Consider the following 115343-nt stretch of genomic DNA (forward strand, 5'->3'; position numbering starts at 1 on the left):
GGCCCTGGCTGATAACGCGCCGGATCTTCGCCGCCTTCGCCGCAGTTGCTCATCGCGCCGAGGCGGTTCATCGCAACGGCAATCGCTTCATGGGCTTCCGGACTCAGCGAGCCCAGCGACATCGCGCCGGAAACGAAACGGCGGACGATCGCTTCGACGCTTTCGACCTCATCAATCGGTACCGGCCGCGCCGGCGCGAATTCAAACAGGCCGCGCAGCGTGCAAAGGTGGGCCGCCTGTTGATTGATCAATGCGGCATATTCCCGATATTTGGCCGGATCGTTGTTCTGAACCGCCTGGCGGAAGGTCGACAGACTACCCGGCGTCCACAGGTGCTGCTCGCCGTCCTGCCGGTAACGGTATTGTCCGCCGGACGGCAGCAATGCCGACTCCCGGCGGATTTCGGCCAGGCGTTTTTTGATTTCCTGTTCGATAGCCGGCAGGTCGATGCCGCCGATCCGGCTGGCGGTTCCCGGAAAGTAGCGGTCGATGACGCTGCGGTCCAGGCCGACCGCCTCGAACAGTTGGCCGGAGCGGTAACTGCGCAGCGTCGAAATACCCATTTTCGACATCACTTTCAGCAATCCTTTGTCGACGGCATTGATGTAATTGCCGGCGGCGGTCACTGCGTCGGCCGGCACTTCACCGCGCCGGACAAGGTCGCCGACGCTTTCCAGCGCCAGATAAGGATTGATTGCGGTGGCGCCGTAGCCGAGCAGCAGGGCAAAATGCATGATTTCACGAATTTCTCCGGATTCGACGATCAGCCCGGCGTCACAGCGAATGCCGGTTTGGACCAGTGCCCGGTTGACGGCGGCGACCGCCAGCAGCGACGGAATCGGAGCCATCTCGCTGGAAAGCTCGCGGTCGCTGAGAATCAGGATGCGTTTGCCGTTTTTTACCATGGAGATGGCGGCATTGCACAGTTCGTCGAGCGCTTCCGCCAGCGAGTTGGCAAAACCGAGCGGCAGCGTGCCGGACTGAAAGCCGGACTGATGCACCTGGCGCAGCCGGTTGAGTTCGTCGTTGGTCAGCACCGGCCTCGGCAGTTTGATCAATCGGGCGTGTTCCGGTGTTTCGATCATGATGTTGCCCTGGTTGCCGATATAAGTGGTCAGGCTCATGACCAGCTCTTCGCGAATCGGGTCGATCGGCGGATTGGTCACCTGGGCGAACAACTGTTTGAAGTAGTTGAACAGCAGTTGCGGCCGTTCCGACAGGACCGCCAGCGCCGCGTCGTTGCCCATCGAACCGATCGGTTCGCGGCCGTTGGCCGCCATCGGTTTCAGGATCAGTTCGAGATCTTCCCGGCTGTAACCGAACAATTTCTGGCGTTCCAGCAGGTCGGCTTTCGGTTCCGACGGCGTCAAAGTCGAGAACAGCCCGTGCACCGAAATGCGGTTCTCCTCCACCCAGCGGCGGTAGGGACGGCGCCGGGCGACCAGGTTTTTGATTTCGGCATCTCGGATCAGCCGGTGATTTTCCAGATCGCAATAGATGATTTCACCGGGTTTCAGCCGGCCTTTGGCGACCACCCGGGCGGCCGGGAGATCCAGCACGCCGGTTTCCGAGGCGAGGACGAACAGGTTGTCGGCGGTCAGGGTGTAACGGGCCGGACGCAAGCCGTTGCGGTCGAGGATGGCGCCGGCATTGACGCCGTCGGAGAACGCGACGGCGGCCGGACCGTCCCATGGTTCCATCAGGGCGGAATGGTATTCGAAGAAGCTGCGGACGTCACGGCCCATATGGTATTTCTTGCCCCAGGCCTGCGGAATCAGCATCAGCATCGTATGGCAGAGGCTGCGGCCGGAGGCGAGCAGCAGCTCGAACATGTTGTCCAGACTGGCGGAGTCACTCTGGCCGGGAGTGATCAGCGGCAGCAGATCGGCGATGTCGTCGCCGAGCAGATTGCTCTGCAGGTAAGGTTCCCGGGCGGCCAGTTGATTGAGATTGCCGCGCAGCGTGTTGATTTCGCCGTTATGGGCCAGGTAACGGAACGGATGCGCCAGGTTCCAGGTCGGAAAAGTATTGGTGCTGTAACGCTGGTGCACCAGCGCCAGCGGCGATTGAAACAGCTCATCGGCCAGATCGGTATAGAAATGCTCCAATTGGGTGGCCAGCAGCAGGCCTTTGTAGACGATGCTCCGGCTCGAACAACTGCAGATGTAATTGCCGGGCAGTTGTTTTTCGATCAGCCGTCGGATGACGAACAGCTTGCGTTCGAAGACGTCCTGATCCTCGAACGTCTCTCCGCCGATGAACAATTGCCGGATTTCCGGACAGGTTTGCCGGGCGCTCCGGCCGATTGCCGACTTGTCCACCGGTACGGTTCGCCAGCCGATGACCCGGCCGCCTTTGCCGGCGACGATCGCTTCGATTTCCGCCTGGCCGACGCCGCCGAAGATCATCGCCACGCCGTATTGGCCGCGCGGCGGGAGCTGCGGAATTTCGCGGCGGAAAAATTGATCCGGCAGCGCCAGCAGCAATCCGGCGCCGTCACCGGTTTCCGGGTCGCAGCCGGCCGCCCCCCGGTGCATCAGGTTCTTGAGCACCGTCAAGCCGTGGAGGACGATTTGATGGCTGGGAATATTGTTCAGATCGGCTACCAGGCCGACGCCACAGGCATCATGTTCGTTTTCCGAATGATACAATCCGTAGGTCTGGACCGGGTAGCCGCCTTGCTGTCGAACCGCATTATTTTCCATAGATATCAGCTCCTGAATTGGGTTGTTTCCACATTTTTGTAATAATGTAGCAAAAATCATGCCAACTGGTATGCTGGTGGGAAATGGCGGCAAACGGCTGATTTGTTTTACAAAAACGTAAAAGACGGTTGCCTGGTTTTTACAAAAATGTCGAACCGGAACGGCGGCTTTTGCCATTTTGCCGTTCAAAAAATGGGGAAAAAAGTTGGCATGCCGTCTGCTATATTCTCTGTCAACAATATCATTTCACAGATGCCCAAGCAAAAAGCAAGGAGTGAAAAATGAGCATGACCGATCGAAATGTTGCCGTCAACACCATTGCCGCCCTCGATCCGATGCCGGCGCGGGAAGTCGCCGCACCGGTGACGCTCGATTATTATGGCGAGGATGTCTTCAACACCGCGGCGATCAACAAGTACCTGCCGCGCCATGCCGCCGAAAAGCTGCTGGATACGATCAACAACAACGCCTCGCTCGATCCGGCGATCGCTGCCGATGTCGCCCACGGCATGAAAGAGTGGGCATTGAGTCGCGGCGCGACGCATTATACCCACTGGTTTCTGCCGCTGACCGGTTCCACGGCCGAAAAGCATGATGCTTTTCTGGAACCGGACGGCGACAAAGCGATTATGAGTTTTTCCGGTAAAAATCTGATTGTCGGAGAACCGGACGCCTCCAGTTTCCCGTCCGGCGGTTTGCGCTGTACCTTTGAAGCGCGCGGTTATACCGCCTGGGATCCGACCAGTCCGGCTTTCATCAAGCGTCATGCCAATGGCGCGACATTGTGCATCCCGACCGCGTTCTGTTCTTATACCGGCGAGGCGTTGGATAAGAAGACGCCGCTGCTGCGCTCGATGCAGGCGCTCTCCGTCGCAACAAAGCGGCTGATGAAATGTTTCAAGCAGTCGGAGGCCAATGTCAAAATCACGCTGGGACCGGAACAGGAATATTTCCTGATCGACAAAAATTTCTATTTGCGCCGCCCCGATCTGGTACAGTGCGGCCGGACGCTTTTCGGCGCGCCGCCGCCGAAGCATCAGCAGTTGGAAGATCATTATTTCGGTTCGATCAAACGGCGGATTCTCAATTTCATGTCCGAAGTGGAAGTGGAGCTCTGGAAATTGGGGATTCCGGCCAAGACCCGCCACAACGAAGTGGCGCCGGCCCAGTTTGAATTGGCGCCGATGTTTGAAGACGTCAATCTGGCTGTCGACCATAATATGCTGGTGATGGAAGTTCTGCGCCAGGTGGCGGACCGGCACGGGTTGGTCTGCCTGCTGCATGAAAAACCGTTCGCCGGCATCAACGGCTCCGGCAAGCACAACAACTGGTCGCTCTCTTACGGCAGGATCAATCTGCTCAATCCGGGCAGCGATCCGCATCAGAACGCCATCTTCCTGACGGTGCTCTGCGGCATCATCAAAGCGGTTGACGAACACAGCGATCTGTTGCGTGCCGCGGTGACCGGCGCCGGCAACGACCATCGGCTCGGCGCCAACGAAGCGCCGCCGGCGATTATCTCGATGTACCTGGGCGACCAGCTCAACGACGTCATCGAACAGTTGGAAAAAGGTGCGGCGACTTCCTGCCGGCATCCGTCGGCGATGCGGATCGGCGTCGACACTCTGCCGTCGCTGCCGCGCGATGCGACCGACCGCAACCGGACCAGCCCGTTCGCCTTTACCGGCAATAAGTTCGAATTCCGGGCGCCGGGGTCCAGTCAGTGTTGCGCCGGCGCGATGATGACGTTGAACACCATCGTCGCCGATGCGTTCGATGCGCTGGCCGAGCAGTTGGAAAAGCTGCCGGCGGAGAATTTCAACGTCGAACTGCAGAAGGTGCTCAGCCGGGTCATTCGGGAACACAAGCGGATTATTTTCAACGGCGACAATTACACCGCCGAATGGCGCGAAGAAGCCGCCCGCCGCGGGTTGCCGAATGCGCCGGACACGATGGCGGCGTTGAAGGCTTTGACCGATGAAAAGAACATGGCGATGTTCAACCAATACGGCGTGTTCACCCGGAAGGAATTGGAATCGCGTTATGAAGTGTTTCTGGAGGAATATCACCGCCGGATTCGGATCGAAGGGGAAATTGCTCTGGAAATTGCCCGCAGCATGATCATGCCGGCGGCGGTCGGCGATCTGGAAAAGAATATGAAGACCTTCCAGGCGGCATCGGCGGCCGGTATCCCATTCGGAACGGCGGCGTTGAAGAGCAACATCGAGGCGCTGGGGCGCGGTGTCGACGAATTGAGCGAACAGTGCGAGGCGCTGGCGACGGCGCTGAAAGGGTGCCATGAAGAGATTTTGGCGGCGATGAGTAATTTGCGCCAGACGGTCGACGCTCTGGAAAAAGTGGTCGCCGACGAGGTGTGGCCGCTGCCGAAATATCGTGAAATGCTGTTCGTCTATTGACGGAAGAAATGTGATATGTCCGATTGTATCAAACATGAATGTGCGGTGACGCTGCTCCGGCTTCGCAAGAAGCCGGAGTACTACCAGGCCAAATATGGAACCCGTTTTTACGGATTTCAAAAATTGACGCTGCTCTTGGAGAAGCAGCATAACCGCGGCCAGGATGGCGCCGGCATCGCCGCGATCAAATTGAACCCGCAACCGGGTTGCCCGGCCTTCGTGGTGGAAAAGTCGGCGTCCGGCGCGCCGCTGGCCGATCTGCTGGAACGGATGGGAAAGTCGATCGCCGCCGTGACGGAACCGGACCGTTCGCCGTTGGCCGGCGAGCTGCTGCTCGGTCATTTGCGATACGGCACTTTCGGCCGGCAGGGGGTCGGCGCCTGCCATCCGTTCGTCCGGGAAAATGCCTGCCTGGAGCGTACTTTGCTGTTGGCGGGCAATTTCAACCTGACCGATACGGCGGAAATTTTCGAACAATTGCTGATCACCGGTCATCATCCGGCCAGCCGGCAGGACGGCGCACTGATTCTCGGTTTGATCGGACACTATCTGGAACAGGCGTTGACGAACCGGCATGACTGCGATCTGGGCGGCGTGCTGCAACGGGCGGCCGGCAGTTTCGACGGCGCCTTTACGCTATGCGGCATGCTGGCGGACGGCAAGGCGTTCGCGTTGCGCGATGCGGCCGGGATTCGTCCCGGCTTTTATTATGTTGACGACGAAGTGGTGGTGGTGGCCTCCGAGCGGCCGGCGATCCAGACCGCGTTCGACCTGCCGCCGGAACAGGTCAAACCGCTGCCGCCGGGAGACGCGCTGCTGATTGATCCGCGCGGCGAAGTGAGTTTGCGGCGCTGTCTGCCGGCCAGGCCGTTGCGGCAATGCGTTTTCGAACGGATTTACTTTTCGCGCGGCAATGACGCGGATATTTACCGGGAGCGCAAGGCCCTGGGGCGGGCGTTGCTGCCGCAGATTCTGGCGGAAACCGGCGGCGATCTGGAGCACACTTTTTTCTCCTACATTCCGAATACCGCCCAGATCAGTTTTCTCGGCTTGCTGGAATCGTTGCTGAAACTGCCGGGACATCCGGAGATCCGGTTCGGCCAAATTGCCGTCAAGGACGCCAAATTCCGGACCTTCATCACCAATGCGGCGGCCAGGAAGGATTTTTTCAAACACATTTACGATGTCACCTACGGCCAGATTGCCGCCGGAGTCGACACGCTGGTGGTGCTTGATGATTCGATCGTCCGCGGCAATACGATGCGCAATGCGATTCTGCCGATGCTGGACCGGCTCAAACCGCGGAAAATCGTCGTCGTCTCGGCGGCGCCGCCGATCGCCTATCCGGATTGCTATGGAATCGATATGGCCAGCTTGAAGGAACTGGTGGCTTTTGAAGCGTTGATTGCGCTGCTGGAGCAAGCGCGGAAACAGGACCTGCTGGAGGAGTGCTACCGGCAGGCTTTGGGGGTATTGAACGGCGGGGAGACATTGAAGAATTGGCTGACGCCATTGTATGAGCAGTTCAGTTTCGAAACATTGTCGCAGGCGATCGGCGACCGGTTGCGGCCGGCCGGCTTACGGGCGCAGTTGAGCGTCATTTTCCAGCGGGTGGAGGCGTTGAAAGTCTGTTGCCCGGAATATAGCGGCGATTGGTATTTCACCGGCGACTATCCGACGCCCGGCGGCTACCGGGTGGTCAACCGGGCATTGGTGAATTATATGGAAAAGATTGACGGACGGGCTTACTGAGCAAGCAGAAACGAGGTAAAAATGTTGTGCAGTCATCTGGAACGGCGTGAACGCCGTGCATTTCTGGCTCTGGCCGGCGGCGAAATTTTTCGCGGCTGGAGTTTCGGCGCCCCGGTCGACCGGGTCGGAGAACTGGTGTTCAATACCGGCATGTCCGGCTATCAGGAGATCGTTTCCGATCCTTCCTACGCCGGACAGTTCGTCACGCTGACGGCACCGGAGATCGGCAATTACGGCTGCAATGCCGCGGATATGGAGTCGCGCAGTTTATTTCTCAACGGGTTGGTCGTCCATGAACTGAATGAACCGTCCAACTATCGTTCGGAGATTTCCCTGGCCGGGCTGCTGCGGAATTACGGAGTGCCGGCCATCGCCGGCGTGGATACCCGGCGTTTGACGCTGCTGCTCCGCTCCCGCGGCACCCAGAAAGCGTTTCTGCATGTTTCCGGAGCCGCGGTCTCCGAGCCGGAGGCCGTCGAGCACGCCCGCGCCTGGTGCGGACTCGACCGGCAGGATTATGCGGCGCGGGTGTCGACCGAAGCGCCGTATGACTGGAACCATACCGGGAAATACCGGGTCATTGTTCTGGATTATGGAATCAAGCACAACATTTTACGCCAGTTGGCCGCCCATGATATGCAGATTACGGTAATGCCGGCTGCCACCGGTGCCCGCGAAATCCTCAAGGCCCGTCCGGACGGCGTTTTCCTTTCCAACGGTCCGGCCGACCCGTCTGCCGTCAAGTACGCGATTCAGGCGGCGCGGGAATTGATCGGCAAGGTGCCTTTGATGGGGATTTGCCTGGGACATCAACTGCTGGGTCTGGCGTTGGGGGCCGCCTGCGGCCGGCTGAAATTCGGCCACCACGGCTGTAACCATCCGGTGAAGAATTTGACGACCGGCGCGGTAGAGATCACTTCGCAGAATCACAATTTCGCCCTGCAGCGCGAATCGCTGCCGGGATGTGTGGAATTGACCCATTTGAATTTGAACGACAATACTGTCGAAGGGTTGCGTCACCGGACCGAGCCGGTGTTCAGTGTACAATACCATCCGGAAGCGGCGCCGGGGCCGCACGATTCGGGGTATTTGTTTCGACAGTTTCAGCAATTGATGGAGCAGTGAAAATTATGACAAAACATATTTTCGTCACCGGCGGGGTGGTTTCCAGTCTGGGCAAGGGCATTACCGCCGCCAGCCTGGCTTTTCTGTTGAAACAGCGCGGTTACCGGGTGGCCATGCAGAAACTTGATCCGTATTTGAACGTCGATCCGGGCACGATGAGTCCGTATCAGCACGGTGAGGTATTCGTCACCGACGACGGGGCGGAAACCGATCTGGACTTGGGGCATTATGAACGTTTCGCCGAGATCGATTGTTCGAGGGCGAGCAATTACACTTCCGGCCGGATTTACGGCAGCGTCATCGCCCGGGAACGTTCCGGCGGCTATCTGGGCGCCACGGTCCAGGTGATTCCGCATGTGACCAACGAAATCAAAGCGGCGATGCGGTCGCTGCACGCGCCGGATATCGATGTGGCGATCACCGAAATCGGCGGCACTGCCGGCGATATCGAGTCGTTGCCGTTTCTGGAGGCGGCCCGGCAGTTCATCTTTGAAGCCGGCCGCGGCAATGCGATTTTCATCCATCTGACGCTGGTGCCTTATATTCGGGCGGCCAAGGAGTTGAAGACCAAGCCGTCGCAGCATTCGGTGGCGACGCTGCGCAGCATCGGCATTGCGCCGGATGTGCTGGTCTGCCGGACCGAAGTGCCGTTGGAACCGGATCATTTTGAAAAGTTGGCGATGTTCTGCAATGTTTCCGCCGATCTGGTTATCGAGGAATTGGATGTCAGGCACTCCATCTATGAGGTGCCGCCGGAGTTGGCCGGACAGCAACTGGATGTCAAAGTGCTTGAGTTGCTGCGTTTGCCGGCCGGCAAGCTGGACCTGACTCGATACAACGATTGGCTGAATAAAGTTTTGCACCGCCGCCGGCATTGCACGATAGCCGTGGTCGGCAAATACATCAGACACCAGGATGCTTATAAAAGCGTTTACGAGGCGCTGGACCACGGCGGCATCGCCCATGATGCGGAGGTGGAGTTCCGCCGGATTGAAGCGGAGGAGCTGGAACGGGGCAACCCGGCGGAGTTGCTGGGGGAGTGCGACGGTATTCTGGTTCCCGGCGGCTTCGGCGACCGCGGCGTGCCGGGCAAAATCGTCGCGGTGGAATATGCCAGAACCCACGACATCCCGTTTCTGGGAATCTGTCTGGGCATGCAGTGCGCAGTCATCGAATTCGCCCGGCATGTGGCCGGCCTGAGCGGCGCGAACAGTACCGAATTCGACCCGTCCACGCCATATCCGGTCATCGAACTGCTCGATGAACAGCGCCAGGTGACCGCCAAAGGCGGCACCATGCGGCTGGGACAATTTCCCTGCCAGTTGAAAAATGGCAGCCGGAGTGCCGGTTTGTATCGGGCGGAAGCCGTCGGAGAACGGCATCGGCATCGTTATGAATTCAACCCGGCCTACCGGGCCGAACTGGAAAATGCCGGACTGGCGGTCGCCGGAACTTCGCCGGATGACAAACTGGTCGAGATCGTCGAATTGCCCGCGTTGCGTTACTTCATCGGCTGCCAGTTTCATCCGGAATTCAAATCGCGGCCGCGTCAGGCGCATCCGCTGTTCGCCGGATTGATCGCTGCGGCAATGCAATATCAGGAGGAGAAGGAAACATGCCGAAACGGACGGATTTGAGGAAAATTATGCTGATCGGCTCCGGGCCGATCGTCATCGGGCAGGGCTGCGAGTTCGATTATTCGGGCGTACAGGCCTGCAAAGTATTGAAAAAGGAGGGCTTCGAAGTCATTCTGGTCAACAGCAATCCGGCGACGATCATGACCGATCCGGAATTTGCCGACCGTACCTACATCGAACCGCTGAACTGCGATATCCTGCATGAGATCATCCGGCGGGAACGACCGGACGCGCTGTTGCCGACGCTGGGCGGCCAGACGGCGTTGAACCTGGCGATGGAATTGCACGATCGCGGCATTTTGAAGCGGTATCAGATCGAATTGATCGGCGCTGATGCCGAGGCGATCAAACGGGCGGAAGACCGCCAGTTGTTCAAGCAGACGATGCAGGGCATCGGCCTGGAACTGCCGCGTTCCGGCGCCGCGCATTCGCTGCAGGAAGCGCTGGCGATTGCCGAAACGATCGGCAGTTGGCCGCTGATCATCCGGCCAGGCTTTACGCTTGGCGGCACCGGCGGCGGCATCGCCCTCTGCCGAGACGAGTTCATCGAAATTGTCAACCGCGGTCTGGCGGCCAGTTTGAACACCGAAGTGTTGATCGAAGAATCGCTGCTCGGCTGGAAGGAATTCGAGCTGGAAGTGATGTGCGACCGCCGCGGCAATGCGGTGATCGTCTGCTCGATCGAAAACCTTGATCCGATGGGCGTTCATACCGGCGACTCGATTACGGTGGCGCCGATTCAAACCCTGACCGATGTCGAATACCAGTTGATGCGGGATCGCAGCTTGCAGGTGATGAAGGCGATCGGCATCGCCACCGGCGGTTCGAATGTCCAATGGGCGGTCAATCCGGTCGATGGCCGTCAGATCATCATCGAGATGAATCCGCGGGTGTCGCGTTCTTCGGCGCTGGCCAGCAAAGCGACCGGTTTTCCGATCGCGAAAATTGCCGCACTGCTGGCGGTCGGATATTCGCTGGATGAATTGCTGAACGATATTACCGGGGAAACTCCCTGTTGTTTCGAACCGGCTCTGGACTACATCGTCACCAAAATTCCCCGCTTTACTTTCGAGAAGTTTCCGAAAGCTGACAATACGCTGGGGACGCAGATGAAATCGGTCGGCGAAGCGATGGCGATCGGCCGTTCGTTCAAGCAGTCGTTTCAGAAGGCGCTGCGTTCGCTGGAAACCGGCCGGGCCGGCTTCGGCGCCGACGGCAAGGACCGGGTTCACGAGCAGTTGGACGATGAAAGTTTGGCGGCGGCGTTGCGCAAACCGCATGCCGAGCGGATTTTTGCCGTGCATGCCGCCTTGAAACGGCAATGGTCGATCGAGGCGATTTTCGAGTTGACCCGGATCGACCGTTATTTCCTGCGGCATCTGGCCGAGCTGGTGGAGCTGGAAAACGAACTTGGTTCGGTCGGTTCACTGGCCCGTTTGCAGCAGGATGTGGCGCTGTTCCGGCAGGCCAAGCAGTTCGGTTATTCCGACCGGCAGTTGGCCTGGCTGCTGCATTCCGACGAAGTGGCGGTCCGGGCGGCGCGCAAAGCATTGAAGCTGGAACCGACCTATTCGCTGGTCGACACTTGCGCCGGAGAGTTCGAAGCGCAGACCACTTATTACTACTCCACTTACGGAGAATATTCCGAGCCGGTGAAGCCGCGCGGCAGCCGCAAATCAATCATGATTCTCGGCGGCGGTCCGAACCGGATCGGGCAGGGCATCGAATTTGACTATTGTTGCGTACATGCCGCCTTCGCACTGCGGGAAGCGGGGTGCGAAAGCATCATGGTCAACAGCAATCCGGAGACGGTGTCGACCGACTACGATACCAGCGATAAGCTTTACTTCGAACCGTTGACGTTGGAAGACGTCATGCAGGTATATGAACGGGAACAGTGCGATGGCGTCATCGTCCAGTTCGGCGGCCAGACGCCGTTGAATCTGGCCCAGCAGTTGAAAGCCGCCGGCGCCAACGTCATCGGCACCAGTCCGGACGATATCGACGCGGCCGAAGACCGGGATTTCTTTCAACAATTGGTGACCCGGCTGGGAATCCGGCAACCGGAACACGGCATCGCCGAGAGCGTCGACGAGGCGATCGCCATCGCCGGCCAAATCGGTTATCCGGTGCTGGTGCGTCCTTCCTTCGTGCTGGGCGGGCGCGGCATGGTCATCGTTTACCGTGAAAAATATCTGCGAAAATTTGTCGAAGAGGCAACCATGGTATCGCCGGGGAAACCGATTTTGATCGACCGGTTTCTGGAGGACGCCACCGAACTCGATGTCGATTGCATTTCCGACGGCAAAACGACGGTCATCGGCGCGATTATGGAACATGTGGAACCGGCCGGCATCCATTCCGGCGATTCGGCCAGCGTCATTCCGCCGATGACATTGTCGCAGCCGGTGCTGGACAAAATTCACCGCTATGCCTACGATCTGGCCCGGGAACTGCGGGTCTGCGGCTTGATGAACATCCAGTTTGCCGTCAAAAGCGACGAAATCTACATCATTGAGGTCAATCCGCGCGCTTCCCGTACGGTACCGTTCGTCAGCAAAGCGGTCGGGGTGCCGCTGGCCCGTCTGGCGACGCGCTGCATGATCGGCGAAAGCCTGGAATCGCTCGGTCTGATCAAAGAAGTCCAAATTCCTTATACGGTAGTCAAAGAGGCGGTATTTCCGTTCGTCAAGTTCCCGGGCGTGGATATCGTCCTGAGTCCGGAGATGAAGTCGACCGGGGAAGTGATGGGCATCGACCAGGATCGCGGCCTGGCGTATCTGAAGTCACAGCTGGCGGCGGGAAATGCGCTGCCGACCAGCGGCAGCATCTTCATCTCCCTGCGTGACGAAGATAAAGCGCCGGCGGTGGAACTGGTGCGGGAGCTGACCCGGCTCGGCTTCAAAATCTATGCGACGCGCGGTACTTCGACGATGCTCTACGACGCCGGAATTCCGGCCCGGGCCGTTTTCCGGATTTCCCGTGGCCGGCCCAACCTGCTGGATCTGGTCGAGGCCGGTAAAATTCAGTGGATCATCACCTCGGCGGAAAGCGGCGCCGAAGCGATGGTCGATGAAATCCAGATGCGTTCCCAGGCGGTGATCCACGGCATTCCGATTACGACGACGCTGGCCGGCATGGCTGCGGCGGTGGAAGGCATCCGCGATCAACTCGATTTCGGCCGGCTCGAAGTCTGCAGCTTGCAGGAATACCACCGGCACGTCGAGCATGGAGCCCTGTCTTGAACGGTCATTGCCGTTCGGCGGCGGTCCGGGAGCGGGCCCGGTAACTTTTGATCCGTTCCGCCGCGTTGGCGGCCAGGTTGCGGTAAAAGAAATAAAGATCGTTCATATGATAAATGCCGTGGCCCATGATTCTGGCGTCGTATTGGTCCGGTTCGGCCAATTCGACGAGCAGGACGCCGCGTTCGGGATCGACGGCGGCACCGCAGAATTCCGGCACGACGGCGGTCACCTTGTTATGACCGTCGAAGAATACCGCGCCCAGGTTTTCTTCGGCGGCTGCCGGAGTGCCGTCCGTCCGCCAGTTGAGCGGGTTGATGCAGACGGCTGCCGGTTTTTCGAATGGCGACGGCGCGGCGTCGGGTGCGACGGTGTTGTAGGAAACAATCACGCCGGTGTCCGTCGCCGCCGCTGCCGCCGTCAAATGCGGAAATGCTTTCAACTCTTCCGGGGTGATTGCCACGCCGATCAGGTAGGCGGCAATCAACTTGTCCTGCAACTCCGGCCGTTGAAATTCCCGCTCCATCAGCATCAGGAGATCCATGGCCCCCTGGCTGTGCCCCAATAAAATGAAGGGACGGCCTTCATTGTAATGAGCCAGGTAGTACAGAAACGCCTGGCGGACATCTTCGGCGCCGACCGCCATGGCGCAGTAATCCGGTTTTTCCAGTTGCAGCGCTTCCATCGCCCGGTAAAATTCCAGTTGGCGGCAGTATGGGGCGTAAACATTGCCCAGCCCGGCGAAGATCCCGGTTTGCTGATCGGTGATGTCTCCGGTCTTCCGGCGTAATTTTTTGTCGTCGAAATGCATCAGTGGCTGCTCCCGATCGGCGACGACGGTCGGATAGACATAGAAAATATCGACCGGCAGCAGCTCCTGGTCCGGCTCCGGAAGCCGGACCCAGTTGGCAGGATCGCTGTAATCGACTGCCGCAATTTCACCGGTTGCTGCCGCCCGTGCCGGCGGAAGGGCCAACTCGCCGGAAAATGAGACGGTGAAGAATAATAGAACGACAAAATAACGGAACAATTTCATAATACTTCCTTTCCGGCAGTTCAACGACTCCGACTCCACCCGAATGAACAACTTTGCGGATAATTTAGCACCGGATCGGCGGATTGAAAACGGCAACCTGGAATCGGCGGCAAAAGATTTTACAATTGTATATGAAAAAGCGACAATCGTACCTTTTTTTTCGAAGGAAAACGCCTACATTGAAAATTGGAAAAAGTGACCGGGAGCCTGGGTGAAAAATAAGTTGTAAATTTCGGAGACAAAGTAATGAAAAAAATACTGTGGTCCGGAGTGACCCTGCTGGTATCTGCCGGAATGGCCGTCGCATCGCTGGCCGCGAATGAGGCGGATGGCCGTTTTGCCGAAACTGTTTTGTCCGACTGGGAAAATGACCGGTTGTCGATTGCCGGCGAGTGGTCGGTGACGCTGCCGGACGATCCGGTCCTTTATCCGGTGCAATTGCCCGGCAGTCTGGATGAGGCTGGAGTCGGTACGCCGCTGGAAAAACCGGAACGCGGCGCACTGTCGCGCTATGTCCGTTATATCGGGCCGGCCGTTTACCGGCGCGAAATCAATATTCCGGAGAACCTGGCCGGCCGTGAACTGGAATTGTTTCTGGAGCGGGTATTGTGGCAGTCGCAGGTGAAGATCGACGGCCGGCTGCTGCCGGAGCCCCGGCAGTCGCTGGCGACGCCGCACATTCACCGATTGGGCAAACTTGCCGCCGGCCGACATACCCTGGAATTGATCATCGACAATTCGATGATCTACCGGCTCGGCAATCATGCCCATGCCTATGGCGAATCGATGCAGACGATCTGGAACGGCGCGGTCGGCACGCTGGAAATCCGTCCGGCCGATCCGATTGCGGAGCTGCGCATCGATGCCGCGTTTCCGGCTGAGGCGCTGGATATCCGGTTTCGAGGGCCGGCCGGCCGCTATCTGGTGCAATTGACGCCGCGCAATTTTGCCGGCGAGGCGTATCAGGCGATTCTGGCTTCGGTAGCGGCCGAAGATGGCCGGCAATTGCTTCATTTGCCGTTTCCGGATACCAAACCGCAGGCGTGGTCGGAATTTGCGCCGTGTTTGTATGACTTGACCGCCGTCCGACTCGACCGGGACGGCGCTCCGGCGGTGATCGCCGAGGAGGTGGGGTTCCGGACCGTGCGGCGGGAAGGAAATCGCTTGTTTCTCAACGACCGGCCGCTGTTTTTGCGCGGCAATCTGGACAATTGCCATTTCCCGCTGACCGGCTACCCGGCGATGGACAAGGCGTCCTGGCTGCGGCTGATGCGGATTTCCAGGGAAAATGGTATCAACAACATTCGTTTTCATTCCTGGTGTCCGCCCCGGGCGGCGTTTGAAGCGGCCGATGAAGTTGGCGTTTACCTCGAACCGGAAGTGAATTTGTGGATCGACGGCTGGATGGGTGATGAGAATGGCCGGCCGTTGACCGGAATCGGCCGGGAAGACCGGGATTTGAATCGTTTTATCCGGCAGGAGCTGCACGATATCATCGCCGTTTACGGCAATTTGCCGTCGCTGACGATGCTGGAATTCGGCAACGAGCTCGGTAGCGCCGATTTCGATGTGCTGGGGCAATGGCTGAATGAAATCAAACAGCAGGACCGCCGCCGGCTTTATTCCGCTTCGACGGCCAGGAGCATCAGCGGCGCCGACGATTATCTGGTGACGCATGACTATCCCGGCGTCGGCGGCACCCGGGGGCGGATGTCGGCCGGGACTGCCTGGAACTATGAGGATATCTACGGGCGCACCCAGCTGCCGACGATCGCCCATGAAATCGGTCAGTGGCCGGTCTACCCGGATTACCGGGAGATCGATCTTTATACCGGAGTATTGCATTCGACGGCGCTGGAGACCAGCCGCCGCCAGGCGGAGGAGGCCGGTGTGTTGCGCTTCAATCGTGAATATGCCTTTGCTTCCGGCATGCAGAGCAAGATGATGTATAAAGATGAAATCGAAGCTTTCCTGCGCACTCCGTCCTGCGCCGGGCTTCAGTTGCTGGGAATGCAGGATTATTCCGGGCAGGGAGAGGCTTTGATCGGCTGGCTGGACAGTTTTTACCGGAACAAAGGGGTTTTGCCGCCGGAGGAAGTGCGGTCGTTTTTGGCGCCGACTGCCGTTTATGCCGAATTTGCCAAATATGTCTGGACGGCGACGGAAACCCCGGAAATCGGCTTGGTGATCCATCATTACGGCGAAAACGATCTGCGGGATGGCCGTATCGCCGTGACGCTGCGTAGTGCTGATGGCAGCACAGTCCGGGAAGAGCTGATGACGATTGGCGGCATTCCGGTCGGCACGGTGAAAAAAGCCGGCGCCGTTCGTCTGCCGTTGAACGACCTGACGAGCGGCCGTTATGAGTTGACTGCAGAGGTGCTGGATGGAGAGCGGCCGGTCAGCGGGCCGAACTGCTGGCCGCTGTGGGTGTTGCCGCAAGAAATCACCGTCGCCTGTCCGGCCAATGTGGTTTTCACCGATAAGAGTGAAGAAGCATTGCGGGCGTTGGCTTCCGGACAAAATGTCGTACTCGACGCCCACGCTTTGGGCGTGCGTCCGGATTACCTGCCGGCGGACTGGGGATCGGTTTACTGGTCGACCAGTTGGTTTTCGGGACAGGCGCGCCGTACGCTGGGCTTGTGGCTGGAAGAGGACAGTCCGGTGTTCATGCATTTTGGCGCTCAGGGCTTCGGCGACTGGATCTGGTTCCGGCTGGCAGAAAACGGCCGGGCCTTCAAGTTGACCGGTTTGCCGGCGGATTATTGTCCGATTGCCATGCCGGTGCCGGATTTTCATTTCAATCAACTGCTTGGCACCATTTTCGCCGTCAAAGTCGGCGAGGGTAAATTGTTGGTCAGCGGCTACGATTTGAGCCGGGAATGGCCGGAAACCCGGCAGTTGAAAGCGAATCTGCTCGCCTGGGCCGGCGCGTCCGGATTTGAACCGGCGGCGGAAGTCTCCGCCGACTGGGTGCGGCAGTTGTTCCGGACGTTGGACACGGCAGCTTTGCCGCGGCCGGAGGAGTTCCGCCAGGCGGCCGTCTATTTGGAGCCGGCCGCCCGGTTGACTGAAATGGGGCGCGATGTGAATTGGGAGGCGAAATTTGACCGGGCCGATTTGGCCGACGATTGCAGTTACGAAGTGAGGAATGTTTCTTTGTGGGCCGACAGCGACGGACAATACTGGGTATTGCAGCCGAATAGTCTGATCACCCTGAAATTCCCGTCCGGCGAAACCGGCCGGCTGCTGGTGCGTTTTCGCGATCCGAACCGCAACAACCGCAGCGGCGAGGGCGTGTTCGAAGGCCGGCCGTTCTCCGTGCCGGTTCATCAGGACAATCCGGCCGGCGTCTATTGGCTGGAATTGCGTGTCGACCGGGAGGACTCGCTGGATGGAGAACTGAATTTCCAGGTGACGCCGCAGAGTGGGCCGAATTTGATGATCGACCGTTTCATCTATCTGCCGAACCGGTAGAACGTCGGCCGTCGGCCGTTTTCAGAGAAACAGCGGCAGCCGGCCGGGACCGTGGCGGTCGAGCCGGCCGCTGGACAACAGTCGGTCGAGCTGGCGCAGCAAGGCCGGTTGGCCGGCCGGGAAACGGCCTTCCAGCGGAACCGGGTTGGAGCTGTGGTTGGCGCGGAAGACCGTTTGATGGAGTTCCAGCCGGGAGACCAGCGTCTGCAGTTCCTCGATGACCTGGTATTCGCTCAGCGCCTGGAAGCGGTCGAACGGTGTCTGGTCCGGCAATTCGACGAAACGCAGCGCCGACAACAGACGGGGCTGCATTCGGTTCAGGATCGCGGCGGTCCGGATGGCATGGCCGGCGGAATATTCCGTCCCGCCCAGTCCCAGCAGAATCATCACCGAACAGCGCAGCCCGGATTGCTGGGCCTGGCGGACCGCTTGCACCATGCCCTCCGCCGATTCCGTTTTACCGACCCGGTCCAGCAGCTGCTGGTCGCCGCTTTCCAGGCCGATATAGAGCGTATGGAGTTTCGATTGCCGCAGTTGCCGCAGTTCCGCCTCGGAATATTTGAGAATGGAACTGGCGTTGGCATAGATGCCGACGCGGGCCAGTTGCGGAAAGAGTTCGTTCAAATTTTGCAGATAACGCTGCAAACGTTCGAACGGCAGGAACATCACGTCGCCGTCCGCCAGAAAAATCCGGCGGGCAGCCGGATAGCGCCGGGCGCCGGAGACGAACTCCTGCCATACTTCTTCCGGCGGGCGCGGCGCGTAACGCACCGTTTTGTACATGCCGCAGAAACGGCAGCAATTGTGCGGACAGCCGTAAGCCACTTGAAAAATCAAACTGTCCGCTTCCGCCGGCGGCCGGAACAACGGTTCACGGTAATGAATCATCGTTCAATTCCAGCCGAACATCCAGACATTCAAATATCGATTGCAAAGCACCCAGATCAGCAATGCCAGCAGCAGCACGCCCAGACAGCCGATGCCGGAACGGGCCCGCTGGGGCTCTCCGGCCGGCCAGCGGGTGCCGCAGTGGTTGCAGACCATTTCGATGTCGCTGCCGCCGAGCAACCCCAGCAGCAGGCCCCACCAGCCGAACAATAACCAGCCCAGGCAGCCGCAGCCGGGACTGTATTCCCTTCGAACCGCTGAAATTTGGGTCGAGCCGCAATTCGGACAGCGAACCGGCGGGGCGGACGGTTCCGGTTCGGTCATGGTACCGCAGTTTGGACAGTAATGCTGTCCGGCTTCCAGTTGGCTGCCGCAGTGATCGCATTGTTTCATAAAAACATCTCCATTTGGTTTTAACATATCACCGCCGGAAGCGACTGCAAGTTTCCGAAGGAAAAAAATGAGCTTGCTCATTTGCATTCCGCCCCGGCGCGATACATCTTATGACAAGATTTTTTGATTTGAAATGATCAATTCAGCAGTGAGGAGACCCATGAATATTGTCATCATCGGCGGCGGCTGTGCCGGCTTTGAAGCGGCGCTGGCCGCACGGCGGCAGAATCCGGATTGTGCCATTCAATTGTTCAGCGAAGAGAGTGTCCGGCCTTATCGCCGGCCGGCCCTGCCGCGTTTGCTGACCGAAACCGTCCCGGATTTGCAGTTTTATCTGAAGGATGAAGCATTTTTTGCCGAACAGAAAATCGAATTGGTCCTGAATCGAAAAGCGGTGGAAATTGATCGCGACGCCCATCTGGTGCGATTCGCCGACGGGTCCAGCGCCGATTATGATAAATTGTTGCTGGCGACCGGCTCCAATCCGTTTCGACCGCCGGTTGAAGGCAGCAGCCTCGAAGGCGTGCTTTGTTGCCGCTCTTTGATCGATGTGAAACGGATTGCGGCGGCGATTGAAGGCGGCGCGAAGCGCATCGTCGTCATCGGCGGCGGCTTGCTGGGATTGGAATTGACCGACAATCTATTGAAGGCCGGGATGACGGTAACGGTGGCCGAAGGCTGTCCGACCATTCTGCCCAAGCAACTGGACAGTGAAGGCGCCGCACTGCTGGCGCAGTCGATCGCGGCGCAACCGGGGCTGTCGGCTCATTACGGCGCCTGTGTGCAGGCGCTGCTCGGCAAAGAACGGGTGACGGAAGTGGCGTTGGCGGATGGCGCGGTGGTGCCGGCCGATCTGGTCATTTTGTCGGTCGGCGTCCGTTCCAATGCCGCGCTGGCGGAGCGCGCCGGATTGCCGGTCGAGCGCGGGCTGGTCGTCGATGAGCATTTGCAGAGTGCCGATCCGGATATTTACGGCGCCGGCGACTGTGCATCGGTTGCCGGATTCTGTCCGGGGTTATGGCCGGTGGCGCGGGATCAGGGACGGGCGGCAGGCATCAATATGGCCGGCGGCGCCGCCGCGTTTCAACCCGGCAATTATCCGGCCCGGCTGGTGGCGTTCGGCACCAAGCTGTTCAGTATCGGTGACAACGGCGCCGGGACCACCGGGGCCATCCAGGTGGCCGATCGGATCTATCGCCGGTTGAGTTTCGATGCGCAGGAACGGCTGTGCGGCGTTATCCTGATCGGCGAAATCGGCGATGCTGCCAGATTGCAGCAGGCGTTGGAGCAAAAAATGACCCGGACGGAGTTGCAAAATAATAATTTGCTGATATAATGGATGAGGTAGAGCAGTAATTGCAGTTTTAATTTCGAAAACAATCTGGAGGAAGCATCATGTCGACAATCAGCACCATCCATGCCCGGGAAATTCTCGATTCGCGGGGCAATCCGACCGTCGAAGTCGAAGTGGTTCTGGAAAGCGGCGCCGTCGGCTCGGCGGCGGTGCCGTCCGGCGCCTCGACCGGCAGCAACGAAGCGCTGGAATTGCGGGACGGCGACAAACAGCGTTATGGCGGCAAGGGCGTATTGAATGCTGTCAAAAACGTCAATGAAATTATCCAGCCGGAATTGGAAGGCATGGATGCGCTGGACCAGCTCGGCATCGATCAGACGATGATCGAACTGGACGGTACTGCGACCAAGAGCAAACTCGGAGCCAACGCCATTCTCGGGGTTTCGCTGGCGACGGCCCACGCGGCGGCCAATTATTTGAACCTGCCGCTGTTCCGCTATCTCGGCGGAGTCAACGGCAAAGTTTTGCCGGTGCCGATGATGAATATCATCAACGGCGGATCGCATTCGGATGCGCCGATCGCTTTTCAGGAATTCATGATCCGGCCGGTGGGTGCCGAGTCATTCAGCTCCGGGCTGCGCATCGGCGCGGAAGTGTTCCATGCGCTGAAAAGTATTTTGAAGGAAAAACGCCTGAGTACTGCCGTCGGCGATGAAGGCGGTTTTGCCCCGAATTTCAGCGGCGGCACCGAGGAAGCGCTCGGTTGCATCCTGAAGGCGGTTGAGTTGGCCGGTTATGCGCCGGGAACGGATGTGAAAATTGCGCTCGATTGCGCCGCTTCGGAATTTTTTGCCAACAACATTTATGATTATACGAAATTCGAAGGGGCTTCCGGCGCCAGACGGGATGCCGCCGGGCAGGTGGATTATCTCGAAAAATTGATCGATTCCTATCCGATCGATTCCATCGAGGATGGCATGGCGGAGAACGATTGGGAAGGCTGGCAGCATCTGACCGAACGGCTCGGCGGCCGCTGTCAGTTGGTCGGCGATGACCTCTTTGTCACCAATGTCAACTATTTGGCCAAGGGAATCGCCATTGGCGCCGCCAATTCCATTTTGATCAAAGTCAATCAGATCGGTACTTTGACCGAGACGCTGGATGCTATCGAGATGGCGCACCGGGCCGGTTATACGGCGATCATCAGCCATCGTTCCGGCGAGACGGAGGACACTTCCATCGCCGACATCGCGGTGGCGACCAATGCCGGCCAGATCAAGACCGGCTCGCTGTCGCGGACCGACCGGATCTGCAAATACAATCAACTGCTGCGGATTGAAGAGATGCTTGGCGCGATGGCGCGCTACGGCTGCTAATCGCGAAGGCAGTGGTTCTCAAACCTGGTCCCGGACGGAATGAAATCCGGCCGGGACCAGGTTTACCGGCCTTGCGCGGCTGATGATTACGGCTGCGGGGTCCGGCGTAACGTTGCCATGACCGGACGATGGTCGGAAGCCATCACTTCGCCGATGACCTGGTGGCGGACGATTTCGAAAGCATTTTTGGGCGTGAAAGCGATATAATCGAGTTGTTGTTCCGGTTGGTCGGCCGGCCAGGATTTACTGCCGCCGTGATCGTTGGTCAAGGTCCAGTTTTTTCGCAGCGCTTCGATGCAGGCGGCATCCGGCTCCTGATTCAGATCGCCGACCAGAATTGCCGGATAATATTTTTTACTCTGCACCAGTTGGTCGATTGCGTCGACGGATTGGAGGCGGAGGTCTTCCAGTTCCGGTTCCCAGACAAAATGGGTGACGATGAAATAGAACGGCTGTTCGGCGGCGACTTTGACGACCAGTGCGGCACGGGGTTCGGCGTTGCCGTCGCCGGGCAGCGGAAGTTTGTCGACGACTTCCAGCGGATATTTGCTGAGAACGGCATTGCCGTATTGGGAGGTGCCCTCGTGAAAGGCAACCGCCTTGATGAAGGCGGGGTGCATATTGAGCAATTGTCCCAGTTCCCGGGGGATGTCGCTGCGCTGGGAACGCGGATTGTTGATATCCACTTCCTCCAGACCGATGACATCCGCCCCGTTGGCGCGAATCACTTCCGCCAGGCGCGGCAGATTGAACTGGTCGTCCATGCCGATGCCGGCGTGGATGTTGTAGGTCATGATTTTGATCTCCTGCGGCGCAGCGGTACCGCAGCCGCCGATCAGGACGCCGGCACTCACCAGGCCCGGCAGCAAACAAAATTTCCCCAAACGCTTCATAATCGGTTCTCCGGTGTATAATAAGGTTCTCTCGTTGGTTTTACAATATGGGATAAACGGCAGTGTGTCAAGATCGGAAGCGAAATTTCGGCGAGAGTTGAGGAAATATGATACTTTTTCGGTCGCGTCATTTGCGAAGCGAGGCTTGAAGGTGTATTTTCCCCGTTGACTTATTGTTTGATTTGAGTTGATTTATGAACTGATAAGTGGAAACATAACATAGGAGACCCAAGAACATGTATCACTACACGGTATCGACTGCAATTTTGGCGGCGGATGGCAATGCGGAAGCGCAAAACGCGGCACCGGTGGCTCCGGCCGGCGGCGAACAGTTGCAGGTGACTATCGAAGGCCAGCAGGTGCCGGAAGAGGCGCCGGCGCAGCCGCAGGCCCAACAGGGCGGAATGCTCGGCATGCTGCCGTTCATCATTTTGATTGCCCTGATGTTCTTTCTGATGATTCGTTCGCAGAAAAAGCAGGCCAAGAAACGGCAGGAAATCCTTTCCCAGATCAAAAAAGGGGACAAAGTGGTCACCAATGCCGGTATTTACGGTGTGGTGCAGGAAGTGAAAGATCAGACTTATATTCTGGAAATTGCCGATAAAGTCCGGGTGGAAATGGTCAAGAACGGGGTGGCCGGCAAAGTCAATTCGGCGGAAGCGGCCGACGCCGGCAAAAACGCCTGAGAACCAAACCAGGCAGGCAACGGGGAATTATGAATAAGAAACCGTATGTATTGCGTCTTATCATCGCATTGGTGGTGGTGGCGATTTTTTCCTTTTCGATTTATCCGCTGACGCAGCGCGATTTTTACGATACGTTTCAGAATCTGTTGAAGGATCCGAACAGCGCCGAGGCGGCCGAATTGATCGCCGAAGCCAAATTGATGCAGGCGGCGGATGCGACGATTTATCCGTCGAATGCGCTGTTGGAGGCCGCCAACGCCAAAGGCATTCAATTGAAAAACCTGGTGAAAGGCAAGGATCTTCAGAACAACCGTGATGTCATCAGTCTGATCCGCAAGGAGAGCAGCAGTTCGATCCGGCTGGGTTTGGACCTCAACGGCGGGGTGGAGTTCATGCTGGAGCTGGTGCCGAATCAGGAGTTCCTGAGCAAATTCGAAGGCGCCGACAGCGAACAGTTGCAGAAGCGGATGCAAAGCGAGTTCAACAAATTCCGCGACCAGGCGATTGAAACTTTGCGCAAACGTCTGGAAGGGCAGAATATTTACGAAGCGGAAATCACCCCGGCCGGGGACAGTTTTATTGCTTTGCGGGTGCCGATCGTTGCCAAGGACGAAATGCTCAAGTTGATGGATATCATCAAGATGAGCGCCCGGCTGCGTTTCCACCTGGTTCATCCGCAGAACGACGAGTTGCGGAGTGCCTATCGGAGCGATCCGGAGCATTTTCAGGTACCGCCGGAATACATTCTCATGGAAAGCATCGAGGCGGATAAGGATGGCAACCCGTACAAGGAGGTGTATTTCCTGAAACGTCGCTGGGAGATGGACGGCCGGAATATTGTCGAAGCCTCCGCCAGCAAGGATATGTACGGCCAGTTGAGTATTTCCCTGGGGTTCGACAGTACCGGGACCAAGCGTTTTAGCGAAGTGACCAGTGAAAACATCGGTCGCCAGTTGGCGATCGTGCTTGACGACAAACTTTATTGCGCTCCGATGATCCGGGTGGCCATCACCGACGGACAGGCCCGGATTACCGGTGATTTTTCCCAGGAAGAGGCGAAAAATATCGCCGACGCCCTGGTCAGCGGCAGCATGCCGTTTCAGATCAATGTCGACGCGGTGTTCATCACCGACCCGACGCTCGGCAAGGACAATGTGGCCAACGGTATCTGGGCGGGGATTCTCGCTCTGGTCTGTACGATGTTGTTTGTCGGCGTCTATTATCTGCGCGCCGGTCTGGTGGCGGTTTTCGCGCTGGCGGTCAATATGATATTGGTACTGGGCATGATGGCCGCTTTCAGCGCGACGCTGACTTTGCCGGGTATTGCCGGTATTATTTTGACGATGGGGATGGCCGTGGATGCCAACGTGCTGATTTTCGAACGCATCCGCGAGGAGCTCAACGCCGGTAAAAATTTGGGAACCGCCATCGATCTCGGTTATCAAAAAGCATTCAGTGCAGTGCTGGATGCCAATTTGACCACTCTGTTCACCGCCCTGATTCTGATGTGGGTTGGGACCGGTCCGGTCAAAGGGTTTGCCATCACTTTGACGATCGGTATTGTTACCAGCATGTTTACGGCGTTGTTTCTGACCAGGCTGGTCTTCGATATCATCGGCCGCTACTTTAGCTTTAAGACGATGAAGATGTGTGCGTTTCTGTCGCATCCGAATTTCAATTTCATCGGCAAACGCAAAATTGCGTTCTGCATTTCCGGTGTTCTGATTGCCGGGACACTGATTCTCGCGGTTGTCAAGAATACGTCGATGTTCGGTGTCGATTTTACCGGCGGCACGCTGATCACCTTCAATTATCAGGAGCGGGTGCCGCAGGATGATATCGTCAAGGCATTGAAGAGTATCGGCTACGATGCCCGGGTGGCTTATAAGGAAAGCGCTTCGGTCGCCGACAACCGCAGTCTGGAAATCATGATCCGGGAGAATGAAAAAATCCAGCAGGATTTGGCGACCAGCAGTCCGAAAGAGAAAATCGCCGAATGTCTCAATCGGACATTTCCGGCGGCGCAATTCGACGGCGGCCAGGAATCCTCAGTCGGCGGTTTGATCGGTGAAGAGTTCAGCAAATCGGCGTTGATCGCCATTGCGATGTCTTTCCTGGTGATCATCATTTACATCTCGTTCCGGTATGAATTCGGTTATGCGATCGCCGGCATTGTCGCGCTGATCCATGACGTCATCGTGGCGACCGGCATCTTTTTGCTGGTCGGCCGTGAAATCACATTGCCGGTGATCGCCGCTTTGCTGACGATTATCGGTTATTCGCTGAATGACACCATCGTCATCTTCGACCGGATCCGGGAAGACCGCAAGCTGGTTACCGGCAAGAGCTTCGCTGAAATCGTCAACCAAAGCATCAACGAGACGCTGAGCCGGACGATCCTGACCTCGCTGACGACGCTGCTGGTTTTGATCGTACTGTTCTTCTTCGGCGGTATTGCGATCAACGATTTCGTCCTGGTGATGCTGCTCGGGGTGATAATCGGTACGTATTCGTCGATTTTCATTTCGAGTTCGCTGGTCATCGGCTGGCACCGGCCGGGGCGGGCGGAAAAAAGCGCCGAGGTCAAAACTGGCGCCAGGGAAATTGCCGGTTGAGGCAAAAGACCATTGTAAATGATTGAAAAAATGCCCGTCGAGCGATTGTTTCGGCGGGCATTTTTATCTGAGGACGGATTGTTTTGTCCCGGAAAAACGATTATATTTAAGCAAATGAATTTGACGATAATTGGAGAAAGTTGAATTTTTATGGAATTGACGATGCGTTCCCTCAAATTCGGGGCGGCCGGTATGCGCGGAATCGTCGGACGTGGCCTGACGCCGGAAGCGGTGACCAATTTTGCCGCTGCTTTCGGTACGTTCTGCGCCGGGGAACCGGTGATGGTGGCGACCGATAGCCGGGTGTCGAGTCCGATGCTGAAAAATGCGGCGATCGCGGCGTTGAGCAGTTGCGGGTGCGAAGTTGTCGATGCCGGAATTATGCCGGCCGGAGTGGTTCATTACCTGATTCCGCGATTGAAGCTGAAAGGCGGCCTGCTGATCGGCGGCGGGCATCAGTCCTCCGGCTGGAATGCGATGATTCCGCTGGGAAGCGACGGCGCTTATTTCAACGCTCTGCGGCAGCGCGAACTGCTGGACATTTACCACAGCAATCGTTTCCGGTCGGCGGCATGGGACCGGTTGGGGAAAGTGAGCGCATTGCCGGTCGGCGCGGTGTCGGAATATTGGGACGCGCTGTCCGGCCGGGTGGATGCCGCGGCAATCCGCCGGGCCGGCCTGACGATTATCGTCGATTACGGCAATGGCGCCGGTGCGGTGCTGCATGAACAGTTGGCGGAGCGCTTTGGCTTGAATGTCATCGCGATCAACGACCGGCCGAACGGCTTTCTGCCGCGCGATCCGGAACCGCGGCCGCGGGCCGGGTCACCGTTGCGTTCGATTATCAAACCGCTGCACGCCGCACTGGGCGGTGTCTTCAACAGCGATATGAGCCGGCTGGAAATCGTCACCGATCAGGGAGAGCCGCTGTCGGAGGAATTGACCTTTCCGCTGGCGGCGGATTATTGGCTGAGCCGGCGGCCGGCCGGAGCCGGGGTCGTTGTCAACAGTTGTTCTTCGCGAACGCTGGAAGAGGTCGTCGCGGCCCGCGGCGGCCGGTTGGAGAAAACCCGGGTCGGGCAGGCGTCGGTGATCGACGCGTTGAAGGAATCCAATGCCCAGTTGGCCGGCGAAGGGGCCGGTTCTTTTGCCTGTTGCGACTGGGTGAAGGGCTTCGACGCACTCTATGCTCTGCTGGTTGTGGTCGAAGCGGCGGCGGTCCGCGGCAAGACGGTTACCGAACTGGTGCAGGCGCTGCCGCGTTACCGCATCGTCAAGCGGACGTTGCCGTGTCTGACGGCGCATGCCTATGCGCTGATCCGGCGGGCGAAGCAGTTGTTTCCGACGGCCGAGTTATCGGAAGTGGATGGATTGCGGTTCGATTGGCCGGATGGCTGGCTGAGTATCCGGCTGGCTTCCACCGATCAGGTGATCCGGCTGATCGCGGAGGCGGACCGGCCGGAGATTGCCCGGGAACGGGAGATGACGGTCCGGACATTCCTCGAACGGGAGATGAATTTATGAGTAATCTGAAGTTTTCCGAGAGCGGCGTTCGCGGTGTCGTCGGCGAAACGCTGACGCCTCAATTGGTTACCGCGTTGGCTGTGGCGTTCGGCAAATATGTCGGCGGCGGAACGGTGGTGGTGGGGCGGGATACCAGAACCAGCGGCCCGATGTTCGAGCAGGCGGTTATCGCCGGTCTGCTGGCTGCCGGCTGCCGGCCGGTGCTGCTGGGGATTGTGCCGACGCCGACCGTGCAGATCATGGTCGGAGAATTGCGGGCGCACGGTGGAATTGCAGTGACGGCCAGCCACAATCCGTCACAGTGGAATGCGCTGAAATTCATCGGTGCCAGAGGCATGTTTCTGGACCGCAACGAGGCGGCGGAACTTTTCGATATCTACAATCAAGGGGTGCCTTATTGCGAGGAAGAGGCCGGTTTGCAGGTCGCCGAGTCGCTGCCGGACGCTTTTGCCATCCATCAGGCGAAAGTGTTCGCCGCCGTCGATGTGGACTTGATTCGCAGTTGCCGCTTTAAAGTGGCGATCGATTGCTGCGATGGCGTCGGGGCGGTGTGTTCGGTGGACTTTTTGAAGGCGTTAAACTGTGAAGTGACGGCGCTGCATACAAGGACCGACGGTATTTTCGGCCGTCCGCCGGAGCCGGTCGATGAGAATCTGGGTGATTTGTGTTCGGCGGTCCGGGAGAACCGCTGCGCGATTGGATTTGCTCATGATCCGGATGGCGACCGGATGGCTTTGGTCGACAATCTCGGCCGGCCGATGGGAACCAATGCGACAATCATGCTGCCGGTGGCGCATGTGTTGTCGAAACATCCCGGGCCGGTGGCCGTCAATCTGCAGACGACCAAAGCGGTGGAGGATATCGCTGCGGCCGTCGGCTGCCGGGTGTTCTACTCGAAGGTGGGCGAAATCAATGTCGTCGAGAAGATGCTGGCCGAAAAGGCCGAGATCGGCGGGGAGGGCAGTTCGGCCGGTTTGATCTGGCGTCGGGTGCACGCCGGCCGCGATGCTTATGTGGCGATGGCGCTGGCGCTGGAAATGCTGGCGAGTCGCCGGGAAAGCGCTGCTGAAATTTTTGACAGTTTGCCGCGTTATCACAACTGCACGGCGAAATTCGAGGCTTCGCCCTATGCGGCCCGTGAAGTGATTCTGATCCTGGCGCGGCGCTATGAGGCGCTGCACCCCTTGACCATCGACGGGGTGCGCATCGATTTTCCGGAAGGCTGGGTGCTGGTACGGCAGTCGAATACCGAGCGGGTTCTCCGTATGAACGCCGAAGCCGGTACCGCTGCCGCTGCCGAAGCGCTGTTGCGGCGGTTGCGGGCGGAAATCGAGACTATTTTACAGGAATTTAACGGTTGAACGACGGGAGGAGTGACGGATGTCGGAAGTGAAACTGCATCTCTTTGATATGGACCATACGCTGATGGACAACGACAGCGATCTGTCATGGAAAACGTATGCCGTGCAGCGGAAGCTGGCGTCTCCGGAGGCGCTGCAGCAGGCCGAAGCGTATTTTGAACAATATTCGGAGGGGCGGCTCGACATCGATGCGTTCATCCGTTTTCAATTGCAGGAGTTTGTCGGCAATACGCCGGAAACGATGCGGCGAATGTCGCAGGAGCATTTCACCGAATTGGCGCGTCCGAAAATCTATGCCGACGCCGTAGCGTTGGTCCGTTCGCTGCGGCAGAACGGCAAATTGGTCGGTTTGCTGACGGCGACCAATTTGGTGCTGGCGAAGCCGCTGGCGGATTTTTTCGGTTTCGATTATGTGCTGGGAACCAATCTGGAAGTGCGTGACGGCAAATATACCGGCGGCATTGCCGGCACCTATGCCGGGGGGGCCGGTAAAGTGGTCATCGCCCGGGAGTGTGCGGCAACGCTCGGTCTGGATTTGGCGGAAGTGGCTTACTATGGCGACAGCATCAACGACCGTTTCATCCTGGAAGCGGTCGGCGCGCCGACTGCGGTGAATCCTTCCAAGCAGTTGTCGGCTCTGGCCGAACAATATCGCTGGCCGGTACTCAATTTCGGCCCCGGCGGCTATGTACTGCAACCATGATTTGAGAAAGGAAACATGATTTCTGATGTGGAAACAAACGCAATTGAGTTGGAGTGAGCGGGAAACGCCGGAGGAGTTGCGGCGTTTGCTGGTCAGGTTGGGGGAAGAATATCCGATCCGGCCGAATGGCGAAGGCCGCCGGTTGGTTTTCTGCCAGGCGGCCGCCGGTTGTGCCGGGGCCTGTTGGGACGGCGATCATGTCCGCATTGAATACGGTACGGTGACCGATGCGGCCCGGGCGATCGGCTCGGCGTTAAGCCGCCTGGAAACAAAGGAAAAGACGGAGTTCCGGCTGCTCGGCATCATGCTGGATTGCTCGCGCAACGGCGTGATGACGGTGCCGCATGTCAAAAAGTGGCTGCGGCGCCTGGCTTTGATGGGATACAATACGGCGATGCTTTACACCGAGGATACCTACCGGTTGCCGGGGGAGCCGTATTTCGGCTATATGCGTGGCGCTTATACGGCGGAAGAAGTGCGGGAAATCGACGCCTATGCCGCCGATCTCGGCATTGAAATCATCGGCTGCATTCAAACGCTGGGCCATCTGGAGCAGGTCATCAAATGGGGCGGCGCTTACCAGGCGGTGACCGATACGGCCCGGGTGTTGCTGGTGGATGAGGAAAAAACCTACCGGCTGATCGATAAAATGATCCGTTTCTGGTCGGATAATCTGAAATCCCGCCGGATACACATCGGGATGGATGAAACCCACGACCTGGGGCGTGGCCGTTTCATGGACCGGCATGGTTACGAGCGCGGGTTTGAAATTTTCAATCGCCATTTGGCGAAAGTCAATGAAATTTGCGGCCGTTATGACATGCGGGCGATGATCTGGTCGGATATGTATTTCCGGATGGGCAACGAGGATTTGGAATATTACGATGTCAATTGCAATATTCCGCCGGAAGTGCGGGCGCAAATTCCGGAAAATGTCGATTTGGTATACTGGGATTATTATCATGAGGATCAGGCTTTTTACGAACGGTTTATCCGGCTGCATCGGGATCTGGAGCGTCCGGTGCTGCTGGGCAGCGGCATCTGGACCTGGTCGAAAATGTGGCTGGATTACCAGATGACCCGCGATGCGGCCGGTCCCTGCCTGCGCGCCTGCAAGGCGACCGGGTTGCGGGATTTGTTTTTTACGATGTGGGGGGATGACGGCAGCTATTGTGATTGGGATTCGGCGTTCGTCGGCCTCTCCTGGGCGGCGGATGTCGCATACGGCATGGCGGAAGAAGCGCCGGAGTCGGTGACGCGCTTCGAGGCGATCTGCCAGGCCAGTTATTTGCCGCAGGTGGAAGCCGGCAAACTGGATCCGCGTCTGCCGTACGGCACGGAGGGCAAATATCACTATATCCGCAATTTCATCTTGCTGTGGGATGACCCGATCATGGGAATCGGCTGGAACGGTTATAAAATTCTGGACGAGGCGTTCGATGTCAAGGTTGAAGCTGCCTTTTCCGAATTGATCGACAAGCTGTTGCCGTATCAGGCGGAAAAGAATGCCGGCAATGTGGCGCACGCGATCAAGTTGGCGCAGGCGATCGTGGTAAAATTGCGGTTGCGCCGCGAACTGCTGTCGGCGTATGAGCGGCGGGACATGGCCCGGTTGCGCCGGCTGGCGGAAGTCGATATTCCGGCGGCGATCGCCGCTTATCGGGCGGTGTTCGACTCCTGCCGGGACCTCTGGCTGGCGACGTTCAAGCCTTTCGGACTGGAAACCATCCAGATGCGCAACGGCACGATGATCGTCCGCTATGAAGAACTGGCCAGGCGGCTGTCCGAATTGATTGCCGGCAAGGTTGCGGCGATTCCGGAGCTGGAGGAAAAGCTGGATGCCGGAATTGCGACGTTTCCCGCCTGGACCCGCGGCGTGATGTGCGGTTCGACATGGTGGTAAACGGAGCAGAAAAGACAGCGGGGCTGCCGGGTGTTTTCGTCGCGGGGAAATATCCGGCAGCACTGTTTTGATTTCAACGCCGCCGTTGCGTTAACTTTTGACGGTAATACGTTGGAAAGTAAGTTGCAAAATTGCGTTGAAAGCGTTAAATTACTTGAAATATTTTTTATGGAATGGTATTTGGCAGTCGTTGCCGGAGTTCTGCTGTTCTTTTTGTAATTTATATATCCGGAGGATAAGATGAAAGTATCGTTTTCCAAGTATGTGACAAAAGATTCTATCGTCGTACTGAATGGGAAAAGTAAACTCGAAGTTTTGGACGAGCTCATCAATCGGGCTGCCGATCTGTCGCATCTGGATCGCGATCTGATTTTCCGTTTGACCTGGAAGCGGGAAAATATGATGACCACCGGCGTCGGCAGCGGGTTGGGATTGCCGCATATCCGGGTCAGCAATATTCCTTATCCGGTCATTTTGATCGGCATTTGCACCAATCCGGTCGAAGATTATCAGAGCCAGGATGACCAGCCGGTCCGGGTCATTGTTTTTATCGTCGCTACCGATGAAGATCCGGAAGCTTACCTGCAGTTGCTCGGCAGCATTTCCAGAAAAATGCGCGATCCGAAGATGGTCGACAAAATTGTTGAAAACATCGCCAAGCCGGATGAAGTGTTGAAACTGATTGATGATTCGGAAGAATAATCATTGTTTTTGGAATCTCCTGCCGGGATGCCGGCGGAAACTATAATCACGGAAAAAATTTATGTCGAAAACTTCCCAGAATATCGGCGCCAAGGCGCAGATTGACTTTCATTGTCTGGATGATCATTGTGATGGAATTGTCAAATTCAATCTGGCGGATGTTTCCCGGAAAGATTTTCAGGCGGTTTGTCCGAAGTGCCTGCGGACCTACGAATTGGACGCCGCTTTGCGTGACAAGTTGTCGCGCATGCTTCATTTGATTCAGGCAATCCGGGAAGCGGAAGATATCCTCGGCGACAGCAATGTATCGGTCAACGTGGCGAACGGTGAAGTCAGAATCCCGTACGCGTTGCTGTTGACGCGGCTGAATACTTTGATCACCTTGAACTTCGGAGAACGCCAGGTCGACTTTCACTTGTGGATAGAACCCTCTTCGCCGGATACCTTCCGGTAAAGGAACAGTTGGAATTGAGAACATGACGGAACAGGAAATCATTCGAATTTTTGAAGAGTCCCATGCATTGTTGAATGGTCATTTCAAATTGCGCAGCGGCTTGCACAGCAATCGCTTTTTTCAGGCGGCGCTGTTGTTGCAGTATCCGGACAAAGCGGAACAGGTCTGCGCTTATCTGGCGGCGAAATTCAAGGATGCCGGCGTGGAGACGGTGATTTCTCCGGCCGTCGGCGGTTTGATTGTCGGCCAGGAGATTGCCCGCGCCCTGGGCTGCAAGGCGATCTTTGCCGATAAGGAGGAGGGGCGGCTGGTTTTGAAGCGCGGTTTTTCTCTGCGGCCGGGAGAGCGGGTGCTGGTTGCCGAGGATGTCATCACCAAAGGAGGCCGGGTGCAGCAGACCATCGACCTGGCCCGCTCGTTCGGCGCCGATGTCGTCGGCGCTGCCGTGCTGGTCGACCGCAGCGGAGGGGCGGCCGGTTTCGATGTGCCGACTGAAAGTTTGATTCGGTTGAATTTACCGACTTTCGAACCGGACCAGTGTCCGTTGTGCGCGGCCGGCGCCCCGCTGGACACCCCCGGGTCCAAATAAAACGATTGGTTAGTCCGTCTGGCGGAAAGCGGGCGGTGGAAGGAAATTGTTATTTATGATTGAACGCATTGTCAAAAAAATCTTCGGCAGTAAATCGGCGCGCGATTTGAAAAAAATGCGTCCGTTGGTCGCCAGGGTCAACGAGCTGGAGGTTTCTTACCAGAATCTGTCCGAAGCGGAATTGAAGAACAAGACCGTGGAATTCAAGGAACGCCTGAAAAATGGTGAAACGCTCGACGACATCATGTGCGAGGCGTTCGCCGTGGTCAAGAATGCCTGCCGCCGGCTGGTGGGGCAGGAAGTGGAAGTCTGCGGACAGTCGATGGTTTGGGATATGATCCCGTTTGACGTGCAGATTCTGGGGGCGATTGCCCTGCACAGGGGCAATATCGCCGAAATGGCCACCGGCGAAGGAAAAACGCTGGTCGCCTCGATGCCGCTGTATTTGAACGCCTTGAGCGGCAGAAACTGCCAGTTGGTGACGGTCAACGATTATCTGGCCCGCCGTGACTCCGAGTGGATGGGGACGATTTATCGCTACCTGGGCTTGACGGTCGGTTGTCTGCAGGGACAGATGCCGTCGAATATTCGCCGCGAACAGTATCGCTGTGACATCACCTACGGCACGAACAGCGAATTCGGTTTCGACTATCTGCGGGATATGGGGATGGCCACCGAGGCGCGTCATCTGGTGCAGCGCGACCACTTCTATGCGATTATCGACGAAATCGACAGTATTTTGATTGATGAGGCGCGGACGCCGCTGATCATTTCCGGTCCGGTGCCGATGTCCAGCCACCAGTTCGACCAGTTGCAGCCGAAAGTGGCGCAGCTTTTTTCGAAGCAGAATCTGCTTTGTTCGAAGTTGGTGCAGGAGGCGAAGTCGACTCTGGAGCGCGAGGGGATTTCTGCCGAAGAGCGGGAAAATGCCCTGCTGAAACTGCTGCAGGTGAAATTCGGCATGCCGACCCACAAGCAGTTGCTGCACGTCCTGGAAGACGGCAGCATTCTCAAGGAGGTGGAGCGGCTGGATTCCAAGGTGCACAGCGACAACAATCGCGGTCTGCTGCAGGAAGTGCAGGGAGATCTGTATTTCGCCATCGATGAAAAATCGCATGGTGCCGATTTGACCGAAAAGGGACGCAATGCGCTGTCTCCGAATGATCCGGAGGCATTTATCATGCCGGATCTGCTGCTGGAGCTGCACAATATTGAAAACGATGCATCGCTGAGTGAAGAAGAACGGTTGGCCAAACGCCAGAAATTCGAAGCCGATTATGCGGTCAAAAGCGAACGGCTGCATGATTTGTCGCAGCTGTTGAAAGCGTATTGCCTGTTTGAAAAAGATGTGCATTACGTCGTGCAGGACGACAAGGTGATGATCGTCGACGAGCACACCGGCCGGTTGATGCCGGGCCGGCGTTTCAGCGATGGTTTGCACCAGGCGCTGGAAGCCAAGGAACGGGTGAAAATCGAGCAGGAAACGCAGACGCTGGCGACGATTACCATTCAGAATTATTTCCGTCTTTACGAAAAACTGGCCGGCATGACCGGCACAGCGGAAACCGAAGCCAACGAATTTCATCAGATTTACAAACTGGATGTCATCGTCGTGCCGACCAACCGGCCGTGTCAGCGTATTGATGCCAATGACTCGATTTTCAAGACGCGCCGCGAAAAATTCAACGCGATCGTCGAGGAAACCGCCGCCCGCCACGCCAAAGGGCAGCCGGTGTTGCTGGGAACGATCTCGGTGGAAGATTCTGAAATTGTCAGCCGGATGCTGAAGCGGAAGAATATTCCGCACAATGTCCTGAATGCCAAGAACCATCAGTTGGAGGCGGAAATCGTCGCCAACGCCGGCCGGGTGGGCGCGGTGACGGTGGCGACCAATATGGCCGGCCGCGGTACCGACATCAAGCTGGGGCCGGGAGTGGCGGATTTGGGCGGTTTGCATGTTATCGGCAGGTCCCGCCCCGATTCGCGGCGGATCGACCGGCAGGTGCGCGGCCGCTGTTCGCGCCAGGGCGATCCGGGGGCTTCGAAATTCTATGTGTCGCTGGAAGACAATTTAATGCGCCTTTTCGGCGGCGACCGGGTCATCAAGATTTTTGAGCGTTTCGGCTTGGAAGAGGGCGAGGAGTTGGAGCATCCGTGGTTGAACCGTTCGATCGAAACGGCGCAGCGTCGGGTGGAGCAGCAGCACTTTGCAATCCGGAAACGGACGCTGGAATTCGATGATGTGATGAACAAGCAGCGCGAGATCATTTACGGTCTGCGGAAAGATGCGCTTCTGTCCGAGAAGCCGCTGGATACCTTGATGTATCTGGTCGAACAGCATGTGTTGAACAAAGTGCAGGAAATCGCCCTCGGGCCGGCCAAGGGAGAAGCCCGTACCCAGAATGACGGTGAATTCGATATGGCCCGCCTGGTTACCTGGCTGAAGGCGACGTTTCCGATCGACTTCCAGGAGAGCGAGCTGACTGCCGGATTTAGAGCCGGTTCGAAAGCGGCCGGCGACGGTCGCGGGCCGCTGCGCGATCCGAGCGCGTTGACCGAGCAAATCGTCGATAAGATCGAAGTTGCCTATAACCGGAAGAATGAGATCCTGCCGCGGGAACAGTGCCGCTATCTGGAACGCCATACGGTGCTGGATGCGATCGACCGGTTGTGGCAGGAGCATTTGTATACGATGGACAGTTTGCGGTCGAGCATCTATTTGAGGGTTTACGCCGCGCAGAAGGATCCGTTGGTGGAGTACAAGCATGAAGCGTTCAAGGCCTTTGAAGTGTTGATGGGGCAGATCGAGCAGGAAGCGGTTGCCAATATGTTCCGGGCGACCATTGCGACATTGGAGAGCTTTGAGCGGTTGCTGGAATCGCTGCCGCAGGAATTGATACACCGTTCGTTCGGTCAATTCGATATGAATGAACTGTTGAGCGCCGGCCGCAAGGACGGTCGTCCGGCGATTCCCGGTTCCATTACGATCAGCAATCCGGCGATGAAGCCGAAGGACAATGGTCCGCGGCGTTCGAAATGACCGGTAACGTTTTAGCAGAGCAGAAAAGGAAGGCGTAGTGCCGCATGAATTATCGGATTGAAATTTCACCGTTGCGCACCTGGCGGGATGCGCGCGGAGAGGGCGTCAAACAACAGATAGTCGACTTTCTGAAACTGAATGTCGATGCGGTTTGGACGCGGGATGTTTATACGATCGCTGCCGACGTCGATGCGGCGGAAGCGGGTAAAATTGCCGAATTTCTGGTCAACCCGGTTACCCAATATACCCGGCTGGGGGAAGTGCCGGCGGTGCGGGCGGAGGACGGCGACTGCAAATTCATTATCGCCATCGGCTTCAAGCCGGGCGTCACCGACAACGTGGGGCGTACCGCTCACGAGGCGATCGGGGATATTGTCGGCCGGCGGCTGCGGGATGACGAGAAAATTTTCAGCTCGGTCGAATACCTGTTGTACGGCGAACAACTGACCCGGGAGACGGTGGAACGGATTGCCCGCGATTTGCTCGCCAATGAGCTGATTCAGTCGGTACGGATTTTTTCCGGAGACCAGTTGCAACGGCCCTTGCCGTTGAATCTGCCGGCGGTCAATGCCGTCGGAGGCGGAGAGGTGCGCAAGTATAATTTGGAAGTCAGTGACCGGGAGTTGATGGAAATCAGCCACAAAGGCATCCTGGCTCTGTCGCTTGAGGAGATGAAAGCGATTCAGCAATATTTCCGGGAAGCCAGGGGCAGGGAGGCTTACGGGCTGGACCGCAATCCGACCGATGTCGAGCTGGAGGTGCTGGCGCAAACCTGGTCAGAACATTGCAAGCATAAGATTTTCGCGGCCGAAATTGATTATGAAAACCCGGAAAGCGGTGAAAAAGAGCATATCGTTTCCTGCTATAAATCTTTTATCAAAAAGAGCACCAATGAGATCGCCGAAAAGGTGGACTGGCTGGTGTCGGTGTTTCACGACAATGCCGGTGTCATCGCTTTCAACGACAAATATGACTTGGTATACAAGGTCGAAACCCACAACAGTCCGTCGGCGCTCGATCCGTACGGCGGGGCGATGACCGGTATCGTCGGCGTGAATCGCGATCCGATGGGGACCGGGCAGGGGGCTGAACTGCTGATCAATGTTTGGGGATATTGTCTGGCGTCGCCGTTTACCGCCGATGCCGAAGTGCCGCCGGGCCTGCTGCATCCGCGACGTTTGCGCGACGGCGTCCACAAGGGCGTCATCGACGGCGGCAATCAGAGCGGCATTCCGTATGGATTGGGCTGGGAATATTTCGATGAGCGTTATCTCGGCAAACCGCTGGTCTATTGCGGAACGGTGGGGATTCTGCCGAAGAAGATCGGTGAAGTCAGGGGATCGGAAAAGACGATCAAGCCGGGCGATTATATCGTCATGGGCGGCGGCCGCATCGGCAAGGACGGCATCCATGGCGCCACCTTCTCCAGTGAGGAGCTGCACAAGGACAGTCCGACTCAGGCGGTGCAGATCGGCGATCCGATTACCCAGAAAAAACTGAGCGATTTCATCTATGAGGCGCGCGACCGCGGCTTGTATCGGTTTATCACCGACAATGGCGCCGGCGGATTGTCGTCGAGCGTCGGCGAAATGGCATCGTTGTGCGGCGGGTGCCGGCTGGACTTGGCGACGGCGCCGCTGAAGTATGCCGGCATGGCGCCGTGGGAAATCCTGGTTTCGGAGGCACAGGAACGGATGAGTTTTGCCGTGCCGCCGGAGAAATTGGAAGAATTCAAAGCGTTGGCGGCCTCCCGCGATGTCGAGGTGACCGTGATGGGGACTTTCACCGATGACGGTAAATTCCATATCACTTACCGCGACCGTACCGTGGCGCTGCTGGACATCGATTTCATGCACGAAGGATTGCCGCAGTTGCATCTCAAGGCGAAATGGAAGACGCCGGTGTTTGAAGAGCCGGTGCTGGCCGGTCGCGATGCCGCGGCGGACTTGAAGGCTCTGGTGGCGGATTTGAACATTTGTTCCGATGAGTACAAAGCCCGGCAGTACGATCATGAAGTCAAAGGCCTCAGCGTCGTTAAGCCGTTTGTCGGCGCCCGGCGCGATGTGGCCAGCGACGCGACGGTGACGATGATCGAACCGTTGAGCCGGGAGGGCGTGGTGTTGTCAGCGGCCATTCTGCCGCGTTACAGCGATGTGGATACCTATTGGATGATGGCGTCTAGCATCGATCTGGCGGTGCGGCGGATTATCGCCGTCGGCGGCAAGCTCGGCCATATCGCCGGTTTGGACAACTTCTGCTGGCCGGATCCGGTTCAGAGCGAAAAGACGCCGGACGGCGAATACAAACTGGCTCAACTGGTCCGGGCGAATCAGGCGCTTTATCATTTTACCAAAGCGTTCCAGGTACCGTGTATTTCCGGCAAGGACAGCATGAAGAACGACAGCACCAAAGGCGGCCGCAAGATTTCAATTCCGCCGAGTGTGCTGTTCAGCGCCATTTCGAAGATGGACGATATCGACAAAGCGGTGACGCTCGATGTCAAGCGGCCGGGCGATTTGGTGTACGTCATCGGTTCGACTGCCGCCGAATTGGGCGGCAGCGAATATTACGCCATGCTCGGCGCCACCGGCAACCGGGTGCCGAAAGTGGATGCCGGAGCGGCGATCGCCATTTATGAGCGCGTCGCACAGGTGACTGAAAGGAATCTGGCCAGCGCGTTGCATACGCCGGCTTTGGGCGGACTGGGGGTCGGTTTTGCCAAGATGGCGATGGCCGGCCGGCTGGGCATGCAGATTGATCTGGCCAAAGTTCCGACCAGCGAAACCTGTTCGACGCTGGAATTGTTGTTTTCCGAATCCAACAGCCGCTTTATCCTGACGGCGGCTCCGGCTGATGCCGAAGCGGTGGAAGCGATTCTGCAAGGGGTGCCGTTTGCCTGTGTCGGTGCCGTCGACGGCACCAATCAGTTGTGCTTATCGGCGGAGGATGCGAGCATTGAAATGCCGCTGGCCGAATTGCTGGCAAACTACAAGGAGACGCTGGCCGGCATTTGAGTCGCCGGTTGAACTCTGTTGCTGCAATGCCCGATTTTGTGATGTGAACTGCAAAATCGGGCATTTCTCATCGAAAGGAACGAGATGAATATTTACCCGGTCGACAGTTTGATTCTGGCGCCGTTGTCCGGTTATACCGATTTGCCGTACCGCCGTATTGCTCGCGCTTACGGCTGCCGTTACGCATTCACGGAGATGATCGATATCTCGTCGCTGGCTTATGCCCATGAACGCTCGTTCCGGATGCAGGAGCGGGGAGAGGATGAAACATTCCTCGGGATTCAATTGGTCGGCAGCGACCCGGAACATCTCAGGAGGGCGCTGGAAGTGGTCAACCGCTGCCGGTTCGATGTCGTCGATTTCAATCTGGGGTGTCCGGTGGCCAAGGTGGCCAGAAAGTGTGCCGGTGCGGCATTGGGGCGCCAAGTGGACCGGGCGCTTGCCCTGTTCCAGCTCCTGGTGAAGGAATCGGTCCATCCGGTAACGGCCAAAATACGGATTCTGGATGAAAGAGACCCGCGGGAGACATTGCGTTTGGCGCTCGGGCTGGAGGCCGCCGGCGCCCGGGCGCTTACCGTCCACGGGCGGGTGATGAAGATGTTCTATTCCGGGCCGGTTTACGCTGAAATCATTGCGGCGGTTCGGGAATCGCTGGCGATTCAGGTCGTCGCCAATGGCGGAGTTATGGGCTGGCAGTCGTACGGGCAGTTGCGGCGTGACAGCGGTTGCCGTGCCGTGATGCTGGCGCGCGGGGCGATGGGCAATCCGTGGTTGTTCCGGGAATTGAGCGATCCGCAGGGTTATCTGCCGCCGACGCCCGAAGAGGTCATCGGAACGATGCGCTCCCATGTGTTGGCGATGATCGATTATTACGGCGAAGCTGCGGCGATGCGGATGGCACGCAAAATTATGATCGACTATCTGCGGGGACGTGGTTTTCTGGGAACGGCGCGGGCGGCGGTGTCGAAATTGGAAACCCGGGACGAGCTGCTGCAATTTTGTGAGCGCGCCGTCCATGAGCACAGTGCCGGTTACTGGCAGTGGTTGGAGAGCTCGCCGACGGCGGAACGGCGGTTGCGGAAAGGCTCCTTTTGAGGGCAGGTCGCCGGGCGGATAATTTTTTCAGGAAAATATTTGACAACGCTGATTTGCCGGTTATAGTACCGCAACAAACCCAAAATTGAAATGGAGATATAAAGCATGGCTACTATTTGTCCTTTTTGCTCAACTGAAGTCAGTGAAAGCTCTATCGAAGCGGAAGACGGCTGCTGTCCGGAGTGCGGAGCGGTGATTTCTGTTTCGAATGCCTATATGGCAGGAGAAGATGCTGACCTCGATTCCGAGTATGATGACGAGCCGGATGGCTTTGATCTCGATGATGAAGATGACGGTGATTTTGGTGATTTCGATGACGAATTCGGCTTGGAAGAGTTCGATGAAGACGGCTTTGAGGAGTTCGATTTCGGCGATGAGATCGATGAGGAAGAAGATTACTGAGCCTTGACGATTGAAAAAGAGCGTCCGCTGACTGTCCGGTATGCCGGCTGCGGCGGACGTTTTTTTTGCCGGGAAGCCAGCCGGCCGGTCAGTCGCTGTACAGAAACAGGCGCGTGCCGGCATTGCCGGGCAATTCCCGGGGGGCAGTGGCCTGCCAGTGAAGCGGTCGACTCTGCCGGTCGGGTTTCAGGGCGTTCAGCAGCGGTAAATCGGCAGCCGCCTGTTCCGGCGTCTTGTACAGGATGAAACGGCCGTCCGGCCTGACCAGGCGACGCGCTTCCTGAAACAGTTTGACGCTCTCCGCCACCGCCCGTCCAGTGACGATATCAAATCGATTCTGCCAGGCGCTTTGGCAGTTCATCTCCCTGGAGCGGCGGTTGATGACCGTTACATTGGACAATGCCAGTTCGGTGACGGCCTGCCGGACAAAAGCGGTTTTCTTGCCGATGGAATCGATGGCGGTAATTTGCAGTTGCGGGAAGGCGATGGCCAGAACCAGGGAGGGAAAGCCGGCGCCGCAGCCGATATCGGCCAGGGAAAACGGCCGGGTGGCGATTTCCGGAAAGAAATAACCGATCAACAGCGAGTCGAGCACGTGTTTGAGCCAATAGCCGTCCGGCGTATCGATCCGGGTCAGATTGACCCGTCGATTGGCCTCAGCCAGCAGCTCGTACAGCTTCCGGCCTTTTTGAATCAGAGTCGGAAGATCCGGCACACGGCATTCCCGGGCCGCCGCCGGGAAATCGAAGCTGGTTGCCGGCATTTTGTCAGGCTTTCCAATTCAACGCGATGGCGGCGCCGCAGTAGAAGGTGATCAGCAAAGCATAACCGACCGCGGCATAGCGTGCACTGCCATGTCGGGCCAGGAAGCGGAATGCATCCCGCAGATAACAGGGCTTGGCGGAGATCAGGATGCCGATCAGGCCGATGCTCCAGGCCAGCACAGCGCCGGACAGCGCGAGTTTTATATCCAGCGCGAAGGATTCCTGAAGGAAATAATAGGCCGCCAGAATCAGCAGGCCGCCGATCGCCCGGGCAAACAGATAATCCAGAAAGAAAAAAGCCAGAACCGTAAAAATGCCAACCAGCGGCCACAGATAGGGCAGCAGCCAGTCCCACGCCAACGCTTGGCCCTGCGGCACGCACCAGGCCAGTGCCAGCAAGGCGATGACGCTGCCCCAATAACGGTTGCGGGTCAATTGCTCCGCCGCCGGGATTCGTGGCGGATTGAGTCGAAAACAGTACCAGGCAGTTGCCAGCCCGCCGAGCGCAGCCAGCAGCAACCCGCCGAGCAAAAAGAAATGTAGCGTCATCAATCTTATCCTGATTTTGTCAGTTCATAAAGGAGTAAATTAGCATCATCCGGCCTGTTATTCAAACTGCCGGCACAAAAAATCCGTTCGATTCCGGTTGGAACCGAACGGAAAAGATTTCTGGAAAAATCAGGCGGCGTCTTCGCCGGCTTTCAGGTCGATGAAATCCGACATGATCCGGACGGACTCTTCCATCACCCAATCATCCTGCTTTTTCTTGTTATCCTGTTCTCCGGCCGCGGTGCCGTTCAGCGCGTCATTTTCCTTGTCCAGTTCTTTTTCCTGCTGGTACTCCTTGAAACGGGTTTCCTCATTCAAAGAGATGACCTTGCGTTCCTTCAAACTTTTGAACAGATCGACTTTGGCCTGATATTTCTGGAAATTCGAATCATTCTGGCGGCGCTCCCGGGATTTCTCGTCGAGGATTTTGACCTCCTTCGCCAGCCTGGAATCGTAATTGTCATGCGGAACTGCGGCGATGGAATCCCACGGCAGGTGGTTTTCGTTGTACAGTTCGCCGACTTCCATGAATTCGGTGAACGACGGCAACTGGATATCCGGCTTGATGCCGAGCTGCTGGGTCGATTCCCCGTTGATCCGGTAGTAAATGGCCGTTTCATATTTCAGGGAACCGGCCGGGAAGGATTGCCGCAGATGGCCGAGCAGCCGGTCGAGTTGGGTAACATCCAATACCGTACCTTTGCCGTAAGTCCGGCTGTCGCCGACCACAATGCCGCGCTGGTAATCCTTGATCGCGCCGGTGAAAATTTCCGCCGCCGAAGAGGTCAGCTTGCTGGTCAGCACCATCAGCGGGCCGTCGTAGACGATCGCATCATCCGGGTCGCGCTCCACCTTGACTTTGCGTTCGGAATTGCGGACCTGAACCACCGGACCGGAGGTGATGAACAAACCGGACAGGCTGATCGCCTCCTGCAGGCTGCCGCCGCCGTTCAGCCGCATGTCGACGATGACCCCGTCCACGCCTTCTTTCTTGAAATCTTCCAGGATGCGTTTGACGTCGCGGGTGCAGCTTTTGTAATTTTTGTCGCCGCGGAATGCCGCTTCGAAATCCATGTAAAAACGGTTGAGGTTGATCACCCCGATTTTGTGCTCTTGGCCATCCGGCATCGGAATGGCGCGGATGGAGCCGGACGCTTCGCTCTCCTTGAGCTCCACTTTGCCGCGCGTAATGGTGATGTTCTCCGGAATGGCGTTACGCCCTTTGCTGCCGGAAAGCACCGTTAAGGTCACTTTGGTATTTTCCGGGCCGCGGATCAATTTTACGACTTTGCTGACCGACATGTCGATCACGTCGACCGGGGCTTCATCCTGCTGGGAGACGGCGATGATGCGGTCTTCGGCTTTCAGCGTGCCTTCCAGCGCCGCCGGACCGCCCGGGACGATTTCAACCACTTTGGTATAACCGTCGTCACTGGTCAGCGTCGCTCCGATCCCGTAGAGCGACAGACTCATATCGATGCTGAAATCTTCTTCTTCCCGCGGCGAGAAATAACTGGAATGCGGTCCGTAAGTCAGCGCCATCGCGGTAAGATAGAAACCGAGAATTTCCATCTTGTCCTTCTGGCTCATTTCATTGTGAATATCGCGCAGCCGTTTCAGGATTTTTTCTTCCGGCGTCTGTTTGTCCCACAGCGCCTGAATCGCTTTGCGGTCCGCCTCGGCGGCATCTTCCGGCGTCTCCGATTCCATCGCCCGTTTCAGCAGCCGGAAATAGAGAACGTCGTTTTTCAGTTTCTTACGCCAGAATTCGCGTTGTTCCTCGGCGTTGGCGAACGGCTTGGCATTCTGCCGGTCGATTTCGATGGTTTCATCCAGGGTGAAATCGAACCCGTTGGTCAATTCCTGTTCGGCGAACTCCTGGTATTCGGTCATCCGCTTGAGCAGCAGGTCATAAACCTCGAACGCGAAATCAGCGTTGCCCGCCCGAGTCAAATCATCCAGGTAATAACGATATTTTTCAAAGCCGGCAATGTCCGGCGCGGTAAAATACAATTTTGCCGGGTCCAGCAATTTGAAATATTCGTCGAATACTTTGGAGGATTGGTTGTCATCGAGTTTCTGCTGCCGGTAATGATTGTTGCTCAACAGCGCACCGGTTAGTTTGGTGATGATGGAAATTTGTTCATCTTCTTCCAGCGTAGTGGCCGGCGCACCGTAAACGGTACTCTGCCAGCCGGCGAAACCAAGGAACATCCCGAGTGAAATCGGGTAAAGAATGCGTTTGAAAAATCCGGGCATTTACAGCACCTCACTTGATTGGTTGTTGGTCATTTATATTATTGCCTTTGACAAACAATACACGGTTTGTTCAAAATAACAATCCGCCCAACAACCGATCCGGCCGCTTATTCACTTTTTTTTCGCCGCCACGGCCAGTGGAGCGACTCCGCCAGCGAATAAATTGCCGGAATGAACAGCAGCGTGATCAAAGTGGAACTGGAAAGCCCGCCGATGACCACCCGGGCCAGCGGCGCCTGGGTTTCGCCGCCGTCTCCCCAGCCGAGCGCCAGCGGAAACAATCCCAGCACCGTGGTCAGCGTCGTCATCAGAATGGGACGCAGACGCCGGCGTCCCGCCTCGCGGATCGCCAGATCCAGACTCAATTTGTCGCGCCGCCGCAGCAGATTGGCGGTGTCGACGAGCAGAATGGCATTGTTGACGACGATGCCGGCCAGCATGATACAGCCGATGAACGATTGGATGTTGAAAGTCGTGTTGGTCCAGAACAGGGCGAGGATGACGCCGATCGAAGCCAGCGGCACCGAGAACATCACCACCAGCGGGTCGCGCAGCGATTCGAATTGACAGGCCATGACCATGTAGACGAGAATCAGCGCCAGGACGAAGGCGACCAGCAGCTCCTGAAAGGCTTCCACCTGATCTTCATAATCTCCGCTGAAACTGATTGAAAAGCTGTTGGGGACGATCAGGGAACGCATCTCCTTTTGGATGTCGGCGACGACGGAGCCCATATCCCGGCCGTAGAGATTGGCCGTCAAGGTGATCACCCGTTCCTGATTTTTGCGCTCGATGTTCACCGGTCCTTCCACCCGTTCGAAAGTCAGCAGGTTGCGCAGCACGATGCGCTCGCCGGCGGTATTGCGGACCGTCATGTTCAGGATTTCGTCCAGCGGCAGGTTGTCGGCATCCTTGACTTTGACCAGAATGGTGTATTCATCGCCGCCGTCGCGGTATTCTCCGGCGGAGGAGCCGGCCAGGATCGTCCGCAGCGAATCGGCGATGGTCCTGACCGAAATCTGCAAATCGGCCGCTTTCTGGCGGTCGATGACGATCCGCTGCTCCGGAACGCCGAGATCCCGGCTCAATTCGACGTCGGTGACGTTGGGGATATTTTCGACGATCGCTTTCAGTTGGGCCGCCAGCGCATTGGAGAGATCGAAATCATAACCGCGGATGTCGATGGTCACCGCATCGGAAGAGGAGCCGCCTCCCATGCTCATGCCGGAACGGGCCCGGGTTCGGAACGTCGTGCCCGGAATGTTTTTCAGCCGCTGCGTCAACGCATTGGCGATGTCTTCGGAAGATCGCTTGCGCTCCGATCGCGATTTCAGGCGAATGTTATAGGAAGCCTTATGGCCGCCGGTCGCCCGCCAGGAAGAACTGCCGGCGCTGGAAACCCAGCCGATGTATTCGTCTTTGAATTCGTCATAGATGAGCGGCTCGGTCATGATGACGGTCTGATTGACGCTTTCCGGGCTGGTGCCGACGGCTTCTTCCAGCGTGATGTCTACGGCGCCGCCGTCGCTTTTCGGCATCATTTCGGTTCCGATAAAGGGACAGAGCAGCGCCACGGCCACCAGCAGTAATAAACTGCCGACGATTACCGTGCCGCGCCAGCGCAACACGGTATCCAGAATGCCGGCATAGAACAAATCCAGTCTTTCAAGTGCGATCGAGCTGAGAACCAGCAGGCGGTCGGTCAATTTCGGATTGTCCAGCGTTGCATGATGCACGCTCTTTTTCATAATGCGGCCGGCCAGCATCGGCACCAGTGAAATGGCGGTGAACAACGAACAGACCAGTGAGAAACTGACGACTGCCGACAACTGTTTGAACATGATTCCCGCCATGCCCTGCGTGAAGATCAACGGCAGAAAAACCGCCAGGGTGGTCAACGTGCTGGCGATGATCGCCAGCACCACCTCGCTGGTGCCCTGAATGGCGGCCTGTTCCCGCGGCATGTCCTCGTCGCGCAACCGGGTGATATTTTCCAGTACGACGATGGAGTTGTCGACGAGCATGCCGATCCCGAGCGCCAGACCGCCGAGGGTCATGATATTCAAGGTGTAACCGCAGAAATAGATCAACGCGAAAGTGGCGATGATCGACATCGGGATGCTGACCGCGATGATCAGCGTGCTGCGGATATTGCGCAGGAAGAACAGCAGCACCAGGACCGCCAGAACGCCGCCGTAAATGGCGGAATCGCTGACGCTGGTCAACGATTGCTCAATATATTCCGCCGAATTGTTGATCGGCCGGATATCCAGTTGCGGAATTTCGGCGTTGATTTTTTCCAGTTCCTTCAGAACGTTGTTGGCTACCGTCACCGTATTGGAACCGGACTGTTTGTAAATCGCGATGAAAATACCGGGTTTGCCGTTGACCCGGACATAGCGGGTCACCTTTTCATGGGTGTCGATGACTTCGCCGATGTCGCGGATACGGATCGGAACCCCGTTCTGCTGGGCGATCACCATGTCGCGCAGCTCTTCGAGCGACGAGAAGGTACCCGGGGTCCGGACCCGGATTTCCAGGCGTTCCTCACGGACATTGCCGGCCGGGGTGGTGACGTTGTTGCTCCGGATCTTGGTCAGAATGTCATCCAGCGTCAGGTCCAGCGTCTTGGCCTTGTCCATGTCGAAACGGATCTGGATTTCCCGGACATAACCGCCGGAGATATCGGCGGAGGCAACCCCTTCGACCCGTTCGAACCGGTACTGCACTTGATCTTCGATGAGCTGACGGGCTTCCAGCAAATCCATCTGGGTGCCGACGCCGAGCCGCATGATCGGGAAATTGGCCGAGTCGAATTTCCGGATAACCGGCCGGTCGACATCGTCCGGCAATGATTTGATGACCCGGTCGAGGCGGTCACGGACATCGGCGACCGCGGCATCGAGATCGACGCCCCAGTTGAATTCGATCGAAACGTTGCTGGCGCCTTCACCGGAATTGGAAGTGATCGTTTTGACGCCGGGGACGGCACTGACGCCTTGTTCGATCGGCCGGGTGACCAATTCTTCGACCTCTTCCGGACTGGCGTCCTCATAGGTGGTGCTGATCGACAAAGTCGGATAGGTAATATCCGGCATCAGATCGACCGGAAGGTAACGCAAGGCGATGGCTCCCAGGATGATGACAATACAGGAAATCATCGAAATGAAAACCGGGCGCTGTACCGAAAATTCAGGTAAATTCATAATGGCTGGAGTCTCCGGTCGTTACAGTTATTGATTCTGTTCGACGGCGGCCGCTTCCACCGTTCGCGTCGGCTTGAATACCGCCATACCGTCCACCAGTTGATGATTGCCGAGCGTCACCACCGGAGCGGTGATTTCCGGCGAGAGGATTTCAACCATGTCATCGACGCGAATGCCCGGCTGAACCAGCACGAATTTGGCGATGGCGGAAATTCCGTCGGCGTCGGTTTGCTCCGGGGTTTTCTGGAACAGGAAAACGCCGTATTCTTCACCATGCTTGACCAGAGCGTTACGGGGCACCACCGTGACGTTTTCATGCAGGTCGAATTCGATCTCCGCCCGAATGAACATCCCCGGCTTCAACCGCAGATCGGCATTGCCCAACTCCAGTTCCACATAAGCCTGGCGGGTGTTACTCTGCAGAATCTGGGCGATATTGATGATTCTGCCCTGAAAAACCTCTCCGGGATAGGCGTCGGTGGTGATGTTGGCGGTCTGACCGATTTTCAGTTGCGGATAATCCCGTTCGATGACGTGGATAATGCCTTTGAGCCGATCGATTTCGACGATGGTCAGCAGTTTCTGGTTCGGGGCGACCAGGGCGCCTTCATCGACAAAGCGTTCGGCGACGTAACGCGGCGAAGCCGGCTCCCAGGAGGAGAAGATTTTAGTGTCCGCCAACTTCAACTGGGCGGTGTCCAGCGCACTTTTGCGGCTCTGGACCTCCGCCTCCCGCATCGCATGGATGACTTCATTGGCCTGCAGGGCGGATTTCGTCGTATCGTATTGCGCATCGGAGATGATGTGTTTGTCGTGGAGTTCCTGCTGCCGGTCGAACTCCTTTTGTTTGAGCTCCAGCGTAATGACCGCCTCCTTCAATTGCGCTTCGGCCACGGCCAGGTCGGCGGCCGCCTGCGCCACCTGCTTGGTGTATTCGATGTCTTCGATTTGCACCAACTGCATTCCGGGGGTGAGGGCATTGCCGATCTGGCCGACCAACCGTTCCAGCCGGCCGCCGACCTTGGGCGCAATATCAAAACTGCTCCAGGCATTCAAGGTGCCGGTAAAGGAACGGATATCCCGCAGACTTTCCTTGCGCGGCATGACATATTCCACCGGGACCGCGGGGATTTTGCTTTTTTTCCCTTCGCTATCTTCTGCCGACGATAAAATATTGTAAACTTTGCCCAATGTAAAAACAATGGCGGCGGCAACGGCAAACAGTACGAGCAGATAAAAAATTTTCTTCATGTAGACTGATGTCCCTGTCTCTTGTGATTTCTGTATTGATTAGGTAAAATACCCTTACCGGTTCAAAACGCAAACACCCTTTATGAATTATTAACGCAGTTGCCTTTTATTTATTGTTTGGGAATGTACATTAATGATCATTTATTTTCAATTGGTATGAAAACAGGCAGGAGACCGCGAACGTTGAACGACAGAAAAGGCACTTTTTCATCGAACCGGGAAGGGATGAGCGAAGGGAAACTGCTGGCGCAGTGCAAAGCGCTGCAGCAGGGGTTGCAACAGGTCACCGCCGCGGTTTTTGCCGATAACCGGCCGGCGGATCGGGCGCTGAATCTCTTTCTGCGCGCCAACCGGCAGTTCGGCTCGCGCGACCGGCAATTCATCAGCGAGAGTGTTTTCGGTTTTTTCCGTTATCTGGGGGTTTTGCAGACATTATTGCTGCCGGAAGAGCGGCGCCGGTTATGGGAGCACGGCCAGTTGCCGCCGTTGCCGGTGACGACGGCGATGCTGCTGGGGGCCTGGCTGCTCGGCGGGGGGCCGCTGCCGCCGGCCGCGACGATAGTCTGGCGGCGGCAGTTGCAGTTGTCCGGAACGCTGGAAACAGAGTTGACGGCATTGGTTGCGCAGTTGGCCGCCGCCATTCAACGTCCCGTTCCGGAGGTTGAATGGCGGCAACTGGTTCCGGAACCGTTGCGGGGCGCGTTTGCACTGTCCCCCGGTCAGGAGGAGTGTTTTTTAGAAATGCTGCGGCGCCGGCCGCCGCTGTGGCTGCGGGTGCAGACTGCGGAAGTGGAGCGATTGAAGGAGGAATTGAGTCGGGAAGGGTTGACGGTGGAGGTGCATCCGAAGTTGGCGAAAGCGCTCCGGGCCGGAAATCCCAGGGTCAATTTATACCAGTTGCCGGCGTTTCAGGCCGGATGGTTCGAGGTTCAGGATCTGGCTTCGCAGGTGATCGGTTTGGTCTGTGCGCCCGGCAAGGGAGAACGTTGGTGGGACGCCTGTGCCGGAGCGGGCGGCAAGAGCTTGCAGTTGGCGGATTTGATGCAGCGCAAGGGAACGGTGGTGGCTTCCGATATCCGGGCGTATAAACTCGAGGATTTGCGGCGGCGCGCCCGCCGGGCGGCGTTTCCGAATATCGGTTGCCGGGTTTGGGACGGTAAGGGGCTGCGGCGCAACCAACGGGAAAAATTTGATGGGGTGCTGGTGGACGCGCCGTGCAGTTGTTCCGGCACCTGGCGGCGCAATCCGGATGCCAGGTGGATCCTGACCGGATCGGCGGTCGCCGAGATTGCCGCGCTCCAGCTCCGGATTTTGCAGGCCGCCGCCACCGGCGTCAAATCCGGCGGCATTCTGGTTTACGCTACCTGTTCGATGTTTCCGCAGGAGAATGCCGGAGTGGTCAACGCGTTTCTGGCCGCCGAACCGGCATATCGACTGGAAGCTTTCGACAATCCGCTGACCGGAAAACGGACTGATGGCATGCTGCAGGTTTATCCGTGGGATGGCGATTGCGACGGAATGTTCGTGGCCCGATTGCGGAAGGAAAGCGCGCCGGCAGAGCCGGCCTGAAGCCGGGCCGGATTGTCTTCGAGGCATGGTTCGGGCCGGCTGAGAGCAGGCGGCTGAAGAGATGGAATTGATAAGTTTTACATTTTATTTCGGTTGGCCTGTTGCATTCCGGGCTGATTTGGATTAAATTAACAGGAATTATTTTTGTTATTCCGTTTTGACGACGGAACGGAATAACGCTTGGAAGTGGCAGTGATGATTTTGAATTGTATAAAAAAGATTCGGGGAAATAGATGACAAAGATTTTCTTAACCGGGATTACCGGGCTGGTCGGCAGTGCCTTTACCGTGGCTCTGTTGAGAGAGCGCAACGATGTGAGGATTGTCTGTCTGGTGCGCAATGGAGGCAATCGCAGCGCGGAGGCACGGGTGGAAAAAATCATTCAGGACCAGTGTGCGTTCGATGGTTGTCCGGAAGCCGCCGCCGCCATTTTGTCCAAGATCGAGGTGATCCCGGGCGATGTCGTCGACCTGGAGGTTGAAAAGCTGGCTGCCGATCCGAAAATGAAAGGCGTCAATGTTGTTTTTCACTGCGCCGCCGATGTCAATCTTGGCAAGGATCCGACCGGCAAAACTTTCCGAATCAATTATGACGGCACCAAAAATATCGTTGCACTGGCCAAGCTTTTGAAGGCGGAAGCCATTCATTATGTCAGTACCGCCTACGTTGCCGGCAAACTTTCCGGGCGGGCGATGGAGGATACGCCGCTGGACAGCGGTTTCAACAATCCTTACGAAGAGAGCAAATTCAAAGCGGAGATGCTGGTGCGCAGTTGCGGTATCCCGTTCACCATCTACCGGCCGGCCATCATCACCGGCCGGCTGCGCGACGGCCGCATCCGCAAGCCGTTGGCTTTCTACCGGATCCTTGAATTCATGGCCAAAATCAAGAAACACCGTTGTGCGAAATGCGGCATGGACCCGCTGGGCATGATGGATATGGATCTGCATTTCAACACCATTCCGTCCGACCATGTTTATTTCGTGCCGATCGATTATGTCCAGCGGGCGGTTACGGCACTGTTTCAGCAGCCGGTGGCCAACCGGACCTATCATGTCACCGGCAACAGCCCGGTTTCAACTCATATGATCGATGTGGCGGTCTGTGAATTCCTGCGGATTGAAGGTGTCACGATCGAACAACTGGAAGAAAAGCCGAACATGGATGAGAAATTGATGTCGAGATTCCTGGGCGATTTGATGCCGTATTTTTCTTCCGATATCATTTTCGACCAGAGCAATATCGTCAAAGCGCTGGGGCCGGAAGCGATCGACTGGGAATTCGGCATTCGCGGCTTGAAAGCGTTGATCAAATCATTTTTCGAAGATTTCTTTCCGCATGTCGATTGGCTGCAGGAACTGGCCAGGAATTATGAGGTGCGCTGATCTTCGATGAAGATCATCGATTTTCACACGCATTTCTATCCGGAAAAGATTGCCGCCAGAGCGTTGCAGAGTGTTGCCGGCCTCCCGGGTGTGACGCCGGCGACGGACGGCACTGCCGAAGGCTTGGCGGCATCGATGCGGTGTTGCGGCATTGAAGGCGCCGTCGGCTTGAGTTTGGTTAATACTCCGGTCAACAGCCGCGGTGTCAACCATTGGGCAGCCGGCTGGAATCGGGTGCCGTTTTTTATGACTGGATCGTTTCACCCGGAAGAGCCGGATCCGGCGGCGACCGTTGTTCAGGCTGCCGCGCTGGGTTTGAAGGGCATCAAAGTCCATCCGGAATATCAGCGTTTCCGCTTTGCCGATAAACGCCTGTACCCGGCCTGGGAAGCCTGTATTGAAAAAGAATTGTTCGTCGTGACCCATGCCGGGGCGGATTTCAGTTTTCAGCCGCCTTACCGGACCGGCCCGTCGGAGCTGGCCGCGTTCCACCGTCGTTTCCCGCAATTGAAATTGGTCCTGGCCCATTTCGGTTCGATGGACATGTGGGATGCGGTGGAACAGGAATTGATTGGTTTGCCGGTGTATCTGGATACGGCTTTCGTGGCCGGGCGATTGGCGCCGGACCGTTTGACGGCGATGATCCGCCGTCACGGTGCCGAATGGGTGTTGTTCGGCTCCGACAGCCCCTGGGCCGACCAAAGAGCGGCGATCGACTACCTCGATTCGCTGGATTTGACGCAATCGGAGCGCGAAGCGATTTTCTACCGGAATGCCGCCCGATTGCTGCAATTGCCGGTTTGAGGAATGAGTATTCCTGAAAATCGCTTCGAAAGCGGGAGTGGCGGAACGATTATTGACCGCTCATCATGGCCGCAATGTCCTGCCGCGCTTCACCGGTCAACTTCAGATCGAAATGTTCGATCAGCACTTTGGCCGCGTTGGGCGACAGGAATGCCGGCAGCGTCGGTCCCAGTCGGATTCCCTTGACTCCAAGCGCCAGCAGCGCCAGCAGCACGGCGACCGCTTTCTGTTCATACCAAGCCAGATCGAACGAGATCGGCAATTGATTGAGATTTTCCAGTTGAAATGCTTCCTGGAGTTTCATGGCGATTACCGCCAGGGAATAGGAGTCGTTGCATTGACCGGCGTCCAGTACCCGTGGAATTCCGTCAATTTCACCCAGCTTGAGTTTGTTGTAACGGTATTTGGCGCAGCCGGCAGTGAGGATGATCGTATCTTTCGGCAGATTTTCGGCAACTTCAGTGAAATACTCCCGGGTTTTGTGCCGGCCGTCGCAGCCGCCCATGACGATGAAACGCTTGATGGCGCCGGATTGAATTGCCGCAATGATCCGGTCCGCCAGAGCCAGCACTTGATCATGGGCGAAGCCGCCGACAATTTCCAGATCGTCCAGTTCCGTCGGCGGTTGACACCGTTTGGCCAATGCGATCAGAGCGGAGAAATCCTTCTGCCGGCCCGGCTGCCGGTCCGGAATGTGACGAACGCCGGGATAACCGGCCATACCGGTGGTGAAAATTCGTTCCTGATAAGAGTCGCGCACCGGAATGATGCAGTTGGTCGTCATCAGGATCGGACCGTTGAAAGATTCGAATTCGGTGTTCTGATGGAACCAGGAGCCGCCGTAGTTGCCGACCAGATGCGGATATTTTTTGAAAGCCGGATAATAGTGGGCCGGCAGCATTTCACCATGGGTATAGATGTCAACGCCGCTGTTGAGGGTCTGCTCCAGCAATTCGGCCATATCTTTCAGGTCATGGCCGGAGATCAGGATGCCGGGACGTTTGCCGACGCCGGTTTTGACGGTGGTAATTTCCGGTCTGCCGTAATTGGACGTGTTGGCCCGGTCCAAAGCCGCCATCGCCAGGACGGCGACATGACCGCACTCGATGACCAGTTTGGCCAGTGCGTCGACCGAAAGCGGTTTGACGGTGGCGGCCAGTCCTTTGATCAGAAAATCATAGACGGCTTGATCTTCCACGCCGAGGATGGCGGCATGGTCGGCATAAGCGCCGATTCCTTTCATCCCGTAAGTGAGCAGTTCCCGCCAGGAGCGGATATCTTCCTCGGAGGTGCCGAGCACCCCGACCGGGATTTCCGGCATATTTGCCGCCGCCGGCAGTTTGTCACGTTCGGCGGCCGCTTCGTCAATTTGCTGCTGCAGGCGCGCCGGATCGAAATTGGCGTTGGTGATGGTAATGAATAAAGACCGGGTGAGAAAACGACCGAGTCGGGGTGACGGTTTTTGCCCGGAAGCTTCGACCCGCCAGGCAATTTCCTTCAATAATTCGATCAACTGATCCATCCGATTGGCCGCTTCGGAGCTTTTGCCGCACATGCCGCGCATCGTGCAGCCCTGATTTTTGCAGGTCTCCTGGCATTGAAAACAGAACATTGCATTCTCCATAATTGCGTTTCCTCCTGGTTGAAATGGTGAGTGAAAAGCTTTGCAAATTTACTATCCTCTTTTCACTACTGTCCGGTAAAAGTTTCCGGACTTGATTGTTAAAATCGGGACTTGTTCTATATTAGAAGAGCTCAAACCCATAATATTGAACAAGAAAGTCCCGACAATGCATTACAGTAGCATCTTTCAGCAGCTTTTCAATTTCATACCGAGACATCGTTTTGAGAAATCCGTAGAAAACTTATCCGGCGACCGCTATTGCAAACATTTTACCGCATGGCGGCAGTTTTTGACGTGCCTTTACGCGCAAATTACGGGCAAAGACTCCTTGCGAGAAATTGAAAACGGTCTTCTTGCAAACCATGATCGGCTGTATCACCTCGGCATGGAGGTTGTTCCAAAATCGACCTTGTCCGAAGCGATGAATCGACGTGATCCGGAGATATTCAAGGCGTTGTTTGAGGAAATTCTTGACCGGGCTTTGAAATGTGCGCCCTCGCACAAGTTCCGATTCCACAATCCGCTGTACGCGATTGACAGCACGACGATTGATCTGTGCCTAAATCTTTACGATTGGGCGCATTATCGTAAAAACAAGGGTGCTATCAAACTTCATACCGAGCTTGATCTATCCGGAAATCTGCCCTGCTTTGTGATGCTGAGCAACGGGAAAATAGCAGATATTCGAGCGGCACGAGAGAACATTATCATCGTTCCGGACAGCATCTACACCTTTGACAAAGGATACTATGATCTGAACTGGTTTCAACACATTGCGGACAGCGAGGCTTATTTTGTCACGAGACTGAAAGACAATGCAAAAATTGAGTTTCTCGGACAGCATCGGGAGGCAAATGAAAAACGTGGGGTTTTGCGGGATGAAGCCGTGTGGTTTACCGGATATCAATCAGCAAGAAAATATCCCGGAGAACTGAGGCTGATTGAGTTCCTGGATGAATCGACCGGAAAAACATACCGCTTCATTACCAACAACTTCAAACTGGCGGCAGCGAGCATTGCCGGAATTTATAAACAGCGTTGGCAGATCGAAATCTTCTTCAAATGGATCAAGCAAAATCTCAAAATCAAGAGCTTTCTTGGAACCAGTGAAAACGCCGTCATGACGCAAATCTATGTCGCGCTTATCCATTATCTTTTGGTCGCATACATCAAATTCCTGCATGGATTCAAGCTCAGCCTCTCGGAATTAACGAACCGAATCCGCGAGACGCTTATGCAGAATCTTTCCCTGCTCGAAGTCCTCGCTCTGAACCGCAAAACCATTACGAAGCCGCCGGATTGGAATGCTCCCGAACAACTCGAACTTTTCAACGAGTTTCTATGCTGAATTTTTTACCGGACAGCAGTGTCCTCTTTTATATTGTAACCGCTTTTAGCGCTTTTGCAATGCTCTTATTGTTCTACTGATGAAAAGTTTTTTGATAAAATAAAAAAACGGCTGATCGAAAAATCAGCCGGGCGGGAAAGGTTGGAGCCGGGACGCTTTACTGGTTGCTGAAAATCTGGAAACCGGCGTACGCCTCCATGCCGTGCTCCCCGAGGTCCAGACCGCGCAGTTCCTCCTCTTCGCTGACACGTATGCCGATCGTTCGTTTCAGCAGGTAGAAGATCAGGAACGCGCTCGGGAAGGTGACCACCCCGACGGCAATGACGCCGAGCAGCTGAATTTTGAACGAATACTCCGGGTTGGTGGAGAACAAACCGACCGCCAGCGTTCCCCAGATGCCGCAAACCAGATGGACCGATAAGGCGCCGACCGGGTCGTCGAGATGACGGCGGTCAAAAAACAGCACCGCCGGAATAACGATCAATCCGGAGACGGCTCCGATGATGACGGCGGCCGCCGGGGTAATGCAGTCCGCCGCCGCCGTTACGCCGACCAGCCCGGCCAAGCATCCGTTCAGCGTCATCGACAGATCCGGTTTTTTCAACAGCGTCCAGGCGGTCAGCATTGCGGCGATGATGCCGGCGCAGGCCCCCAAGGTCGTCGTCACCAGGACCAGTGAGACCTGGTCGGGGGCGGCGCTGAACACCGAACCGCCATTGAAACCGAACCAGCCGAACCACAGCAGAAAAACCCCGATGGTTGCCAATGGCATGCTGTGACCCATGAACGGCATCGAATGGTTGCCGACATATTTGCCGAGCCGCGGCCCGATCAGGATGACGCCGGCCAGTGCCGCCCAGCCGCCGACGCTGTGGACGAAGGTCGAACCGGCGAAATCGTGGAAATGCAGCTCTGCCAGCCAGCCGCCGCCCCAGCCCCACGAGCCGACGACCGGATAGACGATCGATACGTAAATCAGAGTGAAGATCAAAAATACATTCAATTTAATCCGTTCCGCTACCGCACCGGAAACGATGGTGGCGGCCGTGGCGGCGAACATCGCCTGGAAAAAGAAGTCCGTCCAATAGGTGTAATGGCCGTTGTAAGCCATGCCGCTGCCCGGATCGGCGATGCCGAGTCCCTGGAAGCCGAGCACGTGACCGACGACCCAGTTGCTACCCGGATACATCAGGGAAAAGCCGCATAGTGCGTAAGTCAGAATTCCGATCGGCGGCACCAGCGTGTTTTTAAACAGAATATTGGTGCAGTTTTTGGCGCGGCTGAGACCGGATTCCACCGCAGCGAAGCCGAGGTGCATCATGAACACCAGCATGCCGGCAATCATAATCCACAAATTGTCGGCGGTGAAGACGGCGACCGTGTCGGCCGTTTCAGTTGCCGCCAGGGGCAGGACGGCAACCGACAGAAACAACAGGGCAAGAATTTTCATTGGATCATTTCCTTATGAATTGAAAGTTGCTGAGTCAACCGATTGCTTCCGGACCGGTTTCGCCGGTGCGGATCCGGATGCAGTCATCCATCGGCAGAACGAAGATTTTGCCGTCGCCGATGTGGCCGGTACGGGCGCCGGCGATAATGCCGTCGATGGTCGGCTGGACGTATTCATCGTTGACGGCGATGGCCAATCGCACTTTCTTCAGCAGATTGACTTCGGCCATGGCGCCGCGGTAAGCTTCGACGTAACCTTTTTGACGGCCGCAGCCCAGCGCGTTGGTGATGGAGATTTTGAAGATATCGCGGTTGTAGAGTTCCCGCTTGACTGCATTGACCTTTTCCGGCTTGATATAAGCGATGATCAATTTCATGGCGATCCCTTTCGTTTTTTTGAGTTCCGAAAAAACATTGTTCAAATTAGCAAAAGGCATGCCAAATAATGAGATATTTTATTATTTGTTGAAAATTAATTGGTTATGTGAATGAAAACAACGGAGCCGTTTGACAAAAATGGTCAAAATTTCCGGCGGCGGAGACATGAATTCGACAATAATGTAAAATGGGGGACAAATACGGCCGGCCAGTTGATTTTTATGAAAAGCAGATATAAAGTTTGAAACGAAAGCAATAAGCGGGGGGCGCGGTATGGCGAAGGAATTGAAGAAATTGAAAGCCGGTGAAGTGATTGCCCGGCTGTTGGACGAAATCAAAGAACAGCCGGATAATTCCGTGCGGTCGGTCGCCGGAAAACTCGGTTACCGGAATGGCAGCGGTTTGTCCAATTGGAAATCGGAATCACACCGGGTCAATCCACTCGAACAAATTGCCCGTCTGACGCAGGCCAGCCGTTCCGAATTGCCGCTGCAGTGGCTTTGCGTCAGGAATGGCGGCCGTTTCATCCGCACTACCCCGCTGGAATTGAATGCCGCTCAGATCAGGACGATGAAAATCGATGCGATTCCGCAGGCATTGCGAAATTTCAGCCAGGTGACTCAGGCGATTGCCGATGCATTGCGCGACAACAGTGTGACTGCCGAGGAGGCGGCACACATTCGTGCCGAATGGGAAAAACTGCGGGAGAATATCGAACGGTTCGTCACGGCGGCGGAAGCCGGCATCCTCAAGTGAACTGCCGGCCGGAAGACGGCCGGCGTTTCAGGAGGCCGGCTGGGGCAGGCGGATCAGAGTGTTTCCTGGATGATTTGCAATTGCTGATTCAGGTCGCCGATTTCCCGCCGCCAGAAGTTGTCGCTGCCCCAGTCCGGATAGAGCCGCTGGAATTGGTAATCGCCGATTTGCCGGCTGCACCAATCCAGGAAATAGAGCATTCGCATTGCCCGCAAGGGTTCGATCAGCTTTAAGGTTCGCCGGTCGAAGTCACGCAGCATTTCATACCCTTCCAGCAGCAGTTCCAATTCTTCCTGGCAACGCGGGGCATAATCCGGCAGCAACAGCCACAAATCCTGTACCGCCGGCCCGATCAGCATATCGTCGAAATCGATCAACATCATGCCTTCGTCCGGTCGGTCCAGAATATTGCCGCAATGGCAGTCGCCGTGCAAAACTGTCAACTCCACCCTTTCGAAGGCGTCCAGCAGCCGGTCCAGCAGCCGGAAGGCAGTACGGTGAAAGTTCTCCCGGAGCGGCCGGCTGCTGATGAAATCTCCGTTCAATAAATTTTCAATCGCCTGGCGCGTTGCCCGGTCCGGCGTGAAGACCGTACGATGGCGAATCGTCAAAGTATCGCCGGATAAATGCATTCTGGCCAGCAGCATGCCGAGCCGCCGCCAATCCTCCGGCTCTCTGATTTCCAACGGCCGTCCGGAGCGTTTGGGGAAGATTGCAAAAGAAAAGAGATTGTCACAGCACCCCAGCGTTCCGGTCGTCTGGAGGCGCAACGGTGCGATGACCGGAATATCCGCCGCTTCGCAAGCCAGCACGAAGCGATGTTCTTCCTGAATGGCTGCTGCCGGCCAGCGTCCTGGCCGGTAAAATTTGATGACGAAACGCCGATGTTCACTGTTTTCGATTTCGTAAACCCGATTGATGTAGCTGGGCAACGGAATCGTCAGGCCGCCGAATGGCATTCCGAGCGCCTGTTCGGCACAGCTTACCACCAGATCCGGCGTCAATCGGTCAAAGACTCCCATGACATTTCCCGATAAAAAAGAAAAGACGGCGCCGTCTGCCGGTTCCGTCTTCTGCGATTTGACAATGTGAATTGCGCGTTCTTACCGCTCAATCCAGCGGCTTGGTTTTCGGCAGACCCAGAACTTTGTCTTCCGGAATGCGTTTCTCGGCACGCAGCAGATCGATGCGCTCATAACGTTTCATAACATTGCGCTTCTTGCGGATCGTGCCGCCGACGCGGAGACTCGGATGTTGTGACATGTTTTCACCTCGATGATGGTTTTATGTTCTAATCAAACTGACTGTTTGCAAATGATCATTTAATATGGTCTGATTCGGGGATTTTTCAAGATCATATCGCAAAAAAATTGTATTTTTCGACTTTAAAAACAACGATTTGGCAGTAATGGTAATGGAAAACGATGGAAAGTGTGAGAATGGGATGGTGGTGCGGGGTTTTCCGGCTGTTTCTGATCCTGTTGAGCTGTGCGGCGACGGCGGATTCCGTCACGCTCACGATTCTGAATACCAGCGATACCCACGGCGCGCTGTCGCCCGGCTGGCGGCAGTTGGCCGGAGAGATCCGGCAATGGCGGAAAAAGGTTGCGCCGGAAGCGTGTCTGTTGATCGATTGCGGCGACACATTGCAGGGCAGTTACGAAGCGGCACAGGACGGCGGCGCCGCGATGGTGGCAATCCTCAATGAATTGCAATACGATGTCTGGGTGCCCGGCAATCACGATTTTGAGTTCGGCATTGACAATTTTCGGCAGCGGGCGGCGGAATTCCGCGGCCAAATGCCGGCCGCCAATTTGAAGCTGGCCGGTTGGCCGGGGTGCCCGGTGGCCTGGCTGGAACGCTCCGGCGTGAAAATTGCGGTGATCGGTTTGACGGAACCGGCCATTGCCGACCGTTTGTGGCAGCCGCAGCGACAATTGGAAATTCTGGATACTTTTACTGCCGCGGCGCAGGCGTTGCGGGAAGCCGCAGCCGGCGGAGCGGAAATCATCATCGCCGCCTGTCATTTCGGCGAATATGGCCGTCCGTTCGGCTGCCGGGACTTGCTGCGGCAATTCCCGGGAATCGACCTGGTGCTGGCCGGACACACCCATCAGATTGTTCCGGGGGTAGCGATGTATGGCAGTTGGTTCGTTCAGAGCGGCAGCCATGCCGCCCAACTGGCCGTCGTTCAATTGGAGTTCGATCGGCAGACCCGGCAAGTTGGCCGGATTGTTTCCCGGATCGTCGAAATTGCGCCGGAGCAGTCGTCCGGGGCCCGGTTGCAAGGTTCGGAGAACGAGGCGGAGTGGGACGTTTCGCCGCCATCGGCTAAAAATCCGGAATTGCAGATGGCCCAGCTGGCGGCCGAAGCGATGCGTTCGGCCGGCGGCACCGATCTGGCGATCTACGGCTATTATGGCAATGTCACGGCCATTGCCCGCCAATGGTCGCCGCGCGATTTGTATGAGTACTACCCGTTTCAGGACCGGATTGTCGTTTTGAATCTTTCACGGACCCAGGTGACGTCACTGAAGCACGAACTGGCGGAGATGACGGCGCAACGGCGGTATTATACGGCAGCGATCAGCGGAGAAGAGAACCTGCCGCCGGATCGGGAACCGGTCTCCCTGGCGGTGACCAGTTATTTTGCCGCCGGCGCCGGCGGTTTACTGCCGCTGCTGCGGGACGCTGCTGGAGCGTGCCACGACCCGGCGGCGCCGGCTCCGTTGGTTCGGGAGGCGATTGCGGCGTATTTGACGGCGCGGCAGGGCCGCTGGCCGGCCGGTGTTCCCCTGAAGGAAGCGCCGGCAACGGATTGAACGGCAGAAGGAATTCGGATTCAACCGGCCGTCAGCTTCTGCATCGCCTCCAGCAGTTCACGTTTTTCCTCTGCGGTTTGCGCGGCTTTCAGGCGGGCCAACAGGGTTTGCTGTTGACGCTGGCGGTGATAACGCCGTAACGTGGCGATGCAGTCGGCGCCGGCTTTGGATTGCAGCTTCTGCTCCCAATCGCAGCTCTCTACCAGAATCCGGCTCAATTCGCCGTTCGGATGATCATCGGCGAATCGCGCCAGATGGAGAAGAACCTGATCGAATTCATCGTTCAGCGCCAGGGCGATGACTTCATTCAGCGCCTGTCCGGTAAGGTTTTCCGCCAACAATTCGGTCGGCAGTGCTTCCGCCAGCGAGCGGGCGAAGGCCGCGTCGTTCAAGGCCAGCTGCAGCAGCGTCTCTTCCGCATGCCGGACTTCCCGCGGCAGTGCCGGTTCGGTCGGTTGAAGGGGTTCCGGCGGCAGTTCCGGTTCCGGCTGCCGGGAACGGCTGCGCTTGCGCAACTGATTCAATTGGGCGAATACCGTATCGCTGCGCAGGCCGAGCCGGTCGCTCAAACTTTCAATATAACCCTCCCGGGCGACCGGATTGTTCAGCTTCATCAGTATTTCCAATCCCCGGTCCAAAGCCCGGCTTTTGCCGAATGGTGTGCTTAAATCGAATTCTCCGGTCAGATATTCATAGAGGAAATCCAGCAGATCGGCCGGCTGTTCCACAGCGGCGGCAATCGCTTCCGGTCCGTTCCTGCGATATAACTCATCCGGGTCTTTGCCGCCCGGCCAGCGAATCATTTTCACTTCGAAATCCAGCGGCAACAGCAATTCCAGCGCCCGGAGAATCGCTTTCCGGCCGGCGGAATCCATATCGAAGGCCAAATAAACGCGGCCGGTGTAACGTTTGATGATTCGCGCCTGGTCCTCGGTGAAAGCGGTGCCCTGTGGCGCCACCGCGCAGGGATAACCGGCGCGGTGCACCGCGATGACGTCAAGCTGACCTTCGCAGAGAATGATGAAATTGCGGTCGCGGATTGCCTGCCTGGCCAGCGGCAAAGCGTACAGCAGTTGGCTTTTTTTGAAAACCGGCGTTTCCGGACTGTTGACGTATTTGGCGCCGCCGGCATCCGCCTCGACGGTACGGGCACTGAAGCCGACCACTTTGCCTTGCTCATTCCAGATCGCAAAGACCAGACGGTTGCGGAAGCGGTCATAAACCCGGCCGCTCTCTTCGTTGACCAGCGCGATCCCCGCTTCGACCAGTTCGTCGCGGCTGAAGCCGAGTGCCTGGCCGTAACGCAGCGATGCATCCCAACTGTCCGGCGCCGCGCCGATTTGAAAACGGTCGGCAATTTCCGGCGGAATGGCGCGGGTGACGAAATACCGTGCCACTGCCGATTCCGGATGTTGCCGCAATTCCCGCATATAAAATTCGGCAAAAGCCTGATTGATCCGGTAGAGCCGTTCCCGCTGATCGGTGCGCTGCTTGGCCTGTCCGGCGGAAACGCCGTGGTCCTGCGGTTCCGGAATAACGACGCCGCAACGGGCGGCCAGAAGGTGAATGGCATTGGGAAAATCCACCTTTTCCCATTCCATGATAAAACGGAAAACATCGCCGCCTTTGCCGCAGCCGAAGCAGTGAAAATGCTGGCGGCTCTGATTGACGGTGAACGACGGCGTCCGTTCCTGGTGAAACGGACACAGCCCTTTCCAACTGCCGGAACCGGCTTTTCGCAGCGGCACGAAGACATTGATGATATCGACGATATCGCAACGGGCGCGGATTTCCTCAATGATATCGTCCGGAATGGCGCGATTCATCGGCGTATCCCCATCAATTCGGCCGCGACAATTGTCTGAGCCGCGCTTCCACCATCGCCCGTTTGGCCGCCATCTCCTGATTCCTGGCCACCAGCTCAAGATATCGCTGATAACGGGGGATCGCCTGTTGCGGCTGGTTGGCGTAGTAATCGGCGAACAACGCGAAATTCAAGACGATCTGCGGATTGTCCGGTGCCGCATTGTAGGCGTCCACGAAATATTTGGCCGCTTCCGCCAGTTTTTGACGGGTGGCAAAATAAATTCCGATCTGATTGGCAATTTCCGGCCGGTTGGCCTGATTGGCGGTGAGCAACCGGTAAAAAGTATAGGTGCTGTTCTGGTTCAGGCGGCCGGAGATCTGAATCAGCAGCAACAACGTGTTTTGATCTCTCGGCCGCAGGGTCAGCGCTCGGCGCAATGGCTCCAATGCGGCATCCTGCCCGGCACCGGACCGTTTCGCATACAGCCGTCCCAACAGGTATTGGGCGGTGAAATTTTTCGGATCCAGTTCCGCCGCCCGCCGGGCCGCTTCCAGCGCCGCGTCATCCTGTCCGTTCCGCAGACAGGCCAGCGCCTGCATCATCAGCGCCGAAACATTTTTCGGATCCAGTTTTACCGCCTGGGTGGCATAATCCAGCGACTGCTGCCACTGCTGATTGACGGCGCTGGCATAGGCTTTGTCCAGCAGTTCCGGAACGGTTTCCTTGCCGCCGCAGCCGTTGAGCCCGCAGAAGGCGATTGCCGCGATCCATAAAATGACAGTTTTTTTGATCAGCTCGAACATTTTTTACCTTTACCAACCTACGCAAGCATTGAGGAACCATAATCTAAAGTCCCATGCCTCACTTTGCAATCGACGAAGCGGAAAAAAATCGCGAAATTCCGCCGTCTCACTGCTGGGTGATACAGAGTTGATTGATCCGGCGGCGTTCCGCATCGCAACGCTCTTTCAATACCGCCAGCAATTCCCCGGCGACCGGTTCCGGAATTTCGCCGCTCTCCTGAAGCTCTTCGAGCTGGTATTGCTCGGCGGCGTAGAAGCTCTGCCGGGCCAATGCCGCTTCGATTTCCGGCATCCGGGTCCGATTTTGTTCATAAAGCTCCCGCAACGTTTTTTCCACTTCCCGCTGGCGGTTTTGATAGTAATTGCGGCAGTTCTGCAAAGGTTGTTCCGTCGCTTCCAGAAATTCCATGCCGGCCAGGTTTTCCACCGCGCGCATCGCCTCCTGGCCCCCGAATTGCAGCGTCAGCAGCATCAGAACGTCTTCGCTCAACGCTTTGCCGCAGTAAGCGGCAAAATATTTTCTGCTCCAGGAGAAACGGCTGATGAAGCGGAAGAATTTTTTGCGTATCCGGATTTCCAGCGGTTGACGGATCAATTTTTCGGGCGGCCGTTGCGACCAGTAAACCGATTCCAGCAACTGTCCGAGCTGAAAATCCAACTTGCGGAAAACATCTTCGCTGAGAAATTTGTTGTTGAACAGCACTTCATAGGTTTCCCGCTCGGCACTGAACGCGCGGGTCCAGATCAATTGCGAAACCGCCGCCGTTCTGGTCGCCATTTGATTCAGTTCCTGCAGTTCTTCGGTCTGCAGTTCGAGGTTGCGGCCGCATTCCGCTTCGATTTTTTCGACGATGGAACGGTCGAAACGGCCGGCCGTTTTCATGAATTCCAGCCGTTGCAAACCGGCCTTCCGGGCGGTCAAAAGCGCGTACCATTTGGAGAACAGCAGAAAACCATCCGGTTTGTCCAGTTTGAAAAAGCACAACATCGATTTGATCGTCGTACCCTGGACGAGCAGGGTGAACAGCACGACGCCCAGAGTGATCTGGACGATCAGGGTGCGGCCCGGCATATCCGGCGACAGGCTGAATACCAATGCCAGCGGCACGGCGCCGCGCAACCCGCCCCAGAACATCACCAATTGATACGGCAGGCTGATTTTTTCGGCATTTTTCAGCTTGCCGAGCAGGGGGCAGAGTCCGAATACGACGACGAGCCTGGCAACCTGAATGGCCAGAACCGCCGCCAGAATCGGCAGGATCACCTTGCCGATGGAATTGCTCAGCAGGATCAAATCCTCGGTGAAGCCCAGCAGCAGAAAGATCAGGCTGTTGGCGACAAAGGACATGAACGACCAGAATTGCTTCATATAGGATTTGACTTCCGGCGTAAAGCGGCTGGACCCGAAATAGCTGATGACCATGCCGGCCCCCATCACCGACATGACGCCGGAGACGCCGAACCCCTTGTCGGCGACGAGAAAGGCGGCATAAGCGACGATGGTCGACATGCCGACTTCCAGCAACGGGTCGTCTTTGGCGAGATAGATGACCAGCATCATGATGTAACCGATGGCGGCGCCGATCAGCAGACCGCCGACGAAAACGATGACGAAATCGAGGGTGCCATTCCAGACCGTCATCAGGTTGAGCGCGACCCCGGAGACGATGATGCCCTTGACGATGTTGAACATGACGATGGCCGTCGCGTCGTTGAACAGGCTTTCTCCATCGACGAGGATCCGCAGCCGCTTGGGGGCGCCGACCAGTTCGAACAGCGAGATGACAGCGACCGGATCGGTGGCGGAGATCAGGGCGCCGAACAGCATGGATCCGGCCAGATTCAGCGGCGTCAGCCAGTAAACGAGCAAACCGGTAATCACGGTGGCGATCACCAGGCCGGGAGCGGCCAGCGCCAAGGTCGGCGTCAGGTTTTTGCGCAGCAATTTGGTGTCCATATTGACGGAAGCGTCGAAAATCAATGCCGGCAACAGCACATACATAATCAGATCGTAATTCAAACGCAGCCGCTGCAGGCCGGCGAATTGCGGACATTCGGAGAAAAACCAGGAAAGCAGAATGCCGATGGCGACCAGGCCGATGGTGTAGGGAATTTTCAATTTTCGAAAAATAATGGAGGAAATACAGGCGATCGCCAACAGAAAAACCCCTGCCACTACCATTGCGTAAAAACCGGATTCCATTGCCATCTCCTTTCGGCTTCAAGCCAGATATATTGATATTCTCTTGCCGGATTTGCGGCGTTTCCGCCAGGCCCCGTGCAGCAGGGCGGCCAAATAAATGGCGCCGGCCAGCAGGACGATGGCCGGACCGCTCGGTAAATTCCATTGATAGCTGACCAGCAACCCGCCGGTGGTCACCAGCATGTTCAGCCCGATGGCGGCACACATCATCGAAAACCAGTGCCTGGCATACTGGCCGACGGTTGCCGCCGGCAGCGACAGCAAGGCGATGACCAGCAGAATGCCGACGACGTTGACCATCAGCACGATGGTCAGCGCGGTCATCAACAGCAGCAGCAAGTTGATCAATTTGACCTTGATTCCCCGCAGTTCGGCAAATGCCCCGTCAAAACAGACGGCCAGCAACTGCGCATAAAAAAGCAATGCCGGCGTGACGACGACGATATCCAGCACACTCATCAGCCACAACTCCCGTCCGGACAACAGCAGGATATTGCCGAACAGGTACCCCTGCAAGTCGACATAGCCCGGCGTCTTGGCCATGAACAGCAAACCGAGCGCCATACCGAGCGCCCAGATCGCGCCGATGACGGCATCCTCCCGCTGGCGGGCAAAGGTGCTGACATACCAGATCAGGACCGCCGAAATCAGGGCGGCGAGCAGCGCTCCCAGGGTCGGGGTACACCAGCTCCAGGAGCAGACGTTGCTGAGATAGAGCGCCGCGCCGACGCCGCCGAGCACCGAATGGGCAATTGCGCCGGCCAGCGAAACGATCCGCCGGGTGACGACGAAGGTGCCGACCACGCCGAATGCCACGCTGCCGATCAAACCGGCCAGCAGGGCATAACGCAAAAACGGCGCCGCCGGATCGCAAAGGTCCTGCCATAATTCCAGCATCATTTGACCTCCGCCGGTTCACAACCGGTACAATGTTCGCCGTGTTCGACGACTTTGATGTCGTAACCGAACACGCTGGCCAGGTTGGCACCGGAAACTTCACTGACCGGATGGATTTTCACCTGCCGGTTGACACAGATGGCGTAGTCGAAGCAACTGGAAACCCAGCCGAGGTCATGGGAAACCACCAGGATGGTCAGGCGGCGGCGGAGCCGGGTGAGCAGCCTGTAGAATTGGCGTTGCACCGCCGGATCGACATTGGCGGTCGGTTCGTCGAGTAGCAGCAATTCCGGATCGACCGCCAATGCCCTGGCGATCAGAATCCGCTGCCGCTGACCGCCGGACAGGGCCGAAAAATTTTTATCCGCCACGTCGGCCAATTCCATTTCTTCCAGCAGCAGCCGTGCTTTCCGGCGCTGGCCGGAAGCGGGAAATCCCAGCGTGCGGCAACTCCATTGTCCCATCATCACCACTTCCTGTGCCGTCACCGGAAAAGCGTCGTCGAGCTGAAACCGCTGCGGGACATAACCGATGCGCTGGCGGGCCTTTTCCGGCGTTTCGCCGAAAATACGGATTGTCCCCCGATCCGGCTGCAAAACTCCGAGCAGCAGCGCCAGCAACGTGCTTTTGCCGCCGCCGTTCGGCCCGATGATGCAGCCGGCATCGCCCTTTTTTACGGACAGATTGACTTCCTGCAACACTTGCGGCCCGTCCGGATAAGCAAAATTTACCGCGTGGAGTTCGACAACCGGTTCACTCATCGTGCGATTCTTTCTGGAATTCTTCCGCAAACGCCAGCGCCAGTTGATGGAAATTGTCCAATATATTTTCCGCCAGCGGATCGAGAACCACCACTTTGCACTGCAAAGCCGCGGCCACATTGTCGACCAGGGTGGAATTGGTTTGCGGCTGGCTGAATAAAATGCCTGCGCCGCTCAGGGCCTGTTCCTTTTTCAATTCGCTCAACTGTTTGGCGGTCGGCGGTTTCCCGTCGTATTCGATCGCTTTCTGGCGCAGCTGGAATTCGTGGGCGAAATAGCCGTAAGCCGGATGATAGACCAGAAAGGTCCGGCCGGCAAACGGTGCCAGCTGCTCGGCCAGGATTTTTTTAGCGTCCTGGAGGTCTGCGTCGAGTGCGGCCAGATTTTGCCGGTAAAGATCAGCGTGGTCCGGATCGAACTGTTCATAGCGCGCCGCCATCGCCCGGGCCATCGCCCGGCAATTGTCGATCGACAGCCAGATATGCTGGTCGAACAAGTCTTCCTCCCCGGGCAACGAAACTTCCGCGTCATCATGGTGATGGCCGCCTTCGGTTTCCGCCAGGGAAAGTTTGGTCACTTCGCCGGTGATGTCGCAAATGCGGCTGGTGTCGCCGGACAGCGCTTTGTCCAATACCGCCTTTTCCAGCGGCAGGCCGATTTTAAAGTAGAGGTCAACGTGCTGCAGCGCTTTGATTTCAGTCGGAGACGGCGAATATTCATGGGCGCTGCGGCCGGGCGGGATCAGCGTTCTAGCTTCGACCCGCTCCCCGCCGATGCGCTGCGCCAGATAACCGACCGGCGCCACACCGGTAAAGACTTGAATTTTACCGGCCGGATTTTTCTCTGACTCGGAGCACCCGGCCAACAGAACGCTGCCGAGCAGCAGCCACAACCAAACGAGTTTCCCGGTCGACATCATTTTCAATTCACCTTGAATACGGTATTTTTCTTACTGAGAAAATAACGGCCGTCCTGTTGCGACACTTGCAGCAGCCCCGCCGGAACTTCCTGGCCGTAACGATAATTGCGCAATACCCGAATCAGGTCTTCCGGCGTATTGATGGAGATATCACCCAGTTGCAGCAGCAGATCGCCGCGTTCCGCATTCGTTCCGACGCCGGGTGAAAGATTGCTGATCAGCAAACCGCCGCGAAACGGATAATTCAGCGCCTGGGCCAGATCGGCGTTCAGGATCTGCAGTCCGATGCCCAGCTTGAGTTCCGCCGCTTTCTGCCAGTCGCCCGCTTCCAGTTCGACCGCCCTGAGCTGATATTTGCCGGTGTCGGTTTCCAGCGAGATCACCGTATCCGGCTGCACTTTCCACAACATGCGTGACAGGTTGATCAAGTTATCGACCGGCTGGCCGTTGACGCTCTTGAGGATCATGTCGGTCTTCAAGCCGGCCCGGGCGGCCGGGGAATCCGGCAGGACTTCCTGCAGGTAGAAACTCAACGAGCCGTCCGGCAGCCGCCGGACACCGGGAACGATTCCCAGCGAAACATCGCGAAACCGCTCCGGAATCAGCCATTTGCCCAGCACGTTCTGAACCCGTTGCAGCGGGATGGCGAAACTGATGCCCTGCGTTCCTTTCAAAATCGAAGTGTTGATGCCGATCATTTCTCCGTTGATGTTGATCAGCGGGCCGCCGGAGTTGCCGGGGTGGATGGTCGCGTCGGTCTGCAGGACATCGCTGAAGACGATTTTATTGCGATAAGTCAATTTGCGGCCGATGGCGCTCAGCACTCCGCAGGCGATGCTGCTGCCCAATCCGTAGGGATTGCCGACGATGATGACGTTTTCGCCCAGCAGCAGATCGCCCGGCTGGCCCATTTCGATCGGCTTCCAGTGATTGCCGCCGTCGCCGACCAGCCGCAGCAGCGCCAGATCGTTCAACTTGTCGATCGCGACCACTTCCGCCAGATAACGCTCCACATCGTTGAAAGTGACCCGGATGCGGACGGCCCGGTCGACGACGTGCGCATTGGTCAGGATCAGCCCGGAGGCGTCGATGACGCTGCCGCTGCCCAGGGAATAACTCCGCTGGCGTCCCATCATCACCGTTTCCGGTGCGAACTCGTACCATTGGTCCGGATCGCTGTCGTCGAGAATTTTTTCGGTACTCAAGTTGACCACTGAGGGCATCACCTCGGCGACGGCCAGTACCGTCGGGGAAATGCGATTGGCCCGTTCGGTCGTATCCGAACGGTTATCGGCGGCCGATGCCATGCCGCTCCACAACAGTAACATGCAGTAAAAAAATCGCCTCTTCATATTTGCCTCTTTGCTGGTAATTCTCTCCTCTACCCCAAAATACGCTTTCGATCGCCGAATGTCAAACTACTTCAAACGCGCATTGGCAAATTTTCCCGCTTTCAGATACTGTTTCATCAGGCCGTACAGAATGCCGCTTGCCGCCAATACCACGGCGGCGGCCAAATAAAACGGCCAGTCCCGGCTGCCGCCGGAGGCCAGAAGGCCGCCGAGCAGCGGGGCCAGAACGCCGACGGCGCCGACCAGCACTTCGTTGACAACCACATAGCCGGCGCTTTTCGAGGGATGAACCAGGGAATGAAATACCAGATAATAATAGAATGTTCCCGAATAGATGCCGTAACAAACAGCGGCGACGCAGAGCGGCAGCAGCCGCTCGCCGCCGGCAAACAACAGCAGGCCGGCCAGCCCCAGCAGCGAAGCGCCTAAAATCGGTTTCTGTCGGTACATCCAGTAACGGCTCTTCCATAACGCCAGCGCGGTGAAGCCCTGGGTGTAAAAGACCAATGCCATGACCCAACTGGTCCTGGCGGTGTCCCACTGCATGACCGCCGCCTTATAGGGGAAATTGGCCCGCAGGATTGTCGAGGAAATGACGCCGCCGAGCAGCACGATCCAGCCCAGCCAGACCAGATCGGGCTGACCGGAATAATCGACCGATGATTCTTCGGCCGAACCCGCCGCCGGCTGTGCCGCCAGCTTGCCGGAACGATGATCCAGAATGAAGGTGATCAGAGAAATGAGAATGCCGACCAGCGCGGTGAGCCAGTAGCAATATTTCCAGCCGTCCTGCGGCGCCCAGAGTCCCCAGAGCAGCATGACGGCAAACGGACCGCTGGCAAAGCCGCAACTCCAGGAGAAAGTGTACATTGCCGTCGCTCTGGCGACCCCGGACGCGGCATTGTTTTCCAGCCGTTTCATGAAAACTTGAACCGGTCCGGCAAAAAAGCCGCTGCCGACTCCGGTCAGGACAATCCAGAAAAATTGCAGATACAGTCCGTCGAAATAGATCAAACCGACGGCGGTCAATGCAACCAGGATTCCCGAACCCATCACCAGCCGGGCGGCGTTCTGCTCGTTGAGAATCCTGCCCAGCGCGCCGATTGTCAACGCATAAACCAGCGACCAGGTAACCAGAGTGGCCGCTACGGCCACCGCGCCCGCTCCGGCGGTGGCCAGGCGCAACGGCGTGATCAGCAGGACGACACCGATCACCATATTCATCAACATCGGCAGCAAGCCGGCAATTATTTTCATCTTAGTGGTTTCCCCCGCGTATTTGGTAATGAAATTGATAATTTACAATTGGATTGTCAGACTTGCAAGTATTTCCCGAAAGAATCCGGAACAATGGCGGTCCATGCTCGGAGGCAGTGAAGCCTTTGCCGGTAAAAGCCGGATTTCCAGCGCCGTTCGGCATGGGAGAACCGGTAAAAAATTCCAAATTAGTTACGGTCTGCCGCATCATTGCAACAATAAAAAAATGATTGTCGGCGTTTCTATGCACAGATGTGTTCCCCAAATGATGATGTTGACAGGAAGTGCCTCATCGGGTTAAACAAGGAGGAGACCTATGACAAAACGATGGACTTTCGCTTTTCTGATGATGGCCGCTTTGGCGGCCGGAACGACGTTGTCGGCGGCCGAGGAAGCTGACGGCAATACCGGCGAGACGGTTCGCTCCCGGCGGAATGAGGCGGGAGATGTTACCGGAGAATGGGCGGCGCTGCAGGCTGCTTTGAAGGAAAAATATCCGGAAAAGTTCGCTGAAATTGAGAAGTTGCAGAATACCAACTTATTTGCCGCGTTGGAGGCGATGCGGTCTCTGGCGGAAAGTTCCGGTATGGAACTGCCGAGAATGATGCCGCCCGGCCGGGGAGAGCGCGGTCAACGGCGCGGCGGTCCCGGCGGCGACGGTATGAACTTCGGTCCCGGCATGATGCCGCCGGGAGGCAACATGGAATTCGGCGGCCGGGGAGAACGCGGTCAACGGCGCGGCGGTCCCGGCGGCGCCGGCATGAGAGGGGGCCCCGGTATGGGGTTCGGTCCCGGCGGGATGGGCATGGGCGGCAGTCCGCAACAACAGGTTGAAAATGAATTGAAGGAGCAATATCCGGAGGAATTTGCCGAAATTGAGGAATTGCGCCAGGAAGCGAACCGCAAATTACAGGACCTGGCGGAAAAGGCCGGCGTGAAATTGCCGGTTTCCCCGCAGGACCGGATGCAGCAGATCATGGCGCTGCGGGAGCAATATCCGGAGGAATTTGCCGAAATCGAGGAATTGCGCCGGAGCAATCCGCGGGCGGCGATGGAAAAAATGACGGAATTGGCGTCCAAGGAAGGAATCGATTTGTCGTTTGGCCGCAATCGCGGCAGTGCCGGCAATTCCAGCCGGGAAGGGACGACGCCCCGCAATAATCAAGCGGCGCAGTTGCGCCGGAAGCTGCTGGAACAGTATCCGGACAAGATGGCCGAGATCGACGCATTGCGCAAAACCGATGCGGCGGCGGCCCGCAAGCAATTGCAGGAGTTGATCAAGCAGTACGAAGAAGACAATCAGTGAACACATCATTGCTCTGCCGCGCCCGAAACCGGGCGCGGCAGAGAATCCCGAATGTTTTTCGATCGGAAGATAAAGAATTATGAGATTTACAACCAACCGTGAATACAATATCCTGATTTTTGACGCGACGACGCTCAAGGGATGTCATTTTCGCCGCCGCGGCAGTCAGTGGAAAGTGGATCGTTACGGCTGTGTTGCGATTGATTCGAACAATCCGGCCACCGCCTGGAAGTCATTGCTGAAAACGCTGGGCGGCGGGGCGGAGTGCATGTTGATTGTCGGAGGCGCCCTGGAAGGCGGTACTTTCTTTCAATGTACGACGCTGGAGCTGCCGCTGAAATCATTGAAAGATGCCCTGGAATTTGAACTGCCGCAATACCTGCTGCAGGTACCGGAGGATTGTCGGCTGCAGTTCACCGTGCAGTCGGCGGCGGACGGCAATTGCCGGGTGAATGTCTATGCGTTTCCAGCGGCCGCTTTGCATCAGCTCGCCGCAGTATTGACCCAGAGTCACTGCCGGGCGGACGAATTCATCTACCCGCTGCTGGCATTGGACGAAGAGTCGGAAGCGGAAGCGGTTTTTCTGCCGGAAGTCGAACCGGATTATTATTTTCAGCGGGGAACCTGGCACCGCAAAAGCGAGCAGAAGATGGTTGACTACCGGAACCGAAAACATTTCATACTGCCGGACGATGGTGTTTTTGAGCTGCAGTGTTACCGCAGTTGCCTGTTTCTGGCCGAGCTGGTTTTGGGGGAACGGTTCAAAAGTCAGCAGGCCGGAATCCGGAGCTTGCCGAAATCGTTGCGGCCGCGCCGTTATCGGGCGCAGTTGCGCTTGACGGCGCTGTTGGTGATTTTGTTGTTCGGCAATTTCCTCTGGGGCAAATGGCAGAATTATGCGAAATGGCGGAGCGAGTATCGCCAGTTGACATCCGAAACGGCCGGCCTGGTCCAGAAAACTGACGTTCTGCAAAGCCGGCTGCGCGGTATGGATAAGGAACTGAAAGAGTTGACCAGAGTGGTCGATTTGAAAGCCGGCGAACTGGAAGTGGTGGATAAACTGGCGGCGTTGAGTACGGTGCTGCCGTCGGATATGATGGTCTCCGGTTTGCGCTGGAGTGAAAAAAGTCTTGAGCTGCAATTGCAGACGGAAGCGGAAAATCCCGATTTGGCGGCGATCCTGCGTCCGTTGACCTTCTGGCGCATCGAACAATTGCAGCAGCGGCGCATCAACGATTCGGTCATTGCGGTGACGCTGAGCCTGGCACCGGTGGAGGCGGTCAAACCATGAGAAAAGGGAATATGAAAATGTTTGCCGCCACTGATCGCGGCAAGCTGGCGCTGGCCGGAGGTGCCCTGCTGGTCAGTTGGCTGTTTCTGCTGTGGTATTTCAGCGGCGACTTGGCCAAATTGTTTCCCGGCTCGGCCGGGTTGACGACCGCCAGGGAGGGGCGGCAGAAGGCGCAGGAGGCGTTTACCGTGCAGCAGACCAGAATGCGGGAAGCGGAGGCGCTGAAAAGACGCTATCTGCAGCAGTTGGAAACCTACTGGCAGACGGACCGGGACGGGGCGGTGGAGACCGTGATGCGCCAACTGGTCGGCACTGCGGCGCAACAGCAGGATTTGAAATTGAACAGTCTCGGAACGGTGCGGACTTCCCGGATCAACGCCGAACTGTATTATGCCGAATTGGATATTGCCGTGGTGGATTCGCTGGAAAAAATCGTCGGATTCCTGAAGGCATTGGAACAGACGGAGCCGCGGCTGGCCTGGCGGCGGCTGGACTTGCGGCTGGCCGGGCCGGGCGACACTGCGACGATGAATTTCAACGGTTCGCTTCGGGTGATCGGTTTCGACGGCAAGTTGCCGGAGAGCAAACGAAATGAAACAACCGGAGCGAAGCAATGAAAGTCGGTTTGATTATATTGAATCTTTTTCTGGTCTGTTATCTGTTGTGGAGCGTCGCGTCCAATGTCCGGCCGGCGGCGCCGGCGGTCGAATATCAGCTGGTCAAACCGGACCCCGGCCGGAAGAGCGCCGCAAGCGCCAGGGGAACAAGCGGCAATCCGGATGCCTGGCGGGTGGATGCCGATAATATTGTCGGCAACAATATTTTCGATCCGGCGCGTTGTCCGAACGCGACCTTTGCCCGCGGCCGCGACAGCCGGGTCGAAATGACGCTGGTCGGCACCTTTCAAATCGCTTCCTGCGTCGGTGCCGTGATCCTGCAGAAAAATGCCGAACGCAGCCGCGAGGGCTTCCCGTTCGGCGGTATGGGATTGATGGGTGGTCCGCCGGGAGGCGGGATGCCGGGTGGAATGCCTGGCGGCGGGATGCCGGGGATGCCCCCGGGAGGAATGCCGCCCGGCGGTCCGGGAATGATGGGCGGGGCGGCGGCCGGAAATCCTTCCCGCGGCAACAACGGCAGCCGGAGCCGCAATCGCGGCAACTTTCGCTCCCGCTTCGGAACTGCCCAGAATAACGGCCAGCCGGGCGGGGAAAGTGAAACGACCGCGCAGGTCTACAAACAGTATGTCCGGCTTGGCGAAACGATGGATAACGGCTATACGTTGTCGGAAGTGGAGCGCGACCGGGTGGTCCTGACCCGCGGCAGTGAGAAATTGGAACTGGAATTGGTGGAAGCGTCAAAAGGAGTTCAGCCGGCGACGGCGTCTTCCGGCGCCAGCAGCAACGCCAATCCGGTGCAGCAGTTGGAGCGGATGCAGCGGTTTCAGATGATGTCGCAATTTCGCATGATGCAGATGATGGAACGTTCGATGCGCAATCAAGGCGGCGGCAACCAGACCGGCAATCGCGGCGGCAATCAGGGGAATGCCGGCGTCCCCGGCGGCCCTCCTGGCGGCGGCAGACGATAACGGGAAGAAAACGATTTAATTCATTCGGAAAAGATATGTCATGAAAAAGCAAAGCAATCGTAAGAGACATTGGTTAAACCACGGCGGCAAAATGATCGGAATCGGTACGGCCGGGATGTTGCTGTGTTCCTGCAGCTGGTTCAATCAGGAGCCGGAATCGACTGTGCCGACCGGTGAAAATCGTTTTGATTTCCTGCGTCATGAGGAGAATATCTCGGCGCCTGCCGAGCGGGAGACGATGGAGCAGGAGTTGGTCAAGGCGAAGTTGGATGAAGGTGACGAGCTGAGTGATGAACGGTTCAAATTGCTGACCGGTGCGGCGAAAACCGAAAATACACCGGCGCGAGGCGATGACAGCGAGCGGTTTTATGAAGATTTTATCCTGACGAATGCCGATGAAGAACTGCCGGTGTCACTGGTCTTTAACAGCGCGCCGCTGTTGGACGTGCTGCCGGCCTTCGCCGATGTGCTTGGCTTCAATTTTCTGGCCGACAGTGATTTAAAAAATGTCGTGACGTTGAACCTCAATTCGACGATGACCCGGCGGGAGTTGTGGGATACGTTCGACAAGATGCTCTATCTGTCCGGCGCCGGGGTTATGGTCGATGTCGATGGTTTGCTGCGGGTGATGCCGCTGTCCAAGCTGGCGATGCAGCCGGATGCCAGAATGGCGCACAACGGCAATGGCGAAGTTTATTATTATGCGTTGAAAAATACGACCGCCAAGGATGTTCTGAATCAATTGAAACCCTTCCTCGGCCGGGACAGTGTCGTCGTTGAACTGACACAGCCGAATGCCATCTTGCTGAGCGACGACCGCAATAATATGCCGAAGATCAAACAATTGCTGGAAATCATCGACCAGAGCCGCCGCGGCAACTGGCCGCGCGCCATCATCAAATGTCGCAATGTGTTGCCGAGCAAGCTGACCGAAGAGTTGCAGAGTGTATTGCCGGTATTGGGCTTCAGCGTCGTTCGCACCACCGATACGACGAACGGCAATGTTGACGATACCAGCGGCGCGATTTTGCTGGCCGGCATCGACCGGCTGCAGATTGTCGTTGCCTCGGCGGCGACCGAGGAAGCGATTCGGGAAATCCGGGATTGGGTCGAGATTCTCGACAGTTCCGATTCCATCGATCAGGAACGTATTTTCGTTTATAAGGTGGCGCACAACAAGGCGACACAGTTGACCGAGGCCTTGTCGGTGATCTTCGATACCCAGGGGTCGACGCTGACGGTCGATACCAGCGGCGACGACCGGACTTCGCAGGTGAATTCCAATTACAACAGTCGATCCGGCAGTTCTTCCGATACCGATACCAACCTCAAAACCGACCGTAACTCCAACGTATTCGATACGCCGGTCAAAGTGTTTGCCGACGGGGTGCTCAACCGGTTGGTGGTCCGGACGACGCCGCGGGCATACGCTTCGGTCAAAGCGTTGCTCGACCGGCTGGATGTCGTACCGGCTCAGGTGTTGCTTCAGGTGCTGGTGGTGGAGGTGACGCTGAACAAATCGACCGAATTCGGCCTGGAATTTTCTTACGCCGACGATGGGGGCAACGCCGGCACTTTGCTGGGAACCAATTACTCCAGCCTTAACCCGTATGGCGACACTCCGGATGATGGTTTTCGTTTTCTGATCAATGACCCGGACGATCCTGAAAAGAAGTTCGGTTATATTAAAGCGTTGGCCGGCAACAATGCCTTGAAAGTGATTTCCAGTCCGCAACTGGTGGTTTCCAGCCACACCGAAGCGCAGATTTCGGTTGGCAGCCAGGTGCCGGTCATCTCGTCGGCAATCACCAATACCTCGTCGGAAGGCTCGCTGATCCAGAATTACAATTATCAGGATACCGGTATCATCCTGACCATCACGCCGGAAATCACCAGTACGGATCTGATTGCTCTTGAAGTCGTGCAGACGTTGTCGACCGCGATGACCAACACCATCAGCAAATCGATTGATTCGCCGATCATTCAGGAGCGGACTTTGCAAACCTCGATGACGATCGCCAACGGACGGACAATGATTCTCGGCGGTTTGATCCAGGAACAGAAGAGCGATGATTTGGAAACGATTCCGATCATCGGTGATATTCCGATCCTGAACCGGTTGTTCGGCAACACCAGCAGTTCGACGGAGCGGACGGAAATTCTGGTGATGATCACCGGATATGTCGTCGATGAAAAGAGCCCGGTCGAAGATATGATCAAGCGCTACAATGACGCGATCAAAGCGTTGAACGAGTTTGAAAATACGATGGGCGACCGCCTGGAAGCCGCCACGATCAAGGATCCCGTGCAATGAGTGTTTCGGATTACAGAGAAGCGAACCGGGCGTTGCAGACGTTGCTGCGGGCCGAGTTTCCCGACTATCCCGAGGCGCCGGACCACCCGGCGGCCCGGGCGGCCGACCGGCAGTTGCTGGACAGCGGCAGCTTGACGGAACGGCAGTTGCTGGAGTTCTATGCCGCCGCTTATGAACTGGATTTGCCGGAGGAAGAGGAGTTGGCCCAGCCGGCAATTTATCCGGGCATGCCGCTGGAATACTGCAACGCCAACTGCTGTCTGCCTTATGAATGGGATGACGAGACGCTCACTTTTCTGATTGCCGATCCGTATGATCTGGAGCAATTGAGCTATCTGGTGAAGCATACCTGGAACCGGCGGTGTGCGTTTCGGCTGGTGCGGCGCACTTTCCTGGAGCGGATGCTGAGTAAACTGCAGAGCCAGGAGCAGAATGAAGCGGAAACCGCCGGCGATGTCGAGGATGAAACTACTTTGCGTACGATGGCCGGGGAAGCGCGGATCGTCCGGTTGGTGAACGATATTTTCACCCGGGCCATCGAGTTGGAGGCCAGCGACATCCATATCGAACCCGGTGAAGAGATGGTAACGGTCCGCTGCCGGGTGGATGGCGTATTGACAGAGATTCTCAGTTGTCCCTTGAACCAGTTTCCGGCGATCGCCTCCCGCATCAAATTGCTCGGCGGGCTCAACATTGCCGAGAGCCGTCTGCCGCAGGACGGCCGGACCAACATACAGCTCGGCCGCGAGGAGTTGGATCTGCGGATCAGTACGATTCCGATTCTGACCGGGGAGAGCATCGTCCTGCGTTTGTTGAATCAGGAAGCGCTTTCGTTCGACTTGAAGACGCTCGGCATGTCGTCGGAGTTGCTGGAACAATTTCACCGGCTCATCCAAATTCCGCACGGGATGATTCTGGTGGTCGGACCGACCGGTTCGGGGAAAACCACGACGTTGTACAGCGTGATCAGCCAATTGAACGATCAGCGCAAAAAGATCATCACCATCGAAGACCCGGTGGAATACCGGATGCCGGGGCTTTGCCAGATGCAGGTCAACCCGAAAATCGGCGTCAGCTTCGCCGCCGGCTTGCGCCATATCGTCCGCCAGGACCCGGATATCATCCTGGTCGGTGAAATCCGCGACCGGGAAACGGCGGATATTGCCATCAATGCGGCTTTGACCGGCCACCTGGTGTTGAGCACGTTGCATACCAATGACGCGGTCGGGGCGGTGACCCGGCTGCTGGATATGGGGATGGAAAATTTTCTGGTGTCGTCGGCGTTGTTCGGCGTTTTGTCGCAACGGTTGGTCCGCAAACTTTGCCCGGTCTGCCACGGCAGCGGCTTCGATGCCGCCTATACCGGCAACCGCTGCAAGCGGTGCAACGGCACCGGTTACAAAGGGCGCAGCGGCATCTATGAATTGCTGGTCATGAACGATGCGCTGCGCGAAGCGGTCAACGGCAACCGTTCCAGTTCGGAACTGGAGGCGATCGCGATTCAAAATGGCATGCGAACGCTGCAGCAGGACGGTATGGCCAAAGTGGCAGCCGGCATCACTACCGCGACGGAAGTCAATCGTTCCACCGCCGAGTTGTAAGGAATTGTCGTTATGGGCTTGTACAAATATCTGGCCGCCAGCAAAGGCGAGGCGCCGCATGAGATCCTGGTCGAAGCGGACAACAGTTCGGAAGCGCTGGGAAAATTGCGCAGCCGCCGGATTGTGCCGATCAAGTTCTGCGGCGAAGCGAGCATGAACGGCAACGGCGGTTTTTCCTGGCGGCGGAGCAAGGTGAATACTTACGAATTCACCCGCCAGTTGGCTCCGTTGCTGGAGTCGTTCATCCCTTTGGAAAAAGCACTGGGAATCATTGCCGAGAGCGCCACGGTTCCGGAACAGAAAGCTTTCGTCACCTCGTTGCGGCAGGGGTTGCACGAGGGGAAAAAATTTTCCGAACTGGTTCGTTCGCATGGTTCTCTGTTTCCGGGGTATTACGCCAACCTGATCGAGAGCGGCGAAGAAACCGGCTGTTTGCCGGAGGTGGTCAACCAGCTTTATAAGTTCATGGGCGAGACCAAGGAGTTGAAGGACTTCATCGTCTCCAGCTCGATTTATCCGGCGGCGATCCTGGCGGTGACGATCACGGTGACAATTCTGCTGTTTACAATTTTCGTACCTCGTTTTGCCAAGATTTTTATCGATATGAACCGGCCGATGCCCGGCAGCATGGAATTTCTGCTCGGCGTCAGTGCGTTTGCCTTCTGGGCCTGGTGGTTGATTCCGCTGGCGCTGATTTTGATTTGGCTGGGTTTGAAACGAGCTCTCGGCGAGGAGGCTTTGCGGTTTCAGATTCATCAGTTGCTGTTGCGGGTGCCGCTGCTTTGCCGGATCATCATCGATCTGGAAATGTGCAAATATATCCGGACGCTAGCAATTTTGATCGCCAATCACGTCGAAATCATCCGGACGGTGAAAATTTCCGGGCGGATTATCCGCAATCCGGTCATCCGGACCGGTTTCGAAGACATCGGCAGGAAATTGAAAGGCGGAGAAAAATTGTCCGCCGCTTTGAGCGGCAACCGATTCGTGCCGGCGGAAATGGTGCCGATGCTTCGGGTGGGCGAGGAGTCCGGAACCGTCGGGGAAATGCTGGGGCGGATCGCCAGCCATCTGGAGAATGACACCCGCTTGAAAATCAAGCATTTGCTCAGTTTGTTCGAGCCGGCGGTCATCGTCTTTCTGGCGTTGATGGTCTTGGTCGTCGTCGTATCGATTTTTGTCGCGATGATGGAAATCAATTCAATAAATCAGGGAGGATCACAATTATGAAAAAACGCAGGTTGACAGGACGGAATTTTACTTTGATCGAGGTGGTGGTGGTCATCATCATCCTGGTAACGCTGGCTTCCATCGCCACGCCGCTGTATTTGAATAATTTGAAAAAAGCCAATGTCGGTGCCGCCAAAACCCAGCTCAAACTGCTGGCCGATGCGTTGACCAATTACCGGCTTGACGTCGGCGAGTATCCGGATACTTCGGCCGGGTTGCAGGCGCTGATCGAAAATGTCGACCAGAAGGAAAAATGGGAAGGGCCGTATTTGCAGCCGAATGTGCCGAAAGATCCGTGGGGCAACGAATACATTTATATTTATCCCGGAGAACACCGCGATTACGATTTGTATAGTTACGGCGCTGACGGCCAGCCGGGCGGTACCGGCGAAAATGCCGATATCACCAACTGGGAATGAAAATCGATGGGGGCGAACCGCAAATTTTTTACGCTGGTGGAAATGGTGGTGGTCGTCGCGATCATCGCGGTGAGCACCTCGCTGGCGGTTGCCACGTTCCGCGGCGGTTCGTCGACCCAGTTGTTGAGTCGGGCCGGCTGGCAGTTCGAGGAATTCTGTGCCCGCGTCCGTTTTCAGGCGATGGAAACCGGTCGTGACCGTCTGGTGGTCTATGAGCCGGACAAACGCTGTTTCCGGGGAAAATATGCCGATGAAACGGAGCCCGGCGGTGATGCCGATGAGAAGACGTTGCAGCGTTGGGCTTTGCCGGAAGAATTTACTTTTAATGCCGAACAAGTTGCGGTTGAACCGGCGTTGGAAGCGGAAATGCCGCTGTTCCGTTTTTTTGCGGACGGCAGCGCTTCGGGCAAACGCCGGCTGGTGTTCAAATATCGTGAACGGGCACGTTACTTTATCATTTCGCCGCTGACCGGCCGGTTGCGCCAGAGCGAAGAGGCGCCGGAGGAAATGCCATGAAAACTCATTGGCGCTTTACCTTGCTGGAAGTAGTGATTGCGTTGGCGATTCTGACCGTTTCGCTGACCGGGCTGCTGCAGGTGCTGATCTCCTCCCAGGAGCGTCTGGCCAAAAGCATCGATCAATGGCGCCAAATGCATATGCTGATGCAGGCGGCGGAATATTACCTGCTTCAGAGTGAAGACCCGGACGATATTTCCACCGATTTTTTCCCGTACAAGGACTATAAGATCAACTGCTATTACGAGGAGGCGGAAAATCTGCCGGAGGATTACGACAATCAACTCGGCCAGTTGCCGCTGCGCAGTTGCATCATCGAGCTGGTGCGCCGGAAAGACGGCGCGTTGATCGATAAATTAATCATCGACAGGATCAGTTATGAGTCGGCGACAGCGACAACCCAGTAGGCGCGCCTTTACGCTGGTGGAGATGGTGGTGGCGATGGCGATTCTGCTGCTCGTAGCCCTGATCATCGGTACCGCTTCTTCGACGATTTACAACGGTTGGAATCGTTCGGAGCGCATCACCCGTCAGTTGATGGATTATCAGGCGATCGACCAGGTGATGGATCTGAATGTTCGCAATATGATTCCGTTTCGCTGGCAGGATGACAGCCTGGAGAATCGTTTCGTCTTTGCCGGAGAAAATGACTCGCTGCACTTTACGACGCTGCGGCGTTGTTATGACGGCGATGACGGGGCTTTGCTGTTTGTCCGCCTGAAGTTGGAGGATGACGCCCTGGTGGCGGAATATTCGCCTTATCCGCGCCTGCCGTGGCTGGAGGACGGCGAGCAGAAATACAGTCGCGAAGTGCTGACCGGGCAGGTGAAATCAGTCGCGTTTCTTTACGCCGAACAGGGATCCGGCGATGAGATCGAGTGGCTTGATGCATGGGAGGAGGAGGATCATGAAGCGATCCCGATGGCCATTCAACTGACCGTCGAGTGGCAGGATGGTCGGAAAGAGTGTTGGCTCCGTCGCACCGCCGGCAGCAGCACGCACAGCGTTTTCGGCTATCGCCAGACGGCGCAGACGATTACCGGAGCCGGCAATTGAAAGGAGGCGTTGAACTGATGAATTCCGACTGCCGGCAATCCGGTTCCGCCTTGATTGCAGTGCTTTGTCTGATCTTTACTGCCGGGATGCTGATTACCGCTGTAGCGGCGATGTCCCAGTACAATACGGTCAGCCTGGCTGCTCACACCGCTTTGCAGCGTTCTTTTTATATCAACGAAGGCTGTGCCAGCCGGATTCAGTGGCTGATCGAAGCGGACCGCACTCTGTATGCGACGGCGATTCTGGGCGATATGGATTACAGTGACTATGCCGAGGATCGTTATCTGGCCGACGGCGTGATTCATCAACTGGATTATTATGGTACGCCGGTGGAGTTCGTCATCTACGATGCGGCGAGCGGTTATGATTTCAGTGCCCAGAATTATCTGAACAGTCTGGAATGGATGAAAGTCGGTTTTGAACGGGACACCGAGTGGACGGACCGCTTGACGCAGTTCGGCAACCGGATTGGCGATTATATCGATTCGGATGACGACCTGGCGGTCGACGGCATGGAATACGGCGAGTATGAAGAACTCGGCAGGGAGCCGCTGCCGCGCAATGCGGCGATTCAGTTCCGGGAGGAACTGTTCTATCTGCCGGATGCGGTGGAGCTGTTGCCGCCGGACAGCGATGGCCGCTTGACGCTTTACCGGTTGATTCCGCCGGAAAATACTTCCGACTTGAGCGGCACGCCCAGCCTTTTCAGTGCTTCGCCACTGTTGTTGATGAATTATTGCAATCTGACCGAAGAGGAAGCCGGCAAAGTCATGGAGGCGCTGGAACTGTGGCGGCGGGAGCGAATTCAGCTTTCGGATCAGTTGGATACTCTGCTGCTGAACAGTTTGAACAGCCTGTCACGACAGGAGAGCGGCAGTTATACGGTGGTGATCCGTCCGCCGCAGGAAAGCAAACGGCCGTCGCGCCGGTTGGTGTTTTCGTTCACCGCATCCGGAATCGGCGGCCCGGCGGACGGCACGATGCATTATCTGGAATGGTTGTGGTTCTGACGCGCCCGAGGCCGTCATATGCGCTCATTGAAATTGACGCCTGACGTATTCGAAGATGAAGATTGTCGCCGCCTGCGCCGCATTGAGTGATTCGAATTTTCCCGGCATGGGTATGGTGACCGGAATCCCGCCGGGCAACGGTGTCACACCATTGCCTTCGCTGCCGATGACTACGACGCTGCGGCAATAGAGAGCGCTCTGCTGAAAGCAATTTTCGCCCCGATGCGGATCGGTCAGATAGACGGTCGGGAACCCAAACTGCGCCGCCTGGGCGCACAAAGCCGGCAGGTCGGAAAATTGTCGCAATTTCAGTAAAAATTGCGCGGCGAGGGCGGAACGGATCACCTTGTCGTTGTAAGGGTCGACCGCACCGGCGGTATACCATATTTCCGTCAGCCCGGCGGCTTTGGCCGTGCGGACGATGGTGCCGAAATTGCCGGGATCGCCAACCTGGTCCAACGCCAGAATGAAGGGATCGGCCGGCCGGTCGGTCGGGAGCGGCGGGGCAGGGGGACGGACGACGGCAAGCACGCCCTGGGCGTTGACCGTCGCGGCCAATGCCGCAAAGTCGGTTTCACTGACCAGAAAAAGCTCGCCGGGAATGGTGATTCTGGCGGCCGCCGCGGCCGTCGCCACCGAAAACTCCACCAGCTCGGGGCGGGATTGGTAGATTTCGCTGCAGCAGCGAATCCCCTCGCAAATGCAACGGCCGGATTTTTTCCGGCCGTGTCTGGTATAAAGCGCCCGAATCAGCGCGAGTTGTTTGCGGGACGGCTTCATAAAAGTCAATCGGTCGCGGCGGCGGCCAGCGTGCCGTAATGGCCGTTTTCCAGCAGGTTGTAGAGGAACTGTGCCTGCCCCTGCCAGAACATCAACGCCGGGTCGGTCATTTGCGGTGTCGTATCCGGAGGCGGAACGATCGATTGCAGCATGTTTTCCGCTTTCGCCAGATCCTTCAATTCGATATAGAGCCGGGCTGCGTTATAGTTCCCTTCGCAACGCAGCGCCTCCTGCATGCCGGTGTTGCCGCCGGCCAGTGCAAACGCTTCGGCCGCTTCCGGCAGTTTGCCGCCGAGCTCCAGCAGATAGCCCTGGTTGAGGCTCAAGCGGTGCCGGAGTTCATTTTCCGGCAGCAGGACCAGCGCGGCGGAAATTTCTTCCAGGGCCAGATCGTATTTCTTATCTTCCTGGTACAGCCGGGCCAGCCGCAGGCGGGCGTTGACCGCATTCGGATGGGTCCCGTATTCCTGCAGCGCTGCCGTCAGTTGCTCGACGGTCCTGGCATCGGCCAGAACGTTCATCGCCTTCTGGTTGACCTGTTCGCGGTGGAACCACCAGGCGCCGGCGACGGTGACGGCGACCAGCAGGACGATTGCGCCGGCGAGAATGATCTTCCAATGCGCCATCACCAGCGTTTCAAAACGATCGAAATCGTCCATCAACTCACTGGACAACGCGGCATTGATCTTCTTGCGGGAATTCTTGCTTTTTTTGTTGTCGTTGATCATCTTATTATCCTTAAAATTATGACTTAGTGGTGGGAAAAAATCCGTTCCGGCGCGTGGTAAAGCGCCACGCCCAGCTCGTTGGCCCGCTTGATGACGTCGGCATCTTTCAACGAGCCGGACGGCGCCAGAATGGCGGTAATTCCGGATGCCGCCGCCGTTTCGACTCCATCGGCGAACGGGAAGAAACCGTCGCTGGCCATCACGGCGCCGGCGAGCGTGTTCTCGCCCTGGTATTTCTGCCGGTATTTGGCAATCGCCTGTTCAATGGCGCCGACCCGGTCCTGTTCGCCGGTGCCGACCGACAGCGTCTGACCGTTCTTGGCGATAACGACTCCGTTGGATCGGACGCTCAAATTGACGTACCAGGCAAACAATAGATCCTGCAGTTGCCGGGACGTCGCCCGGCAGACCGCCTCCTGGTGTCCGAGTTTGCTGCTGTCGGCGGCGGCCGGTTTGAGATCGGCGACGCTGCGCAGCGCGGTGAGCAACGGCGCGGCGACGACCAGCGAACCGTCGGCCAATACTTTCAACGTATTGTTGACCGAAGCGGCTTCGCCGACGAACTTCGGCAGCCTGGTCAAGTCGCCGCATTGCAGAATGCGGACATGGCGGTTCAGTTTGTAAGTTTCCTGGTCGCGGAAGATATCCAGCACCCCGTCGGCATAGGCCGGCGCCACCACACACTCGACAAATGTGCTCATGATGGCCCGGGCGGTATCGGCGTCGACCTCGGTGTTGAAGGCGATGACGCTGCCGAACGCCGCCCGCGCATCGGCGTCCCGGGCTTTCAAATATACATTGCACAAACTTTCCTCGTCGCAGGCCACCGCTGCGCCGCTGGGATTGACGTGTTTCATCACGGCGCAAGCCGGGCGGCCGAAAAATTTGACGATGTTGAGCGCGTAGGAAATATCCTCGAGATTGGTTTGCGACAGGCCGCTTTTGCCGTCCTTGAGCACCTTCATGTCGCCGATGACGCAATCGCCGCCGGCCGGTTTGTAATAGGCGGCCGGCTGGTGCGGATTGGTGCCGTAGCGCAGATCGTCGACTTTGACGTATTCCCGGTCACCGATTCTGATGGTCGGTTGAAAGTCGCCGACATTCCTGGACAAATAACTGTTGCGGTTGAGTTCTGTCGATCCCATTTATCAAAGTTTCCTTGGTTTCTCCTGAAAGTATCAATAATTTTGCTGATTTGAAATGTACAACGATTTGCACAACTTGGCAAATGAAGCTATTGTGCATCCGGTAAAAAAACCTCAAAAAAATCGGGAGATGAATCGGGAGATATGTCGCGAGGATCGTTTATTACCTTCGAAGGACCGGAGGGCGCGGGAAAAACGTTGCAAATTCAACTGTTGCAGCAAAGCTTGATGAAACGGAACATCGATTGTCTGGTTACCCGGGAGCCGGGCGGGACTCCGCTGGCGGAAGAGATGCGCCGCATCCTGAAGTTCCACCAGGGGGAGGAGCCGGTGTTCGACACGACGGAATTGTTGTTATTTTCGGCCAGCCGTTCGCAGCATGTGCGGTTTCGTATCGAACCGGCGCTGGCGGCGGGGCGGGTGGTGCTTTGCGATCGTTTCACCGATTCCACGCTGGCTTACCAGGGCTACGGCCGGGGGTTGGATTTGCAATGGTTGAGATGTTTGAATGACTTTGCCACCGGCGGATTGCGGCCTGATTTGACGCTGCTGCTGGATATTGCGCCGGAAGTGAGTCTGGAGCGGACCGGGCATCGGGCCGCGGCGGAAGCCGGCCGGGATCGGATCGAAAATGCCGGACAGGCGTTCCACCGCCGGGTGCGGGATGGATTTCTCGCCTTGGCGGCGGCGGAGCCCGGGCGGATCAGGCGAGTCGACGGCGCGCGGCCCGTTGAGTCGGTCCGGCAGGAAATCGAGGAACTGGTGCATGCAATTGTTTGAGAAATATCTGGCGGCTTTTCCGCTGCCGGTCGAATGTTTGTGCCGCGCCAGGCGGCATGGCCGGATGGCGCACGGTTACCTGGTTCACAGCGATTCCGCGTTGATTCGGGAGGAGTTCGCCATCGTGCTGGGGATGATTGCCGCCTGCCCGGAACAGCGGCAGGGGCGTCCCTGCGGCAGTTGTTCGGTTTGCCGTCGGTTGCAGAACGGCAGTTATCCGGAACTGTATCAATTGTCGCCGGTCGGCAAAATGAGGCAGATTCAAGTCGGCGATCCCAAAAATCCGGAGCCGAACAGTGTCCGTTATTTTGAAGAACAGTTTTACATGACCAGCACGGCGGCGGTCAGTACCAAAATCGGCATCATCCACGATGCCGACCGGTTGGGGCAGGAAGCGCAGAATGCCCTGTTGAAAACGCTGGAAGAGCCGCCGCCCGGGGCGTTGTTCCTCCTGGCGACCGGCAATCCTTCAGCATTGCTGCCGACCACCCGGTCGCGCTGTCAGACGATCATGCTGTTGGAGAATCGCTGCCGTTTTGAGTTCGACGGCGCGGCGGAGTTGTTTCAGGCGTTGCATGAACTGGTTTTCCGGATGGAGAACAATCTGGCGGGCGCGGCCGGTTGCGCCGACCGCCTGGCGGCGGTTGCCGGCAAGTTGGAGTCGGCGGCCGAGGCGGAGCTGGCTGGTTTGTGGCAGCCGCGGATCGCCCAGGCGAAAGAGTTCGATGCGGCGTTGGCCAAACGCTTGGAGAAACAGTTCGAATCCGCGGTGGCCGGAAGGTATTTGACCCGGCGGGCTGAATTCCTGGAGGCGATCCGGACTTTTTATGCACAGCTTTCTCAATTGGCCGCTGGGGTGCCGATCGAGGTATTGGCCAATCCGGAAATTTTCGAACCGCTGTTGCCGCTGCCGTCGCCTCTGCCGGAAAAGCGGCTGGCGGCGGTGGCGGGGGAAACGGAAAAGCTGTTGTACAATTTATTGTTCAATGTCAATGAAACGCTGGCGTTGCAGAGTTTTTGTCTGCAGGTGGCGATCGATTGTAAAAATCAATGAAGGAAAGAAAGGTGAAGATGAAAAGAGCGATTACAGTTTGGTTGGCGGGAACGTTGGCGGTGCTGGGACTGGCCGGTTGCCGGTCGGCGGTCGATTACGGCAAATTGGTCGAAGGGACCCATCCGGAGCGGGTGCCGGAAGAGTATCGTTATACGATCCGGGTGGCCGATCCGGATGTCTTGCCGGATTTGAGCAATTTCAACGCCGCCGGCTGGAACAATGCGGAGACCGGCGTGATCAGCAATTTCCGGTTCGATAAAAACCTGCAGTCGCTTTACATGCCGGAAACGAAATTCCGGATGCTCTACGGTCAGGAAGGTATCTATGTCATTTTTCTGGTGCACGACAAATATGTGCGCGCCGTTGCCGACAACCAGGGGGCGACCTGGGCAGACAGTTGTGTCGAACTGTTCCTTCAGCCGCCGAATTCCCGTTTTTACTGGAATTTTGAGGTAAACGCCGGGGGGAACGTCTTGTGCACCTATCGTTCTTCCAACGAGCTGGAGTCGCGTTGGCTGACGGACGATGAACTGGCTTCGCTGAATATCACGACCAATCTGCCCAATAAAATTGAAGAACCGCTGGATTATCCGGTCAGTTGGACGCTGGGATTTTTCATTCCGTACGACTTGCTGTCCGAATATTACGGCGAAGACATTTCCGCCGGGTCCCTGGCCGGGGCGACCTGGCGCGGCAATTTGTATAATTGCGGTTATACGCCGGGAAATCCGCATTGGGCCGCCTGGGCGTGGGTGCCGGAAATCGCTTTCCATGTACCGACTTACTTCGGTTATCTGCAATTCGAATAAATTGCGCCGTTTCGTGAAGTTGAAAAGTTTGAAAGCCTTTGAAACAGCCTGTTTCAAAGGCTTTTAGGTCGGGCAGGAGTGGTCAGCGCGCTTGAAGAGCGTTCTGCAAATGGTTGGCCGCCTCGACGTCGGCGGCTTTGACTCTGGTCAACAAAGCGGCCAGTTGCCGGCGTTTGTTCCGGTCCCGCAACTCTTTGTATAAGTCCGGCCCTGCCTGAGCGCCCAATACTTCCCACAATTGCCAGCAGAGCTCATGGATGGTTTTGAAACATTCGGCCGCCGCCAGGATTTCCGGGTGTTTACTCTGTTTGAGCAGAAAACGCTGCGCCCACCAGCGGGCTTCCGCCAGCGAGCCGATCAGACCGTGATGCAATTCGTGGCGTTCTTTCAATTGCGGGTCCGGCCAGTGCTTCACCGCTGGATTTTCGAGGAAGGCGATCCAGGGATCATAGGCGGCGATTCCGGCCGCGAATGGACCGCTGGCCGGCTGCAGCATGACGGTCAGCGCCCGCTCAACGACAGCGGGAAAACTGTCGCGGCGTTCCGTCTTTTCGCCTGGAATGACGATTTTCAGCCAACTTTTTTCCCAATCGCCGTCCCGGAACATACCGTTTTCTTCCTGCGCCCAACTGACGTCAAGCTGGAAATAACTCCAGCCGATCAACACCTCACCACTCCGGTCGTAGCCGCAGATCAAAGAACACTCCGGAAAGCCCATGCAGCCGAAGCCGAGCACCGGAATTCCGGCGTCGATGGCGGCAAGAATTTTTTGGCGCGCTTCCGGCGTGTTGTCCGGCGCTGTATCATGGGGAAGGATTTCGCAGGCATAGCCGGCCCATTCAAAGGCCGCCCGGATGGTTTGATCATGGCGGTTGACCAGCGTGAAATCCAGACAGCTTCCATCGAATTCCGGACTCCAGAGCAGACCGAACGCCATGCCGGAAGCGGCCAGAAATTCGATATTGCCGCAGCGCTCCAGGATCGTCTCGCCGTTGTTGACGTGCGGGATGACAGGAAAGGCGGGATCGTGAAAATACTCGACGACGGAGGAGAGCGCCGCCGGAAAAGGAAAATCCTCCGGAAAGCGGTTGTCGCCGGTCAAACCATGAAAACCAATACGTCTGACTTCGGGTAAAACTGCGTAAGTGTTCATCCATGAATCCTTCGGTTGAGTGTCGGAACGCGTTAGCGCACCAGTTCCCGTTCGAAACGGCAACGCCGCCGCCAGAGCGGTTCTCCGGCAACGGAAAACAGGAATGCCGCCTGTTCCGCCGGGCTGATCAATAGAATATAATGCTGCGGCTCCGGCGGCAAAAAGCCGAGATCGGCCATTTGCCGCTGTTGGCCGTCAAACCAGGATAACGTGGTACTGCCATCCGGCACCGGCCGAAACGGGACAGTTTGCGGTTGGTCCGGCGGCAGGGCTTCAATGGTGGTCAGCCGTCCGCCGTCGAGGCTGCGCAACTGCAGTTGCCGCAGGTCGGCCGAACCGGCATTGACGACGGTCAGGACAGCCGTCGCCGGTCGGCTGCAGCAGCCGGCAGCGACCAGGATCAACAACGGCAGCAGCAGTGCTGCGCCGACGATCGATTTGAATTTCATCACGACAGAATGCCTTTCAAGGTTCGGAGGCGGTGCTCCAGATATAATCCCAGAATATTTTCAGCATGCTGAACAACTCTTCGCTTTCAATTACCATCGCATAATTCTCCCGGGCGGTCGAAGTGATGGCAATTTTGCGGTCGAAAAGGGTCAGATGCGCCATCGGTGTGACGCCGGGGCAGGAAATATAGCGGACCCGCCGGTAATTTTCTTCGCCCGGCAAAGTCTCCGGATCGGGAATCTCGCTTTCCCGGATTCGAATGCCGTTGGACCAGATTTTCTTTCTGATCCGGCGTCGGATAAAATTGGACATGTACTCGCGGCCGACGCTTTGGGCGAAATCGATCATACCGCCGAAATAGAAATATTCCTTCGATTCCACTTTCAGCGTTTCTTCGTAAACCTGGATGATCCCCTCCGGGCCCTCGTAATAACGGATGCGCGGAAGTTGTTCCTGATGAAAAAATAATGCCTGTAAACTCGGCAGCAGCAGTTCCAACTGGTTGAGTTGATGCATCAGCCGGTTCTGCATTTCTTCCGGCGGATTGGCATGATAAATCCGCTTGCTGCCGGCGAAGCTCATCACCGCCAGGTTTTCGTCGCACAATTCCCGCAGAATGTCATAGGCGGTCGTCCGCTGGATGCCGGCGGCCTGCGCCAGTTCGCTGGCGCTGCCGCTGCGGCGCTTCAGCAACGCGCAATAAAGCTCCGCCTTATTGGCGGTGAAACCGTAATTCCGTAAAAAATCCTGTACTTTCAAAGCAAGTCCGTTTTAACGATTGTCGAAAAAAATCCACACCAAAATAGTGCTTTATCCTATTTGTCAATGTTTAAAATTACTGTATTATAGTCCAATAGTCAATGAAAATTGACAAAATAAATCATAAAATGAAAGGGAAAAATCATGCTGAAAGCCGAACACGCCTTTTTCGATCTGACGCCGCGGGTCGTTCCGGCCGACCGGCCGAGCCGAATCACCATCAAGCCGCTCTATGGCCATGTCGCTTTTCCGGCCGACTCCAGGCAACTCCGGGTACAGTACAACCGTCGGGACGGCGGTCCGGCCCAGCGGCTGGATTTCGCCGATCAGCCTTACCGGATCGTCGATGGCGCGTTGTCTCTGGAACTCAATTTCCGGGGGGAAGGGGAGCATATGATTCTGGTCAGCTATCTGAATGAAGATGGCAGTACGCGTGAATTTTTCCGGTTTCGCGTGTATTCCCTGTTTGAAGACTATTTTGTTCTGCGTCCTTTCAAGGGAGATTTCCATCTCCACAGCATGCGTTCCGACGGCCAGGGAACGCCGGGGTACACGGCCGCCCGTTGCCGTCAGATCGGCTTTGATTTCATGGCATTGACCGATCATCATCGTTACCAGCCGTCGCTGGAAGCGATTGCCGAGATGGGCAAGTTCGATCTGGATTTCCGCTGTTATCCGGGCGAAGAGGTGCATCCGCCGGACAATTGCACCCATATTATCAATTTCGGCAGTTCTTTCAGTGTCAACGATATTTTCCGGGAAGAGCCGGACCGCTATCGGCGGGAAGTCAAGGCGTATGCCGAGGCTTTATCGGAAGTGCCGGAGGCGATTCGCCAGCCGCTGGCTTCCAGCCATTGGGTTTTCGACCAGATTCGTTCCGGCGGCGGATTGGCGGTTTTCTGCCATCCCTATTGGGAATATGCCGGCGGTTATTACATTTCCGAAGAATTGACTACCGAAACATTCAAATACCGCAAGTTCGATGCGCTGGAACTGATCGGCGGCTATAATCCGTTCGAATACGAGTCGAATATGATGCAGGTTGCTCGGTATGAGCATGAATTGGCGGCCGGAAACCGTTTCCCGGTGGTCGGATTGAGCGATTCGCACGGCCCCGACGGTAATTTGTTCGGCTGGTACTATACGGTGATGCTGGCTCCTTCGGTTGAGTTGCCGGATCTGGCGACTGCAGTCCGGGAATTTCGGGCGGTCGCGGTCGATGCGCCGAACGGCGAACGGTTCGGCATTCACGGCGATTTCCGGCTGGTGAAATTTGTCTCTTACCTGCTGCGGGAATTCTATCCGCTGCACGACCAGCTCTGTGCGCTGGAAGGCGCTCTGCTGATCCGGGCGCTGGCCGGCGATACCAAAGCGGCGGCGGAAGTCGACGCGCTTAAAGGCAGTGTGCCGGATTTTGTCGAACGCTGCTGGGGACGTGCCGCACAGGCAATCTGAGGCAGTGGCCTGGAGCAATCATGAGGAGTTGATTTTTATGAACGACAAGCATTCGATGCCGCGGCAATTGACGATGGTCGGCACCGGGGCCAGTGAAGGGATTCCCGGTATGTTCTGCTGTTGCGAACTTTGCAATGCCGCCCGCCGGCTGCAGGGAAAAAATATCCGCGCCCGGACCAGTTACCTGCTGGGAGAACATATTTTTATCGATTTGGGACCGGATACCTTGATGCAAGGCCGGAAATTTCATTTGCCGCTGGAAAAACTGCGTCATGTTTTTATCTCCCACAGCCACACCGACCATCTGCTGCCGCTGGAATTCTGGTGTCACGGCGTTTCACAATGTCCGGACGGCATACCGCTGAAAGTTTACGGCAGCCAGACCGTACGCGAAGCGATTTCGGCTGAAATTCACGGCGATTGGACCAAGTTTGGATTGGAGTTTATTCAATTGGGCGTCGGAACCGTCGTCGAATTGCCGGAACTCGACTTGAAGGTAACCGCTCTGGAAGCCAATCACAAGACCGATCCGGAGCAGTCGCTGCTGTATTTGTTCGAATCTTCCGTTTATCGGCTGTTGATCGCCACCGATACCGGCGAATTTCCGGAATCGCTCTGGCGGATGCTGGCCGGAAAGCGTCTGGATGTCGTGGCCATCGACGCCACCTGGGGCAAAGATCATTTCGACAACAGCAGTCATCTCGGTTTGCCGGATGTCGTCGAACATGTCGAAAAACTCAAAGCGATCGGTGCCGCCGATGATCGAACGCTGGTGTTGCCGACCCACTTCGCTCACATCGGCGGTTTGCTCCATCACCAGATGGAGGAATACCTCAAGCCCTATGGAAACATCACACCGGCCTATGACGGCCAGGTGATCAAGTTGTCCGATTGACGGGCAAAACACTCGGCACCGGCAAATATCGCTGCCGTTGCCGAGTGTTTTCTGGCGGCGATCAAGCCTTGAAATCGAAATCGATCGCTTCCAGGAAAGCGCGGGCCAGCAGCGTGTGACCGACATTGTTCGGATGAACGCGGTCCCAGGCGATGAAATTCGGGTGGCGCGACGCAAGCAGCCGATCGAAATGAGCCTGGGTATCGATAAAGAGCGTTTCATGCTTCTGGGCCATCGCCCGGGCGATGGCGGCGTACTGCAGCGTCAATGCCAGCATGGCGTCGGCACGGTTCAATTCCAGATAAAACGGCGCCATGACGATGATGCCGCCTTGCACTTTGGACTTCGCTGCCGCCAGCATGGCATCGAGATTCGCTTCATATTCAGTTGGATGGATGTGCAGTTCCGGTTGGGCCGGACTGTCGAATTGCCGCCAGATGTCATTGATGCCGATCATGATCGAAAGCCAGTCCGGACGGACGGAGAGAATTTCATTGTCCCAGCGTTGCCGCAGGTCCCGCGACGTATTGCCGCCGGTGCCGGCGTTGATGACGTTGATGCCCAGAGCCGGATAAACGGCGTTGATCCAGCCGGAAACGATATTGGGATAGCCTTTGCCGAGTGGATCGAAAAGCGTTCCTGCCGCCACCGGATGATTGCGCCCGGCGTCGGTGACCGAATCCCCGGCAAATACCAGCCGTTCCCCTTGCTTCAGTTTCATGATGTTTCACTCCTTGTCTTTGGCTGAAAAAGGTTGGATTTAACCTAATCGCTCCGGTCGAAAATACAATCGGCATTCCGGTTTCGGCCGGAAAAAATATCGGCGGCATTTGTACTGTGGAGGTTTACGGGTTAAATTTTTCCTATGGAAGAGAAGGATTGTTTGAATTGACTGGCTGCGATGAAAAAATATTTCCTATGAGGAGGAATCAGCGATGTTGAAAAAAGATTTTTTGATTGGGGGGATGCATTGTGCTTCATGCGCCCGGGCCATTGAGAAAGCTTTTGACGGAGTCGATGGCGTCGGAAGCGCTTTCGTCAATTTGGCGACGGATCGTTTGACCATCGAGTTCGAGCCGGAACGATTAACGCCGCAGAAGATCATCGATACCGTCGTGGCGGCCGGTTATCAGGCGCGGGAAATTCAAGCCGGCGAAGGGTTGGTTCCGGTCGAAGAACCCGGCGATGACCATTGGCGGCGGTTCTGCATCGCTGTGGTATTTGCCGTCCTGTTGTTTTATACGGCGATGCACGGGATGCTCAAACTGCCGTTTCCGCCGCTGCCGCCGGTTTGGGATGGATATTTGCAGCCGGTGCTGCTGGCGCCGATCGTCTGGGCCGGCTGGCGTTTTTATCCGGACGGTTTGAAAGCGTTATTTCGCCGGCATCCGAATATGGACTCTTTGATCGCGGTCGGTACACTGGCGGCGATCCTGTACAGTATCTGGCAATTGCTGCGGGGCGAAAATCATGAGCTGTATTTCGATACGGCCGGCATGATTATCGCCCTGATCCTGCTCGGTAAAAATCTGGAACACAGTTCCCGGCGCAAAACTTCGGCGGCGATCCGGCAGTTGATGTCGTTGACGCCGAAGACCGCTGCCGTGGTGCGGGACGGCACCGAAGTGCAAGTGCCGGTCGAACAGTTGCAGAGCGGCGATTTGATCCGGGTCCGGCCCGGCGAGCGCATTCCGGTCGACGGCGTGATCGTCGAAGGTTCGACGGCGGTGGACGAGTCGATGTTGACCGGGGAGAGCATTCCGGTTGACAAGCGCTCCGGCGATCCGGTCACCGGCGCGTCATTGAATGCCAACGGTTCGATCGTGTTCCGGGCAACCCAGGTCGGCGAACAGACGGTGCTGGCCCAGATCATCAAATTGATTGCCGATGCCCAGGGTTCGCGGCCGCCGATTGCCCGGATTGCCGATTTGATCTCCGGTTATTTCGTGCAGGTGGTGCTCGGTATGGCCCTGGTGACTTTTCTGGTCTGGTATTTTGCCGGCGTCGGGGTGGCCGCTGCCTTGACTTTCGCTCTGGCGGTTCTGGTGATTGCCTGCCCCTGCGCGTTGGGACTGGCGACGCCGACGGCTCTGATGGTCGGTATCGGCCGGGGAGCCTCGAACGGTATTCTGATCAAAAGCGGTACGGCATTGGAAACTGCCGGCGCGCTGACGATGGCGGTGCTGGACAAGACGGGAACCATCACCAGCGGCAAGCCGGAGGTGACCGGTGTTTTCCCGGTTGGAAGCCATACCGAAGACGAGGTGCTGGGGTGGGCTGCCGCGGTGGAGAAGAATTCCGAGCACCCGCTGGGCAAGGCGATTCTCCGGGCGGCGGAAGCGCGGCAACTGCCGGTGGTCGAGCCGGATGATTTCGCCGCATTGCCGGGCAATGGGATTGCCGCGACGTTGAACGGCCGCAATTTGATGGTCGGCAGTGCGCGGTTGATGCGGGATTGTCAGGTCAAATTGGAAGTGGACCGGCGGTTGCCGAAAGGACAGAGTCTGATTTACCTGGCCGAGGATGAGACGCTGTTGGCGGTGATTGCGTTGGCCGATACCGTCAAACCGGCGGCGAAACAGGCGATCCATAAATTGCAGGAGATGGGGTTGCGGGTGGCGATGTTGACCGGCGACAACCAGGATGCCGCCAGTGAAGCGGCCGGTCAGGTCGGCATCAAGGACGTGTACGCCGAGGTTTTGCCGCAGGACAAGGCCGGAGTGGTCAGGAAGCTGCAGGAAGCCGGCGAAAAGGTAACGATGGTCGGCGACGGCATCAACGACGCGCCGGCCCTGGCCCAGGCCGATGTCGGCATGGCCATCGGTTCCGGGACGGATGTGGCGATGGAATCGGCTGATATCGTGCTGATGCAGGGCAATTTGCTGGAAGTGAGCAAAGCGATTGGCTTGAGCCGGGCGACGATGCGGGTGATCCGGCAGAACTTGTTCTGGGCATTTTTCTACAATGCCATCGGCATTCCGCTGGCGGCCGGAGTGTTTTACGCCTTCGGCGGTCCGCGCCTGAACCCGGTGTTCGGTGCGTTGGCGATGGCGTTGAGTTCGGTTTCCGTCGTCGGCAACGCATTGCGGCTGCGCTATCTCAAATTCGATCGATAGGGCGGATGGGCCGGTCGACGCGCCGCCGCATTATGAAGCGCCGGATTTTCTTTCCGACAGAATCAAACCGAGAAGAATCAGCGCGATGCCGCCCAGAGCCGGATAGGTCAACGGTTCGTGCAGCAGCAGTACCGAGGCGGTTACCGTCACGGCCGGGACCAGGTAGATGTAGACGCTGGTTTTGATCGCGCCGAGAATCTTGACCGCCCAATTCCAGGTGGCAAAGCAGACGGCGGAAGCGCCGAGGCCGAGGAACAGCAGGTTGAAGGCATTGACCGGTTCCAGAAATTTTTCCCATGACGGTGCGAAACCGAACCAGCCCAATGCCGGCAGCATGAACAACAGGCCGTAAAAAAACGTCCGCCGGGTACAGAGCGCCATCGGTTTGCCCAGTTGGCCGATCCGTTTCATCAAAATGGGATAGACCGACCAGGTGGCGGCGGCCAGGATGGCCAGAATGTCGCCGAGCGGATTGAGTTGCAGGGCGACACTGCCGTTGTAGGAGATCAGGACGATGCCGAATAACGCAGTGACGAAGCCGAGGAAAAAACGTCCGGTCAAATGCTCATTTTTCAGCAGGAAGCAGGACAACAGTGCGGTGAAAAATGGTGATACGGTGACCAGAATGCCGACATTGGATGCCAGCGTGTATTGCAGCGCGATATTTTCGAAGAGAAAATACAGTGTGACGCCGCAGAGCCCGACGGCGGCAAACAACATTTCCTGCCGGAAGGAATTGTACGGCAGGCGGCCCGGCAGGCCGCAGAGAACCGCGAAGCCGAGGGCGAAACGCAAAAACAGGATTTCGATCGGCGAAAAACTTTGCAGTAAAAACTTGGTGGCAATAAAGGTGGTTCCCCAAATCAGGATGGTGATGACGGCAGCGAAATGGGCGAAGCCGGCTTGAGATAATTTCATGAACAGATATTTCCGCGAAAAAGTTTGGATTTGCTTTCAATAGAGTGTAATATAGCAGAATCCGGCTGATTTGCCTTGAGGAATCCGCCGATTCATCGGAAAAAGTCTGGCGTGGATTGTCGCAGTTGGCACCATATTGGTTTCTAGCATCGGATACCGGAGGGCTCAAGCGGAAAGGGGAAAAAATGTGGAAATGGGTGATGGTTCTATTGTTGTCCGGTCAAATTGGCCGTGCGGTGGAAGCGTGGGAGGACAACGGGAAAACGGATTCTCCAATGTCCGTTCCGGAGGGCGATTCTCCTTGGGAAATTTCCATCGCCTGGCAGCCGGCGGCCGGGGCAGAGCCGGCCGATTCAGAACGATTGGAAGCGATCGACTCGCTATTGAAGGACGAATTACGGCGTTACCGGGAAATGGAAATACGTTATCACTCCGGTAACGCCGACTTGAATGATTTGGAGGACAGCCGGTCGCGGATGATTTTGCTGGCAATTGAACGGCTGTTATTGTTTCCAGCGGAAGCGAAAAGCCGGAAATTGATTGCCGGGCTGCGTCAGGAGTTATATCACGTGCAGGAGCGACAGCTTCAGGAACTGGAACTGGCGTGTCAGACCGGTGCGGGACCGCTGGAAGATATTTGGAAATTGCGCGCCCGGCAATTGCGGCTGCTGCTGGAAGCCGATGACCGGATTCTGTACGATACCGTGGCTGAAGTGCCGGAACGGCGGCGGATTTTGCTGATGGAACTGGCGGAAATCCTGCGGAAACAATGCGAAAGTGCCCAAAATTATTATCAGGCCGGCCATATTCCGCTCTCCGAAGTGTTGGCGGTCCAGGAGCAGGAGTTGATTCTCCAATTGGAAAATCCGGCGGTGCTGCTAGCCGGGGTTTCGGACGAGGAACGGCAGCGCTTGGGAAAGAGACTGGCGGAAACAATCAAAATGCAGTCGGAGCTCCTGCAGGCGGAATATGAGGCCGGCGGAAGAGGTTTGGCGGAAATCCTGCTGGAGCAGGACCGGCAACTGGAACAGAAGTTGAAGTATCCGGAAGCATTTCTCGGGAAAGTTTCCGCTGCCGAATGCCGGAGTGCGACGGAGAAATGGCAGCAGGAGCGGGAGGCGGTCCGGGCGGAAATCGCCGAACTGGAACAATACAATCCGGCGCCTGCCGGACCAGCCGATTGAAACAACCGGCCGCCGTCACGGACCGGCGGCTGATTTTTTACAATGGTTTTACATTTCAATGCCGGATTCCGGTACCAAAACTGTATTCCTGTGCTATATTTCCGAAGTTTCAACCTTAGCAATCATAAGGAGTAAAAGAAAATGCGTAAATTTTTCTGGTCGACAGCGGCTTTGCTGCTGGGTGTGAGCGGTACGATGGCCTGGGAAAAGGCCTCCGGCAACATTGAACGGATCGACGTATTCAAAAACGGCATCGGCGTTGTCACCAAGCAGATCACGGCGAAAACGGCCGAAGATGGCATTTATCATTATGAGGAAGTGCCTTATGCGATCCACGGGACCTTTTTCGTCGAGAATGGCGGTAAACTGCAGATCAAAGTGCGGCAGGAATTGCGTCAGGTCGATTTCACCACCGATTACGTCAGTTATGCCAAGCGGTTTGCCAATTGTCAGGCGACCGTATTTCTCAAAGCGGAGAAGACCCTGGCCGTAACCGGAACAATATTGCCGCCGGTTGAACCGAAATTGCCGACCGCGCCGCCGCAACCCTATGACAACAGCTATATTCCGCCGATGGAAGAGTTGAAGCTGCCGTTGCTGCTGAAAAAGGAGAACGGCGATACGGTCAGTATTCCGGTCGATGAAATCCGCTCGATTCAGGCGAATGGCTGCAATTTTACCGGTCGGGAAATCCAGAATGTAATGATTCTGAATGGAGAACTTCCCGCCGATTTGAAATTGCATTATCTGGCCAACGGCATTGCCTGGGCGCCATCGTATAATATCAGTTTGTTGACTGCCGACCAGATGCAGTTGACCCAGCAGACGGTGCTGCGCAATGAGTTGGAAGCGTTCAAGGATGCTGAAATCCGGTTGATTTCCGGTTTCCCGAATGTCACTTTTTCCCAAGTCGGTTCGCTGATGGATCCGGGCATGACGCTGCAGAAATTTTTCGCCCAGTTGAACGGCGGTCAACCGCGGCCGATGTATGAAATGAAGATGGCGGCGGTGATGAGCAATGCCCGCATGGCGGATGCGGCGGCCGATACCGGAAGCGGCGTACCGGATCTGCCGCCGGACGGCGTCGATCTCTATTTCCAGCCGGTCGGCAAACTGTCGATGGAATATGGCGAATCCCTTTATTTGCCGCTGGCGGAAAAAGAAACGACTTACCGCAAACTGCTGGAGTGGAATATTCCGGCTCAATCCGTCAACAACATCAACAATCCCGGCACCGACCAGGCGAACAACGACATTTGGGAGTGTCTGGTGTTCAGTAATCCGTTTGATTTCCCGATGACTACGGCGCCGGTCAATGTCTACACTCTCGGCGATTTCAACGGGCAAAGCACAGTGGATTGGGTGGCGCCCGGCAAGGAAGCGACCGTCAAAATCACCCGGGCGCTCAGCGTCAAAACCGAAGTCAATGAACGGCAGAGCGGTAAAAGTTCGGGCAGTTTCCTGCAGTTGAAATCGATGGAGACGCTTGATTTTACCGCGACGTTGACGATCACCAACTACCGTCAGACGCCGGTCGATGTGAAGATCAAAAAGCAATTCTACGGGGAATTCCTCAAAGCGGACCGGAAGCCGGATTCCGTCAATGTGATGACGGATCAGTGGCGTTGGAACAGTCCGTTGAGTGAAGCGATCTGGAATGTCACTTTGCAGCCGGAGGAGAAATGCGTTATCGAATTCAGCTATAAGATGACTCGCTGACGATCCGTCGTCCAGAAGCCGCCGTTTTTGAACGGCGGCTTTTTTCCTTTCCGGGAAAAGACGGTCAAGGTTCCTGCCGTTCCGGCGGTTTGAGCCATTCGCTGGAATCGAAGTGTCGATTCCACTTGAAATCGGAAGGGGTACAGCCGAATCGCTTTTTGAAAATCCGGGCGAAATAATTGGCATCGGTAAATCCGCATTGCCGGGCGATTTGTTTGATTTCCCGATAGGGGGAACGCAACAGATTGGCCGCATAGTTCAGCCGCCGCCGGGTCAGGTATTCGAGCGGGGACTGCCCGAACGCCCGTTTGAACCCGACGGCGAAGTGATTTCGGCTGACGCCGCATTCCTCTGCCACTTCTTCGATCGAACGGATTGTCATAAAGCGGTTGTCCAGCAGGAAACGGGCTTGCTGCAGCCATTGTTCCGGCGCTGCCGGCTCCGGGGTGCCGCTCAGCCGGGCGGTCAGCGCGTGCAGCAGTCCCTGGCAGATGCGTTCGTAATGGGACGGCCGCAAGTTCCAGATTTCAAACAGTGCTGAAAACCAGGCGCCGACCAGATGATCATGACCGAAAAATTCGATTCGCAGCGACGGATCGAACAAGTCGCGGTTGTTCAGGAAACTGATATAAATAGTCTGCGGTTGCCGGGAAAGTGAAATTTGCCGGTGCGCGGTGTGCGGCGGTATGACCAGCAGCCAGCCGCAGTCGGTGGTCCACTCCCAGTCGACGATCTGATGCCGGCAGCGGCCTGCCGCCTGCCAGACCAGTTCCACGCCGCGGTGCGAATGATAGTCCACGGCGGCATCCGAATGGAACAGGCCGCAAAATTCCAACTCGAAATCAAGCATATCCAACAAAAATCCTGTTCGCCATATAAAAAATCCAGTTCCAGACGGTTGTTTGATCCGGTAAAATTTGCTATACTTATAGGTACTATAAAGCCGGTTTGTGAAAAACAAAATAAAAAGGAGAATCGGATATGCCGAAAGATTGCTTGCCTGATCGAATCGATATCGTCATCGATTCCGATGCCGCCAACGAGACGGATGACCAGTTTGCCATTGCGTTGGCCTTGATGGCGGCGGAACGGTTTCAGATTCGGGCCATGTATGCCGCCCAGTTTTTGCATGTCAACGTCTATTCCCGCGGCGAAGGAATGCAGGCCAGTTACCGGGAGCTGCTCCGGCTGCTGACTTTTTTTCCGGGCCGGGATATTCCGTGCCTGCCGGGCGCGGCGGCGACGGCGGAGCAGGGGGGCGTGTCCGCTGCGGCGTGGCATCTGGTCGAGTTGTCCCGGCAATACGACGCATTGCACCGGTTGAAGGTCGTCGCCATCGCTGCCCTGACCAACATCGCCGGGGCGATTTTACTGGATCCGACAATTTGCGAACGAATTGAACTCTGGTGGCTCGGCGGCCAGCTTTATGAAAACCCGCCGGAAGAATTCAATTTATGCGGCGACCTGGCCGCGGTGAAAATCGTTTTCGATTCGATGGTGCCGATTGTGATGTTTCCGTGCGCCGGAGTAGCGCAGCAGTTGATTTTAACCCGCGAAGCGGCGGAAACGTATTTGGCGGCCAGAGGTGTTCTCGGCGCTTTTCTGTTCCAGCGCTTTCGGCGTGCCATCGAAAGCTGGCGGCAATCGCAGGCCTCTCTGTGGGATATCGCTCCGTTTGCAACTCTGCTGGAGCCCGCCTGGGCGGAACTGGTTGAACTGCCGCGCCGGAAGTTTTGTCCGAAACCGCTGGGGTGGCGCCATGAAACTGCCGGTACGATCCGGATGTGCCGACGGTTGGCCGCTGATCAAATTCTGGCGGATTTCTTCCGGCGCCTCGCGGCATATCATGCCGCATATCCCGGCTTGACCGGTCCGGATTTTTAAAACATCAATCGACGGCCCAGTGACGCGCCCGTTCGACGGCCCGTTTCCAGTCGCGGTAGAGGCGTTCGCGCTTTTCCGGCGGCATTTGAGGAGTAAAAATCTTCGCCGTCTTGCCGATCTCGGCGGCCGGGGCAAAGCCGACCGCTTCCGCCGCCAGCAGTGCCGCTCCCAGCGCGGTGCTTTCCACGCAGACGGGCCGTTCGACCGGAATACCGAGCAGGTCGGCCTGAAATTGCAGCAGAAAATCATCGCCGACCGCACCGCCGTCGGCACGCAATGCGGTGAGTGGATGCGGATAATCCTGGCGCATCGCTTCGGCCAGGTCCCGGCATTGGTAGGCGATGGCTTCGTCGGCGGCCCGGATGAGCTGTTCCCGCGTCGTGCCGCGCGTCAAACCGACAAGGGTGCCGCGCGCGTACATATCCCAGTACGGCGCTCCCAGCCCGGCGAAAGCCGGCACCAGATAAACGCCGCCGTTGTCCGGAACCGTCGCGGCTATTTTGCCGGAATCGGCGGCGTTTTCGAGGATGCGCAGGCCGTCCCGCAGCCATTGAATCAACGCTCCGCCGATGAATACCGATCCTTCCAGCGCATAGGACGGCTGCCCCGGCCGGGTCTGGGCATTCAGGGTCGTCAATAAACCGTTGTTCGAACGAACCCGATGACCGCCGGTATTCATCAGCATGAAACAACCGGTGCCGTAGGTATTCTTCAAGGTTCCCGGCTGCCGGCAATTCTGCCCGAACAGCGCCGCCTGCTGATCGCCGGCCAGGCCGGCGATTGGGATTGGACAATGATTCAGCAGCGGAGTGGCGCAGCGGGCGGCGATTCCGCTGCTCGGCACCACTTCCGGCAGCATGGCGCGCGGAATGGCGAATTCCCGCAGCAGCCGCTCGTCCCATTGCAGGGTTTGAAGGTTGAACAACATCGTACGGGCGGCATTGGTGTAGTCGGTAACATGGCGCCGGCCGCCGGACAGTTGCCAGATCAGAAAACTGTCGATGGTCCCGAACCGGAGGTCGCCGCGTTCCGCCCGTTCGCGGGCGCCGGGAATTTGTTCGAGCAGCCATTGAATTTTGGTGGCGGAGAAGTAAGCGTCGACAATCAGGCCGGTCGTCGTTTGGAGGTATTCGGCCAGGCCGCGTTGCTTCAGTTGTTCGCAGTAATCGGCGGTGCGGCGGCATTGCCAGACGATGGCGTTGTGAATTGCCTCTCCGGTGGTACGGTCCCAGATTACCGTCGTTTCCCGCTGGTTGGCAATGCCGATGGCGGCAATCTGTTCCGGTTGGAGGCCGGCCGAACGGAGCGCCTGCTCCATTGACAGAAATTGCGATTCCAGCAGTTCCAGTACGTCATGCTCCACCCAGCCGGGGTGGGGATAGTATTGCGGCAATTCCTGCTGCGCCTGACCGACGATGCGCAATTGCCGGTCGAAAATCAGTGTGCGCGAACTGGTAGTCCCCTGGTCCAAAGCCATCAGAAAGTTTTGTTTCATCATGCCAGCCTCTCCGGATTGTTTGTTGCTACCTTATCACGGCAAAAGGGGTTTTGCCAGATCGGGAAAGCGTTTTTTCCGCTTGCCCGGAAGAGAGCGCGTTCAATTGCTGCCGCGCAGCCGCGGATCGAGCAAGTCGCGCAGTTTGTCGCCGAGGATGTGCAGAAAAAGCACCAGAAAAAACATAACGCCGGTGGCGGCGGCGACTTCCCACCAGATGCCGCGCCAGAGGCGTTCCTGGCCATCGGCGATCATCAGTCCCCAACTGGGGACGGATTGCACCCCCAGCCCCAGGTAACTGACGATCACTTCGGTCATGATCGCCGAAGCGAACAACAGGGTGAAATAGATGATGACCAGATGCATCAGATTGGGCAGGATATGCCGGAAGATGATGATCAGCGAATGCTGCCCGGCCACTCTGGCGGCCAGGACGTAACCCTGGTTGCGCAATTTCAACGTTTCCGCCCGGACGACCCGGCACAATGTGACCCAGCCGGTGAGGCCGATGCCGAAATAGATGGCCAACATGCCCGGGTCAGTATTCAGCCAGGCGCCGCAGGTCCGGACGAAGCGGCCGATGCCCGGCGACAGGAATCCTTTGCTGACCAGCAACGCGAAGGCCAGAATGAACAGCAACGTCGGCATTGCCGCAAAGGTGCTGTAAAGCCAGACGGTCGCTTCGTCGAGTTTGCCGCCGTAGTAACCGGCCAACGCGCCGAGCAGTACCCCGATCAGAGATGCGATGCAGGCGGCGATGACGCCGACTTTGACGGCGGTAGCCGTGCCGGCCAGCGAACGCCAGAACACGTCGCGTCCCATGTAATCGGTGCCGAACCAATGGCGGGAGGAGGGGGGCTCGAAGCGTTCCGCCATATTTTCCCGGTTGTAAATCGGCGTAAGCCGTTGATGACGGCAATACGCCGTGTAGCTTTCGAACCCGACGGCCACCAGCAGATAACCGATCAGGCCGAGCAGACAGCACAGCGCCAGGCGATCCCGGGAAAGCCGGATCAGGAAGTCTCGGAAAAAATGAAAACGGTCAGGATTGGTGGTCTGCATTGATTGTCGCCGGGGTTTGCTTGTAGAGACGGGAGAGGTGAATCTGCAACAGGGCGACTTCCGGCGGCGTTACGCCGTCAATCCGTTCCGCCTGCGCCAGCGTGGAGGGAACGATTTTCTTGAGTTTCAACCTTGATTCGTTGCTCAAGCCGTCGATGGCATCGTAATCGAAATCCGGCGGAATCCGCCAGCTTTCCAGTTTTTTCAGTTTATCGATCGATATGCTTTCCCGCTGCAGATAACCTTCATAATGGGCCTGGATCAGCAATTGACGGAACAAACGCCGGTCGGCGGCCGCGGCCAAATCCAATGGCAGCCGGTCGGCGGCAAAGGGCAGGGGCGTGTCGGGCCGGTAAACCCCTTCCAGCGTTTTCAGATGTTGCCACAAGGATTTCCGATCGATTTTGGTCTGTTTCAGGAACGCCGCGACGGTGTTGAGGCGATCGCGATAACCGGCGAAGCGGCGGTAATTTTCGAGCGGCAGCAAGCCGGTTTGGAACGCGAATTCCGACAGCCGCAAATCGGCGTTGTCCTGGCGCAGATGCAGCCGGTATTCCGCCCGGCTGGTGAACAGGCGGTACGGTTCGATGATATCCTTGGTTACCAGGTCGTCGACCATGACGCCGATGTAACTGGTGTCGCGCGACAGCTCCAGCAAAGAACGGCCGGCCGCATAACGGGCAGCATTGGCGCCAGCCAGCAAGCCCTGTCCGGCCGCCTCCTCGTAACCGCTGGTTCCGTTGATTTGTCCGGCGGAAAAGAAATTCGGCCAACGTTTGAGCGCCAGCGTCCGGTTGAGCTGGTCCGGAAAGATAAAATCGTATTCGATCGCATAGGCGTAACGGGTAATGACGGCGTTTGCCATGCCAGGAATGGAATGGATCATCCGCTGCTGAATGGCCGGCGGCAGGCTGGTTGAGATACCGTTGATGTAATACTCCCGGGTATATTCGCCTTCCGGCTCCAGATAGAGCAGGTGGCAGGGATGATGCGGGAAGCGGACGACTTTGTCCTCAAACGAGGGACAATACCGGGTACCGATTCCTTCAATTTTGCCCTGGTACAACGGCGCCTGCATCAAATTGTCCCGGACAATGTCGGCCGTTTCCTCCGTCGAATAGACCATATAGCAAGGCAGATCACGCTTCCGCGCTTTCGGCAGCGGCTGCGTCGTCGGCCAGAAACTGAACTCTTCTTCGAAACAATCGGCAACTTGTTGAGTCATCGCCGAAAAGTCGATCGTTTTGGCCAGAATACGGGGAGGGGTGCCGGTTTTCAATCGCCCCAGTCTGATTTGCATCTGGTTGCGCAACGCATCCGCCAACGCATAGGAGGGCGGGTCTCCTGCCCGGCCGCCCGGGAAATGCTGCAAACCGTAATGCAGTTTGCCGGATAAAAAAGTTCCGGTCGTCACCACCACGGCTCGACAACGAATGATTTCGCCCAGGTGAGTGACGATTCCGCGTAATTCGCCGTCCTCCAGACAAAATGCGGTAACTTCAGCCTGCAGGATATCCAGATTGGATTGCAGTTCCAAATATAATTTTGCGGCTCTCTGATAGCAGACCTTATCGCATTGCGATCTGGGCGACCAGACCGCCGGCCCTTTGGTTTGATTAAGCAGCCGGAATTGAATTGCCGCGCAATCGGTGATGATACCCTGCATGCCGCCCAGCGCATCGATTTCCCGCACCACCTGACCTTTGGCGATGCCGCCGACGGCCGGATTGCAGCTCATTTGGGCGATATGATCCGCATTCAACGTGATTAGCAGCGTTGCCGCTCCCAATCTGCTGGCGGCGGCGGCGGCTTCACAACCGGCATGGCCGGCGCCGATGACGATAACATCGTATTCTTTCATTCTATCTCTTATCGATTCAAAACCGGAGGATCTGTCAATGCATAAAAAAAACAGCAAGAGATAACATACGGTATTTTTGACAGATTTCAATATCGTTTCGAAGTAATCACTCCCCTGCCCGAAAGAAATCATCTTTTGATTAACATAACATATATTATGCGACGTTATATCCGTGCCGCTCAAAAGGCCCCTTCCCATTAAGACGATCGCTTCTGGAAAGTGTTCTGGAAAAAAGAATAGTTCGGCTTTTGCAAAAAAGCAATTGTTCCACTATGGTATTCGCGGAATTTTTCAACAACAGGAGTGAATGTTGACTGATTGGTGGTTGCCGGTTGCCGGTGTTGTTGTTTTTTTGTTGGTCATCGGGCTGTGGCTGGGATGCCGGCGGCCGCGAAATGTCTATGAGCGGGCATGGCTGCTCAGTGAAAATGAACTGGCATTCTATCGGGTGTTGGAGCGGGTGGTCGATCATCGTCAATACGTTATTTTCTGTAAAACCCGGCTGGAAGACATCGTCCGGGTCAAAAACGGCGTGAAGAATTATCATGCCTTGCGCAATCGCATCAAATCACGTCATATCGATTTTCTGATCTGCCGCCGGAGGGATTTGACCGTCTGGCGCGCCGTTGAACTGGACGACCGTTCTCATGAAACGCCGAACGCGATGCGTTCGGATGCGCTGAAGGATCGGGTTTGCGCCCAGGCCGGTATTGTACTGGTCCGGGCGCAGAGCAAAACAGTGTACCGGGATGAGGATATACGAACGCTGTTGACTGGCTAGACCAACTTTGAGCCGGTCAATTCCAGTACCAATACCAGAGGAGCAGCCCGATGCCCAGTAAAATGCCGCCCCAGATCCACAACAGCTTCCAGTTGTAAGCCGGCGCGTATTGGGAACAGATGTCCCGACGGTTCAATTCGGCCCCGGGCGGATAAGGGGCCCGGTAGGTGAAGATCCGGGAAACCTGATAACTCAAGCGCATCGGCAGATTCACCGCCCAGCCGGCGGCATCCAGGAATAAGCCCAAATCGCGCTTCTGCAATTTGATCAGAGCGGAAACGACCAGCGGAACGATGATGGCCAGCAAAATGATACCGAATCCGTAAGCCAATTGAAGCCAGGTGACTTTTTCCAGTGCCTTGATCAAAAACGCGGCGCTGCTGCCGACTGCCGCCAGACTGACGCCGCCGAACATGATTAGTGCCGGACTGCTGGTGAAAATGCTTTTCAGGTTGGACGGTTTGTCGTTTTTGATCGCTTCCGCCGCCTGAGTTTCCACCGGCGAAAAATCCGTCAGCTTCTGGAACCGGCTGCCCACCAGGCCGCCGAGCCGCCGGAACGGCTGCCAGAACGATTGTCCGAATGAAATCGGGCCGTTGAGGAAATCGGTCACTCTGACATTGTAGCACCGTTTGTCCTTGTCGATGAAGACACCCCCCTTGCCTGGATAAATCCGGCCGGTGCTGCCGCCGGTGATCACCGCCGCCAGATATTGCGGCGGCTGGCCGGGCGGCATTTGGATTTCCAGATACATCAGACACAGATTGGAGTTGACGACGATTTTTTTATGGGCGGCGACATCCCGCAGCCGGATGATCAAATCGAAGTGCCGGCCGTCCATGATCAATGTACCGCTTTGGATCATCGAGTCGAGCGTCGGGTCGAACAGCGCCCGGAAATTGACGAAGTTGTTGACCAGGTCGAACAAATATTGTTTATAGAGCAGTAATTTTTCAAAATCGCGCAATAGGTTCAAACGGGCGCCCAAGGTTTTATCTTCGTCGAACCGGTCTCGCAGCGCCTGAACCGCCTGGTCGTCCAGATAGCCGGTCAATGTTTTCCGTTCCAGTTTTCCGGCGACATCGCCGCTCAATTTGGCTATATATTGCTCATAAGGCGCCAAGGCCTGTTTGATTTCCTGCCAGCGTGCCAATGTCAGTTCCGGCAATTGAAAGTTTCGGGAGAATTCCTTCAGGGTGTTCGCATAGAAAGGGTTGAGCCGGGCGGAGAAATCCAGCCGCAAATCGGCGGCCGGTTCCGCCAGCGGCGCCTCCTGCAGGGTTTCGGCCACGGCGGCCGGATCGTTCAATGCCAGTGGCGGCAACGCCTTGGGATCAAGCCGGAAACGGTCGAGATTGACCGGATTGAGCGCTACCAATTGACAATAGCGGAAAAATTCGTCCAATTTGTTGCGCAATGCTTGATAGGGGGCGAAAAATGGTGCCGGATCCTGTCCTTCATACAACGGTTTGGCCGCGTTGCTCTCCCAGTTGACGTATTCGGCGATGGCCTTGATGAACTGTTCAAGTCCATCGAGCGTGATGCCGGTGCCGCCTTCAGGGGCGGCGGTGCCGTAACCGGCCTTCAGGATATCGAGATAAAGCGTTTCTCCGGCCGAACCGGCAACCGCCTGCGCGGTCAAAATTCCGTCACCGTGCAATGCGCTGCCGTTCAGCTCTCGAATTGCCGCGGTGACTTTGGCCAGAATCAACCGGCCCTGTTCATCGGTCAAGTCCGGATTGGCTTGAATAAATTCCACATAATGCGCCGCGGCCGGCGTATCGGCAATCGCCGACAACTCCAGAGCAGGAGCAACATCATTCAGGGCTGAAAAATCTTTCAAACGATCCGACAACCAGCGGACTGCCGCATAAAGGTCATCCACCCGGATGACCCGATTGGCGTCGCTGTCGAGGTAGTTCAGAAAATCCCGGTTGGTATTCAACGCTTCCAGCGGGGCGCTCAGTACCGCCCACAGCGCCGGATCCAAATCCGACAGCAATCGCAACTCCTCCGGTTGGGTGATGAGACATTGCAGGCTGCCGCCGACTTTTTGAAATTTCAACTTCGTTGCCATCGCTTTTTTCTCCTCTGTTTCCTCGTCCGGCGCAGTGTCAGGCCAGCAGTGCAGCCTGCCGTTTGCACATGTCGATCAATACGATAGCGCTCATCGCTTCCAGTACGACGCCCAAACGGGGACACAGACATGGATCGTGCCGGCCGCGAATTTCACAAGCAACCGGGGTTCCGTCAAGGGCGATCGTCGCCTGGCGCCGGGCGATCGAAGCGGTCGGCTTGACCGCGACGCGGAAGACGATTTCCGCTCCGGAGGAAATGCCGCCGAGAATACCGCCGGCATGATTGCTCTGCCAGCCGTCCGGACCGAATTGATCATTGTGCTGGCTGCCGGACATGGCGGCAGCCTGGAAGCCGGCGCCGAATTCCACGCCTTTGACGCCGCCGATGGACAGCGCCCCTTTGCCCAATTCGGCATCCAGCCGGTCGAATACCGGTTCGCCCCAACCGGCCGGCACCCCCGCAATCCGGCACTCGACGATACCGCCGACACTGTCGCGGTTGGCCTGGGCCGTTTCGATGGCCCGGATCATCTGTTCCGCGGCGGCGGCGTCACCGCAGCGCACCGGGTTATTTTCCACCTCTTCCCGGTTGAAGGTTGTACATTTGACCGCGCCGATCTGCAGTGTATGGGAAAAGAGCGTGACGCCTTTGGCGGCCAGCAATTGCTTGGCGACCGCGCCGGCGGCGACCCGCGCCGCCGTTTCCCGGCCGGAAGAACGGCCGCCGCCGCGATAATCGCGGTTGGCATATTTTTTGAAATAAGTATAATCCGCATGGCCGGGCCGGAACAACCCGGCCAGATTGCGGTAATCGCTACTGCGGGCGTCGTGATTGCGGATCAGCATGGCCAGCGGCGTTCCGGTGGTTTTGCCTTCGAACAGGCCGGACAGAATCTCTACCAAGTCCCCTTCCCGCCGTTGGGTGGTCAGTTTGGATTGTCCCGGCTTGCGCCGGTCCAATTCGCGCTGAATGGCCGTGACATCCAGCCGGATATCGGGGGTCACTCCGTCGATGACCACCCCGAGCGCCGGACCGTGCGACTCCCCGAAGGTACTGATCTGAAAAAAATTGCCGTAAATACTGCCGCTCATAATCGATCCTTCAATAATGCCAGCAAACGCTGGGTTAACTGCTCCGGCGGAGCTTCCTGCTGAACCGGCACCCGGCAGGCGGCGACGGCCCGGTAACGTTCGGCCCGCTGCCGGTACAGTCGGGCAAAGCTTTCCCGAGGCGCCGCCGCGTCTAGGAATGGCGGCAAGCCGTTGGCGACGATGCGCGGATAGATGACTTCCGGCGCCACTTCCAGATAAACCAGACAACCGAGTTTCGTCAACGCCGCCGCCGCGTACGGATTGCCCGGCGTGCCGCCACCCAGTGCGATGACGGCATTGTCGGGAACATCGGCCGCCAAGCGGTCCAGCAGTTCGCCTTCCAGCCGGCGGAAGCCCTCCCGTCCGAGTTTTTGAAAAATCTGCCGGGTCGGCAGCGATTCGTGATGCTTCTCGGCATATAGGCGTTCCAGCGCTTCGTCGCTGTCGATGAAGCGCCGCTGCAGAATGGCGGCCAGCGCCCTGCCCTGGGTGCTTTTGCCGCAATGCTTCATGCCGATCAGGACCAGGTTCATCAGATGGAATCCGGTTTGACGATTTCCGTGCCGATGCCACTGTCGGTGAAAATTTCCAACAGCAGCGAATGCACCACCCGGCCGTCAATGAGGTGCACTTTATTGGTGCCGGCCTGCAGCGCCCGCAGACAGCTCTGAATCTTTGGCAGCATGCCGCCGGAGATGACCTTATCCTGAATCAGGGCATTGATTTCCGTCGTGCAGATCGTCGGGATTACCGTCGATTCGTCACCTGGGTCGCGCATGATGCCGGGAACATCACTTAAGAAAACCAGTTTGCGGGCGTGAATGGCTTCCGCCACTTTACAGGCGGCGATATCGGCGTTGATATTGTAAATCTGGCCGTCGATGCCGGTTCCAAGCGGAGTGATGACCGGAATCTGGCCGGCGTTCAACGCTTCGAGGATGCGGGAACCGTCCACCGCAACGATATCGCCGACGAAGCCGACATCGACCCGCTCGCCGTTTTCAGGGTTGGTGGCGAACATCTTTTCCGCCGACAGCACCGATTTGCCGGAAATGCCGATCGCCTGTCCGCCGGCATTGCGGGCCAGCTCGACCAGTTCCCGGTTGATTTGGTTGTGAAGCACGTCATCGACGACTTGAATGGTTTCCCCGCAGGTATGCCGCAAGCCGAAGATGAAATTGACCGGAATCTCCCGCTTTTTCAACGCGGCCGAGATTGCTTTGCCGCCGCCGTGGACGACGACCGGACGAATGCCGATGCACTCCAGCAGAACGATATCGCGCATCGTTTTGCGAACCAAGTCGGGATTTTCCATCGCGCTGCCGCCGAATTTGATGACCATGACGGCATTGCGGAATTTCTGTATATAAGGCAATGCTTCGAGCAGAACTTCCGCCTTATCGATCAATGTTTTCATTTTTTTCCTTCAATTTTGCTGATCAAGGTGATTCAAAATTCCATAAATATACCGTAAAGTGCCGGAATCGACAAGTCCGGACCGAAAAAATTCGCCAAAGAGTTGGTTCCTGCGGTGATAAAATCTTGAAAAAAAACAGAATGGTGATATTAGTAACGAACTTGGAATCGGTCGGGAACTGACCTGTGACGGCATTCAAGACCTGCTCTGGCGCCAAAAGCTCTGCCTGGTATTCTCTTGATTCTGTACGACTCCAAAGGGTTTGTCGGATTTTGACGGGTCGTCTGCCGCCAAAAATACTGTATGTTTGCCGTGAAAAGTGTGAGAGAAAGGTTGTATCTTGTTAACATCATTGAAGAATAGAATCCGCAGTTGGCTCGGCATTGCCCAGCCGGCGGTGCCTACTGTCGGAACAGCGCGTCCCGCTGTCAAAAATCGTCCTGCCGCCGGAAAATCATCGAAGAACAAACGGACGGAGGAACCGGCGACCCGCCCTCCCCGGCGTTCAGTGCGCAGCGGCGAAAAAAAGCCAAGGCAATTGCCGGCGCTCGGCCAGAAAACCAGAATATTGCCGGTGAAACCGGCCGCGTTGCTGGAGGTGCCGGAAGTGGAAGGCAAGACCAGATTTCTGGATTTGCCGATCCATCAGGATATTCTGTTCGGCTTGCAGGAGATGGGGTTTCAATATTGCACGCCGATCCAGGCGCAGTCGCTGCCGGTTCTGCTGGCCGGCCGGGATCTGGCCGGCAAGGCTCAGACCGGCACCGGCAAGACCGCCGCCTTCCTGATTGCCGCCTTTACCCGGCTGCTCAACCAGCCGCTGCCGGAGCGTGCCGCCGGTTATTGCCGGGTACTGGTCATGGCGCCGACCCGGGAATTGGCGATCCAGATTCATAAGGATGCCGAAAAAATTGCCGCTTTCGCCAATTTGAACAATGTCGTCGTGTTCGGCGGCATGGATCACGAGAAGCAGCGCCGCTCGCTGGACCAGCCGGTGGACGTGCTGATCGGGACGCCGGGACGCATCATCGATTTTGCCCGTGGCCGCAGTTTGAATTTGAGCAAGACCGAAATCCTGATCATCGATGAAGCGGACCGGATGTTGGATATGGGCTTTATTCCGGACGTCCGGCGGATCATCGCTCAACTGCCGGGACGGGAAAAGCGCCAGACGATGTTTTTCAGCGCGACGCTGGACGACAGCATTCTGCGCCTGGCTCAGAGCTGGCTGCGCGAACAGACTTTCATCGAAAGTGAACCGGAAGAAGTGGTCGGCAAGACGATTGAACAAATTTTTTATACGGCGGCGATCCGGGAAAAATTACCGCTGCTGCTGTATTTTATCCGCACCCAGCATTTCGACCGGATGCTGGTATTCGGCAACCGTAAAGACAGCAATTTGTCATTGCAGCACCAGTTGAGCCGTTACGGCGTCAAGGCGGCGCTGCTTTCCGGCGACATTCCGCAGGAAAAACGGCTGCGGATTCTCGAAGATTTCCGTTCCGGCAAGGAAAAAATCGTCATCGCCACCGATGTGGCGGCGCGCGGTATCCATGTCGACGATGTGTCGGTGGTGATCAACTATGATTTGCCGGAACATCCGGAGGATTACGTGCATCGCATCGGCCGTACCGGCCGGGCCGGCCACCTGGGCAAATCGATCAGTTTCGTTTGCGAATACGGCGCTTATGTATTGCCGGAGATCGAGAAGTTCATCGATATGCAATTCCATTGCGTCTGGCCGGAAGACGAGATGCTGGTGTTGCCGGAGGGGCAGGAGAACTGGGATCGGCCGGAACCGGCTGCTCCCCGGAAACGTTCCAGCCGTTCTCCGCGGCGGTCCAGAGCACGTCGCTGAAAACCATTTTTACCAAGCAGGTCGGCATAGTCTACCTGTTTGGGAGCTTGTTCGGGTGATGACTGGCCGCCCCAAGCTCAAGGCTGCATGCGACCGTCAATGCCGATGATTTTTACAAAGACTTCGAGTTTTTTCCCGGCTTTGTCCAGCGCCTTTTCGACGATGGAGACGGTGCCGCCGCAACAGGGAACTTCCATGCGGGCTACGGTAACTGAACGAATTGGATGCTGCCGGAAAATTTCAGCCAGCTTTTCGACGTATCCTTCCGGATCGCTGTCGAGTTTCGGACAGAAGACAATCAGAATTTTGCCGGCCAATAGCTCGCGGTGGAAACTCCCGCAGGCGTGCGCCACGCAATCGGCCGAAACCAGTAAATTGGCGTTGGCGAAATATTCCGCTGTCGGATTGAGGAGTTTCAACTGTATCGGCCACTGTCGCAAGGCGGAATTTCCTCCTTCCGGAGTTTCACGGGAGACGACTGCCAGCTTTTTGCCCAGGGTGCCCGGACAACCGCAAGGCAATTCTTCCGGAGCGCCCAATTCCGGAACCGGCAAACCGTTCTCCTTTAGGAAAGCCGTTGCAATTTCGAGCAACTTCCCCTCCCCGTGGTCTTTCAAATGTTTCAAATGCGCCCGCACCGTATTTTCGCCCTGTTTGACGATGTTGACCATTACGTTACGTTCCTCGTAAGGTTCGGCTTCCCGCTCAACCGCCCGGATTGCCCCGCGCGGACATTCTCCGATACAGGCTCCCAGTCCGTCACAGAACAAGTCGCCCACCAGCCGTACCTTGCCGTCGATCAAACGCAAGGCGCCCTCCGGACAATTCGGAATGCAGATGCCGCAGCCGTTGCATTTTTCTTCATCAATTTCGATAATTTTCCGTTTCATAACATCTCTCCTCAAGTTTGTTAAAATTCACTAACTTATCGGTCAAAAAAATTATTTCAATAATTTCCGCAATGTTTCCAACAGCTCATCTCCTTTGAACCGCAGATCGAAAGCACCGCCGACCATCCCCCACTGTTTGATCAGCAGCCGCACCGGCCCGAATACCAACCGAAAGAGCAGTTCGGGGGCAAGATCCCGGCGTATTTCTCCATTTTCCTGCGCTTCCAGAAAATAGCCCAGGAGCGCGGCTTTGTGTCGGTGCATCATTTGCAGCATCATTTCGGAACCGTTCGGTTCATCCATAAACAGTTCTTCGGCAAACATCACCCGCGCCAGCGGCGGCTCGGCGATCACCTGCTCGAAACGACTTCTGACGAAAGCGGCCACGCCGTCAAAACCGCGCAATGCCGGATTCCCGGCCGGAACTGCCAGGTCGAAGCGTTCGATCAAGGCCTTGATGATTTCGGCTTTGTTTTTAAAATGGCGATAAATCGCCGGTTCAGTGATTCTGAGCATCCCGGCCAGATTTTTGATCGTCAGTTTTTGAATCCCGCCTTGGGCAATCAGCATCAGCGCCGCATCGATGATTTCATTCTGTCGTTTGGTCAAATTCATAAAACACCGTGTTAATTATATTTTACTAACAATATATGACCGGAAAAAGAGAGGTCAAGTTGCATCATTTTTTATTTCCGTTGAAATTTCCGGATCGAATCCCACCGCCGGATTGCGATGGCGGATATCCATTTTTTATCATTGGCGGCAGCGATATGTTTTTCACGTCCGCCGATGCAGTCCGGTATTTTATGATGCCAGAAGAGGATGACTGGGGAGATATCGAGTGCTTATTTTCGTTTGACAAGATCGGCGGCAGCGATATATTGATTGCAATCGGGTGATTTTACCCTCCGGTCTGTCGTTTCAGGCCGAACCCGATAACCGATATTCAAACAGAAAGTAACGACGATGAAAAAGATGCTGGTTCTCTACGGTTCCGGCCGTGCCAACGGCAACACCGCGACCCTGACCAAACTGGTGCTTTCCCAATTGCCCGCCGGCAGTGTGGAAGTCGAAGAGATCGACCTGCGTAAACTCGAAAACAAATTCGGCGGCTGCTCCTCCTGTTACGGCTGTCAGAAAGTCGGCAACTATCGATGCGTCCAGAA

Annotated in this window: 94 protein-coding genes (2 of these 94 only partly in view); 53 read left to right on the plus strand and 41 right to left on the minus strand. The window is 56.9% G+C overall.

All coding sequences use genetic code 11. From position 1 onward, the window contains the following. A protein-coding gene (gltB, locus tag HWX74_RS19365) for a glutamate synthase large subunit (protein ID WP_176015193.1) crosses the window boundary here: on the minus strand, positions 1-2705 show its 5' portion. 1726 nt of this gene lie to the left of the window's left edge; the window shows 2705 of its 4431 coding nt (coding positions 1-2705); it begins with the start codon at positions 2703-2705; the stop codon falls past the left edge of the window. 335 nt (positions 2706-3040) lie between these two features. On the opposite strand from gltB, the gene HWX74_RS19370 reads away from it, so the two are divergent. The 5 genes from HWX74_RS19370 to carB are packed head-to-tail and all read left to right on the plus strand — an operon-like array spanning position 3041 to position 12881. After that, the gene (locus tag HWX74_RS19370) at positions 3041-5122 is read left to right on the plus strand and encodes a glutamine synthetase III (RefSeq protein WP_368506839.1); all 2082 of its coding nucleotides are present in this window, start codon (positions 3041-3043) and stop codon (positions 5120-5122) included. 15 nt (positions 5123-5137) lie between these two features. Next, a complete protein-coding gene (locus HWX74_RS19375; RefSeq protein ID WP_176015195.1) occupies positions 5138-6874 on the plus strand; it encodes an amidophosphoribosyltransferase in 1737 nt (578 codons plus the stop codon). Positions 6875-6895: 21 nt separating this feature from the next. Further along, positions 6896-7999 carry a glutamine-hydrolyzing carbamoyl-phosphate synthase small subunit gene (gene carA, locus HWX74_RS19380; protein WP_176015196.1) on the plus strand — a complete coding sequence of 368 codons (1104 nt, stop codon included), beginning with the start codon at positions 6896-6898 and terminating at the stop codon, positions 7997-7999. A gap of 5 nt (positions 8000-8004) precedes the next feature. Then, the gene (locus tag HWX74_RS19385; protein ID WP_176015197.1) at positions 8005-9636 is read left to right on the plus strand and encodes a CTP synthase; all 1632 of its coding nucleotides are present in this window, start codon (positions 8005-8007) and stop codon (positions 9634-9636) included. Then, a complete protein-coding gene (carB, locus tag HWX74_RS19390; protein WP_176015198.1) occupies positions 9615-12881 on the plus strand; it encodes a carbamoyl-phosphate synthase large subunit in 3267 nt (1088 codons plus the stop codon). The genes HWX74_RS19385 and carB overlap by 22 nt, the downstream gene beginning before the upstream one ends. A gap of 4 nt (positions 12882-12885) precedes the next feature. Here carB and HWX74_RS19395 read toward each other — a convergent pair whose 3' ends face one another. After that, positions 12886-13914 (minus strand): DUF3089 domain-containing protein, encoded by a 1029-nt coding sequence (locus tag HWX74_RS19395; RefSeq protein ID WP_176015199.1) that lies wholly within the window; start codon positions 13912-13914, stop codon positions 12886-12888. Positions 13915-13957: 43 nt separating this feature from the next. On the opposite strand from HWX74_RS19395, the gene HWX74_RS19400 reads away from it, so the two are divergent. Both HWX74_RS19400 and HWX74_RS19405 read left to right on the plus strand, forming a co-directional pair. After that, complete coding sequence (locus HWX74_RS19400; protein ID WP_176015200.1) at positions 13958-14113, plus strand: hypothetical protein; 156 nt, start codon at positions 13958-13960, stop codon at positions 14111-14113. Positions 14114-14160: 47 nt separating this feature from the next. Continuing rightward, entirely contained in the window at positions 14161-17391 is a 3231-nt protein-coding gene (locus HWX74_RS19405; protein WP_176015201.1) for a hypothetical protein, read from the plus strand. A 21-nt stretch (positions 17392-17412) separates the two neighbouring features. Here the strand turns inward: HWX74_RS19405 and HWX74_RS19410 are convergent, their stop codons facing one another. Together HWX74_RS19410 and HWX74_RS19415 are read right to left on the minus strand one after the other, a co-directional pair. Next, positions 17413-18279, minus strand: a complete 867-nt coding sequence (locus HWX74_RS19410; RefSeq protein WP_176015202.1) for a radical SAM protein — start codon at positions 18277-18279, stop codon at positions 17413-17415. A gap of 3 nt (positions 18280-18282) precedes the next feature. Continuing rightward, positions 18283-18672 (minus strand): zinc ribbon domain-containing protein, encoded by a 390-nt coding sequence (locus HWX74_RS19415; protein WP_176015203.1) that lies wholly within the window; start codon positions 18670-18672, stop codon positions 18283-18285. A gap of 160 nt (positions 18673-18832) precedes the next feature. Between HWX74_RS19415 and HWX74_RS19420 the strand changes: the two genes are divergently transcribed. Both HWX74_RS19420 and eno read left to right on the plus strand, forming a co-directional pair. Then, positions 18833-20008, plus strand: coding sequence for an NAD(P)/FAD-dependent oxidoreductase (locus HWX74_RS19420; RefSeq protein ID WP_176015204.1), 1176 nt, complete (start codon positions 18833-18835; stop codon positions 20006-20008). A 59-nt stretch (positions 20009-20067) separates the two neighbouring features. Then, positions 20068-21342, plus strand: a complete 1275-nt coding sequence (gene eno, locus HWX74_RS19425; protein WP_176015205.1) for a phosphopyruvate hydratase — start codon at positions 20068-20070, stop codon at positions 21340-21342. 86 nt (positions 21343-21428) lie between these two features. Here the strand turns inward: eno and HWX74_RS19430 are convergent, their stop codons facing one another. Further along, complete coding sequence (locus HWX74_RS19430) at positions 21429-22235, minus strand: endonuclease/exonuclease/phosphatase family protein (RefSeq protein ID WP_176015206.1); 807 nt, start codon at positions 22233-22235, stop codon at positions 21429-21431. Positions 22236-22471: 236 nt separating this feature from the next. Between HWX74_RS19430 and yajC the strand changes: the two genes are divergently transcribed. From yajC to HWX74_RS19495, 13 genes are all read left to right on the plus strand, one after another. Next, entirely contained in the window at positions 22472-22921 is a 450-nt protein-coding gene (gene yajC / locus HWX74_RS19435; RefSeq protein ID WP_176015207.1) for a preprotein translocase subunit YajC, read from the plus strand. Positions 22922-22950: 29 nt separating this feature from the next. Next, entirely contained in the window at positions 22951-25536 is a 2586-nt protein-coding gene (gene secD / locus HWX74_RS19440) for a protein translocase subunit SecD (RefSeq protein ID WP_176015208.1), read from the plus strand. 150 nt (positions 25537-25686) lie between these two features. After that, positions 25687-27060: a hypothetical protein gene (locus tag HWX74_RS19445; protein WP_176015209.1), complete on the plus strand. Its 1374-nt coding sequence runs from the start codon at positions 25687-25689 to the stop codon at positions 27058-27060. Beyond that, a complete protein-coding gene (glmM, locus tag HWX74_RS19450; RefSeq protein WP_176015210.1) occupies positions 27057-28421 on the plus strand; it encodes a phosphoglucosamine mutase in 1365 nt (454 codons plus the stop codon). The genes HWX74_RS19445 and glmM overlap by 4 nt, the downstream gene beginning before the upstream one ends. Before the next feature lie 19 nt (positions 28422-28440). Beyond that, positions 28441-29124, plus strand: a complete 684-nt coding sequence (locus tag HWX74_RS19455) for an HAD family phosphatase (protein WP_176015211.1) — start codon at positions 28441-28443, stop codon at positions 29122-29124. Between the two features lie 25 nt (positions 29125-29149). Beyond that, a complete protein-coding gene (locus tag HWX74_RS19460; RefSeq protein WP_176015212.1) occupies positions 29150-31027 on the plus strand; it encodes a beta-N-acetylhexosaminidase in 1878 nt (625 codons plus the stop codon). 240 nt (positions 31028-31267) lie between these two features. Continuing rightward, positions 31268-31729 (plus strand): PTS sugar transporter subunit IIA, encoded by a 462-nt coding sequence (locus tag HWX74_RS19465; RefSeq protein ID WP_176015213.1) that lies wholly within the window; start codon positions 31268-31270, stop codon positions 31727-31729. Positions 31730-31790: 61 nt separating this feature from the next. Continuing rightward, positions 31791-32183, plus strand: coding sequence for a hypothetical protein (locus tag HWX74_RS19470; protein ID WP_176015214.1), 393 nt, complete (start codon positions 31791-31793; stop codon positions 32181-32183). 22 nt (positions 32184-32205) lie between these two features. After that, the gene (pyrE, locus tag HWX74_RS19475; protein ID WP_176015215.1) at positions 32206-32772 is read left to right on the plus strand and encodes an orotate phosphoribosyltransferase; all 567 of its coding nucleotides are present in this window, start codon (positions 32206-32208) and stop codon (positions 32770-32772) included. Between the two features lie 55 nt (positions 32773-32827). Then, complete coding sequence (secA, locus tag HWX74_RS19480) at positions 32828-35812, plus strand: preprotein translocase subunit SecA (RefSeq protein ID WP_176015216.1); 2985 nt, start codon at positions 32828-32830, stop codon at positions 35810-35812. Positions 35813-35856: 44 nt separating this feature from the next. After that, positions 35857-38826 carry an AIR synthase-related protein gene (locus tag HWX74_RS19485; RefSeq protein ID WP_176015217.1) on the plus strand — a complete coding sequence of 990 codons (2970 nt, stop codon included), beginning with the start codon at positions 35857-35859 and terminating at the stop codon, positions 38824-38826. Positions 38827-38910: 84 nt separating this feature from the next. Continuing rightward, on the plus strand, positions 38911-39921 hold the full coding sequence (locus tag HWX74_RS19490; protein ID WP_176015218.1) for a tRNA-dihydrouridine synthase: 1011 nt from the start codon (positions 38911-38913) through the stop codon (positions 39919-39921). Positions 39922-40026: 105 nt separating this feature from the next. Continuing rightward, positions 40027-40323 carry a hypothetical protein gene (locus HWX74_RS19495; RefSeq protein ID WP_176015219.1) on the plus strand — a complete coding sequence of 99 codons (297 nt, stop codon included), beginning with the start codon at positions 40027-40029 and terminating at the stop codon, positions 40321-40323. Positions 40324-40411: 88 nt separating this feature from the next. On the opposite strand, the gene rsmG is transcribed toward HWX74_RS19495, so the two are convergent. From rsmG to HWX74_RS19520, 5 genes are all read right to left on the minus strand, one after another. Further along, positions 40412-41086: a 16S rRNA (guanine(527)-N(7))-methyltransferase RsmG gene (gene rsmG / locus HWX74_RS19500; protein WP_176015220.1), complete on the minus strand. Its 675-nt coding sequence runs from the start codon at positions 41084-41086 to the stop codon at positions 40412-40414. A 4-nt stretch (positions 41087-41090) separates the two neighbouring features. Next, positions 41091-41636, minus strand: coding sequence for a hypothetical protein (locus HWX74_RS19505; RefSeq protein WP_176015221.1), 546 nt, complete (start codon positions 41634-41636; stop codon positions 41091-41093). A 129-nt stretch (positions 41637-41765) separates the two neighbouring features. After that, on the minus strand, positions 41766-43895 hold the full coding sequence (locus HWX74_RS19510; RefSeq protein WP_176015222.1) for a carboxy terminal-processing peptidase: 2130 nt from the start codon (positions 43893-43895) through the stop codon (positions 41766-41768). A 107-nt stretch (positions 43896-44002) separates the two neighbouring features. Next, positions 44003-47101 carry an efflux RND transporter permease subunit gene (locus HWX74_RS19515; RefSeq protein WP_176015223.1) on the minus strand — a complete coding sequence of 1033 codons (3099 nt, stop codon included), beginning with the start codon at positions 47099-47101 and terminating at the stop codon, positions 44003-44005. A gap of 27 nt (positions 47102-47128) precedes the next feature. Beyond that, positions 47129-48352 (minus strand): efflux RND transporter periplasmic adaptor subunit, encoded by a 1224-nt coding sequence (locus tag HWX74_RS19520; RefSeq protein WP_176015224.1) that lies wholly within the window; start codon positions 48350-48352, stop codon positions 47129-47131. Positions 48353-48535: 183 nt separating this feature from the next. Between HWX74_RS19520 and HWX74_RS19525 the strand changes: the two genes are divergently transcribed. From HWX74_RS19525 to HWX74_RS19535, 3 genes are all read left to right on the plus strand, one after another. Then, positions 48536-49921 (plus strand): RsmB/NOP family class I SAM-dependent RNA methyltransferase, encoded by a 1386-nt coding sequence (locus HWX74_RS19525; protein WP_176015225.1) that lies wholly within the window; start codon positions 48536-48538, stop codon positions 49919-49921. Positions 49922-50154: 233 nt separating this feature from the next. Further along, complete coding sequence (locus tag HWX74_RS19530) at positions 50155-51306, plus strand: SDR family oxidoreductase (RefSeq protein WP_176015226.1); 1152 nt, start codon at positions 50155-50157, stop codon at positions 51304-51306. A 6-nt stretch (positions 51307-51312) separates the two neighbouring features. Further along, the gene (locus HWX74_RS19535) at positions 51313-52110 is read left to right on the plus strand and encodes an amidohydrolase family protein (protein WP_176015227.1); all 798 of its coding nucleotides are present in this window, start codon (positions 51313-51315) and stop codon (positions 52108-52110) included. A gap of 49 nt (positions 52111-52159) precedes the next feature. Here HWX74_RS19535 and hcp read toward each other — a convergent pair whose 3' ends face one another. Further along, entirely contained in the window at positions 52160-53722 is a 1563-nt protein-coding gene (gene hcp / locus HWX74_RS19540; protein ID WP_176015315.1) for a hydroxylamine reductase, read from the minus strand. A 178-nt stretch (positions 53723-53900) separates the two neighbouring features. Between hcp and HWX74_RS19545 the strand changes: the two genes are divergently transcribed. Further along, positions 53901-55082 (plus strand): IS4 family transposase, encoded by a 1182-nt coding sequence (locus HWX74_RS19545; RefSeq protein ID WP_176013549.1) that lies wholly within the window; start codon positions 53901-53903, stop codon positions 55080-55082. Between the two features lie 157 nt (positions 55083-55239). Here HWX74_RS19545 and HWX74_RS19550 read toward each other — a convergent pair whose 3' ends face one another. Beyond that, positions 55240-56532, minus strand: coding sequence for an ammonium transporter (locus tag HWX74_RS19550; RefSeq protein ID WP_176015228.1), 1293 nt, complete (start codon positions 56530-56532; stop codon positions 55240-55242). 34 nt (positions 56533-56566) lie between these two features. Beyond that, entirely contained in the window at positions 56567-56908 is a 342-nt protein-coding gene (locus tag HWX74_RS19555; RefSeq protein ID WP_176015229.1) for a P-II family nitrogen regulator, read from the minus strand. A gap of 274 nt (positions 56909-57182) precedes the next feature. Between HWX74_RS19555 and HWX74_RS19560 the strand changes: the two genes are divergently transcribed. Further along, positions 57183-57665 carry a hypothetical protein gene (locus HWX74_RS19560; protein WP_176015230.1) on the plus strand — a complete coding sequence of 161 codons (483 nt, stop codon included), beginning with the start codon at positions 57183-57185 and terminating at the stop codon, positions 57663-57665. 53 nt (positions 57666-57718) lie between these two features. On the opposite strand, the gene HWX74_RS19565 is transcribed toward HWX74_RS19560, so the two are convergent. Both HWX74_RS19565 and HWX74_RS19570 read right to left on the minus strand, forming a co-directional pair. Then, the gene (locus HWX74_RS19565; RefSeq protein WP_176015231.1) at positions 57719-58687 is read right to left on the minus strand and encodes a serine/threonine protein kinase; all 969 of its coding nucleotides are present in this window, start codon (positions 58685-58687) and stop codon (positions 57719-57721) included. A gap of 88 nt (positions 58688-58775) precedes the next feature. Next, complete coding sequence (locus HWX74_RS19570; RefSeq protein ID WP_176015232.1) at positions 58776-58928, minus strand: small basic protein; 153 nt, start codon at positions 58926-58928, stop codon at positions 58776-58778. A 161-nt stretch (positions 58929-59089) separates the two neighbouring features. On the opposite strand from HWX74_RS19570, the gene HWX74_RS19575 reads away from it, so the two are divergent. Next, a complete protein-coding gene (locus HWX74_RS19575) occupies positions 59090-60487 on the plus strand; it encodes a bifunctional UDP-sugar hydrolase/5'-nucleotidase (RefSeq protein ID WP_176015233.1) in 1398 nt (465 codons plus the stop codon). Between the two features lie 20 nt (positions 60488-60507). Here HWX74_RS19575 and dnaG read toward each other — a convergent pair whose 3' ends face one another. The 8 genes from dnaG to HWX74_RS19615 form a co-directional block, all read right to left on the minus strand. Beyond that, a complete protein-coding gene (gene dnaG / locus HWX74_RS19580; protein WP_176015234.1) occupies positions 60508-62313 on the minus strand; it encodes a DNA primase in 1806 nt (601 codons plus the stop codon). Between the two features lie 13 nt (positions 62314-62326). Then, positions 62327-63097: a tetratricopeptide repeat protein gene (locus HWX74_RS19585; RefSeq protein ID WP_176015235.1), complete on the minus strand. Its 771-nt coding sequence runs from the start codon at positions 63095-63097 to the stop codon at positions 62327-62329. A 106-nt stretch (positions 63098-63203) separates the two neighbouring features. Further along, entirely contained in the window at positions 63204-65300 is a 2097-nt protein-coding gene (locus HWX74_RS19590; protein WP_176015236.1) for a sodium:proton antiporter, read from the minus strand. Between the two features lie 18 nt (positions 65301-65318). Further along, on the minus strand, positions 65319-66200 hold the full coding sequence (locus tag HWX74_RS19595; protein WP_217705035.1) for a metal ABC transporter permease: 882 nt from the start codon (positions 66198-66200) through the stop codon (positions 65319-65321). Then, positions 66197-66958: a metal ABC transporter ATP-binding protein gene (locus HWX74_RS19600; protein WP_176015237.1), complete on the minus strand. Its 762-nt coding sequence runs from the start codon at positions 66956-66958 to the stop codon at positions 66197-66199. The genes HWX74_RS19595 and HWX74_RS19600 overlap by 4 nt, the downstream gene beginning before the upstream one ends. Further along, positions 66951-67877, minus strand: a complete 927-nt coding sequence (locus HWX74_RS19605; protein ID WP_176015238.1) for a metal ABC transporter solute-binding protein, Zn/Mn family — start codon at positions 67875-67877, stop codon at positions 66951-66953. Before HWX74_RS19605 ends, HWX74_RS19600 begins: the two co-directional genes overlap by 8 nt. Before the next feature lie 2 nt (positions 67878-67879). Further along, positions 67880-69229, minus strand: a complete 1350-nt coding sequence (locus HWX74_RS19610) for a trypsin-like peptidase domain-containing protein (RefSeq protein ID WP_176015239.1) — start codon at positions 69227-69229, stop codon at positions 67880-67882. A 66-nt stretch (positions 69230-69295) separates the two neighbouring features. Continuing rightward, on the minus strand, positions 69296-70486 hold the full coding sequence (locus HWX74_RS19615; RefSeq protein WP_176015240.1) for an MFS transporter: 1191 nt from the start codon (positions 70484-70486) through the stop codon (positions 69296-69298). A gap of 316 nt (positions 70487-70802) precedes the next feature. Here HWX74_RS19615 and HWX74_RS19620 point away from each other — a divergent pair, with 316 nt between their 5' ends. The 12 genes from HWX74_RS19620 (at position 70803) to HWX74_RS19675 (ending at position 82814) form a co-directional block, all read left to right on the plus strand. Beyond that, positions 70803-71792 (plus strand): hypothetical protein, encoded by a 990-nt coding sequence (locus HWX74_RS19620; protein ID WP_176015241.1) that lies wholly within the window; start codon positions 70803-70805, stop codon positions 71790-71792. Positions 71793-71871: 79 nt separating this feature from the next. Beyond that, entirely contained in the window at positions 71872-73083 is a 1212-nt protein-coding gene (locus tag HWX74_RS19625; RefSeq protein ID WP_176015242.1) for a hypothetical protein, read from the plus strand. Further along, entirely contained in the window at positions 73080-73700 is a 621-nt protein-coding gene (locus HWX74_RS19630; protein ID WP_176015243.1) for a hypothetical protein, read from the plus strand. The genes HWX74_RS19625 and HWX74_RS19630 overlap by 4 nt, the downstream gene beginning before the upstream one ends. Next, on the plus strand, positions 73697-74668 hold the full coding sequence (locus HWX74_RS19635; RefSeq protein ID WP_176015244.1) for a hypothetical protein: 972 nt from the start codon (positions 73697-73699) through the stop codon (positions 74666-74668). The genes HWX74_RS19630 and HWX74_RS19635 overlap by 4 nt, the downstream gene beginning before the upstream one ends. A 91-nt stretch (positions 74669-74759) precedes the next feature. Next, positions 74760-76982: a secretin N-terminal domain-containing protein gene (locus tag HWX74_RS19640; RefSeq protein ID WP_176015245.1), complete on the plus strand. Its 2223-nt coding sequence runs from the start codon at positions 74760-74762 to the stop codon at positions 76980-76982. Then, the gene (locus HWX74_RS19645; protein WP_176015246.1) at positions 76979-78583 is read left to right on the plus strand and encodes a GspE/PulE family protein; all 1605 of its coding nucleotides are present in this window, start codon (positions 76979-76981) and stop codon (positions 78581-78583) included. The genes HWX74_RS19640 and HWX74_RS19645 overlap by 4 nt, the downstream gene beginning before the upstream one ends. 12 nt (positions 78584-78595) lie before the next feature. Next, a complete protein-coding gene (locus tag HWX74_RS19650; RefSeq protein ID WP_176015247.1) occupies positions 78596-79813 on the plus strand; it encodes a type II secretion system F family protein in 1218 nt (405 codons plus the stop codon). After that, on the plus strand, positions 79810-80232 hold the full coding sequence (gspG, locus tag HWX74_RS19655; RefSeq protein WP_176015248.1) for a type II secretion system major pseudopilin GspG: 423 nt from the start codon (positions 79810-79812) through the stop codon (positions 80230-80232). The genes HWX74_RS19650 and gspG overlap by 4 nt, the downstream gene beginning before the upstream one ends. Positions 80233-80238: 6 nt before the next feature. Next, positions 80239-80748, plus strand: coding sequence for a hypothetical protein (locus tag HWX74_RS19660; RefSeq protein ID WP_176015249.1), 510 nt, complete (start codon positions 80239-80241; stop codon positions 80746-80748). Continuing rightward, a complete protein-coding gene (locus HWX74_RS19665) occupies positions 80745-81155 on the plus strand; it encodes a type II secretion system protein J (protein WP_176015250.1) in 411 nt (136 codons plus the stop codon). The genes HWX74_RS19660 and HWX74_RS19665 overlap by 4 nt, the downstream gene beginning before the upstream one ends. After that, positions 81127-81804, plus strand: coding sequence for a type II secretion system protein J (locus tag HWX74_RS19670; protein WP_176015251.1), 678 nt, complete (start codon positions 81127-81129; stop codon positions 81802-81804). The genes HWX74_RS19665 and HWX74_RS19670 overlap by 29 nt, the downstream gene beginning before the upstream one ends. 17 nt (positions 81805-81821) lie before the next feature. Then, positions 81822-82814 carry a hypothetical protein gene (locus HWX74_RS19675; protein ID WP_176015252.1) on the plus strand — a complete coding sequence of 331 codons (993 nt, stop codon included), beginning with the start codon at positions 81822-81824 and terminating at the stop codon, positions 82812-82814. Between the two features lie 24 nt (positions 82815-82838). Here HWX74_RS19675 and HWX74_RS19680 read toward each other — a convergent pair whose 3' ends face one another. The 3 genes from HWX74_RS19680 to HWX74_RS19690 are packed head-to-tail and all read right to left on the minus strand — an operon-like array spanning position 82839 to position 85467. Next, entirely contained in the window at positions 82839-83594 is a 756-nt protein-coding gene (locus HWX74_RS19680; RefSeq protein WP_176015253.1) for an RNA methyltransferase, read from the minus strand. Between the two features lie 5 nt (positions 83595-83599). Further along, entirely contained in the window at positions 83600-84322 is a 723-nt protein-coding gene (locus HWX74_RS19685; protein ID WP_176015254.1) for a hypothetical protein, read from the minus strand. Positions 84323-84345: 23 nt separating this feature from the next. Further along, positions 84346-85467: an IMP cyclohydrolase gene (locus tag HWX74_RS19690; RefSeq protein WP_176015255.1), complete on the minus strand. Its 1122-nt coding sequence runs from the start codon at positions 85465-85467 to the stop codon at positions 84346-84348. 144 nt (positions 85468-85611) lie between these two features. On the opposite strand from HWX74_RS19690, the gene tmk reads away from it, so the two are divergent. Genes tmk through HWX74_RS19705 form a run of 3 tightly spaced genes read left to right on the plus strand, consistent with a single transcriptional unit; the run spans position 85612 to position 88110 of the window. After that, positions 85612-86247 carry a dTMP kinase gene (tmk, locus tag HWX74_RS19695; RefSeq protein ID WP_176015256.1) on the plus strand — a complete coding sequence of 212 codons (636 nt, stop codon included), beginning with the start codon at positions 85612-85614 and terminating at the stop codon, positions 86245-86247. Continuing rightward, a complete protein-coding gene (locus tag HWX74_RS19700; RefSeq protein WP_176015257.1) occupies positions 86234-87301 on the plus strand; it encodes a DNA polymerase III subunit delta' in 1068 nt (355 codons plus the stop codon). Before tmk ends, HWX74_RS19700 begins: the two co-directional genes overlap by 14 nt. Before the next feature lie 17 nt (positions 87302-87318). Next, positions 87319-88110: a carbohydrate-binding family 9-like protein gene (locus HWX74_RS19705; RefSeq protein WP_176015258.1), complete on the plus strand. Its 792-nt coding sequence runs from the start codon at positions 87319-87321 to the stop codon at positions 88108-88110. 82 nt (positions 88111-88192) lie between these two features. On the opposite strand, the gene HWX74_RS19710 is transcribed toward HWX74_RS19705, so the two are convergent. From HWX74_RS19710 to HWX74_RS19720, 3 genes are read right to left on the minus strand one after another with little or no spacing between them, the layout of a single operon-like run. Further along, on the minus strand, positions 88193-89263 hold the full coding sequence (locus tag HWX74_RS19710) for a hypothetical protein (RefSeq protein WP_176015259.1): 1071 nt from the start codon (positions 89261-89263) through the stop codon (positions 88193-88195). Between the two features lie 32 nt (positions 89264-89295). Next, complete coding sequence (locus tag HWX74_RS19715) at positions 89296-89715, minus strand: hypothetical protein (RefSeq protein WP_176015260.1); 420 nt, start codon at positions 89713-89715, stop codon at positions 89296-89298. A 13-nt stretch (positions 89716-89728) separates the two neighbouring features. Continuing rightward, a complete protein-coding gene (locus HWX74_RS19720) occupies positions 89729-90472 on the minus strand; it encodes a TrmB family transcriptional regulator (protein ID WP_176015261.1) in 744 nt (247 codons plus the stop codon). A 144-nt stretch (positions 90473-90616) separates the two neighbouring features. Between HWX74_RS19720 and HWX74_RS19725 the strand changes: the two genes are divergently transcribed. Next, on the plus strand, positions 90617-91927 hold the full coding sequence (locus tag HWX74_RS19725; protein ID WP_176015262.1) for a PHP domain-containing protein: 1311 nt from the start codon (positions 90617-90619) through the stop codon (positions 91925-91927). Between the two features lie 37 nt (positions 91928-91964). Beyond that, the gene (locus tag HWX74_RS19730; protein ID WP_176015263.1) at positions 91965-92822 is read left to right on the plus strand and encodes an MBL fold metallo-hydrolase; all 858 of its coding nucleotides are present in this window, start codon (positions 91965-91967) and stop codon (positions 92820-92822) included. 61 nt (positions 92823-92883) lie between these two features. On the opposite strand, the gene HWX74_RS19735 is transcribed toward HWX74_RS19730, so the two are convergent. Then, positions 92884-93543 carry an SGNH/GDSL hydrolase family protein gene (locus tag HWX74_RS19735; RefSeq protein WP_176015264.1) on the minus strand — a complete coding sequence of 220 codons (660 nt, stop codon included), beginning with the start codon at positions 93541-93543 and terminating at the stop codon, positions 92884-92886. A gap of 214 nt (positions 93544-93757) precedes the next feature. On the opposite strand from HWX74_RS19735, the gene HWX74_RS19740 reads away from it, so the two are divergent. Further along, the gene (locus HWX74_RS19740) at positions 93758-95938 is read left to right on the plus strand and encodes a cation-translocating P-type ATPase (protein ID WP_176015265.1); all 2181 of its coding nucleotides are present in this window, start codon (positions 93758-93760) and stop codon (positions 95936-95938) included. Between the two features lie 30 nt (positions 95939-95968). On the opposite strand, the gene HWX74_RS19745 is transcribed toward HWX74_RS19740, so the two are convergent. Next, positions 95969-96856, minus strand: coding sequence for a DMT family transporter (locus HWX74_RS19745; protein ID WP_176015266.1), 888 nt, complete (start codon positions 96854-96856; stop codon positions 95969-95971). A gap of 185 nt (positions 96857-97041) precedes the next feature. On the opposite strand from HWX74_RS19745, the gene HWX74_RS19750 reads away from it, so the two are divergent. Both HWX74_RS19750 and HWX74_RS19755 read left to right on the plus strand, forming a co-directional pair. Continuing rightward, on the plus strand, positions 97042-98040 hold the full coding sequence (locus HWX74_RS19750) for a hypothetical protein (RefSeq protein WP_176015267.1): 999 nt from the start codon (positions 97042-97044) through the stop codon (positions 98038-98040). A 141-nt stretch (positions 98041-98181) separates the two neighbouring features. Continuing rightward, a complete protein-coding gene (locus HWX74_RS19755; RefSeq protein ID WP_176015268.1) occupies positions 98182-99759 on the plus strand; it encodes a DUF4139 domain-containing protein in 1578 nt (525 codons plus the stop codon). Between the two features lie 64 nt (positions 99760-99823). On the opposite strand, the gene HWX74_RS19760 is transcribed toward HWX74_RS19755, so the two are convergent. Next, positions 99824-100609, minus strand: coding sequence for an AraC family transcriptional regulator (locus tag HWX74_RS19760; RefSeq protein ID WP_176015269.1), 786 nt, complete (start codon positions 100607-100609; stop codon positions 99824-99826). 131 nt (positions 100610-100740) lie between these two features. On the opposite strand from HWX74_RS19760, the gene HWX74_RS19765 reads away from it, so the two are divergent. Then, a complete protein-coding gene (locus HWX74_RS19765; protein ID WP_176015270.1) occupies positions 100741-101643 on the plus strand; it encodes a nucleoside hydrolase in 903 nt (300 codons plus the stop codon). Between the two features lie 4 nt (positions 101644-101647). On the opposite strand, the gene glpK is transcribed toward HWX74_RS19765, so the two are convergent. The 3 genes from glpK to mnmG form a co-directional block, all read right to left on the minus strand. Beyond that, positions 101648-103138 carry a glycerol kinase GlpK gene (gene glpK / locus HWX74_RS19770; protein ID WP_176015317.1) on the minus strand — a complete coding sequence of 497 codons (1491 nt, stop codon included), beginning with the start codon at positions 103136-103138 and terminating at the stop codon, positions 101648-101650. 102 nt (positions 103139-103240) lie between these two features. Beyond that, entirely contained in the window at positions 103241-104200 is a 960-nt protein-coding gene (locus HWX74_RS19775; protein WP_176015271.1) for an ABC transporter permease, read from the minus strand. Then, positions 104181-106061 carry a tRNA uridine-5-carboxymethylaminomethyl(34) synthesis enzyme MnmG gene (gene mnmG / locus HWX74_RS19780; RefSeq protein WP_176015272.1) on the minus strand — a complete coding sequence of 627 codons (1881 nt, stop codon included), beginning with the start codon at positions 106059-106061 and terminating at the stop codon, positions 104181-104183. Before mnmG ends, HWX74_RS19775 begins: the two co-directional genes overlap by 20 nt. Before the next feature lie 310 nt (positions 106062-106371). Between mnmG and HWX74_RS19785 the strand changes: the two genes are divergently transcribed. Further along, on the plus strand, positions 106372-106842 hold the full coding sequence (locus tag HWX74_RS19785) for a DUF2726 domain-containing protein (RefSeq protein WP_217705036.1): 471 nt from the start codon (positions 106372-106374) through the stop codon (positions 106840-106842). Between the two features lie 16 nt (positions 106843-106858). Here HWX74_RS19785 and HWX74_RS19790 read toward each other — a convergent pair whose 3' ends face one another. The 4 genes from HWX74_RS19790 to argB are packed head-to-tail and all read right to left on the minus strand — an operon-like array spanning position 106859 to position 111429. After that, positions 106859-108919, minus strand: coding sequence for a hypothetical protein (locus HWX74_RS19790; protein ID WP_176015274.1), 2061 nt, complete (start codon positions 108917-108919; stop codon positions 106859-106861). A 37-nt stretch (positions 108920-108956) separates the two neighbouring features. Continuing rightward, on the minus strand, positions 108957-110012 hold the full coding sequence (gene aroC, locus HWX74_RS19795) for a chorismate synthase (RefSeq protein WP_176015275.1): 1056 nt from the start codon (positions 110010-110012) through the stop codon (positions 108957-108959). Further along, entirely contained in the window at positions 110009-110545 is a 537-nt protein-coding gene (locus HWX74_RS19800; protein ID WP_176015276.1) for a shikimate kinase, read from the minus strand. Before HWX74_RS19800 ends, aroC begins: the two co-directional genes overlap by 4 nt. Then, a complete protein-coding gene (argB, locus tag HWX74_RS19805) occupies positions 110545-111429 on the minus strand; it encodes an acetylglutamate kinase (protein WP_176015277.1) in 885 nt (294 codons plus the stop codon). The genes HWX74_RS19800 and argB overlap by 1 nt, the downstream gene beginning before the upstream one ends. A 340-nt stretch (positions 111430-111769) precedes the next feature. Here argB and HWX74_RS19810 point away from each other — a divergent pair, with 340 nt between their 5' ends. Continuing rightward, on the plus strand, positions 111770-113287 hold the full coding sequence (locus HWX74_RS19810) for a DEAD/DEAH box helicase (protein ID WP_176015278.1): 1518 nt from the start codon (positions 111770-111772) through the stop codon (positions 113285-113287). Positions 113288-113364: 77 nt separating this feature from the next. On the opposite strand, the gene HWX74_RS19815 is transcribed toward HWX74_RS19810, so the two are convergent. Further along, positions 113365-114177 carry an ATP-binding protein gene (locus HWX74_RS19815; RefSeq protein ID WP_176015279.1) on the minus strand — a complete coding sequence of 271 codons (813 nt, stop codon included), beginning with the start codon at positions 114175-114177 and terminating at the stop codon, positions 113365-113367. 51 nt (positions 114178-114228) lie between these two features. Continuing rightward, complete coding sequence (locus tag HWX74_RS19820; protein ID WP_176015280.1) at positions 114229-114792, minus strand: TetR/AcrR family transcriptional regulator; 564 nt, start codon at positions 114790-114792, stop codon at positions 114229-114231. Between the two features lie 59 nt (positions 114793-114851). Here HWX74_RS19820 and HWX74_RS19825 point away from each other — a divergent pair, with 59 nt between their 5' ends. Both HWX74_RS19825 and HWX74_RS19830 read left to right on the plus strand, forming a co-directional pair. Next, positions 114852-115076, plus strand: a complete 225-nt coding sequence (locus HWX74_RS19825) for a hypothetical protein (protein WP_176015281.1) — start codon at positions 114852-114854, stop codon at positions 115074-115076. A 67-nt stretch (positions 115077-115143) separates the two neighbouring features. Next, positions 115144-115343, plus strand: the 5' portion of a protein-coding gene (locus HWX74_RS19830) for a flavodoxin family protein (RefSeq protein WP_176015282.1). The gene runs 385 nt beyond the window's last position; the window shows 200 of its 585 coding nt (coding positions 1-200); its start codon is at positions 115144-115146; its stop codon lies beyond the right edge, outside the window.

It is taken from the genome of Victivallis sp. Marseille-Q1083, from assembly GCF_903645315.1.
Taxonomy (GTDB): Bacteria; Verrucomicrobiota; Lentisphaeria; order Victivallales; family Victivallaceae; genus UMGS1518.

Excerpts from the sequence above, each read along its gene's own strand:
- HWX74_RS19775 (WP_176015271.1), bottom strand. The coding sequence starts at position 104,200 with ATGCAGACCACCAATCCTGACCGTTTTCATTTTTTCCGAGACTTCCTG.
- HWX74_RS19735 (WP_176015264.1), bottom strand. The coding sequence starts at position 93,543 with ATGAAACTGAAGCAAGGGGAACGGCTGGTATTTGCCGGGGATTCGGTC.
- HWX74_RS19665 (WP_176015250.1), top strand. The coding sequence starts at position 80,745 with ATGAAAACTCATTGGCGCTTTACCTTGCTGGAAGTAGTGATTGCGTTG.
- eno (WP_176015205.1), top strand. The coding sequence starts at position 20,068 with ATGTCGACAATCAGCACCATCCATGCCCGGGAAATTCTCGATTCGCGG.
- HWX74_RS19585 (WP_176015235.1), bottom strand. The coding sequence starts at position 63,097 with ATGTTCGAGCTGATCAAAAAAACTGTCATTTTATGGATCGCGGCAATC.
- HWX74_RS19395 (WP_176015199.1), bottom strand. The coding sequence starts at position 13,914 with ATGAAATTGTTCCGTTATTTTGTCGTTCTATTATTCTTCACCGTCTCA.
- argB (WP_176015277.1), bottom strand. The coding sequence starts at position 111,429 with ATGAAAACATTGATCGATAAGGCGGAAGTTCTGCTCGAAGCATTGCCT.
- HWX74_RS19790 (WP_176015274.1), bottom strand. The coding sequence starts at position 108,919 with ATGGCAACGAAGTTGAAATTTCAAAAAGTCGGCGGCAGCCTGCAATGT.
- HWX74_RS19555 (WP_176015229.1), bottom strand. The coding sequence starts at position 56,908 with ATGAAATTGATCATCGCTTATATCAAGCCGGAAAAGGTCAATGCAGTC.
- HWX74_RS19820 (WP_176015280.1), bottom strand. The coding sequence starts at position 114,792 with ATGAATTTGACCAAACGACAGAATGAAATCATCGATGCGGCGCTGATG.
- tmk (WP_176015256.1), top strand. The coding sequence starts at position 85,612 with ATGTCGCGAGGATCGTTTATTACCTTCGAAGGACCGGAGGGCGCGGGA.
- HWX74_RS19760 (WP_176015269.1), bottom strand. The coding sequence starts at position 100,609 with ATGCTTGATTTCGAGTTGGAATTTTGCGGCCTGTTCCATTCGGATGCC.
- HWX74_RS19800 (WP_176015276.1), bottom strand. The coding sequence starts at position 110,545 with ATGAACCTGGTCCTGATCGGCATGAAGCATTGCGGCAAAAGCACCCAG.
- HWX74_RS19595 (WP_217705035.1), bottom strand. The coding sequence starts at position 66,200 with ATGATGCTGGAATTATGGCAGGACCTTTGCGATCCGGCGGCGCCGTTT.
- HWX74_RS19755 (WP_176015268.1), top strand. The coding sequence starts at position 98,182 with ATGCGTAAATTTTTCTGGTCGACAGCGGCTTTGCTGCTGGGTGTGAGC.
- HWX74_RS19670 (WP_176015251.1), top strand. The coding sequence starts at position 81,127 with ATGAGTCGGCGACAGCGACAACCCAGTAGGCGCGCCTTTACGCTGGTG.
- HWX74_RS19675 (WP_176015252.1), top strand. The coding sequence starts at position 81,822 with ATGAATTCCGACTGCCGGCAATCCGGTTCCGCCTTGATTGCAGTGCTT.
- HWX74_RS19490 (WP_176015218.1), top strand. The coding sequence starts at position 38,911 with ATGAATATTTACCCGGTCGACAGTTTGATTCTGGCGCCGTTGTCCGGT.
- HWX74_RS19370 (WP_368506839.1), top strand. The coding sequence starts at position 3,041 with ATGCCGGCGCGGGAAGTCGCCGCACCGGTGACGCTCGATTATTATGGC.
- HWX74_RS19495 (WP_176015219.1), top strand. The coding sequence starts at position 40,027 with ATGGCTACTATTTGTCCTTTTTGCTCAACTGAAGTCAGTGAAAGCTCT.
- HWX74_RS19520 (WP_176015224.1), bottom strand. The coding sequence starts at position 48,352 with ATGAAGAAAATTTTTTATCTGCTCGTACTGTTTGCCGTTGCCGCCGCC.
- HWX74_RS19610 (WP_176015239.1), bottom strand. The coding sequence starts at position 69,229 with ATGAAGAGGCGATTTTTTTACTGCATGTTACTGTTGTGGAGCGGCATG.
- aroC (WP_176015275.1), bottom strand. The coding sequence starts at position 110,012 with ATGAGCGGCAGTATTTACGGCAATTTTTTTCAGATCAGTACCTTCGGG.
- HWX74_RS19465 (WP_176015213.1), top strand. The coding sequence starts at position 31,268 with ATGAAAGTATCGTTTTCCAAGTATGTGACAAAAGATTCTATCGTCGTA.
- mnmG (WP_176015272.1), bottom strand. The coding sequence starts at position 106,061 with ATGAAAGAATACGATGTTATCGTCATCGGCGCCGGCCATGCCGGTTGT.
- HWX74_RS19420 (WP_176015204.1), top strand. The coding sequence starts at position 18,833 with ATGAATATTGTCATCATCGGCGGCGGCTGTGCCGGCTTTGAAGCGGCG.
- HWX74_RS19645 (WP_176015246.1), top strand. The coding sequence starts at position 76,979 with ATGAGTGTTTCGGATTACAGAGAAGCGAACCGGGCGTTGCAGACGTTG.
- HWX74_RS19575 (WP_176015233.1), top strand. The coding sequence starts at position 59,090 with ATGGAAAGTGTGAGAATGGGATGGTGGTGCGGGGTTTTCCGGCTGTTT.
- HWX74_RS19635 (WP_176015244.1), top strand. The coding sequence starts at position 73,697 with ATGAAAGTCGGTTTGATTATATTGAATCTTTTTCTGGTCTGTTATCTG.
- HWX74_RS19410 (WP_176015202.1), bottom strand. The coding sequence starts at position 18,279 with ATGATTCATTACCGTGAACCGTTGTTCCGGCCGCCGGCGGAAGCGGAC.
- HWX74_RS19485 (WP_176015217.1), top strand. The coding sequence starts at position 35,857 with ATGAATTATCGGATTGAAATTTCACCGTTGCGCACCTGGCGGGATGCG.
- HWX74_RS19570 (WP_176015232.1), bottom strand. The coding sequence starts at position 58,928 with ATGTCACAACATCCGAGTCTCCGCGTCGGCGGCACGATCCGCAAGAAG.
- hcp (WP_176015315.1), bottom strand. The coding sequence starts at position 53,722 with ATGTTCTGTTTTCAATGCCAGGAGACCTGCAAAAATCAGGGCTGCACG.
- HWX74_RS19460 (WP_176015212.1), top strand. The coding sequence starts at position 29,150 with ATGTGGAAACAAACGCAATTGAGTTGGAGTGAGCGGGAAACGCCGGAG.
- HWX74_RS19545 (WP_176013549.1), top strand. The coding sequence starts at position 53,901 with ATGCATTACAGTAGCATCTTTCAGCAGCTTTTCAATTTCATACCGAGA.
- HWX74_RS19535 (WP_176015227.1), top strand. The coding sequence starts at position 51,313 with ATGAAGATCATCGATTTTCACACGCATTTCTATCCGGAAAAGATTGCC.
- HWX74_RS19455 (WP_176015211.1), top strand. The coding sequence starts at position 28,441 with ATGTCGGAAGTGAAACTGCATCTCTTTGATATGGACCATACGCTGATG.
- HWX74_RS19660 (WP_176015249.1), top strand. The coding sequence starts at position 80,239 with ATGGGGGCGAACCGCAAATTTTTTACGCTGGTGGAAATGGTGGTGGTC.
- HWX74_RS19700 (WP_176015257.1), top strand. The coding sequence starts at position 86,234 with ATGCAATTGTTTGAGAAATATCTGGCGGCTTTTCCGCTGCCGGTCGAA.
- HWX74_RS19375 (WP_176015195.1), top strand. The coding sequence starts at position 5,138 with ATGTCCGATTGTATCAAACATGAATGTGCGGTGACGCTGCTCCGGCTT.
- carB (WP_176015198.1), top strand. The coding sequence starts at position 9,615 with ATGCCGAAACGGACGGATTTGAGGAAAATTATGCTGATCGGCTCCGGG.
- HWX74_RS19385 (WP_176015197.1), top strand. The coding sequence starts at position 8,005 with ATGACAAAACATATTTTCGTCACCGGCGGGGTGGTTTCCAGTCTGGGC.
- HWX74_RS19445 (WP_176015209.1), top strand. The coding sequence starts at position 25,687 with ATGGAATTGACGATGCGTTCCCTCAAATTCGGGGCGGCCGGTATGCGC.
- HWX74_RS19560 (WP_176015230.1), top strand. The coding sequence starts at position 57,183 with ATGGCGAAGGAATTGAAGAAATTGAAAGCCGGTGAAGTGATTGCCCGG.
- secD (WP_176015208.1), top strand. The coding sequence starts at position 22,951 with ATGAATAAGAAACCGTATGTATTGCGTCTTATCATCGCATTGGTGGTG.
- HWX74_RS19650 (WP_176015247.1), top strand. The coding sequence starts at position 78,596 with ATGGGCTTGTACAAATATCTGGCCGCCAGCAAAGGCGAGGCGCCGCAT.
- HWX74_RS19515 (WP_176015223.1), bottom strand. The coding sequence starts at position 47,101 with ATGAATTTACCTGAATTTTCGGTACAGCGCCCGGTTTTCATTTCGATG.
- HWX74_RS19550 (WP_176015228.1), bottom strand. The coding sequence starts at position 56,532 with ATGAAAATTCTTGCCCTGTTGTTTCTGTCGGTTGCCGTCCTGCCCCTG.
- gspG (WP_176015248.1), top strand. The coding sequence starts at position 79,810 with ATGAAAAAACGCAGGTTGACAGGACGGAATTTTACTTTGATCGAGGTG.
- HWX74_RS19625 (WP_176015242.1), top strand. The coding sequence starts at position 71,872 with ATGAGATTTACAACCAACCGTGAATACAATATCCTGATTTTTGACGCG.
- HWX74_RS19705 (WP_176015258.1), top strand. The coding sequence starts at position 87,319 with ATGAAAAGAGCGATTACAGTTTGGTTGGCGGGAACGTTGGCGGTGCTG.
- rsmG (WP_176015220.1), bottom strand. The coding sequence starts at position 41,086 with ATGCCGGCAACCAGCTTCGATTTCCCGGCGGCGGCCCGGGAATGCCGT.
- HWX74_RS19710 (WP_176015259.1), bottom strand. The coding sequence starts at position 89,263 with ATGAACACTTACGCAGTTTTACCCGAAGTCAGACGTATTGGTTTTCAT.
- dnaG (WP_176015234.1), bottom strand. The coding sequence starts at position 62,313 with ATGAATCGCGCCATTCCGGACGATATCATTGAGGAAATCCGCGCCCGT.
- HWX74_RS19815 (WP_176015279.1), bottom strand. The coding sequence starts at position 114,177 with ATGAAACGGAAAATTATCGAAATTGATGAAGAAAAATGCAACGGCTGC.
- HWX74_RS19600 (WP_176015237.1), bottom strand. The coding sequence starts at position 66,958 with ATGAGTGAACCGGTTGTCGAACTCCACGCGGTAAATTTTGCTTATCCG.
- HWX74_RS19590 (WP_176015236.1), bottom strand. The coding sequence starts at position 65,300 with ATGGAATCCGGTTTTTACGCAATGGTAGTGGCAGGGGTTTTTCTGTTG.
- carA (WP_176015196.1), top strand. The coding sequence starts at position 6,896 with ATGTTGTGCAGTCATCTGGAACGGCGTGAACGCCGTGCATTTCTGGCT.
- HWX74_RS19400 (WP_176015200.1), top strand. The coding sequence starts at position 13,958 with ATGAACAACTTTGCGGATAATTTAGCACCGGATCGGCGGATTGAAAAC.
- yajC (WP_176015207.1), top strand. The coding sequence starts at position 22,472 with ATGTATCACTACACGGTATCGACTGCAATTTTGGCGGCGGATGGCAAT.
- HWX74_RS19415 (WP_176015203.1), bottom strand. The coding sequence starts at position 18,672 with ATGAAACAATGCGATCACTGCGGCAGCCAACTGGAAGCCGGACAGCAT.
- HWX74_RS19530 (WP_176015226.1), top strand. The coding sequence starts at position 50,155 with ATGACAAAGATTTTCTTAACCGGGATTACCGGGCTGGTCGGCAGTGCC.
- HWX74_RS19470 (WP_176015214.1), top strand. The coding sequence starts at position 31,791 with ATGTCGAAAACTTCCCAGAATATCGGCGCCAAGGCGCAGATTGACTTT.
- HWX74_RS19725 (WP_176015262.1), top strand. The coding sequence starts at position 90,617 with ATGCTGAAAGCCGAACACGCCTTTTTCGATCTGACGCCGCGGGTCGTT.
- HWX74_RS19640 (WP_176015245.1), top strand. The coding sequence starts at position 74,760 with ATGATCGGAATCGGTACGGCCGGGATGTTGCTGTGTTCCTGCAGCTGG.
- HWX74_RS19745 (WP_176015266.1), bottom strand. The coding sequence starts at position 96,856 with ATGAAATTATCTCAAGCCGGCTTCGCCCATTTCGCTGCCGTCATCACC.
- HWX74_RS19605 (WP_176015238.1), bottom strand. The coding sequence starts at position 67,877 with ATGATGTCGACCGGGAAACTCGTTTGGTTGTGGCTGCTGCTCGGCAGC.
- HWX74_RS19510 (WP_176015222.1), bottom strand. The coding sequence starts at position 43,895 with ATGCCCGGATTTTTCAAACGCATTCTTTACCCGATTTCACTCGGGATG.
- HWX74_RS19430 (WP_176015206.1), bottom strand. The coding sequence starts at position 22,235 with ATGAAGCGTTTGGGGAAATTTTGTTTGCTGCCGGGCCTGGTGAGTGCC.
- glpK (WP_176015317.1), bottom strand. The coding sequence starts at position 103,138 with ATGAAACAAAACTTTCTGATGGCTTTGGACCAGGGGACTACCAGTTCG.
- HWX74_RS19615 (WP_176015240.1), bottom strand. The coding sequence starts at position 70,486 with ATGAAAATAATTGCCGGCTTGCTGCCGATGTTGATGAATATGGTGATC.
- glmM (WP_176015210.1), top strand. The coding sequence starts at position 27,057 with ATGAGTAATCTGAAGTTTTCCGAGAGCGGCGTTCGCGGTGTCGTCGGC.
- HWX74_RS19690 (WP_176015255.1), bottom strand. The coding sequence starts at position 85,467 with ATGGGATCGACAGAACTCAACCGCAACAGTTATTTGTCCAGGAATGTC.
- HWX74_RS19680 (WP_176015253.1), bottom strand. The coding sequence starts at position 83,594 with ATGAAGCCGTCCCGCAAACAACTCGCGCTGATTCGGGCGCTTTATACC.
- HWX74_RS19630 (WP_176015243.1), top strand. The coding sequence starts at position 73,080 with ATGAGAAAAGGGAATATGAAAATGTTTGCCGCCACTGATCGCGGCAAG.
- HWX74_RS19765 (WP_176015270.1), top strand. The coding sequence starts at position 100,741 with ATGCCGAAAGATTGCTTGCCTGATCGAATCGATATCGTCATCGATTCC.
- HWX74_RS19740 (WP_176015265.1), top strand. The coding sequence starts at position 93,758 with ATGTTGAAAAAAGATTTTTTGATTGGGGGGATGCATTGTGCTTCATGC.
- pyrE (WP_176015215.1), top strand. The coding sequence starts at position 32,206 with ATGACGGAACAGGAAATCATTCGAATTTTTGAAGAGTCCCATGCATTG.
- HWX74_RS19565 (WP_176015231.1), bottom strand. The coding sequence starts at position 58,687 with ATGGGAGTCTTTGACCGATTGACGCCGGATCTGGTGGTAAGCTGTGCC.
- HWX74_RS19405 (WP_176015201.1), top strand. The coding sequence starts at position 14,161 with ATGAAAAAAATACTGTGGTCCGGAGTGACCCTGCTGGTATCTGCCGGA.
- HWX74_RS19730 (WP_176015263.1), top strand. The coding sequence starts at position 91,965 with ATGAACGACAAGCATTCGATGCCGCGGCAATTGACGATGGTCGGCACC.
- HWX74_RS19505 (WP_176015221.1), bottom strand. The coding sequence starts at position 41,636 with ATGACGCTACATTTCTTTTTGCTCGGCGGGTTGCTGCTGGCTGCGCTC.
- HWX74_RS19750 (WP_176015267.1), top strand. The coding sequence starts at position 97,042 with ATGTGGAAATGGGTGATGGTTCTATTGTTGTCCGGTCAAATTGGCCGT.
- HWX74_RS19685 (WP_176015254.1), bottom strand. The coding sequence starts at position 84,322 with ATGATCAACGACAACAAAAAAAGCAAGAATTCCCGCAAGAAGATCAAT.
- secA (WP_176015216.1), top strand. The coding sequence starts at position 32,828 with ATGATTGAACGCATTGTCAAAAAAATCTTCGGCAGTAAATCGGCGCGC.
- HWX74_RS19620 (WP_176015241.1), top strand. The coding sequence starts at position 70,803 with ATGACAAAACGATGGACTTTCGCTTTTCTGATGATGGCCGCTTTGGCG.